A 112,415-nucleotide genomic window follows, 5' to 3' on the forward strand; every position below is an offset into this window, starting at 1 on the left:
ATCGCCGCCACGGAAGCGCGCCTGGGCGTCACGCTGCCCGAGGAGCTCAAGGTGCTCTACCGGGTGACACGGTTCCGGTGGGAGGACTGGGGCGACGACGAGGCAGCGGAACGTGAGTGCACGGCGGTCGGCTGGGAGGCCTTCCGGCTGGACGACCTGTACATCGCCGACGCGTCGTCCCGACACTGCCAGTGGCAGTTCGCGGCGATGGAGGCGGTCGTCACCCTGCCCGGCGCCGCGGTGCAGGGCCTGGTCGGCTCTCCCGGCTGGATCGTCTTCGGGGACAACGGCGGTGGCGACCGGCTGGCGGTCGATCTGACACCCGGCCCGCGTGGTCACCGGGGGCAGATCATCATGCTCAGCCACGAGGAGAGCGTCGGCGCCTCCCTGGTCGCCGACTCACTGACCGACCTGGTGATGAACCGGCACAGCGAGCGAGTCGGCGGCTCGGGTGCGGACCGGCCGCCGGCGGTGGCGTACGTCAATGTACGAGGCATACCGAGCGTCGAGGCGGCCGCGCACCCTGGCCTGGAGGTCCTGTCCATCGGCGTGTGGGACGCCGCGCCGGTCAGCCTCGCCCCGGTCACCGGGCTGCCCCGCCTGCGGACCCTCAGCGCCTACCCCGGCACGCTCGCCGATCCCCTCCAGATCGCCGGACTCACCCAGCTGGAATTCCTGGAGCTCGGTCCGGAGGAATGGCGTGTCCTCCTCGACGCGGGAGCCGTCCCACGAAGCCTGTCGGCCGCCGCCATCACGGTGCACGGCGACCAGGACCACCTGCCGGTCACGGCCATAGCCAACGAGCTCCTGGCCCTCTGGGACCGCCCCCAGATCATCAAAACAGTCCTCGAAGGCGACCTCGGCCCACTGCCTCAGCGGCTCAGTCCCTGACCGTCTCCCGGTAGCGGCGGGGCGCGAGGCCGACCGTGCGTTTGAAGGCGTTGCTGAAGGCGCTCTCGGAGGTGTAGCCGACCGAGCGGGCCAGCGCGGCAACCGGGGTGGAGTCCTCTCTGAGAGCGCGGGCGGCCAGGCTCATCCGCCAGTTCTGGAGGTAGGTGAGGGGCGGTACCCCGGCGGCCTCCCTGAAGCGCACCGCGAAGGTGGTCCGGGACATCGCGGCGGCCCGGGCCAGTTCCTCCAGCTGCCAGGGGTGGGCCGGGTCGGCGTGCAGCAGGCGCAGGGCCGGGGCCAGCCGCTCGTCCGCCAGCGCCCGCAGCCAGCCGGGCGGCAGCCCCTCGGCCTCGCCGAGGCAGGCCCGGAGCACCTCGACGAACATCAGCTGGGCCAGATGGTCGGAGCTGAAGGCGGACCCGGCCCGGCCGCCGGCCGCCTCGGCGATGAGCCGGTCGGTGAGCCAGCGCAGCACCGGCGCCTCGGCCGTGCCCGACCGCACGTGGATCAGCTCGGGCAGGGCCCGGCGCAGCAGGTCACCGCCGTCCCGGCTGACGTCGATGTGCCCGGAGACGCACACCACCTCCGCTCCCCCGCCGAGCGTTCCCATCCCGGTGCACGGGTCGACGGCGACCTCCTCCGGGCCCACGGGCACCAGTCCGGGTTCGCTGCACAGCACGTACGACCGCCGCCCGTCGGAGACCACGACGTCCCCCTCGGACAGGACGACCGGTGCGGCTCCGCCCTCGGTGATGAGCAGGCAGCTGCCCCGTGCGAGGACGTTGACCTTCAGCTTGTCGCGCCCGCGCAGCCGGATCGCCCACCGGCCGCCCGCGGTGAAGCCGCCCGAGAGCACCGAGCGCGCGTCCGCGACGGCGAGGGCGTCGGAGAGGGGATCGGTGGACATGGTTGAACTGTCGCGCAAGTAAGGCGCACGTTCAAGCATTCATCGTACGGAACACCCGACCTACGGTGGCTTCATGGCGCACAACGAGGAGACACCCACCATGACCACCCCACAGCGGCCTCTGCGCTCCGGCTTCGGTGCCGCGTCCACCGCCGAGGAGGTGATCGAGGGCATCGACCTGGCCGGCAAGGTCGCGATCGTCACCGGCGGCTACTCCGGCATCGGCCTGGAGACGAGCCGTGTCCTGCGGGCGGCGGGCGCCGAGGTCGTCGTACCGGCCAGGGATCCGGAGCGGGCCCGCACCGCGCTGAAGGAGCTGGACGGCGTCGAGGTCGCACCGATGGACCTGATCGACCCGGCGTCCGTCGATGCCTTCACGGAGACGTTCCTGGCATCCGGGCGCCCGCTGCACATCCTGGTCGACAACGCCGGGATCATGGCCACTCCGCTGACGCGGGACGCGCGGGGCCACGAGGCGCAGTTCGCGACGAACCACCTCGGGCACTTCCGGCTGACGACCCGGCTGTGGCCCGCCCTGGTGGCGGCCGGCGGGGCGCGGGTGGTGGTGCTCTCCTCGCGGGGCCATCGCTTCTCCCCCGTCGTCTTCGAGGATCTGCACTTCGAACACCGGCCCTACGAGCCGTTCCTGGCCTACGGGCAGTCGAAGACGGCCAATGTGCTCTTCGCCGCCGAGCTGGACCGGCGGGGCAGGTCGCAGGGGGTGCGCGCCTTCTCGGTGCATCCCGGTCGCATCGTCGGCACCGGCCTCGCGAAGTACCTCGCCGAGGACGCTCTGGCGGCCGCGGGCGCCGTCGACGCGGAGGGCCGTCCGGTGCGGGATCCCGCCCGCCAGATGAAGACGATCGAGCAGGGGGCGGCCACGAGTGTCTGGTGCGCCACCAGTGAGCTGCTCGCCGGGCGGGGCGGGGTCTACTGCGAGAACGCCGACATCAGCCCGCTGGTCGAGGACGAGGCCACCTGGCGGGCCGACGAGGCGGCGCCGGGCGTGCTCCCGTACGCGGTCGACCCCGAGGCGGCGGCGCGGTTGTGGGAGGTGAGCGAACGGCTCACCGCCTGACCGCGGCCGGCGCCCCGGGGCCCTTGGCAGGCCCGCCGACGCCCGGCGGGGTTACAGCGCGCGTTCCAGGCGGTCCGCCATGAGCTTCACGAAGCGGGCCGGTTCCTTGGGCTGGCCGCCCTCCGCGAGCACCGCCAGGCCGTGCAGGAGCTCTGCGGTCTCGACCAGCTCCGTGCGGTCCTCGCGCTCCTTGTACGCCTGGTTGAGGCCCTTCACCAGCCGGTGGTCCGGGTTGAGCTCCAGGATCCGCTTGGCGCGGGGCACCTCCTGGCCCATCGCGCGGTACATGTTCTCCAGGGCCGGGGTCAGGTCGTGCGCGTCGGAGACGACGCAGGCCGGGGAGACGGTGAGGCGGGAGGACAGGCGCACCTCCTTGATGTCCTCGTCCAGCTGCTCCTTCATCCAGCCGAGCAGCCCGGCGTACTCCTCGGTCCGCTTCTCCCGCTCGCCGTCGGTGGTGTCCTCGTCCTCGGCGTCGAGGTCGATCTGCCCCTTGGCGACGGACCGCAGCTTGTTGCCCTCGTACTCGCCGACGGCGTCGGCCCACACCTCGTCGACGGGGTCGGTGAGCAGCAGCACCTCGATGCCCCGGTCCCGGAAGGCCTCCATGTGCGGGGAGTTCTCGATGCTCTGCCGGGACTCGCCGGTCAGGTAGTAGATGTCGTCCTGGCCGTCCTTCATCCGCTCCACGTAACTCTTGAGCGTGGTGGGCTCGGTGTCGTGGTGCGTGCTCGCGAACGACGCGACGGCGAGGATCGCGTCGCGGTTCTCCGAGTCGGTGACCAGTCCTTCCTTCAGGACCGCGCCGAACTCCCGCCAGAACGTGGCGTAGCGGTCCTGGTCCTTGGCCGTCATCTCCTTGACCGTGGACAGGACCTTCTTCGTCAGCCGTCGCCGCATCATCTCGATGTGGCGGTCCTGCTGGAGGATCTCGCGGGACACGTTGAGCGAGAGGTCCGCCGCGTCGACGACGCCCTTGACGAAGCGGAGGTACGGCGGCAGCAGCGCCTCGCAGTCGTCCATGATGAACACGCGCTTGACGTACAGCTGCACACCGCGCTTGAAGTCCCGTGTGAACAGGTCGTGGGGGGCGTGCGCCGGCAGGAACAGCAGGGCCTGGTACTCGAAGGTGCCCTCCGCCTGGAGCCGGATCGTCTCCAGCGGGTCGCGCCAGTCGTGGCCGATGTGCTTGTACAGCTCGTGGTACTCGTCGTCGGACACCTCGCCGCGGGGCCGCGCCCACAGCGCCTTCATGGAGTTGAGCGTCTCGGGTTGCGGCGCCTCGCCGCTCTCGTCGGCCGCGGCGGAGTCCTCGGGCACCATCCGGATGGGCCAGGTGATGAAGTCCGAGTACCGCTTGACGATCTCCCTGATCTTCCATGGGGAGGTGTAGTCGTGGAGCTGGTTCTCCGGGTCGGCCGGCTTGAGGTGGAGCGTGACCGAGGTGCCCTGCGGCGCGTCCTCGACCGTCTCCAGCGTGTACGTGCCCTCGCCGCGCGACGACCAGCGGGTGCCCTGGCCCTCGCCGGCGCGGCGGGTCAGCAGGGTGACCTCGTCCGCCACCATGAAGCCGGAGTAGAACCCGACGCCGAACTGGCCGATGAGCCCCTCCTCCCCGGCCGCGTCCTTGGCCTCCCGCAGCTCCTGGAGGAACTCCGCCGTGCCCGAGTTGGCGATCGTGCCGATGAGCCGCCCCACCTCGTCGTACGACATCCCGACGCCGTTGTCCCGCACGGTCAGGGTGCGGGCCTCCTTGTCGACGTCGATCTCGATGTGCAGATCGGACACATCGGCGTCGAGCGAGTCCTCCCACAGCTTCTCGAGGCGCAGCTTGTCCAGCGCGTCGGAGGCGTTGGAGACGAGCTCCCGCAGGAAGACATCCTTGTTCGAGTAGACCGAGTGGATCATCAGCTGCAACAGCTGACGGGCCTCCACCTGAAACTCAAACGTTTCAGTCGACATGTTCGCGCATACCTCTCAGGTTCATCGCCGGAATTGGTGGAAGCCACTGTAAAACACCACGTCAGGGCAGTGGCCGAATGCCGAATCGGTGGCTGGATCCGTACGCTCGGCGGGATCCGCGGACCTCAGGAGGAGAAGCCGTACCGTCCCCGCAGACGGACGAAGTGGGCGGGTGTGAGTGTGCGTCGGTGCTCCAGCGAGGTCGCTGTGCGGGAGAAGCACACGACCTGTTCCCGGCCGCCCGGCCCGATGGGCTGCACGAGGCGGCCGCCGGGGCGCAGCTGCTCGGTCAGCGGGGCGGGCACGCTCGGGAACGCGGCGGACACGATGATCGCGTCGTACGGTGCGCGGTCCGGCACGCCGCCGCTGCCGTCCCCGACGCGCAGCTCGACGTTCCGGAGGCCCTGGCGGGCGAGGTTGTGCCGTGCCTGGTCCGCGATGTCGGGCCACAGCTCGATGGTCACGACGTCGGCGGCCGACCGGGCCAGGAGTGCGGTCTGGAAGCCGAGCCCGGTACCGATCTCGAGGACGTGCTCGTCCCCGCCCAGCTCAAGGCCGTCGATCATCATGACCGAGAGTGAGGGCTGCGTGGTCACCTGCCCGTGCCCGATCGGAAGGGGCACGTCATGGTAGGCGTGCGCCTGGTGACCGGTGGGGACGAACGCCTCTCGGGGCGTCGCTCGCACGGTCTGGAGCAGGCGCTCGTCACTGATGCCGGCCGCTCGCACGGCCCGCACGAGTTCCTCAGGTGAATGAGCGGCTTCGCTCATGACTCATGCCCGCTTTTTCCGTCCGGCGCCGCGTCGCCTCTCGCTGAGCAAATCCTAGAATGTGAGACGTGGTCCGACCCAACGAAGAGGTCGAGGCACTCCTTCAGGAGTACGCGGACCTCATCGCCATCACCGGAGGCGACGCGTTCAAGGCGCGCGCCTACGAAAAGGCCGCCCGTGCGATCGCCGGCCACCCCGCCGACGTCTCCCGCCTCGACGTCGCGGGTCTGAAAGAGATCCCGGGCGTGGGGAAGTCCATCGCCGAGAAAGTCGTCGAGTACTTCCGGACCGGCCATGTCACGGTGGTCGAGGAGACGCGGGCCCAGATTCCCGCAGGAGTGCGGCAGCTGATCACCATCCCCACCCTCGGCCCCAGGAAGGCGATGGCGCTCTACGAGGACCTGCACATCTCCTCGGTGGGCGAACTTGCCGACGCCATCAAGGCGGAGAAGCTGCGCGACCTGAAGGGCTTCGGGGAGAAGACCGAGGAGAACATCCTGCACGGCATCGCCCTGATGCAGCAGGCAGGAGGGCGGATCCTGCTCAGCACCGCCATGGAATCCGCCGAGGACATCGTCGCGGAACTCGCCGGGATCACCGGATGCGAGCAGTGCGCCTACGCCGGATCGCTGCGCCGCATGAGGGAAACCATCGGCGACATCGACATCCTCGTCGCCGCCGACCGGTCGGCCCCCTTCATGGCCGCCCTCACCGAACTGCCCTCCACCGCCGAGGTGATCGCACACGGCCAGAAGAAGACCTCGATCCGTACCGTCAAGGGCGTGCAGGTCGACCTGCGCGTGGTGCGGCCGGACGCGTGGGGCGCCGGAATGCAGTACTTCACCGGTTCGAAGGCGCACAACATCCGCACCCGCACCATCGCCGTCCATCTGGGGCTGAAGCTCTCCGAGTACGGGCTGTTCGAAACCGAGGGCGGCAAGCGGGTCGCCTCCGGGTCCGAGGACGAGGTGTACGCCAGGCTCGGCCTGCCGTGGATCCCGCCCACGCTGCGCGAGGACCGGGGAGAGATCGAAGCGGGCCTGCGCGGCGAACTGCCCGCGGTCGTGACCGAGGGCGACATCAAGGGCGACCTGCACACCCACACCGACCTCACCGACGGCCTCGCCCCGCTGGAGGAGATGGTGACGGCGGCCGCCGAGCGCGGCTACGCGTACTACGCGGTCACCGACCACGCACCGAACCTGTACATGCAGCGCATGACCGACGAGAAGATCCTGGCCCAGCGCGAGCACGTGCGGTCGCTGGACGGCCGTCACCGCCGGATGCGGCTGTTGCACGGCACCGAGCTCAACATCGGCCCCGAAGGGGAGGTGGACTGGCCCGACGACTTCCTCAAGGGCTTCGACATGTGCGTGGCCTCGGTGCACTCCCACTTCAACCTCGGCCGGAGGGCGATGACCCGGCGGATCGTACGCGCTTGCGAGAACCCCCACATCAACGTCATCGGACACCCCACCACCCGTCTGATCGGCAAACGGCCGGGCGTCGACGCCGACCTCGACGAGGTGTTCGCCGCCTGTGCCCGCACCGGCACGGCCCTGGAGATCAACGCCCAGCCCGACCGCCTCGATCTGGGCGACGAGGACATCACCCGCGCGAGGAGTCTCGGGGCGAAGTTCGCCATCGACACCGACGCCCACTCGATCCCCCAGCTCGCGTACCTCCGCTACGGAATCGGCATGGCACAACGCGGATGGCTCACCCCGGAGGATGTCATCAACACGTGGCCGCTGCGGCGGCTGCGCCGGTTCCTGCGCAAGGACCGGGCGGCCTGACGCCGCGCCGCCCAGTACGTCAGGACCCGCGCCCTGTCGCACGGGCGATGAGCAGCGCGACGTCGTCATGGCTGTCAGGGTGCCGGAGCTGCCGCAGGAGACGGTCGCAGGTCTCCTCCGCGGAGGGGTACGGCGGTGACAGCAGGCGCAGGAGGTCGTTCAGGCGTTCGTCGATGGGGTCGTGCCGGGTTTCGACCAGGCCGTCGGTGTACAGGACCAGTTGATCACCGGGATTCAGGTCCAGCGCGGTGGTCTCGAAGGGGACGCCGCCGACTCCCAGCGGGGTGCCGGTGGGCAGGTCGAGGAGTTCTGGTGGCCGGCCTGCCCTCATCAGGACCGGCGGCAGATGGCCGGCGGAGGCCACGTGCAAGCGGCAGTCGTGCGGGTCGTACACCGCGTAGACGCAGGTGGCGAAGTAGGGGTCCAGGCCGAGAGTGATCTTGTCGAGGTGGGTGAGGATCCGGGCGGGGTCGAGGTCGAGGTCGGCGAGGGTGGAGGTGGCGGTGCGCAGACGGCCCATGGTGGTGGCGGCCGGGATACCGCTGCCCATGACGTCGCCGACCGTGAGGGCGGTGCGGTCGCCGTCGAGGGGGAGGACGTCGTACCAGTCGCCGCCGACCTCGCTGAAGGCCTGCGCGGGCAGGTACCTGGCGGCGACCTCGAGACCGGGATGGCAGGGCGAGAGCCGCGGAAGCAGACTGCGCTGGAGCGTCTCCGCGGCGCTGCGGATGTGCTGGTGCAGGACGGCGTTGACGATGCTCAGCGCGGCGGACGAGGCCAGTTCGCAGGCGAGGGCCAGGTCGTACTCGTCGAACGGCTGCGGGTTGCGGGCGCGGGCCAGATCCATGACACCAATGACCTGCTCCCGGGCGATGAGGGGGACTGCCATGTCGGTGTGGACACCGGCCTCGGCGAGCAGCCGGGCGCCGTCGGGGTCGGCGGCGACACGGATGAGGTCGTCGCCGCCCAGGTGGGTGAGCAGGAGAGGGCGGCGGGTGCGGACGCAATGGGCCGCCGGGTGGTCGGCACGGTACGTGGTGAGGCGGCCGGGCGAGACGATCGCTTGAGCGGCGTCGGTGGGATAGGCGGTCTTCACCGCCAGGGCGCGGAACAGGGCAGGCTCTTCGCCCAGGTCCGGGCGGCCCGTTTGCAGGACGGAGTCCAGGAGGTCCACCGCGACCATGTCGGCCAGGTCGGGCACGACGACGTCGGCGAGTTCCTGTGCTGTGCGCTCCACCTCCAGAGTGGTGCCGATACGGGCCGAGCCGGTCGCCGCCAGGCGCAGGCGCTGCTGGGCCCGGTCGGCTCTCCTGGCTTCCTGGTACCGGTCGGTGACGTCGACCACCACGTTGGCGATGCCGAGCACGTTTCCGCGGTGGTCCTCCAGCCGGTAGAGCGACACCGCCCAGGCGTGGTCCTCGTCCGGCTCGGCGGCGGTGCGGCCCACCACCTGCTGGTCCACCACGGGAACGCCACTGGCCAGGACCTCCCGCATCGCGGCTTCCGCACTCTCGAAGGGCTCACCGGGCAGGACCTCCCTAAAGCTCCGGCCGATGTGGTCGGCCTCGGGGAATCCGTGCATGGCCGCCAGGGCCGGGTTGACGGCCAGGTACCGCAGGTCGGTGTCCAGGACGGCCAGGCCGATCGGTGCCTGGGTGACCAGCCGGGTGGACAGGGCCACCTTGTGTTCCAGCTGGCGCAGCGTGGACCGGTCGGTGGCCAGCCCCAGGGCGTAGTGCTCGCCGGCGTTGTCCGTCAGCCGCATGTTGCGGAACTCGATCATCCGGGTGCTGCCGTCCTTGTGCCGGACGGGGAACGCCCCCGCCCAGCCCCGGCCGGTCTCCATCACCTCGGCGAACAGCCTGATCGCCGCCTCCTGGTGTTCGGGATGCAGGAGCAGCGGCGCCGCGTACTGCCCGACCACTTCGCCGCCGCGATAGCCGAACAGCTCCTCGGCCTGCGGGCTCCACATGTCGATCCGGCCGTCGGCCTCCAGCAGCACCGCGGCGACACCCAGCAGATCCAGCAACCCGCTCGGGCCCGATGCCCCACCCTCCGGGCGATCAGCCCACTCCGGGCGCTGCTCCGCTCGGCTCATCGCACTCACCCCTTCCACCCGCCGCCCGACCCGAGGGCGTCTTCCTCCACCATCTCCGGCATCCGACCTTTAGGCAGGTTTTGCCATGAAACGGGCGCGGCACTCGGATCGTCCGACAGGTGTGCACCCCTTCCGGAGGTGCGGAACAGAGGGTGACCGATGACGACGATCGGTGTGGAAGAGGAGTACCTGCTGCTCGACGAGGTCACGGGCCTGCCCGTGGCGCGGGCGGACAAGGTGCGCGTCGACGCCGGCGTGGCGTCCGTCGCGGCCGACCGGGAGGTGCAGTGCGAGCTGCTTCAGGCGCAGGTCGAGGTGGCCACGCCGGTGTGCGTCACCTTGGAGGAGGTCGGCGGGCATCTGCTGCGCCTGCGGCACGCCGTCGGGGCGGCCGCCGAGGCACACGGGTGCCGCATCGCGGCCTGTGGGACACCACCGCTGCGCCACGGCCGGCCGGTGGCCGTCACCGACCGGGCCCGTTACCGGGCCATGGCCGTGCAGGCGCCGCAGCTGGTGGTGGAGCAGCTGGTCAACGGCATGCACGTGCACGTCGCCGTGCCCAGCCGTGAGGCCGGTGTGAAGGTCCTCAACCGGATCCGGGTCTGGCTGCCGACGCTGACGGCGATGTCGGCGAACTCGCCGCTGTGGGACGGTCACGACACCGGCTTCGCCAGCTGGCGCACGGTGATCTTCAACCGCTGGCCGGTGAGCGGCGTGCCTCCGCTGTTCCGGGACGCCGCGGACTACGACCGACGAGTGCTTCAGCTCCTGGAGAGCGGCCTGATCTCCGACACCGGTCAGCTGTACTGGCAGGCCCGCCTGTCGGATCGGTACCCCACTCTCGAAGTGCGGTGCCTGGACGTCCAGCTGCGCGCGGATCAGGCGGTCATGTTCGCCGGGATCGTGCGGGCCCTCGCGGAGATCGCCCTCGCGGACGCGACGGTGGAGGCTCCCGTTCCGGACTGCGCCCCGGAGCTGCTCCAGGCCGCCATGTGGCACGCGGCCCGCCACGGTCTGAGCAACACCCTGATCGATCCTGGTGGTGGCCGGCGCCGGGCCGGCGACGTGTTGTACGAGCTTCAGCGGCACATCACTCCCGCACTCGACACAGCTGGCGACACCCGGCAGGTCACGGCCTTGATGCACCGGCTCTTGCAGCACGGAACCGGGGCCGACCGGCAGCGCGCCGCCCTCCGTGAAGGCGGACTGCGGGCAGTCGCCGACCTCATCGGCGGCGAAAGCACCACGCCGTGACCCGGCTGCGCTTCGACGGCTGGATCGCGGGCATGGGCACGGCCTCGGGGACCCGCATCGTGCTCGGTGCCTGGCTGCATTCACCGTTCGGCCCGTTCGGCGACGTGATGCTCGAACGGGCCGACGGAACCCGGATGCTGCTCGCCCCGACGCCGAAGACGGCCGACTTCATCAGCGGCACCTACGTCTTCGACACCGTACGTGTCGTCCCGGTCGACGTGCGCGTCAAGGACGGCGTGTGGATCGTCACCGCGGGGTCGCTCGGTCTGCGCTTCACCACCGGCCGCAGAGGGCTCCTCGGGCTGCTGTTGTGTGCCGTTCCCGGCGCCCTCGCCCGCCGTCCGGCCTGGTGCGCGCTGACGGACCGGCCCGCCCGCGTACTGCTGCGCGGCGTGCGCACCCGCGGAAGCGCCGGTGCCGGGCGCCGCGAGTCGTACGGCGCACAGGACCTGCGCCCGATCCGCGCGATGTCCGCGGTGTTCGAGGGCCAGGACCTCGGTGCGGCCGCGCCCGTCGAACCGCCCGTGCGCTTCGGATTCGGCTCGGTGCCGCGGAAGCCCACGATGACCCGGGTCACGACGACGGTGACGCTCGGCCCGGCGTGAGGGAGCCGGGCGGGCTCCCGCACGCAGCTCCATTTGGGGGTATCCGTCATTCGATCGGCCGCACGGCGGCCGATCCGGGTACTGCGTCCGGCTCCCGTACGGCCAGGATGGCCGGTGACTGACGCCAAGCGCCGCCGGGCGGCGAGTAGTGGGAGACGGACGAGTTGTGAGCATCCTCAACGAACCCCAGGGTGCCCCGACGGCTGAGGACTCGTACGAGAACGAGCTGCCGGTGCGGCGCAGGCAACCCGGCAATGTCGTGGTGAAGTGGCTGACGACCACCGACCACAAGACGATCGGCACGCTGTATCTGACGACGTCGTTCGCGTTCTTCCTCATCGGCGGTGTCATGGCGCTGCTCATGCGCGCCGAGCTGGCCCGGCCGGGCCTTCAGATCATCTCGAACACGCAGTTCAACCAGGCGTTCACGATGCACGGCACGATCATGCTGCTGATGTTCGCGACACCGCTGTTCGCCGGATTCACGAACTGGATCATGCCGCTCCAGATCGGCTCTCCCGACGTGGCGTTCCCCCGGCTGAACATGCTCGCCTACTGGCTGTACCTCTTCGGCTCGTCCATCGCCGTCGGCGGCTTCCTCACCCCGGACGGGGCGGCCGACTTCGGCTGGTTCGCCTACGCCCCGCTGTCGGACGCGGTCCGCACCCCGGGCGTCGGCGCCGACATGTGGATCATGGGCCTGGCATTCTCCGGCTTCGGCACGATCCTCGGCGCCGTCAACTTCATCACCACGGTCATCTGCCTGCGCGCGCCCGGCATGACCATGTTCCGCATGCCGATCTTCACCTGGAACGTCCTGCTGACCAGTGTCCTGGCTCTGATGGTCTTCCCGATCCTGGCCGCCGCGCTCTTCGCTCTGGAGGCGGACCGCAAGTTCGGCGCCCACGTCTACGACGCCGCCAACGGCGGCCCGATCCTCTGGCAACACCTCTTCTGGTTCTTCGGCCATCCAGAGGTGTACATCATCGCCCTGCCGTTCTTCGGCATCATCACGGAGATCATCCCGGTCTTCGCCCGCAAGCCGATCTTCGGCTTCATGGGTCTCGTCGCCGCGACCATCTCGATCGCCGGTCTGTCCATCACCGTGTGGGCGCACCACATGTTCGTCACCGGTGCGGTGCTGCTGCCGTTCTTCTCCTTCATGACCTTCCTGATCGCCGTACCCACCGGTGTGAAGTTCTTCAACTGGATCGGCACGATGTGGAAGGGCAGTCTCTCCTTCGAGACGCCGATGCTGTGGGCGGCCGGCTTCCTCGTCACGTTCCTCTTCGGCGGTCTGACCGGCGTCATCCTGGCCTCACCTCCGATGGACTTCGAGGTGTCCGACTCCTACTTCGTGGTGGCCCACTTCCACTACGTCGTCTTCGGTACGGTCGTGTTCGCGATGTTCGCCGGATTCCACTTCTGGTGGCCGAAGTTCACCGGCAGGATGCTGGACGAGCGCCTCGGCAAGATCACCTTCTGGACGCTGTTCATCGGCTTCCACACCACGTTCCTGGTCCAGCACTGGCTGGGCGTCGAAGGGATGCCGCGCCGGTACGCCGACTACCTCGCGGCCGACGGCTTCACCACCCTGAACACGGTCTCGACGATCGGTTCGTTCCTGCTCGGCCTGTCGATCCTGCCGTTCCTGTACAACGTGTGGAAGACGGCCAGGTACGGCAAGCCGGTCGGCGTAGACGACCCGTGGGGCTACGGCCGTTCGCTCGAATGGGCGACCTCGTGCCCACCGCCGCGCCACAACTTCGTCACGCTGCCGCGCATCCGCAGCGAGTCCCCGGCGTTCGACCTGCACCACCCCGACATCGCGATGACGGAGCAGGAGGCCGACGTGGTCCGGGCCACGACCGACCGAGGGCACGGGTGAGCGGTCCGCCGCAGCCGCAGCCCGGAACGGGCGGGGACCTCGGCAACGAGGTGGAGGGATACCTGCTGTGGCAGGCCAGGATCGCCGAAGCGGAGCAGCGGGCGCGGGAGTTCACCCGCCCCCTGGAATGGCTGACGACGGCGCAACGTGAGGACGTCGAGCGGCGGTACGTCGCCGACAGTCTGCACCGCGCCCGTGCGGACCTCGAACGGGTCGCGGCCCGGTGCGTGTCGCTGCGCGGCGAGTACGAGCGCCGCTACCAGGCGCTGCGGCGGCGCTGCGTGGGCATGGTGCTCGCCGTGTGCGCCGGCTTCACCACCGTGGCCACACTGCTGCTCATCCTCTGACCCGACCGCCATTCGGAGCACCGACCGGCCAGCTCTTCCGGTGATTGCCGGACGACTCGCGGGCGGAGCACACCACACAGGGGTAGGGCGTCTGCGGAGCAGATACCCCGTACTCGTGAGGAGATCAGCCGTGTACGCAGCCATCAGAAGGTACTCAGGGGTGACCGACCCGGCCGAGGCGGCACGTCGGGTGAACGAGGGGTTCGTGCCGCTCATGCGTCAGATCCCCGGTCTCCTGGCCTACTACTGGGTCGACGCCGGCAACGGAGTCATGGTCTCGACCAGCGTCTTCGAGAACGAGGCGGGGGCCGACGAATCGATCAAGAAGGCGGCGGTCTTCGTACGGGACAACCTCGCGCCGCTGCTTCCCAACCCTCCCGAGGTCATGTCCGGCCCAGTCGTGGCTTCTGTATAGCGCCCGGGTCGTTCGGGTTCTGGGACGGCGCCTCGGGGACCGACCTGCACGCCGCGTGGCGCAAGGCGATTTCGGCCGACCTGTTCCGCCACCGCACCGACCTGTGTGTCGAGGAGCGGTGGCAGCAGTCGTACGACCGTCTGCGGGCCCTGAACGAGGATGTGCTGTGCGTACAGGGTCTGGCCCGTGGCCCGCGCGCGCTGGCCGCCCTGCACGAGTGGGCATCGGTGGTGGACGGGGCCACGGCCACCGTGGCCGGCATCCACTACAACCTCTTCCTCGGCAGCCTCCTCGACGACCACGTGCCGCCCGCACGCGACCCGGCCGGATTCGCCCCACTGGCAGCCACCGGGACCTTCCTGTGCACCGAGCACGAGAGTTCGTGCTGCACACCCCGCACGAGGGCGCGCGGACATACTTGCCCAACACCAGCCCCGCGGGCGGGCCGAAGAGCGCGGTGGTCGCGGCCCGGGTGCTGGTCGGCGACCGGGCACGTACGCCTGCCTCGAACCGCACTCCTCCAGGGCGAGCACCCAGCGGCGTGGGCAGCCCGCGCAAACGGTTCCTGCACGCCATCCGCCGGGTGACGGTCGGCAAGTTGTGCATGAGTGCGAGCACCCTGGTAGGCAGCCGCGCGGCGCCGGCGATCGCGGTGCGTTACGTGTATCTGCGACACATCTCGGGGCCGGTGGCCGGAGAGCGCGTCCCGCCGGCCGCGCACCGCAGCCATCTCGCCCGGCTGCTCGCCTGCACCGCCACCGCGTACGCCATGACGTTCCTGCACGGGACCGTCACCGAACGCTGGATCACCTGGCAGGCCCGCGACATCACGATCGAGAGCCGCGAACGTTGCGGCGCCCGCGCGCTGTTTCCGGTGAACGGCCTGGCCGAGTTCACCGCCAACGCCGACGGAGCCATCACTGCCGAGGGCGACAACCTGGCCGTCTGGTGCAAGGCCGGAGCCGAGATGATCTTCGGCCACGTAGCCGCCCCGGAACCGGCGACGCCGGCGGCCGGCCAGAAGTCCCTGACCGACCGCACCTTTCTGCGCCGCGCGCTGGCCGCGGCCGAGCGCCACTGGCACCTGACCGCGCGCCGGGACGTCCGCGGCGGCACGGGCGATGCACTGGGGCGCTGGAACCACGCCTCCGCCGCAGCCCTTGCCCTGGTCGAGACGTACACGGTGGGCCAGGCCACCGACCCTCGCCGCGGCCTGCGCCCGGGTCACCGACCCGGGTACCCGCGCCGTCCTGGACGACCTGCGCACCCTGTTCCTGCTCGACCGGCTGGCCCCGCTCAGCGGACTCCTGCTTGCTGACGTCGAACACCTGATCCCAGCGCGACTCATGACCGTGTGCAGGCGATCATCCGCTCCGCCGCCCCATGGAAGACCTGTGCGTCAACGCGGACGCCGGCCGGTTGCTGACCGCGGCCCTCGCCTCCGGCAAGCCCCTCGCCATTGTCTGCCACGCACCGGCCGCACTGCTGGCGACCAGGATCCATGGGGTGTCACCCTTCGCCGGGTACCGGGTCACCGCGTTCACCAACGAGGAAGAGGAAGCGGTCGGGCTGGGGCCGAAGGCCCGATGGCTGCTGGAGGACGAACTGATCGACTTGGGCGTCGACTTCACCAAGGGAGGCATTCACGGCCGCCGTGTCGGGACGGCATGCGGCGATCAGCGACAGGCAGTTCTCCCACAGGGCTTCGAGGTGCCGGGTGTCGTCGTAGAGCTTGGCGAACAGCACTTGGCCCTCGAGCTGGGCGCCGTGGCGCTGCTGACCGTCGGATATTCCCACACGACTTGCCGACGCCGGGTGACCGCGTCCGGCGTTCGGATGCGCACCGAGCAGGATCGTGTCCCCATGGAAAGCGATGCAGCCCGCACCCCAGTCACATCCCAGAGAGGAAGAGACCATGAAGGAGTTCCTGGTCGAGCTCACCACGACCGTGCCCGAGGGCACCGACTCCGCCGAGGTCGGCAGGCGCCGCGCCGACGAGGCCGCCCGGGCCAGGGAGCTCGCCGCGGCCGGTCAGCTGGTCCGGCTGTGGCGCCCGGTGGGCGAGCTCCGCAGCATCGGAGTGTGGCGCGCCGACGACGAGGCGGACCTACGCGAGAAGGTCCTCGGAACCCTGCCTCTGTGGCCCTGGATGACCGCGGTGGTCACCGCCCTTCAGTCGCACCCCAACGACCCGAACCCGCCCCTGCTGGGCAGCAGCGCCACGCAGGAAGCGATCCTGCGTGGCGTCATGGACGGCTGGAAGTCCGCGGTCGACGCACACGAACCGCAGCAGGTCGCCTCCCTCTTCACCGAGGACGCCGTCTTCCAGGGGCTTCACCCCTACACCGTCGGCCGCCAGGGAGTCGCCGACTACTACGACTCCCAGCCTCTCGGCCTGACGGCGGACTACGAGGTACTGCAGACGCGGCAGTTGGCCGAGGACGTCCTGCTCGGCTACCTGGGTGTCGACTTCTCCTTCACCGACCGGCCGACGATCGAAGTCACTCTCAGCGTGGTCCTCAGGCACGTCGTCGACCAGTGGCGCATCGCCCACTATCAGGTGTCGAAGCTGAACTGACGCGGATACATCTCGTCGAGGGTTTGACGCATGATCGGCATGATGGACCGGATCGTTGGCGTACTTCCTGCGATGCTGCCATCGAAATGGAAGTCAATCAGCGGAAAGTCCCTACAAAGGTCTTGTCAGCCGACGACGACTTCCAGGCGGTGGAGAAGGCCATGACTGATCACGCAGCCGATCTGGTGATCCGGGCCGACGCGGTGCACACACTGGTGCCCGGCCAGGCCCCGCAGCGGGCGCTGGCCGTGCGCGGTGACCGCATCGCGGCCCTCTCGCCCGACCCGAACGGTCTCGACGACTTGGTGAGCTCGCGCACCAGGGTCCAGGACCTGCCCGGCGCCACGGTGCTGCCGGCGTTCGACGACACCCACACCCATCTGATCTACGCGGCGCTCGGCGCGCACGACGTCCCCGTCCACCAGGCCCGCACCATCCCCGAATTCCTGGACCTGATCCGGCAACGGGCCAAGAGCACCCCCGAGGGCGAGTGGATCCGCACCACCACCAACTGGCAGGAGCTCAACCTGGCCGAGCGGCGCCTGCCCACCGCCGCCGAACTGGACCAGGCCACCGACCGGCACCCGGTCCTGGTCAAGCGCGGCGGCCACAACGACGTCGTCAACACCCACGCGCTGCGCCTGGCGGGCATCACCGAGGACACCCCCGTGCCGCCGGGCGGAGTCATCGGCCGCGACGCCGACGGCAGGCTCGACGGCAGGCTGATCGACAACGCGCTGGGCCTGGTGGAGCGTCTGTTCCCGGCCCCGGACCTGGCCCAGCGCATCGACGGACTGCGTCTGGCCGGCAGCCAGTACGCCGCCACCGGCATCGGCACCGTGCGCGACTGCGCGGTCTCCCTCGACGACTACACGGCGCTGCTGGCCGCCCGCGAGGCCGGCGCGCTGAGCACCCGGGTCCGTGTCCTGGTCTCGGCCCTCGGAATGACCAGCGCGGCCCAGGTGGAGGACCTGCTCGACGCGATGGAGGACCGGCGTTACGACGCCGACCCGTGGCTGCGGGTGTGGGGGGTGAAGTTCGGCCTCGACGGCGGTCTCGAGGCCGGGGCCACCGAGGAGCCGTACGCCTGTGACCCCGCCTTCTCCGGAACGCTGATCTGGGAGCCCGACGCGCTGGCCGAGGCCGTCGAGGCCGTGGTCCGGCGCGGCTGGCGGGTCGGTACGCACGCCTACGGCGACCGCGCGGTCCGCATGCTTCTGGACGTCTACGAACGTGTCCTCCAGCGCAACCCGGGCCTGCCCGCCGGGACGCTGGTGATGGAGCACGGCGGCCTGGCCGGCCCCGAACAGCGCGCCCGCGCCGTGGCCCTGGGCATCCCCGTCACCATCCAGCAGCCGCTGCTGCACGACACCGCCGAGGTGGAAGAGGGCTTCTGGGGCCCGGAGCGCGTCGCCCGGCTCTTCCCCGCCCGAGGCTGGGTCGACCTGGGCGCGCAGGTCAGCGCCGGATCCGACTTCCCCGTCGGCCAGTTCGGGGCCATGCGCTCCGTCTGGGGCATGACCACCCGGCAGACGGTCATCGGTGTCCGGGGCCCCGAGCACGCCATCACCTACGAAGAGGCCCTCGCCCTGCACACCGTCAACGCCGCCCGGCTGACGGGCGAGGGGAACCTGCGCGGCACCCTCGCCCCCGGCCGCTTCGCCGACCTCACCATCTGGGACCAGGACCCCGCCCACTGCCCCGCCGACGCCCTGCGCGACCTGAACCCCACCCGCACCATCGTCGGTGGCCTCCTCGTCACACCCGCCGGCGCGCGATAGGGCACCTCCCTGTTATGTTCGCGACCGAGGCAGGCGATCCGCGTCCCATGCCGACCGCAGGAGGAGCAGCCACGTGACCAGCCGTGTCACCTTCGTCTCGGCCGCGACGAGCCCGTCGCTGCGTCAGGCCCGCTTCTACGACGGCGACTCGGTGGACGACGGTGGGGCGGCCCGCGCCCGCTCGGCGGCCGGGTCGTTGCCCTCGCCGGCCCGGGTGGCCACGTCCCCGAGCACGCGCTGCCGGGAGACGGCGGTGGCACTCGGTCTCGACGTCGTCCAGACGCCGGAGTTGCGGGGTCTGGACGTGGGCCGCTGGCGAGGCCGCACCCTTGACGAGGTGGCGGCCGCCGAGCCGGAGGCTGTGGGCCACTGGCTCGCCGACCCCGGCTGGGCGGCACACGGCGGCGAGTCGGTGCGGGACGTGTGCGAGCGGGTCGGGCGCTGGCTGGACGCCGTGCGGGACACGGACGGCCGTACGCTCGCCGTGGTCGAGCCGGAAGTCGTTCGAGCCGCGGTCGTTCATGTACTGGGCCTGCCCGCATCCGCCTTCTGGCGGCTGGACGTACCGCCGCTGACGGCCACGGAGCTCACTGGCCGGGCCGGACGGTGGAATCTGCGGCTCGGGCAGCCGCCGGCCACGTCGGACACCGTCTCGGCGCGCTGAGACCCTACGGGCGCGTCCCCCTTGACGCGAGAGGGCCCCTCGGAGGTTTCCGAGGGGCCCTCTCGTATCCCGGAGCGTTCAGTTCGAGGCGGGAACCGTCCGCCCGGACGAGGCTGCCGCGGGCTTGGGATTCAGCTGCCGCTCGGCCAACTCGCCGAAGAGCAGGCCGAATCCGCCCCACAGGACGGTCTGGACGGCCAGTGCGGACAGGCGGAACCGCCACAGCAGGGTGGCCGGGAAGTCCTTCGGCACCTCGTTGACGGCCGGCAGGAACGCGTACGCCAGCCCGATCACGACGGCGAACGCGGCCACCGCGACCACCGTCGCCCACCAGGTGCCCAGGCCGGGCGCGAGGCGCTTGCCCAGGATGGTGGCGGCGATCGCCAGGAGGACGCTGAGCAGCATCATCAGGAAGTACAGGGTGGTCCGCTTGCCGATGGTGTCGGGCTCACCGACGGACGGCGGATTGGCCGGGTACTTCAGGAAGGGCACGACGTACACGGCGAGCAGCGCGCAGCCGGACAGCAGCAGCGCCGTCGCCCGCGGGCCGAAGCGGCCGACCCGGCCCAGCGCGAAGCAGTACGCGAGCGCGGCGATGCCGCCGAAGGCGACCCCGTAGACCAGGACGCCGGTGGCGAGCCCCGCCGTGGACTGGAGGGAGCGGGAGACGACCTCCATCTCGTGCTCGTGGGAGTGGGCGTCCTCGAAGCTGATCGCCTTGTCGACATTCGGCTCACCGAGGAGGTAGGCGGCGACCAGAGCGAGCACGCCGGCGGCCAGGCCGGCGAGCATGCCCCGCACGAGGAGATTCCTTACCGTTGCGGAATTCATGGGCGTGCGGCGTCCCTCGCGTCAGTGGCAGGGGAAGCCGAGCAGGTGGCGGGCGTCGTGCACCCATTCGTGGACGTCCGTGCCGTTGAGCACGGAGGTGGCGCCCTGCTCGGCGCCGACGAAGTACAGCAGGACGAGCATCAGGATGCCGAAGAAGACCGCCCAGGGGGCTATCGCCTTCAGCGGGAGCGTGGCGGGAACGGCGGGAGTGGTGGCTGTCGGCTGGGCGACGGTCTGCGCCATGGCAGTACCTCCTCTGGGAGTTCGCGTCCCATCTCGGTGGTGCAGTGGACGACGGCCACGGGTCTGACTTGCCGGACGCCCCGAAGGGCGCCTGGCATACAGTGGCGCGACCGTGCCGGATTCCCACCGGCTTCCGTCTCGCCGTCGTCGATATCGGACAGACCGTACCGCGTGACGCGGACACGGCCAAGACCGCACCACCGGGCGTGACCTTCCTCTCGAGCCGCGGGGCCGACCGCAGGCGGGACAGGCCGGTCAGCGCGAACGTCCCGCCGAGAGCATGGACTTCCAGGATCGGTTTCGCTTGAAGGGCATCTCGAAGAGCTCTGCGAACAGCCAGGCCGACAGGACCGAGGCGGGCAGCCCCAGGACCACGGTGACACAGAACGTGGGCAGTCCGGCCGACACGTACTCCGGGGCGACTTTCCGCACGACGACCATGACGATCGGAAGATGAATGAGGTAAAGGCTGTAGGAGAAATTGCCGAGGCTGCGCATGGGCCGGGTGGCCAGGAGCCGCATCACAGAGGCCGGACGCCCGGTGGCGACCGCCACCAGGAACATCGTCATGGCGGGTGCGATGGCGAGATCAACCCAGAAGTAATGATGTATCGTCCAGGTCGATCCCCGGACGGCGATGAGCGATATCACCGGCATGACGGCCAGAGCGGCGAACCAATGCCAGGGCAGGCGCCGGACCTTTTCTCGCGCAACGATGATTCCCGCGCCGACCAGACCGGCGACGAATACGGGCGCGAGATTCGGGGCCAGCCAGTTGTCACTTTCCATCGGCGATGCGTTTTCCGCCAGCAGCCCACGTAAGGCCACCAGTAGGGTCACACCGCTGATCAGGAGTACCGCACCCAGTCGTCGCCGGACAAGAAGCAGCAGCGGAAAGACGAGATACAGCTCCGCCTCCACGGCGATCGACCAGAATGCCCCATTCGGTGTGCGAGCCGTGAACATGTCCTGGGCCACCAGACCGTACACGAGAACGGTTCTGACGTTCGGCGGCCCATGATGGGAGGCGGGTACGACGAAGTAACCGATCACCACGCTCAATGCGAGTGCGGCCCAGTACGGGGGAAGGATGCGCCAGGCGCGGCGCCGCAGGAACCGCGCAATACCTCCCTGCCGCCAGCCGTGGCGCGCGGGGGAAATGGCCAGCGAGAAACCGGACAGCACGAGAAAGAAGACGACGGCGAGACGCCCGTACATCAGCCAGCCCAGCCAGGACGGGCCCGAGTTCTTGGGAAACCCTGGAAAGGCCAGCAGCCAGCAGTGAAAAAGGACCACGTACAGTGCGGCCACACCGCGGAGCCCGTCAAGACCCGGCACATGGATTCCGCCGCCGCCCTCGATCCTCCCGTCCGTCCGCCGTGCCAGGACGGCCATGTCGGGCTCGCTGCTGACGGGACGGCTCGATAATGATGAAATTGTTCAGCCCTTTCCTCTCGGCGCCGTGTTGGAACACGTGGCCACCGCTCGCGGTCCGGGTGACACAGCGCCACCCATGGTGACTCATACGTCGCGCACAGCAAGGAGGTTCAATCGCGGCGTTAGGCGGCCTCGGCGAGGAGGAGGTAGCCGGCGGCGGTCCAGGTGTAGGCCCGGTCGCGCAGGCCCGTTCCGGTGAGGGCGTCGAAATTCTCCGCGCACCAGGACCGTCGCGGGGGCCCAGACCGGGCCGCGCCAGTAGCCGTCGGGGCGGTAGTGCGGTGAGGCGGGCCGTTCGGTGGCCAGGCCGTTCGGTGGCCAGGCCGTACGGGGTCAGGTGGTCCTTGATCCCGGCGGCCAGAGCCTTGCCGACACTCTGCGGCAGGTGCGCGCCCAGGACGACCGGCAGCAGCTCCAGCAGACTGGAGCTGCTCCACGCCCGCGAACTCTCCACACCACGGGCCAGGAACCTCTCCCCCGTCCACAGGTCGTCGAGCATCGCGGTCCGCGTCGCCTCCGCGGTGCGGCTCCAGCGTTCGGGATCGAAGGTCGTCGCATTGTCCCAGCCGCTGTCGTTGCCGTGCTGGTAGTGGGGCAGGGCGGCGCCCGGTGCTCGGCCCGCGGTGAGCCAGTAGTCCGTCCAGCGGCTCAATCGGCCGTAGATCTCCGCGAGTTCCCGTGGGCTGAGAGGTTCGGGGAGGCGTCGGCGGAGGCGGGTGAGGGTCCAGCCGTGGATGGGCGGTTTGACGAAGTTGCGCAGGACCTCCGAGTGCGTGACGGAGTCGGGCAGGGCCCCGCTCTCGTCCTGGTGGTCGAAAGGCAGTGAGAACTGGTCCCAGGCCGGCGCCGGTGCTCCGGGGCCAGGGCGAGGGCGTTGAAGCAGTGGTCCCAGCTCCACACCTTGTCCATCCAGTGCTTGGGCATGAGCACGGCGGGCCAGGTGACGAGGCCGGCCGGGTCGACGGTCGCCGGCCAAAGGACGAAGACCGCGAGTTCGGCGGCCGAGGTTGCCGGAGGACCGCCAGGGCGCCACCGCCTCGGCGAACGCGGCGAACGCACCTGCCGCCGCGGCCACGACCTGGCCTCAAGCCGGTCGCCGGGCGCGCGAACACCTACACCGTGGTCGACGAGCTGAGCGGCAAGTGCCTCGACCCGGTCGGCGCGCTCGGCAACGGCAAGGACTACCAGCTGGTCGCCGTCCACAGCGGCAAGTGCGTCGACGTGTCCGGCGTCTCCACCCAGCCGCGGGCCCTGATCCACCAGTGGACATGTGATCCGGCGAGTGCACTGGGCACCAAGAAGAACCAGATCTGGCGGCTGCCGGGCAGAGCCTGAGCCGACGGCGCCCCTGGTCGGCGGTGACGCCGGCCAGGGGCTTTTCAGGGGCGGGCCATGTCAGCCGTCGGACTCCGGTGACGGGATGTAGGCGCCCGGCACGTCGTTGGGCGCGTAGACCTTGTTGTCGCCGGGGTACGGCTTGGTCCAGTTGTGGGTCTGGTACCACGTGTAGCGGTTCATCTGCGTGGGGTTCGCGTAGTCGGGCACGGCGCTCGGGCCGGTAAGCCGCTGGTGCGACGCCCAGGTCTTCCACTGCGCCGCGAGCTTCCGCTGGGCGGCCGGCACCGCAGCGGAGGTCGGCGCGGCCGCCGCCTTGGTGTCCTGGGCCGCCGGGGTGTCCGAGCCGCAGGAAGGCTGGGGGTTGACGCCGAGGGTCAGCGACGTCCGGTTGGGCACCGCCGTGAACGGCGTGTTGTCCGCCTTCGGGGTGAACGCCCGGTACATCGGGGTGGCCGCGCTGTCCTTCTGGTTCATCGGGTGGACCCCGAGGATCTGCTCGATGGTGCGCATCATCGTGATCTGCGAGTAGTAGTGGTCGTCGACAGTGCCGTGCTTGGCGTACGGGCTGATGATCTGGACCGGGGCACGGTGGCCGTCGATGTGGTCCAGGCCGTTCTGGGAGTCGTCCTCGACGACGAAGATCGCCGAGTCCTTCCAGTACTTGCTGTGGGAGATCTCGTCGACCATCCTGCCGACCGCGAGGTCGTTGTCCGCGACCTCGGCGGACGCGTTCGCCGGACCGCCGGTGTGGTCGTTGGAGAACCAGAACATGTTCAGGTTCGCGGGACCGTTCTTCTCGAAGTCCTGCTTCCAGATCTGGTACTTGTAGACGTCCGGGACGTCGAGGTCGAACAGCGGGAAGCCGGGCACCGACACCTTGTTGAGCGACGGGATCGCCGAGCCCGTCTTGATGGGGTAGGCGGTCTGCTGCCCCGTCGCGTCCATGTTCTTGGCGTCGCAGTACAGGTTCTGCCAGGTCGCGCCGGCCGGCTTGCTCTCGATCGACTGGAACTCGCCGTAGTCCTTCACGGACTGGCCGGCCGCCTGCGCACCGCTCCAGATGAAGCCGGACTTCTGGTGGCCGAGAACGTCGTCCTCGGTGTCGTAGCTGCGGGTGTACTCACCGGCGGAGGACTCGGTGTACTCCGGGTTGTCCGACTGCATCAGCCAGTTGTGGCCCTCGGCGGAGTTCGTGCCGACGTCGTAGAAGTTGTCGTACAGCCCGAACTGCTGGGCCAGCGCGTGCTGGTTGGGCGTCACGTTCTCGCCGAACTGCGTGAGCGAGGAGTCGCCGTTGCCCTGCGGCAGGTCACCGAAGACCTGGTCGTAGGTCCGGTTCTCCTTGACGAGCAGGAAGACGTGCTTGATCGTCGAGGGGTCGCCGAGCCGCGCCGGGACCGGCACCGGCTTGGCGTGGCCCTTGCCGTTGGCCGTCCTGACCGAGCCGGGCGTCCAGCCGTTCTGCTTGAAGACCTTGGCCGTCTGGGCCCTGATGACACTGTCGTCCGGGAGCGTGAACTGCGTCAGGCTCGACGTCGTGTCGTGGGTGCCGTGGCCGGCGCTGTCGGGGCGGCGGGCGTCTACGCCACGGGTGTTGGAGACGACCACGTTCTTGCCCACGGTGGCGATCTCGGCGGGGAAGTAGTCCGTCGGGAGCATGCCGACATAGCTGGCCGGCTGCTGCGCGGAGGTGTAGCGGTAGACGGCGACCGCGTTGGCACGGCCGAGCGTCACCAGCAGGTGACCGTCGTCGGTGAGCGCCACCGCGTCGGGCTCGTAGCCGACCTTCGCCTCCGGCCACGGCTGGGTGGCGATGGTCTGCACGACCTTGTCCTTGGCGGAGTTGATGACCGACACGTTGTTGTCGGCGGTGTTGGTGACGAACACCGCGCCCTTCTTGGCGTACACCGCGGTCGGGTGCAGACCGACGTCGATGCTCCCGACGGCGGCGGACGGGTCCGCCAGGTTGATGACGCTGACCGTGCCGGTGGTGGCGGCGCCGGTGTCCGGGTTGGCCGGCACCTGGGTGCCGTAGGAGTTCATCGTGGTGTCGCCGGCCTTGGCCGGACGCCCGCCCTCGTTGCTGACGTAGAGCTTGCCGCCGGCCATGGCGATACCGCGGGGGGCGTTGCCGACGGCCCAGCTCTGCTTGACGGTTCCGGTCGCCGCGTCGATGGCGACCACCCGGTTCTGGCCGTTGACCGCGGAGTACACCGTGGAGCCGTCGGCCGAGAACACCGCCGCGCCCACCAGTGCGCGCTTGGAGCCGTCCGCCGGGATCGAGACGGTCGTGGGGTTGGAGAGGGTGCCGTCCGCGTTCACGGTGAACTTGGTGTAGCCGTCGCTCTGGCCCAGCCACAGCTGCGAGCCGTCGGGCGAGTACGTCGGGCCTTCCTGGCCGACGGAGCCGCTGCTGATGCGCAGGTCGTCCGCCTTGTTGGTGCCGACCTTCTGCTTCACCTGCCCGGTCGCCAGGTCCATGATGACCAGTGACGCGTCGCCGTCGGCGACCGAGGCGGCGAGATGGGTGCCGTCCGGGCTGACCGAGGACGACATGATCTTGCCGTCGTTGATGACGGTGCGGTCGCCGTACGGGGCGATGTGCTGGTCGGCCGAGACGACCTGGCCGTCATCGGTGACCTGACCGACCTGCTGGGTGCCGAACTGGTGCGTCGAGGCGACCGCGGTGCCCGTGACGGCGAGGGCGACCGCGATGCCCGCCGACACCAGCAAGGTCCGGCGACCGACATGTCTGCCGAGAAAGCTGAACTGCTCCTTCTCACTGATCCGACGCTGCCGTGTTACCTGCATGGAGCTGTCCCTTCGAGGGAGGGGTGAAGGCCGGGGGGTGGGGATCAGGGGGTATCAGGGGGTGGAGATCAGTTCGACGTTGCCGTCGAACTGCCACAGCGGGTTCGGTGCGTCCCCGGCCGGGGTCCGCACCAGGAAGTAGCCGTTCACTTCCTTCGGTCCGTCGCCGTCGGCCACGAACCGCCCGTCGGCGGTGACGTCGAGCTGGTAGACGGCCTGCCCGGTGACCTGGACGCCGGGCAGGTGCCAGGAGACGACGCACCGCCAGTCGTTGCCCGGTCCCTCGGCGGCGCGCTGTCCGCCGCCCTTGTTGCACGCCGCCGTGGTCCGCAACTGCGCCTCGGTGACGGCGGGACGGTGGAGCTGCTCGGTCTGTAGGCGGTAGAGGTGGGCGAATGCCGTGGCGACGGACCGCTGCACCTTGTCCTGCTGGATTCCCGAACCCACGGACGGGGTCGCCGCGGCGACGACCGTGACCGTGAGGGCGACCAGTCCGGCCAGCGGCAGGAGTCCGGTGGTGATCGCGCGGCGCCCGGAGCCGTCGTAGGTCAGGTTGGTGAAGTCGCGCCGCAGGAAGAGCAGATAGGCCAGCGCGGTCGCGAGCACGGCCCACACCAGGCTGACAACGATGCCGATGAGGAGAGGACCGGGCTGCGTCGGGCTGGTGAACAGGCCGTTCCAGGCGATGAAGGCGTAGCTGGGCAGGGCGAGGCGTACGGCGACGGGCAGCGGCAGCATCTGGGCGACCTGCATCGCGAGCGCGACGAGCGCGGGCAGCAGCAGTCCCATCGGGGACCGCCCCAGCGCGACCGACCCGAGGAGTCCGATCCCGGCGAGGGCCAGCGTCGGGGCGAGGACGCAGACCCAGGCGAGGAGGACCTTCCCGGCGGCGTCCCCCGGCGCCAGCAGATGGCCGTCGAGGCCCACCAGCGGCTGGTCGCCGACCGCCACGACCCCGCCGGCCGTACTGGAACAGGCCAGCCCGGCCACGAGCAGCAGGATGACGGTGAGGCTGGCCAGCGCCTTCGCCACGAAGATCCGTCGGGGGGAGCGGACCGCCACGAGCAGGTGGCGCCAGGTACCGAGCCGGTCCTCGGAGGCGAACACGTCACCGGCGACCACCGAGGTCAGCAGCGGGAGCGCCCAGGTACCCGCGAAGCCGAGCATCACCAGCGGTCCGGCCCATCCCGTGGCGTGCATCCAGCGGCCGAAGAGGGTGTCGGAGGGGAGCGTGCTCTGCCGGCTCACCGCGGCGACGAAGAGTGCCGGTGCGATCCAGCAGGCGAGGACCAGCAGGCGGATCCGCCATTGCGAGACGAGTTTGACCAACTCGAAGCGGTAGCCGCGCGGCACCGAGACACGACTGGCGACAGCGGCACGCTCGTCGACTGTGGTCGCGGTCATCTACCGGCCTCCTGCTGCTCGGTGAGGGCGAGGAACGCGGCCTCGAGGGGTGACACCACGGGGGTGAGCTCGCGCACCGCGATGTCCGCGTGGACGAGCCGCACCACCAGTTCGTCCAGGGCGGGCACCAGCGCGCGCACCACGAGCCTGTCGGCGTCGTCCCGTGCCCCGGCGTCGTCGACGACGCGGATCCCGGCCGTGCCGCCGGCGACCTGGCGGGCGGCCCGCGCGTCGGAGGTGACCAACCGGTAGTCGAGTTCACGGTTCTCGGCGGCCAGCTTGCCGAGCGGGCCGGAGAAGACGACCCGTCCGGTGGCCAGGATCGTGACCTCGGAGCACAGTGCCTCGAGGTCGTCCATGCGGTGGCTCGAGAGCACGACGCTGGTTCCGTCCGCCGCGAGCCGGGTGAGGACGCCGTGTACGTGTTTCTTGCCGGCCGGGTCGAGGCCGTTGGCCGGTTCGTCGAGCACGAGCAGTCGGGGCTTGGTGAGCAGAGCGGCGGCGAGCCCGAGCCGCTGGCGCATGCCGAGGGAGAATCCGCGGGTCCGGTCGTCGGCGACGTCGGTGAGCCCGACCTGGTCGAGCACGTCGTCGATCCCCGCGGTCCGTGCGTCGTTGCCCCGGAGGGCGGCCAGCGCGGCGAGGTTCTGCCGGGCGGTGAGCGAGGGGTAGAGGCCGGGGCCGTCCACGAAGCCGGCGACACCGTCGGGAGCGGCGAGTGCCCGCCCCACCGGCGTACCCAGGATCTCGAGGCGGCCGCCGTCGGCCACGGCCAGGCCCAGAAGGAGGCCGAGCAGGGTCGTCTTGCCCGCGCCGTTCGGTCCGACGAGGCCGTGGATCTGCCCCTGCGTCACATCCAGATCGATGCCGTCGAGTGCGACGACATCGCCGAAACACTTGGTGATCCCGCGAGCCCGGACTGCGTGGAGTGCGTCCATGGATCCCTTCTCTCTCAACGGTCACGGAACTTAGGCACAGCACACGACCCAGGCAGGGACCGCTGGTTGAACGTCCATGGAACGGATCGTCAAAGCATCGGCAAGCTCGTCGGTACGGACCAGCCGGTATCGAGCCGTAGTTGAGCGACACCTTACGGACGAATTCCGCACGAACCACCCGTCATTGACAGGAGCGGCAGCCTGCCCCGGGGAGGCTGCCGCCGGCGGCAAGGCGGGGTCGAGGAGGGCACCGAGGCGTTCGCCTTGTCCGCGGAGTCCGGAAGCGGACGCGCGGCCTTCAGGCGGAACTGGTCGCCGTAGTAGATGTGCTCGCGTCCGCTGACGAGCAGTTCGTCGACGGACCGCTTGCGCCCGGGGATGGTGGCGTCCAGCAGGGCGAGGCTCTCGACCGTATCGCCGTGATCCGCGGCGAGGGCGTAGCCGATCCACATCCCGACGTCATCGCGAGACGGTACCGCCGCCGGGCACGGCGACCGGGCGAGCTGACGCCCGGGAGACGGTGGCACTGGTCGAGGTGCCCCGAGGCCAGCGGCAAGCGGTGGGCCGTGCAGAGCTGGGCCGACTGGGGCTGCTGCCCGGCTGGCAGCACCAGGGGCAGTGCTGGCGACATCAACCGTCTGGGCTACTTCCTGGGCGCCGGCGTCCAGAGCCCGACGGATGCTGGTCCCGAGGCCGTCCACAAGTCCGACGTCACCACCGCTGAACACCTCGGCGCTGCTTGAAGGAGCCCCTATGTCCGACTCCCTGTCCGACTCCCCGAACATCGCCGTCGTCCGTCATCTCTACGAATCCCGCATGGCCCCGGAGGTCACCGCGGAGATCGTGGCGCCGGACCTCGTCTGGGACATCACTCCCGGTTTCCCCCTCGGTGGCATCTACCACGGCTGGGACAGCGTCGGCCGTGACTTCTTCGGCCCGATGATGCCGGACTACGAGTCCTTCGGTTCCGTCCCCGAGCACTACTACGCGGACGAAGACGACCACGTGTTCGTGCTCGGGCACTACCGCGCCGAGACCAAGAGCGGGAACAAGGCCGAGGTGCGGTTCATCCACCTGTGGACCGTCCGTGACGGCAAGATCGTCCACCTGGTGCAGGCCGCCGACAGCCACGTCCTGCACCAAGCGCTGAACAGCTGAGTCCCGCTACCGGATATCCGGGGAAGGAATTCCCCCCCTCCCACGACGCCTTGCGGCTGCTCGCCACCTGGGCCGCCGTCAGCGGTCGACCAGCCGCATGCCGGCCTCGTGCAGACGGTCGCCGGCGGCCGGTGCCAGGGTGTCGAGCCGCTCGATCTGCCCGGCGGTCAGCATGAGGGCGTCGGCGGCGGTGTTCTCCTCGACGCGGGAGACGCGCTTGGTGCCCGGGATGGGCGCGATGTCGTCGCCCTGTGCGCGCAGCCAGGCGAGAGCCACCTGGGCCGGGGTGGCGCCGGCCTCGGCGGCGACCGCCTCGACCTCTTCGACGATGGGCAGGTTTCGTGCCCGACCCGACGATGACCGCTGCCTCCTTCTTCATGAGGGGTTTCTCCTGGGGCTTCTTCTCGGGTGGGCCGCCTTCGACGGGAGCGGGTTCCTCCGCCACGATCAGCAAGCCTGCCGCCGTCGCTCGCCATGTGGCAGGCCGGGCCGTGCCAGGGAGCGGCGTTCGGTGGAGCGACAGGGCACCCCACGCCAGGAATGGGGTTTCGGCCTCGCGACGGCCCTGTTGGGCGGCCAGGCGGAGCCGGCGCACCTGCGCACCGTGCGGCACGACCCGCTGTTCACCGTCGTCCTGCCCGCCCCATGAGACCGCGATCGCCGAACTACACGACCGCTGACACGGCGTTCGGCTTCTCGTGACGTGCCTGCGCCGACAGCCGGTCCAGGAGCACCATCGCCTCGTGATCCGGGGTACCGGGTTCGGCGAAGAAAGCGACCAGGAACTGCCCGTTCGCGCCGTTCAGGGTCATGCCCTGGAAGCCGAGGGTGACGCACCGACCCGGGGATGGTGAAAGCGGCGGCGGCCCCGGGTATCGCCGACGACGTCGTACTTCTCCCACGCGCGGGCGAACTCCGGGCTGCCGTCCGAGAGTTCGTCGATGAGCGCCACCGGGTCGGGGGCGCTCCGTGGACCACTCCTCCAGCCCGACGAACAGCCCCAGCCCGCCGGGATTCGCGGCGAGCAGGTCGAAGGAGCGTCCCACGACGTAGACGGGGTGCGGACGCATGCTCTCCATCAGCCACTCGACACCGTCGGGCAGGGAGCGGTCAGGCACCGCAGTGGGCGCCGGCGCCGGCCGCTCGGGGCCCAGCGCCAGCTCCCGCAGGTGCCGGCGCTCGGACTCGTTCAGGCGTAGTGCCCTGGACAGGGCCTCGACCACGGAGAGGCTGGGACGGGCCTCCGTGCCGCGTTCCAGCCGGGCATAGTAGTCGAATGCTGATGCCGGCGAGCGTGGCCGGCTCCTCGCGGCGCAGGTCCGGAGTGCGGCGCAGTCCGCCGCTGGTCGGCAGACCCGCCTTCTGCGGGGTGACCCGGGTACGCCGGGCGCGCAGGAAGCGCCCGAGCTCCGTACCGCCGCTGCCGCCGCCGCGCTGCTGCCGAGGTGCCATGCCCTCAGTGTCGCAGTACGTGATTCGTACGCCGTATCCGCGGGCCTCGCGGTCTACGACCCGCCGCCGAAGAAGCCGGTTCTCAGATCGCCGATGACGGCGTCGAGGGGATGTCCACTGACGATGAACGGTCCGCTCCAGGGCGCGCTGAGTGCGAAGAGCAACGCCAGGCTCAGCCCCACCACGCTCGCGACACCCGCGATGAGCAGTGACGTTCGCAGGCTGCTGCGGAAGACCAGCGCGCCGGCGTTCACGATCAAGGCCAGTCCGCTGGCCACGAGCGTGACGACGTAGAGCACGGGTACGGCACGCGAGGCGGCCGCGATGCGGGCGCGACGACCATTGGTGACACCGTCCAGGGAAGCCACCAGTTCCGTGCCGGCCGGGGTTCCCACCTCGGTCCGGGCCGCCTCGGCGCGCACGGTGCGTTCCAGCCGTGCGATCGCATGAGCGGTGGCCGCGTCGTCACCGGATGCCGCCGCCGCACCTTTCCATTCCCTGACACGCGTGGTCTGCAAGTAGTCCCGAAGTGCCATATGGATCGACTCCGAGTGGACTCGCGGACTTGTCGCCGCCCACGCCAGGCGCGAGGCCGCGGCCGCCTCGTCGCTCACCAGCCCCTCTGCCGCGCGCAGATAGCCGGACTCGCTGGCCAGTGTGAGCGCGGCGAAGATCGCGAAGGCGGCGCCGAGTGTCGGCATCAGGGGCGTGACGATCTGCGGTACCCGGTCCTGTTCCCCGGCCGGCACGAGCGCCCGGACGCCGATCCGCGCCAGGGCCGCGACCAGGAAGGCAAGCAGGAGCCCGCCCACAACCAGCACCACCGCCGGCAGCGAGGTCAACCAGTTCACCACATCACCTACAGCGCGTTGCCGCGAGCGCCGGGTGGCGGCACATCGGCGCCCGCGACCTGGAGCTTCTCGTCGATCACCTTCAACGAACGCTCCATGATCACAGGTCGAAGACCTTTGAGGCTCGCGACGCCCGGTACGACATGTCATTTTGTTGCACAAATGGCCGAGTAAGGTCGAACCCGGTCGAGTACGACATCATTCAGCGGGCGGGTTTCTGCCAGATCAGCGAGTACCGGCGGAGCACATGCCGGTGGTACCGCATCCCGGGCAGCAGACGTCGTGCCGCGGCCCGCACTTGCCCGTAGCTCATCTGCGGTTCCGCGACGGGCATGCCCTCCGGACCGCGTGCACGGCGCAGAACCTTCGTGACCCGCACGACCGGTGCGGCCGCGATCATCGTCGCCCACTCCCCCGGGCTCGCCTCGCGGGCCAGGCCGACCACCACCAGTGTGCCGCCGGGTCGCAGCAGCTCGCGCATGCGGGTGAGAGCCGCCTCGAAGTCCATGTGGTGGATCGTGGTCACCGAGGAGATGAAGTCATAGCCGGCGGCGGAAAGCTCGGCGGCGAGGAAGTCGCCCTCGATGAAGGTGACGTCCGGGTGGCCGGCGGCGAGCGCACGAGCGTGGGCGATCATCTCCGGCGACTTGTCGATGCCGGTGACGCGTTTCGCCCGCCCGGCGAGCTTCCGTACCAGCAGCCCGTCCCCGCAGCCGACGTCCAGCGCGTCGCCGCACCCCGCGGGGACACGGCGCAGGATGCCCGGGTGCCGGGCGACGTTGGTGTTCCAGTACGGCTTCACGTCGGGCTGGCTCATCGGCTCATCGTAGGGACCAGGCCCGGCCGGGCCGGCGGGTGTCAGGAGGCTTCGTCGTCGCGGAGTGTGAGGTCGAGCAGGCCGGGGAAGCGGGCGTCGAACTCTTCCCGCCGCAGCCGGTTGAGTCGCTTGGGTCCTTCGTCGCGCTGTTCGACCAGGCCGGCCGCGCGCAGGACCGAGAAGTGATGGCTCTTGGCCGCCCGGCCGACGGGAACGTCGAAGTTGCTGCAACTCAGGGACCAGTCGGGATGGTCGGCCAGGGTGCGCACCAGCTGGATGCGGACCGGGTCGGCGAGCGCGGTCAGCGCGGTCAGCAGCGGGACGTCGTCGGGGTGCGTGAAAACGGGTGCCGGCCGGTGGCTCTTGCCCGGGGTCTTGTCCGTCATCGCTTGCCTTTCTGGCGCTGCCCTTTGCGGAGTGTTCGATGAACATCGTACAGTGCGAGTGTTTGCTTCCCGTCGAACACTCTCGGAGAGGTGGTTCTGCGCATGCGTGCGATCGAGTTCCAGGAGTACGGCGGCCCCGACGTGCTGCGTCTCGTCGAGGCCGAGGTCCCCGAGCCCGGTTCGGGGCAGGTGTCCATCGACGTCGCGTGGGCGGGCGTCAACTTCGCCGACCTCAAGGCGCGGGCCGAGGGATACCGTGTCGCCTCGCTGCCCCACCGTCCTGGCCTGGAGGTGTCCGGGCGTGTCCGGGCCGTCGGCGAGGGCGTGACGGGGCTCCGGGTGGGGCAGGAGGTCGCCGGGCTCGTACAGGGCGGCGGATACGCCGACGTGGTCGTCGCCGAGGCCGCGGCCGTGTTCGCGCTGCCCGAAGGCGTGGACCTGCGTACCGCGGCAACCGTGCCGACGGTGCTGCCGACCGCTCACGCCCTGGTCCACGAGGTGGGCCGGCTGCGGGCCGGGGAGAGCGTCCTCGTGCAGGGCGCCGCCGGCGGTATCGGCACGGCGGTGGGGCAGCTGGCCCGCGCCGCGGGCGCCGGCGCCGTGTACGGGGTGACCTCCAGCAAGGCCAAGGCCGAGTACGCCCGCGCGCACGGATACGACGACGTGTTCCCGGCCGACACCTTCGACCAGGACGTGCGCCGCGCCACCGGCGGCAGGGGCGTCGATCTGGTTCTCGATCCGGTCGGCGGAGACACGCTGCGCCGCGGGCTGGAGGCACTGGCTGCCTTCGGACGCCTCGTCTCCTTCGGCAACGCGAGCGGCGCCGACCCGTGGCACGCCGGACAGGCCGACCTTGCCGTCCGCGCCCTGTCCGTCAGCGGATTCTCCGTTCTGAACCTGGCTGGCACGGCACCCGCCGCGCTGCGCGAGCTCACCGCCCGCGCGCTGCGCACCGTCGCCGAAGGGACCGTGTCCCTGCCCGTCACCGCGGAGTTCCCGCTGCGGAACGCGGCCGAGGCCCACCGCCTCATGGACGGTCGTACCTCCACCGGCAAGCTCCTGCTGCGCGTCGCCTGAGACGAACACACCGTCTCCGGACGTCCTCCGCTTCCAGGACCTTCGGTCCTCGGCACCGCCCAACGGCCGCTACGGGTCGGTGAGATCGCCACGCCTATGCCTGTGGAGGCCCGGACCTGTCAGTTCACGGACGGTGTGTCCTCGGTGAGTCCGAAGCCCGTGGCGCGTGGCTCGGGTTCCGGTCGGCGGGCGGCGACCGTCATCACGGCGAGCCCGGTCAGGACGATGGCGGCGCCGACGTACAGCGGAGCCGTGTAGCCGAGGCCGGCGCTGATGGCCAGGCCGCCGAGCCACGCGCCCAGGGCGTTGCCGATGTTGGACGCGGAGACGTTGGCGCTCGCGGCGAGCGGTACGCCGTGGGCGTGGTCGGTGACCCGGGTGATGAAGCCGGGAACCCCGGCGAAGCCGAACAGCCCGGTCAGAAAGACCAGGACCGCCGATGCCGCAGGGCTGGCGGCCAGGAGCCCGAACAGGGTGAGAGTGGCGGTGAGACCGGCGAGGGACGCCACCAGGGTGAGGTCGCGACTGCGGTCGGCGGCCCGTCCGCCGGCGATGTTGCCGATCACGAGACCGGTGCCGTACACGACGAGCAGCCAGGCGACATCGGTGCTGGAGAAGCCGGTGACCCGGGTGAAGGTGTACGCGAGGTAGCTGAAGGCTCCGAACATCCCGCCGTAACCGAGCGCGGTGGCGGCGAGGGTCAGCCAGACCTGAACCGACCGGAAGGCACGCAGTTGGGCACGCAGCCCGTCCGCCCGGCCGGCGGCGGTGCCGGAACTCTCCGGGGACGGCGGCCGGTTGACGGCGCCGGCCCAGCCCGGCACCAGCACGGCGATGGCGACCGCGGCGACGACACCCATGCCGGTGATCGCCCAGAACGTGGCGCGCCAGCCCCAGCGTTCGCCGACGAGGGCGCCGAACGGTACGCCCAGCACGTTCGCGACCGTCAGCCCGGCGAACATCACCGCCACCGCCCTCGACGCCCGCTCGGGAGCGACCATGCGCCGCGCAACGAGCGAGCCGATGCCGAAGAACGAGCCGTGGCACAGGGCCGCGACCACACGGCCGAGCAGCATGACGGGATAGTCCGGTGCGACGGCGGACAGCAGATTGCCGACGACGAACAGCGCCACCAACCCGACGAGGACGGCCTTGCGCGGCAGGCCGGCGGTGGCGGCGGTCACCACGATCGCGCCGACCGCGACCGTCAGGGCGTACCCGGAGATCAGCCATCCCGCCGCGGCCTCGGACACCGAGAGACTCCGCCCCACCTGCGGGAGCAGCCCGGCGATCACGAATTCGGTCAGACCGATCCCGAAACCGCCTAGAGCGAGCGCGACGAGCCCGGCGGGCATCTCCCGTGTGCTGCCCGTCGGTTGAATGGTCATCCGCCCATCATCATGCACGGATGACGGCCGGGGCGAAGGAATTCGGGCTCGCCGGCCTGGTCGCCCGCCGGCCGTCCGTCACGAGGAGGGCGCGGTCCGCCGGCCGGGCTGTTCCTTCGTCTCGTTCGTCTCCTTCGTCTCCTTCGTCGGGTGGTCCGGTCCTCCGTCCTTCGGGGCGTCGTCGTCGGCGCGTTCGTGGCCGCCCCGCAGGGCGGAGGCCAGCGCGGAGACCAGGGCCATGCCCGCGGCGACGCCGAAGACGATGCCCAGGCCGTGGTGGAAGGGACCGGAGACCAGTTCCGGGAAGAAGGTGTGGCCGGTCAGGGTGGCGCGCTGGGCCGCGGTGAGATGGTCCAGGGTGCCGCCTGCGCCGAGCAGGTGACCGATGGGGTTGTTGCCCAGGAACGTCGCGAAGAGGGTGCTGACCGGCGGCAGCGAGGCCGCGTCGTGGGCGGTGCCGGCGGGTACGCCGTGTGCCTGGAGGCCGCTGCTGAGGGTGGCGGGCAGGGAGGAGGCCAGCCCGGACACCATCAGCGAGAAGAAGACGCCGATGGACAGGGCCGTGCCCGAGTTCTGGAAGGTGGAGCGCATCCCGGAGGCCACGCCCCGGTAGCGGGCCGGGACGCTGCCCATGATGGACGAGGTGTTGGGCGAGGAGAACATGCCCTGGCCCAGACCGTTGAGGAACAGCAGCGCGGCGAACAGGCCGTACTCGAAGTTCACGGGCAGTGCCAGCAGGCCGAGGAAGGAGCCGGCGACCACGATCAGGCCGGTCGTGGAGAACAGACGGGCACCGAACCGGTCGGAGAGGTAGCCGCAGACCGGACCGGCGATCAGGAAGCCGAGGGTCAGCGGCAGCATGAAGATGCCGGCCCACAGCGGGGTGTCCTCGAAGTCGTAGCCGTGCAGCGGCAGCCAGATGCCCTGAAGCCAGATGATCAGCATGAACTGGAGGCCGCCGCGGGCGATCGAGGTGAGCAGGGCGGCCAGGTTGCCCGCCGCGAACGCCCGCACGCGGAACAGGGACAGCCGGAACATGGGCTCGGCGACCCGGGTCTCCGCGAGGCAGAACACCAGCAACAGGAACACGCCGCCGATCAGGCCGGCGAGGACCCAGGGATTGGTCCAGCCGGTGGGGTGGCCGCCGTAGGGCTGGATGCCGTACGTGATGCCGGCCAGCAGGATGCCCGCTCCCGTGGCGAAGGTGATGTTGCCCAGCCAGTCGATGCGGCCCCGTCCGCCGGCCGCTGTCTCCCGGAGGCTCAGGTACGACCAGACGGTGCCGGTGATGCTGACCGGGACGCTGATCCAGAACACCGCACGCCAGTCGACCGCGGCGAGCAGACCGCCGGCGAGCAGGCCGAGGAACTGCCCGGCGAGCGCGGTGATCTGGTTGACGCCGAGGGCCATGCCGCGTTGCCGGGCCGGGAAGGCGTCGGTGAGGATGGCGGCCGAGTTGGCGGTGAGCATGGAGCCGCCGAAGGCCTGCACGATGCGCCACAGGATCAGCCACAGAGCGCCCGCGCCGGCCCGGAACGGGTCGAGGGACAGGGCGACGGAGGCACAGGCGAAGACCAGGAAGCCCAGGTTGTAGATGCGGACCCGGCCGAACATGTCGCCGAGGCGGCCGAGGACGACGACCAGCACGGCCGAGACCAGCAGGTAGCCGAGGATCATCCACAGCAGGTAGCCGATGTTGCCGGCCGCTAGCGGGTCCAGGCCGATCCCGCGGAAGATGGCCGGCAGAGAGATGATCACGATGGAGGCGTCCATCGTGGCGATCAGCACGCCGAGGGTGGTGTTGGACAGAGCCACCCACTTGTAGCCGGGACCCGGGGGCGTGTCCCGGTGCCGGGCGGAGTGGGCGAGCAGACGGCCGCGGAGCCCTTGGACGGGGTGCCGGCCCTCCGGGGCGGGCGTCGGCCCGCTCACAGCCGTTCCGCCAGCCGGTCGAGGAGGGGCAGGGCGGCACGGAGTGAGGCGCGCTCCTCGGGCGCGAGCTCGTCCAGGGCCTCGGCGAGCCGGCCGACGGACTCGGAACGGCGTTCCTCGAGCATGGCCCGGCCCTCGTCGGTGATCGACACGATGGCCCTGCGTCCGTCGGCCGCGTCCGGGGTGCGCCGGACCAGCCCGCGCTGTTCGAGCCCCGCGAGCGTGGTGGCCATGGCCTGCGGCCTGACGCGCTCGAGCTCGGCGAGCGAACCGGGCGAGTCCGCTCCGGTGCCGGCCAGCCGGGCCAGCACCGAGACACCGGAGAGGGAGACGTCCCCCACGGCGTGAGCCTGGCGCAGTCGGCGGACTATCCGGCCCATGGCCAGCCGCAGTGCGCCGGCGAGTGCCGCCGTCTCCGGCGATCGGTCACAGCCGCCTGCGCGGCCGCCAGTCTTGTCCAGCACGTCCATGGTTACTAATCGTAGGTTTATCAGTCTGGACTGTTCAATCAAGTGTTAGTAATCGATTCCGATGCCACGTCGTCCCAGCTGCCGCCGGAGGCCACGACGGGCGACCGCGTCAGCCCGACGATGCCCGCCGCCATGAGGCCGACCCCCACGGCCTCGGGCAGCATGCGCCAGCCCAGCGCGATGCTCTCCCCGAACAGCAGGCCGCCCAGGGTGATGCTGATCAGGGCATCTCCCAGCGTCAGGGCAGGCTGGGAGGCCGCCAGGGTGCCGGCCCGCAGCGTCCACTGGAGCAGCAGCACGCTCAGCAGACCGGTGACGGCAGCGGCGTAGGTGTGCCAGGTGGTGAGGACCGCGGTGGGGCCCGCCGCGAACCGCCCGGTCACCTCCTTGATGAGCGCGGCGGTGACCGCGAACCCGGCGGCGGTGGCGATGCCCAGCGTGGCGGCCTGCACGGGGCCACGCATACGGAGAGCGGCTGCCAGCAGGACGGCGGCGCAGCACGCCAGCCCGCCTCCCACGACGAGCCAGCGCCAGTCGTCGGCCCGGTCGCTGCCGGGAGACGGGGACGCGCTGAGCAGGAAGAGCGCCAGTCCGCCCGCGAGCATCACGAAGGACCGCCAGGTCCCGGCGCCGGGACGGTGACGGAACACCACCGCGCCCACCAGCAGGGTGAACAGCAGTTCGCTGGCCAGCAGCGGCTGCACCACCGACAGCTGCCCGGAGTCCAGGGCGATGACCTGGAAGACAGCCGAAAGCATCAGGGCCGCAGCTCCGGCCCACCAGTGCGGATGGCGCAGGAGCCCCGCCAGGCGGGCCATCGCCGCCCTGGCTCCGCGGCCCGTGACTTCGTCCGGTTCGACGGCGGCCCTGCGTTGCAGGACGGACGCCGTCGCGTTGGACAGCGCGGAGAGCAGGGCCATGACGACCGTGAGCACGTTCATGCGCATGCCTGCCGTTGACGGGATGTACGCGGTGATACACCTACCCATACCGGCGGTGCCTGTTGGCCCGCCGGTACTGCGGATACCTGTTGCTCACTGCTCGATGCGAGGTGACCATGCCGCGGACGCACCCCTGCCGCCTGTTGGTGGTCGGCGCGAGCATGGGGTCGGGCCACGACGCGGTCGCCGTCGAGCTGGCCCGGCGCCTGCGCGTGGCCGGGCACGAGGCGGTGCACACGGACGTACTGGAGATGCTGCCCGCCCGTACCGGGGCCGGGCTGCGCGGTTTCTACCGTGCGACGGTCCGGCATGCCCCCCTGCTGTACGCGGGCATCTACGCCGCCTTCTTCCGCACCGGCGCCGGTCCGCGGCCGGGCAGTGCGCCGCTGGCGGTGCTCGCGGAGGGCCGGCTGCGGGCGGAGGTGGCGGGCAACCGCGCCGACGCGGTCGTCGCCGTCTTCCACCTGGCCGCCCAGCTGACCGGCAGGATGCGGGCACTCGGGCGGCTGACGGTGCCCAGCGCGGTGGTCATCACCGACTTCGACGCCCACCGGCAATGGCTGCACCGGGGCAACGACCTCAACCTGTGCCTCACCCCGCAGATCGCCCGCGAGGTGCGGCACGGCGTGGGCCGGCCCGCCGTCTCCTGCGGTCCGCTCCTGCCGGACCGCTTCCGCCCGCACCCGGCCGGCGAGGCGTCCTGGCGGCAGCGGCTCATGACGGGCGACGGGCGCCCGCCCGTACTGCTGTCCTCGGGCGCGTGGGGGGTGGGCAGCCGGCTCGACTCGACGGCCCGGCTGCTGGTCGGCGCCGGGTATCTGCCGGTCGTCCTGTGCGGGCGGAACGAGCGCCTGCGCCGTCTGCTGTCGCGGGTGCCGGGAACGCTCGCCCTGGGCTGGGTGGGCGACATGCCGGGCCTGATCGCGGCTTGCGGGGCACTGGTCGACAACGCCGCGGGGCAGACGGCACTCGAAGCACTCGCCGTCGGTGTCCCCGTCGTGGGGTACCGCCCGATCCCCGGCCACGGCGCGGAGGGCGTACGCCGGATGGCGGCGCTCGGCCTGACCGAGCACGCCGCCGACGCGTGGCAGCTGGTGCAGTCCTTGGACCGCCTCACAGCGGGCGGCGCGGCACCCGGTCGCCCGGCCCCCGCCGCCGGCCGGCTCTTCCAGGGTGACGTCGTACGTCCGCTGGAACGGCTCTGCACCTGAGGAGGGTGGGCGGTCGGACGGCGGTGCCCGACGGCAGGGCCCGGCCGTCCGCCCGATCAGTCCTGGCCCGCGACGCGGTGCTCGCCGAGCGGCCCGACCGTCAGGCCGGCCGCCCGGCACGCGCCCACCAGCCGGGGCAGCGCGTCCAGCGCCGCCCGCCAGCAGCCGGGTGCCGACTGGCGGTCGGTGTCGTGCAGCAGCACCGTGCCGCCGCCCCGCAGGTCCGCCAGGACGGTCGCCGCCACGGACTCGCCGGTGGCACGGTCCGTCCAGTCGCGGCCCCAGGCCGTCCACAGGACCGGTCGCAGCCCGGTGCGACGCGCGGCCAGCAGCCGGTCTCCGGTCAGGATGCCGTACGGGGGCCGGTACCAGGTCGGGCTCACCCCGGACACCTCCGCCACCGTGTGCGCGGCTCGCGCCAGTTGTCGGACCTCCCGGACCGGTGCCGGCCGCCAGGGGCGGTTGTGCGTCCAGCCGTGGACCGCGAGTTCGTGACCGCGCCGGACGATGTCGTGGCTCAGCCGCCGGTGGCACAGCACCTGCTCGCCCACCACGAAGAAGGTGGCACGGACCGACAGCCCGTCCAGCGCGGCGAGGAAAGCGGGGGTGGAGCGGGGGTCGGGCCCGTCGTCGAAGGTGAGCGCCACGTGGTCGCCGCCGCCGACGCCCGCCAGGGCCGGCAGCCAGGCGCGCCGCGGGCCGGAGAGCCAGGTCCCGGCGGGCACGATGTGGGCCGCGGCGACGAGCGCCGGCACGACGGCGGCGGCCGTGGTGAACAGCCGGCCCCGGTCGACGCTCCCTCGCATGTCCTCCTCGCCTCAGCCGAACCGGGCCGCCAGGCGCCGGTACGAGGAGGGCGCGAGGCGGCGGACCGCGACCGGTACCCGGAGCCAGCCGGGCACGAACACCTCGTCGCGTTCCCTGCGCACCGCCGCGACGACCGCCGCGGCCACCCGCTCGGGCGGGATCGGCCGCGGGCGGCGGCGGGCGTAGGGCGCCCCTCTCCGGGCGAAGAAGGGGGTGTCCACCGCGCCCGGCACGACGTGGGTCAGCCGCACGCCGGTGCCGTCGAGCTCGTACCGCAGCGCGTCGGCGAAGGCGCCGAGTCCCGCCTTCGCCGCGGAGTACACCGCTTCCTCCCGCACACCGACGCAGCCCGCGATGGAGCCGATCAGCACCAGCCTGCCCCGGCGCCGCGCCACCATGTGGGGCAGGACCTGCCGGACGAGATGCACCACCGATGTCAGGTCCACGGTGAGCAGCCGGTCCATCTCGCCGCCGGGCATCGAGGTGAACGGGCCGGCCCAGCCCACACCGGCCGCGGCGACGAGCAGATCGATGCCCGGTACCTGCCGAAGGGCCCGGTCGACCAGTTGCCGGGCGCCGTCGGTGCCGGACAGGTCGCAGGGAATCGCGACGCCGGACGTCTCGCGGGCCACCGTGTCCAGCCGGGCCAGGTCACGGCCGGAGACCAGCAGCGCCCACCGCTCGTTCGCCAGGGCCCGTGCGACGGCCGCCCCGATCCCGGAGGACGCACCCGTCACGAGCGCCACGCCTGTCCCGGGCACGGTGCCTGGCAGGAGGGCGGACGGGGCCGGGCCGGGTTCCGCCGTGACGCGTCCCAAGGTGACCTCCCCGCCCGCACCCGCGCATCCGGCGATGACAACGACGATCGAGGGGTAGCCGGAGCTGACGGCTTTCAAACGTGGGGCAGCGCATGGGCGGCGCGGCGATGAGCCACGTGGGTGTCTTTGCGCAACGGTCCCGGCCGTACCGGGCCTCGGCGCGGTCCGGGCAGGAGGATGACGAGCCGTGGTGTACCTCTTCAGCCTTCCCGCCGCATGTCTGCTGGGCTTCGGCTTCGTGCTCCAGCAGCACGCGGCCGAACGCGAACCGCTGTCCCTGATGTTGTCCTTCCGGCTGCTGCTGGACCTCGCGCGGGTGCCGCTGTGGCTGGCGGGCATCGGCTGCATGGTCCTGGGCCAGATCCTCGGGGCGCTCGCGCTGACCCGCGGCAGCCTGGCCCAGGTGGAACCGTTGCTCACCACGAACCTGCTCTTCGCGATGGCCCTCGCCCGGTGGATGGGCGACCAGCCGCTGGGCCGGTCGGGGTGGCTCGGGGCGCTCGCCCTCAGCGGCGGAGTGGCGGCCTTCGTCCTGGCGGGGCACCCGCAGAGCGGTCAGGGCCAGGTCGGTGCGTTGCGGCACTGGCTCGTGATCGGCTGCGTACTGGGGCTGGCCGGAGTCCTCGTCCTCTTCGCCCAGCACCTGCGGCTGCTGCACCGGCCGCCCTTCCTGGCCGCCGCGGCCGGCACGCTCTACGGCCTCCAGGACGCGCTCACCCGCGTCAGCGGCGGCATCGTGGGTGAGCGGGGCATCACCGGTCTGCTCGTCTCGTGGCAGCCCTGGGCCGTCGTGGCGCTGGCGGTGGTGGGTCTGCTGCTGGTGCAGAGTGCCTTCGAGGCCGGGCCGTTGCGCCTGTCCCTGCCGGCGCTGACCGCTGCCGAGCCCCTGATCGGTATCGCCTGCGGCATCGGCTTCCTCCAGGACCGGTTGCGCACCGAGCCCGGCGCACTGGCCTGGCAGTCCGCGGGGGTGGTCGCGGTGATCACCGGCGTCTTCGTCCTCGGGCGGCACCCTGTCATGCCCAGCGGCGAGCGACGCGCGTCCTGAGCCGGGCGTGGTCGCTCATGCCCTGATGTCGCCGGTGTTCCGAGGGTTCCTCGGAGCGCGCGCCGCGAGTGCGTCCAGGAGCAGGTCCACGGACTCCTCGAAGGAACTCTCCGCCATCCCGGGCAGCTCGCTGCGGGTCGCGGTCAGCGCAGGGTACGACTCGGGGTCCAGGCCCTGGTAGACGTCCCGCCAGGCCCGCTGGTCGGCTTCGCGCTGCTGGCGGGGAAGCGCGTGGAACGCCGCGTCCGTGGCGGCATGGCTGAGCACGGTGTCGATGAAGGCCAGGTAGAGCCGTACGGCGCGGTCGGGCTCGAAGCCCGCGGACAGCAGCAGCCCGATCCCCGTCTCCACGGCCCGGATCTCGTGCTCGCGCCGGGTCACCCGGTGCGAGGCCATGGCGGCCGCCCGGGGGTGGGCGAGATATCCGGCGCGCACCCGCTGTGCCATCTCGCGCAGTGCGGCCACCCAGTCGTCCCCGGGCACGAACCCCGCCATCGCGTCGCCGATGATCCGGTCGGCGATGGCGAGCACCAGGTCGTCGGTGTCGTGGAAGTAGCGGTACAGCGCGGTCGGATCGCAGCCCAGGGCCGCCCCCAGCCGGCGCACGCTCAGCGCCTCGGGGCCGTGCTCGCCGATCAGCCTGAGGGCGGTCTCCACGATCAGGTCTTCCGACAGCAGGACGCCCGAGCGGGTGGGCCGGCGGCGTCTGCGTTCCTGCGGGACACGGGTGGGCATCCGGGGTTCCTCTCGTCCGGGCCGGCACGGAGCGGCGTACCCGCAGTGAACGACCCCCGCCCTCCTTACGTCAACAGGATTGACGGAATGTGGGCGCCGGATGTTCCATCACATTCCCGCGCGGCTCTTCCCCTCCGCCCCCCGTCCTGCGAGGAGCCCTACATGTCCGCCACGCCCTCCCCGTCCGCTCCGAGACCTCAACCGTCCGCCGCACCACGCCCCGCCCTGCGCCGTTCCCTCGGCGTCGTCGACGGCGTGGCCCTCGCCGCATCCAGTACCGCCGCCACCACCAGCATCGCCATCGGCATGGGCACGATCGCCTCCGTCGTGGGCCTACAGGCTCCGGCGCTGTTGCTGCTGGCCTTCCTGCCGGTCCTCGGCATCGCCATCGCCTACGCCCGGCTCAACCGCTCGGAACCCAACTGTGGCAACGGCTACGTGTGGGTCGGCAAGTCCCTCGGCCCCTGGCCCGGCTTCCTGACGGGCTGGGTCACCCTGGTCGGCTCGATCATCTTCTGCGCCTACACGAGCGCGATCATGGGCTCGGTCGTCCTGGTCATCGCCAACAAGGCCGGGCTGCACAGCGTCGTCGGCATCACCCTCGATCCCGGGTCCACCGGTGTCACGACGGCGGTCGGTCTGGTCGTCCTCATCGCCCTCGCCGCCCTGACCATCACGGGGATGCGTGCCGCCACCCGGTTCCAGTTCGCCCTGCTGATCTTCGAGTACACGGTGCTGCTGGCCTTCTGCGGCTGGGCCCTGGTCTCCGGCCACCACACCATCTCCCTCTCCTGGTTCAACCCCTTCGCCATCTCCGACGGCACCGCGTTCGCCCAGGGCATGGTCCTCGCGGTGTTCTTCTTCTGGGGCTGGGACGCCGCCTTCAGCGTCAACGAGGAGACCAAGGGCGTGGACGACTCCGCCCGGGGAAGCTTCATCGCCCTGTTCGCCATGCTCGGCCTGTTCCTCTTCGCCTCGGTCGCCTTCCAGCGGGAGATGAGCCTGCCCGAGCTCGTCCGGAACGGTCCCCAGGCCCTTCCCTACCTCGGTGCGAAGCTGGCCGCCGAGCCCTGGGCCACCCTGCCCCTGATCGCCCTGATGTTCTCCGCCGTGACCTCCGTCCAGGCCACCCTGATCCCGACGGCGCGCGGACTGCTCGCCATGGGCCGGGACCGGACCATGGGGCAGATGTGGACCCGCGTCCATCCGCGATACGGCACCCCCGCCGTCGGCACGGTCGTCGTGATGGCCATCGCCTCCGTGATCGCCCTGCTCGCCGTCGCCATCCCCAAGCTGAGCGACATGCTGCTGACCGCGGTCAACGCCATCGGCCTGATCGTCGCCCTCTACTACGGCCTCACCGCGCTGGCCTGCGCCGTCCGCTTCCGCTCCGCCCTGCGCGAAGGACCACGCGAGGCGCTGCTCGCGGTCGGCATACCCGGCGTGTCCAGTCTGGTCCTGCTGGGCCTCGGCGGCTACCTCGGATACTCGTACCTGACCATGAGCGACCACTTCGAACTCAGCCCGGACAACGGCTGGTTCATGTTCTCCCTGCCCGCCGCCATCGTCCTGTTCGGTCTCGGCATGGCCGCCGTCGCCAAGTACGTGCGCCGCTCGCCGTACTTCACCACCGGGCGCGGCACCGACGCCGAAGCCCTGACCCTGCCGATGGACCGCACGGCGGTCTGAACCCCCTCTCCCCCATCCGGAGTTCCCTCACATGACGCATTCCCAGGCCACGGGCCCCGCCGATCTCGTGCTGACCGGCGGTCCCGTGCACACCGTGGATCCCGCCCGCAGCCGCGCCACCGCGGTGGCCGTGCGCGGCGGGCGGATCGCCGCCGTCGGCCACGACGAGGTGCACGAGCTGATCGGGCCGGGCACCGAGGTCGTCGACCTCGCCGGAAAGCTGCTGCTGCCCGGCTTCCAGGACGCCCATGTCCATCCGCAGGGCGCGGGCATCGAGCTCGGCCTGTGCCATCTCGGCGACACCGTCGATCCGGCCGAGTATCTGCGCAGGATCAAGGCGTACGCGGACGAGCACCCGGACGCCGAGTGGATCACCGGGGGCGGCTGGTCCCTGGAGGCGTTCCCCGGCGGCTCCCCCACGGCCGCCGCCCTCGACGCGATCGTCCCGGACCGGCCCGTCTTCCTGCCGAACCGCGACCATCACGGCGCCTGGGTCAACAGCCGGGCGCTGGAGCGGGCCGGCCTCGACTCCCGTACCCCGGACCCGGCCGACGGCCGGATCGAGCGTGACGCCGAGGGCAACCCGACCGGAATGCTCCAGGAGGGCGCGGTCCACCTCGTGGGCAGGCTGGTGCCCGACCCCACGCCCGAGGAACAGCTCGCCGCCCTGCTGCGCGCCCAGGCCGTGCTGCACTCCTACGGCGTCACCGCCTGGCAGGACGCCATCGTCGGCACGTACACCAACATGACGGACCCGGCACCCGCCTACCAGGCGGCCCTCGACCGGGGCCTGCTCACCGCCCGCGTCGTCGGCGCCCTGTGGTGGGACCGCGAGCGCGGCGCCGAGCAGCTTCCGGAACTCGTCGCCCGCCGCGCGGAGTTGAGCAGAGGACGGTTCCGCGCCGGGACCGTGAAGATCATGCAGGACGGCATCGCGGAGAACCACACCGCCGCCCTGCTCGACCCGTACCTCACCGGCTGCGGCTGTGCCTCCGACAACAGCGGCATCAGCTTCGTCGAGCCCGAGGCGCTGAAGAAGTGCGTCACCGAACTCGACGCGCTGGACTTCCAGGTCCACTTCCACGCCCTCGGCGACCGCGCGGTGCGCGAGGCCCTGGACGCCGTGGAGGCCGCCCGCCAGGCCAACGGCCACCGCGACACACGGCACCACCTGGCCCATCTCCAAGTCGTCCACCCGCACGACATCCCGCGGTTCCGGACTCTGGGAGCGACCGCCAACCTCCAGATGCTGTGGGCCGCGCACGAACCGCAGATGGACGAACTGACCCTGCCCTTCCTCGGCGCCGAACGCGGCACCCGGCAGTACCCGTTCGGTGACCTCCTGCGCGCGGGCACGACCCTGGCCGCGGGCAGCGACTGGCCGGTCAGCAGCCCCGATCCGTTCCAGGCCATCCACGTCGCCGTCAACCGCATCGCCCCGGACGCACCCACGGACACCCCCGCCTTCCTCCCCGAACAGGGCCTCGACCTGGGTACCGCCATCGCCGCCTACACGGCGGGCAGCGCCTACGCGAACCATCTCGACAGCACCACCGGCAGCATCACCGTGGGCAGGTCGGCCGACCTGGTCGTCCTCGACCGCGACCCGTTCGCGGCCCCCGCCGAGGAGATCGCGACCACCCGCGTCCTCCAGACCTTCGTCGAGGGCCGACGCGTCCACGCGGCTGCCGACGCCTGATCCGGGGGCCGCGTCCCACCGGACGGGCGACGGTCCCGCCGGCCGTCATGACAACCGGGGCACCGGGGCGGGAAGGTCCTGCACCTCCAGGCTGATCAGCTGCTCCGGGGCCGGGGCCGGGTCCGGCAGTTCGGCGACGCGCTGGGCCTGGCGTTCGGTGAGCTCCTGGAAGATCTGGCGCGCCGAGCGGCCGTTGCCGAATCCCTCGGCCCGCGGCATCCGCTCGAACAGCAGGAGAAGTTCCGCACGAGCCGCGGGGGTCAGCTCGTAGCGGTGCTCCCCGGCCTGGTGCTCCACGATCGAGACCAGCTCCGCCGCGTCGTAGTCCTCGAAGAGCAGGGTGCGGCCGAAGCGGGAGGACAGGCCGGGGTTGGAGCCGATGAAGCGGTCCATGTCGCCGGGGTATCCGGCGGCGATCACGACGACGTCGTCACGGTGGTCCTCCATCAGTTTGACCAGGGTGGCGACCGCCTCGTGCTGGCCGCTCCGGCCGCTACAACATCTGCCGGCAGCTGAAGGTGTTCGGCTGCCAGACCCCCGGCGGCATGGCCGACTGCTTCACCATTCCCGCCGACCGCGTCCACCGTGTCCCCGAGGGCATGACCAACCTCCAGGCCGCCCTCGTCGAACCGCTCGCCACACCGGTGCACGCCGTCGCCAAGGCCGGCGACCTCACCGGACGCACCGTGGCCGTGCTGGGCGCGGGCCCCATCGGCCTGCTCGTCCTGGCCGCCGCGCGGCACGCCGGCGCGGCCCGGATCGCGGTCACCGACCTGCTCGCCACCAAGCGGGAGCGCGCCATGCGACTCGGCGCGGACGCCGGCCTCCCCGCCGACGCGGCCGACCTGACCGCCCTGGCCCACAGCGCCCTCGGCGGACCGGCCGACGTGGTGTTCGACTGCGTCGCCCGCGAACGGTCCATGGCGCAGGCCATCGGCCTCGTCACCAAGGGCGGCCGGATCATCGTGGTCGGCGTCGGCGCCCCGGCACCACACCGATCCGTCTCGACCTCGTCCAGGACCGCGAGATCCGCATCGAGGGCAGCCTCATGTACACCGCCGACGACTACCGCAGCGCTGTCTCCCTGATCACCTCCGGCGCGGTCGAACCGACGAGATCATCACCGCCACCTACCCGCTGGAGGAGGCGGGCAAGGCCTTCGCCGCCACACTCGAACCGGACCAGGTCAAGGTGGTCATCACCATGGCGACGGCCTGACCGAGCCGGGTCCACGCGGGCGTCCGGCCGCTCAGGCGCGCCCGTTCGCGGTGTCGTAGACCTCCCGCGCCTTCGCCACCTGGCCCATCCGCTCATTGGTCCACAACGCCAGCGCACGAACCTGTTCGGCCGCCTCGCGGCCCAGGTCCGTCAGGGAGTAGTCGACGTGTGGCGGGACCACCGGCTTGGCGTCACGGTCGACCAGACCGTCCCGTTCCAGGCTCCGCAGCGTCTGCCCGAGCATCTTCTCGCTGACCGGGCCCACGGAACGGATGGAGCGGCGCAGTTCGGCGAAGCGGTGCGGGCGCTCGAGGAGCCGGATCAGCACGAGGACGCCCCAGCGGCTGGTGACGTGCTCCATGGTCAGGCGCTGAGGACACAGGACGGCCATGCCCGTACCGTACTTCAAAGTACGTACTCACGCAGAGTGACGACAGCTCCTAGGGTTTTCCGCAGATCCCTTCACGGGTGCCCGGTCGGCCACACAAGGAGCTTCATGCACACCATCCTCGTCAGCGGGGGCAACAGCGGAATAGGCCTCCGGGCGGCGCGGGAACACCTCGCTCGCGGCCATCGCGTGGTCCTCCTCGGCCGCGATCGGGCAAAGGGCGAGGCGGCGATCGCCTCCTTCGGCGACGCGGCCGGCCGGGCGTCGTTCTTCTCCGTCGACCTGTCGACCCACGACGGGGTCCGGGACGCCGCCCGGCACGTCCTCGCGGAACACGACCGCTTCGACGCGCTCCTGCACTCGACGGGTGTCCTCACCTTCAAGGAACTGCGCACGGCGGACGGACTCCATCCGTTCTTCTCGGTCAACTACCTGAGCCGCTACCACCTCACGCAACTGCTGCTGCCCGCGCTGCGCCGCGCCGAACGCGCCCGCGTGGTCATGATGACCGCGAGCATCCCCCCTTCCACACGGGCCGACTTCCAACGGTTCCCCGCGTTCGAAGCATTCAGCTTCCGGCACGACCGGGAGGCGATCCAGCTCGCCAACCACCATTACGCCGCCCACCTCGCGAAGACCGAACCGGCCATCCTCGCCGGGGTGGTCAACGCGGGCGCCGCGAAGACGGACATCCTCAGGATGTCCCCGTGGTACGTGCGAGCCATGGCCAAGGTCACGGGCCCGGTCTTCTTCGACTCCGTCGACAAGAGCGCTCACAACGTCGTCGAAGCCGTCCTCCAGGAGGACTGGCCCTCGTCGACCTACTGGCCGAAACCCGGGAACTTCGGGGAACGCACACCGATCACCCTCGACGAAGCGACCACGCGTCACCTCATGGGCGTCTCCCGGGACCTCACGGGAACGTGAGGCAGCCGGAGTTCGCTCAGGATCGCGGCCTGGCCATGCGGGCGTGCCGCGCGGCCTTGAACGTCTCGGGCAGGAAGCGGTGTTCGAGGGCGGTGCGCCGGGTGGTGAGGTCGCCTCCGACGACCTGGGCCTGACCGTCCATCATCGCCAGGAAGCCCTGGCGGGCGACGTCCTTGCGGCTGTTCTTCTTCATACCGGGACCGAAGGCGGTGTTGTTCATGCCGGCGCGGGCGTGGAAGTCGCTGTCGGTGGCGCCGGGCATGAGCGTGGTGACGCTGACGCCGTGTTCCTTGAGTTCTTCACGCAGGCCGAGGGCGAACATGCGGGTGAAGGCACGCGACGGTCCGTACACGGTCTCGTAGGGCGTGGGCAGGGTGGCGGAGAGCGACGAGGTGATCAGGATGCGGCCGCGCCGGTTGGCCGCCATGTGCCGGGCGACGTGCTTGGCCAGGTGCACGACGGAGGTGACGTTCAGGTCGATCAGGCTCAGTTCGTCGTCGAGGTCGGTGTCGAGGAAGGCTCCGCCGATGCTCCGCCCGGCGTTCAGGACCGCCGCTTCGAGTGGCCGGCCGGTCTTCTCCACCGCGCGCCACACGGTTTCCACGCCGTCGGCCTCGGCGAGGTCGGCGCGCACGGCGGTGACGTCGGCGCCGTGCCGGGCGAGGCCGGCGGCTGCCTCGTCGATCTTCTCGCTGCGGCCCGTCGCCACCAGGTCGAAGCCGTTGATGGCGAACAGCAGCGCCAGTTCGTGGCCGATGCCGGAGGAGGCTCCGGTCACCAGCGCCAGCGGACGGTGAGGGGCGGTGCCACTCATGGGGTGCTCCGTTCCGTCGAAGAGGGAGAGGCGGGGCGAGGCCGCACGGGTCCGGCGGCCTCGCGGGCCGTGTCTCCCGTTCCCGGCCGACGCCCCCGACCCCGTTCACGGTCGTATCTCGTAGACCGCGTTGAACGCGGTCACCGCGGCCTGCCGGAACCGGGTGAAACCGGCTTCGGCGGCCAGTTCGCGCACCGCCGACTCGCCGGCTTGCGCACCCAGTGCGTAACCTCCCTGCTGCGAGAGGGAGTTGGGCACACAGAGGAACGTGGAGCCGCTGTAGTACAGCCGCCCCACCGGGTTGAGGTTCTCCTCGACCCGGTCGGCGGCGAACGGTTCCACCAGCAGCCAGGTGCCGTCCTCGGCCAGGGCCTCCCGTACCCGCCGGGCGGCCCCGAGCGGATCGCCCATGTCGTGCAGACAGTCGAACATGGTCACCAGGTCGTAGCCCGCCCCCGCGAAGGTCTGGGCGGTGGCCACCTCGAAGGTGACCCGGTCGGCGACCCCGGCCTCGTCGGCCCGCTCGCGGGCCAGCTCGATCGACTCACGGTGGTAGTCGGAACCGACGACCGTCGTGCGCGGGTACGCCTCGGCCAGCAGCACCGCCGACGAGCCGAGCCCACAGCCGACGTCGGCCACCCGGGCCCCGGCGCTGAGCCTGGCGCCGATCCCGTCCAGCGCGGGAATCCAGTTCGGGACCAGCTCGGCCTCGTAGCCGGGCCGGAAGAAGGCGTCGACTCCGACGAACACCTCCTCGTCGTGCTCGTGCCAGCCGAAGCCCTCTCCGGAGCGGAACGCCTCGGCGATACGGGGCTCGGCGCGCAGCATGCCCAGGGCGAAGCGGAACGCGGCCGCGACGTTGGGACCGTTCGGGTCGGCCAGGCAGAACGCCTGCTCCTCGGTCAGCGCGAACCGGCCGGTCTCCGGGTCGTAGCCGACGTATCCGCCCGCGGCCTGCCCGCGCAGCCACTCGGTGAGGTAGCGCGGATGGCAGCCGGTGCGCTCCGCGAACTCCTCGGGTGTCGCGGAGCCCTCGGCGAGCGCACGGTACAGGCCCAGCCGGTGGCCGAGCGCGACGGATCCGGCGGCCTCGGTCGCCGCGAGGTCGGTCACGAAGCGGTCCAGGAACTCGTTGATCTTCTGGTGGTCCATGTCCCGTTCTCCCTTCCTGTCGGACCGGCTGTGCGGTCACACCAGGAAGGCTCGGCGCGCGCACTGTCACGGCCCTCGCACGGGATATCGTCGTACTAACACGTCCATTTTTATCCGTTTTATACGAGATGTACTGATTTGTACGGACAGGCGGAACACCGGGAGGCGCCATGACGGACGGGCCGCAGCCGCCGTCGGTGCGGGTGGAGGTGCTCGGGCCGCTGCGTCTCCTCGTCGACGGTGCCCCGGTGGAGGTCCCCGGTCCGCGGCGGCGCGCGGTGCTCGCCCTGCTCGCGCTCGCCGAGGGGCGGTCGGTGTCGGTCGACCGGCTCGTGGACGCCCTGTGGCCGTCGGGGGTGCCCGCGTCGGGACGGCAGGCCCTGCACAACCATGTGTCCCGGCTGCGCGCGCACCTCGGTCGCGCGGCGGACAGGCTGGAGACACGGCACGACGGCTACCGGCTCGCCCTGCGATCCCGCGAGCTCGACCTGGCACAGGCGCGGACGATGCTCGCCAGGGCACGGGAGCAGGCGGGGCGGGACCCGGCCGGCGCGTGCGCACTGCTGCGGGAGGCGCACGGGCTGTGGCGCGGGCCGGTGCTCGCCGACCTCACCGATGTCGACCCCGTGGCCGCCGCGGTCGAGGAGTGCGGGCAGTTGGACCGCGAGGTGACCGACGCGCTGATCGCCGCCGCCGTCGCCGCGGGACAGGCCGAGGAGGTGGTGGGTCTCGCCGCCGCGCGGGCGGCCGCCGACCCGTTGCGGGAGCCCACGGTGCTCCTGCACATGCGGGTGCTGGCGGCGACCGGGCAGGCCCCGGAGGCGTTGCGCCTGGGGCGGGAGTACCGGCGCCGCATGGTCGACGAGACGGGTCTCGATCCGTCGCCCGCCCTGGACGACGTCGAGAGGGACCTCTGTCTCGTGGGCACCGCGCCCGTGCCCGTGCCCGCCCGGCCGGTCACCCGGCTGTTCGGCCGCGAGTCCCAGCTCGCGTCCCTGCACCGGCTGCTGGCGGCCGAGCGCCTGGTCACGCTCGTCGGGACCGGCGGCGTCGGCAAGACCCGCCTCGCCTGTGAGGTCGTTCGGCAGAGCAGCACGGTGACGGTCCTCCGGCTCGCACCGCTCACCGATCCCGCCGCCGTCCCGCACGCGCTGGCGGCGGCCCTGCACCTGAGGGTCGACCACGGAGACGTCCTCGCCGCCTGCGTGTCCGTGCTGGCCGAGCGCACCGGTCTGCTGGTGATCGACAACTGCGAGCACCTGCTCGACGCCGTCCGGGACACGGTGGACGTGATCCTCGCCCGCTGTCCCGGCACCACGGTGCTGGCCACCAGCCGCGAGCCGCTCGGGCTGGCCGCCGAACACGTCCGGCGGCTGCCGCCGCTCCCGCTGCCCCGCCCCGGCCGGGATCCCGCGGCGACGGCGTCCGTGGCGCTCTTCCTGGACCGGGCCCGCCGGGTCCGCCCCGGCCGGCCCCCGACCCGCGCGGAACTGGCCGCGGTCGCCGATGTCGTGCGGCGTGTCGACGGGATACCGCTGGCCATCGAACTGGCCGCCGGCCGGCTGTCCACGTTCTCCGTCGGCGATCTCCGACGGCGCCTGAACCGTTCGCTCGACCTGCTCGGTGGGGGCGGCACCAGCGCGGAGTCCCGGCACCGGGCCCTGCGCGCGACCGTCGACTGGTCGTACCGGCTCCTCACGGAGGACGAACAGCGGCTGTTCCGGCACCTGTCGGTCTTCGCCGACGGCGTGGACCTCGACACCGCGGAGCGGATCGCCACCGACCTGGAGCCGAAGGGTGACCCCGGGAGCGCGATGGCCCGGCTCGTCGACGCCTCCATGATCGATGCCACGTACGACGGGACCACCCGGTACCGCATGCTCGAGACGCTGCGGGCGTTCGGGCTGGACCGGCTCGCGGCCCTCGGCGAGGACGAGGCGGCGGCGGAGCGGATGGTGCGGTGGGCCGTCGAGCTGACCGGACGGTTCCGCGCCGCCATGGCATCGGAACGGGAGCCCGCGGCCGATGCGGAACTGCGCCGCGAGTTGCCGAACCTGCGGGCCGCATGGCGGCTGGTCCGCAGCCGGGGGCTCCTGGACTACGCGGTCGCGATGGTCGTCGGACTGTTCGATGCGATCGCCTACCGCGACCTCGTCGAGATCCGGGACTGGGCCGAGGAGCTCGCCGCCGACCCGGCACTCGCCGGCCACCCGGGCGCGGGCCTCGTCCTCGGGGCCGCGGGTGAGGCCGTCTACCACCGCGGGGACTTCGTCGGCGCGGAACGGTTCGCCCGTGCCGGGCTCCGCGCCGGGCCGGAGAGGAAAGCCGGAGGCGAGGCGCCCTGGCAGTGCCTGATGGTGCTCGCGGTGGCCGAGTTGGCACGTGCCGGCCACGACGCCGCAATCGAGCACGCCCTGGCCGCGGCCGATCTCGTCGGTCCGCACCGGGAGGGCCTGGGGATCGCCGCCCTCGCAACCGCCCACGCGGGTGCCCTTGACGCGGCGCGCCGGCTCAACGACCAGGGGTGGGCCGACGCCGTGTCGCCCTCGATGCGCGCCTGGGGTGCCTACGTCGCCGGGGAGATCGAGAACCTCTCGGGCCGCTGTGATGTCGCCGAACGGCACTACGTGGAGGCCGTCGACCTGGCCTGCGCCTCCGGCGCGACCTTCCTCGTCGGCGTCTCGACCGTCGGGCTGCTGTCCGTGCGTGCCGCGCAGGGCCGCGTCCACGAGGCCTTGGAGGGCTACCGCGACGTCATCGGCTACTTCGCCCGCACCGGCAACTGGACCCATCTGTGGACCACCTTGCGCAACCTCGCCGGCCTGTTGCGCCACCTCGGGGACGACGAGCCGGCCGCCCTGATCGACGCCGCGGCGGACCGGGCCCCGGACGCGCCGGCGGTGCCCGCCCCCGGGCACACCACGAGGCATCGACCGGTCCTCGGCCGGACCGCCGTGCTCGAGACGGCCCAGCAGGCCATCGAGCGGAACCTCACCAAGGGCCGGCTGAGCACTCGTTAGGTGCCGAGTTCACCGCCGAGCGGGAGCGCCGGGCAGCTTCCGCTCGGCGGTCCGGCCGACGCCGGGACCGGTGGGGCGGCTTCCCCGGTCGCGGGCCCCGGAGGGGCGGCATAGCGTTGATGGCAGGACGCGTCCCAGCGGGGGACGCCACGGCGGGCGCATGGCCGGCCTGCTTCGGGAGGGGTCCCAGTGGGTACCGTCTCGTTCCTCCTCATCGTGGTCGTGGTGACCGCCCTGGCCTTCGACTTCACCAACGGGTTCCACGACACGGCCAACTCGATGGCGACGTCGATCGCCACGGGGGCCCTGAGACCACGCGTGGCCGTCCTCGTCGCGGGGGTGCTGAATCTGGCGGGCGCGTTCCTGTCCACGGCCGTCGCCAAGACCATCTCCGGCGGCATCGTGGACGATGCCAAGGTGTCGCTGGTGATGGTCTTCGCCGGGCTCGTCGGCGCCCTGATGTGGAATCTGCTGACCTGGCTCGCCGGGCTGCCGTCGAGTTCGTCGCACGCGCTGTTCGGCGGGCTGATCGGTGCCGTGTGGGTCGGCGCCGGCGGATCCGCGGTGCAGTTCGGGGTGATCGTGGAGAAGATCGTGATCCCTGCCGTCCTCTCGCCGCTCGTCGCCTGCGTCGTGGCCGTGCTGGCGACCTACCTGGCGTACGTCATCACCCGGCGGTCGGGCCCCGACCGGGCGCGGCGCGGCTTTCGCAGGGGTCAGGTCGGTTCGGCATCGCTGGTGGCGCTCGCCCATGGCACCAACGACGCGCAGAAGACCATGGGCGTCATCACCCTGGCCCTGATCTCCGCCGGGGTGCTCGCCCACAACTCCGCGCCGCCCTGGTGGGTGGTGCTCTCCGCCGGGCTGGCCATCGCGCTCGGCACGTACGCGGGCGGCTGGCGGATCATCCGCACCATGGGCAAGGGGCTCACCGACATCGAGGCGCCGCAGGGCTTCGCGGCCGAGACCAGCGCGACGGCCGTGATCCTCGCCTCGTCCCACATGGGCTTCCCCCTGTCGACCACGCAGGTGTGCACCGGCAGCATCCTGGGCTCCGGTCTGGGCCGCAGGATGGCCGAGGTGCGGTGGGGCATCGCCGGGCGTATCGCGCTGGCCTGGCTGTTCACACTGCCCGCGGCTGCGGCCATGGGCGGCGCGGCGGCCTGGATCGCCGGTCGTGGCATTTTGGGCGTGGCCCTGGTGGCCGCCGCCGCGGCCGCCGCGGCGGCCGGGTTCTGGGCCCTGTCGCGCCGCCGCCCCGTGACCCCGGAAAACGTCAACGAACCGCACGCCCGACTGCCCGAGCAGGTGCAGCAGACAGCGGCGTGAGAGCCGGGCGGCCGTCGCGTCCTGCGGCGGGAGGAGGGCGGGACGATGAACATCCACTGGGGCCTCCTCGGCACCGTGTTCGGTGTCAGCCTCGGAATCACGCTGCTCACGGTCGTGCTGTTCTCCCTCGGCGTCGCCGCCTGGCCCCGTGGCGACGCCGGAGAACGAGCCCTCGGCGGCCGGCCGGCCGCCGCCGTGGCAGCGGTGCTGTGCTTCGCCGCGTGCCTGGCGGTCGCCGCGTACGGGCTCGCCCTGATCGTCGGCCATTGACGAGCCGAGGCGCGGCGGTCGAACAGTCACGGGAACAAAAGACGTTGGGTCCGGAGCCCGAACGCCCCGTCTTCGACGAAGGCCGGGATGGCGATCGTCGCGGAACCGACGGCGGACGCACGCGTACCGCCGGGGCGGCGTCACACGCCGCCCCGGCCGGGCCCGGGCGCGCCTGGCGGCCACCGCGCGACCGGACGGACCCACGGCCGCGATGAGCGGCCGCCGAGCAACCACCGGCTTCACCCCGCGTCCGGCCCGAGTCGCGTCCAGTCCTCGTCGCTCAGGCCCAGGCGCCGCTCGACCGTGTCCGGGCCGGGCAGCGGCCCGTGGTCCGCGGTCGTCCTGAGCGCGGCCGACGCCGTGATGTGGCCGAGCCGCAGGGCATGCCGCAGGTCCCCGCCGTTCAGCAAGCCGGCGAGGAAACCGGCGGCGAAGGCGTCACCCGCGCCGACGGGTTCCACGACGTGCGTGCGCAAGGCCGGTACGGTGCACACGCCCTCGTCACCGAAGGCCGTGGCGGACCGGGCGCCGTCCTTGACGACGAGGATGCGCGGATGCCCCAGCAGCCGTCTCACGTCGGCCGCTTCGAGGTGCACGCCCCACAGGGCCTGTGCCTCGTCGAGGCCGACGAAGGCGATGTCGGCGCGGTCGGCGAGGTCGCGCAGCACAGTAGCGGCCGTGCCGTCGGGCCAGAGCGCGGAGCGGTGGTTGACGTCGAAGCTGACGGCGTACGGGCGGGCGCCCGCCGGGGTGCCGAGGATGCGGTCCGCCAGGTTCCGGCAGGAGGGGGACAGCGCCGGGGTCACCCCGGTGAGGTGCACGAGGGAGGCCGTCCGCAGCCGCTCGTCGTCGAGGGTGTCGGGGCCGAGGGCGGAGGCCGCCGAGCCGGTCCGGTAGTAGTGGACGCGGGTCCGGGTGGGGCCGGGGTCCTTCACGAGCAGGCCGGTCGGCCGGTCCGGGTCGGTGCGTACGCCGGTGACGTCGACGCCCGCGGCGGCGACCGCGGCGCGCACCCGCCGGCCGAACGCGTCGTCGCCGAGGGCCGACAGCCAGGAGACCGGACGGCCCAGGCCCGCCAGGTACATGGCCACGTTCGACTCCGCCCCGGCCACCGACACGCGCAGGTCCTCGGCGCTGTCGAGCGGACGGGGCGGCGTGGGGGCCAGGGCGGCCATCGTCTCGCCGACACACACCACAGGGCCGTCCGCCGGACGCCACATGCCCGTCATACGGCCTCCCCCGCCAGACGGTAGGCGGCCATGGGCGGGCCCGGAACGTCGACCCGCGCGGTGAACAGGGCGCCGTCCTCGGGACCGGGGTCGGTGAGGCCCACGCGGGCCGAGGTGATGTGCAGGACGTCCCCCTGGAGGCACACTCCGGCAGGCTGGCGCGCGGGCAACCGCAGGGTGTGCTCCAGCCTGCCGTCCGGCAGGTAGCGGCGTACGGTGCCGGTGCCCCACACCGCGATCCACACGCCGCCCTCCATGTCGACGGTCATGCCGTCCGGGCTGCCGTCGGGCACGGTGACGAACGTGTGTGCCGCGCCGAGTTCGCCCGTGGCCAGGTCGACCTCGTGGCGGCGGACGACTCCCCGGGCGCTGTCGGCGAGGTACAGGGTGCCGCCGTCGGGCGTGAAGGCGGGCCCGTTCGGCACGGTGATGCCGTCGAGCACCCGGGTCACCGTGCCGTCGTGATCGACCCGGTAGAGGGAGCCGGCGCCCTCCTCCGCGCTGTAGGCCATGCTGCCCGCCCAGAACCGGCCGGCGGGGTCGGCGCTCGCGTCGTTCATGCGCATGGGCAGGGGGGCGTCTGCCTCGGGCCGGTCCAGCCACGTGGTGGATCCCTCGGGGGCGAGCAGGCAGATCCCGGTTTCCGCGGCGGCTATCCAACTGCCGGGGCGACCGGCCACGGGGGCCACCGCGCCCAGCGGGAAGGGCAGCGTGGCCAGTTGCCGCAGGGGTGCGGTGGGCTCGTCCGGGGCGGCGAGCAGCCGGCCGGCGAGGATGTCGACGAGCACGATGCCGTCGCCGGTCCAGCGGATGCCCTCGCCGAGTTCCAGCCGGTCGGGGCGGAGGGTCTCGGTCACGGCGTGAACTCCTCGACGACGGCGCGGAAGGCGCGGGCGCGGGCGCGCAGACCGGTGATGCTTCCACCGTCGGCGGCGTCGCCGACGAGGGGGGAGCCGACGCCGACCGCGGTCGCCCCGGCGGCCAGGTAGGCGCCGGCCGCGGCCTCGTCGACCCCGCCCACGGGCACGAACGGCTCGTGCGGGAAGGGTCCGCGCAGGGCCTCGAGGTAGGCGGGGCCGCCGGCCTGGGCGGCCGGGAAGATCTTCAGCGCGGTGGCGCCGAGGCCGCGTGCGGTCACGATGTCGGTCGGGGTCATCACTCCCGCCAGGACCGGCAGACCCGCCGCGACCGCCGCGCCAGCGCCCTCGCCCAGCGCGGGGGTGACGACGAAGTCCGCGCCGGCCTCGCGGGCGGCCCGGGTGTCGTCGGCGGTCAGCACGGTGCCGGCGCCGAGGGGGCGGTCGGGGCCGAGGGTCTGCCGGGCCCGCTCGACGACGGTCAGGGCGCCCTCGCCGGTCAGTGACACCTCGATGAGTTCGATGCCCTCGTCGGCCAGGGTCAGTACGGTGCGCAGCGCGGCGTCGGGGTCGTTCCCGCGCACGATGGCGACGAGGCGGTGGGCGGTCAGGGCCGCACGAAGGTCCATGAAGCGGGAGTCCAATCCACTGTGTTTCGGCGGAGGTCAGGGGCAGGCGCAGCCGTCGGTCAGGGTCAGCCGCCAGCGGACCTCGCCGGAGGCGGGAACGACGGCCGCGTGCCCGGGGCCGGCCTCGGCCAGGTCGAAGACGCGGCCGAGCATCGGCTCCACACCGGTGCTGCGGTAGGGATGGTGGGCGGGGAAGCCGCCGAGGTTGCGCCACAGGGCGATCGACAGCGGCTGCCCGTCGGCCTCCACGGTCAGGGCCAGCCGGTCCTCGTCGTCGTGCACGCAAGCGCCGGCGGTGTCGACGACCGCTCCGACCGCGGTGCCGTCGTCCGGCCCCAGGCGGTCCAGCCGGACTCCGCGGGGTGCGGGCCAGCTGCCCTCCACGCACGGCTCCGGGTCGGGGTAGAGGCGGGTGTGCGCTCCTTCGCGCAGGTGCAGTGCCGCCCGCTCGGAGAGGGCGAGGAGGGCGTGGGCCGCCCAGAGAAAGCGGTGGCCGGGGTCGGCCGTGAAGACGTAGTCGGTCTCGGCGCCGTCGACGGTGGCGCGGATGGTCCGGGTCAGCGCGAACCGCTCGCAGCGCACGCTCTGCGTGCCGTTCCCGTGGTCCGTCCAGGACCGGGACCAGGCGTCGCCGTGGTCGGGTGTGCCGCGGACGGTCGGCACGCACTCCTCCAGTCCGCCGGCGTCGACGAAGGCGTCTCCCGGTGCCACGCCCGCGCGCAGGGGATCCTCGCGTCGCCACAGCCACTCCCGCGAGCCAGCCCGCAGCGAGGTCCAACGGCCGCCGTGCGCCGGGTCGGTGAGGATGTCGAGCGGCACGTCACCACTCCGCGAACGAGCCGTCGGCATGCCGCCACACCGGGTTGCGCCAGGCGTGACCGGTGCGGTCGGCGGCGCGTACGGCGGCCTCGTCGACCGTGATGCCCAGGCCGGGGGCGTCGCCGCGGGGCGCGTGTCCGGCCACGAAGTGGAACGGCTCGGGGTCGACCAGGTAGGAGAGGAGGTCGGCGTCCTTGTTGTAGTGGATGCCCCGGCTCTGTTCCTGGATCAGGAAGTTGGGGGTGGCGAAGGCGACCTGGAGGCTGGCCGCCAGGGCGATCGGGCCGAGCGGGCAGTGCGGGGCGAGCTGGGCGCCGTAGGTCTCGGCGAGCGAGGCGATGCGGTGGACCTCGGAGATGCCGCCCGCGTGCGAGAGGTCGGGCTGGGCGACGGCGACGCCGGCGGCGAGGACGGGGAGGAACTCGGCGCGGCCGTAGAGGCGTTCGCCGGTCGCGAGGGGGACGGGGGTGGAGGTGACGAGGCCGGGCAGCAGATGGCTCTGCTCCGGGACGACCGGTTCCTCCACGAACAGCGGGTGCAGCTCGGCCAGTTCGGTCAGCACCCGGCGTGAGGTGGCGGCGGTGAAGCGGCCGTGGAAGTCGACGGCGACGTCGCGGTCCGGTCCGAGGGCCTCGCGGGCGGCGGCGACGCGGGCGACGACGGCCGCGGTCTCGGCGGCCGTGGCGACCGGCGGGGTGGCTCCGGCCGCGTTCATCTTGACCGCGGTGAAGCCGGCCTCCACCTGGGCGGCGATCTGCTCGGTGAGTTCGGCGGGTTCGTCGCCGCCGACCCAGGCGTAGACCCGGACCCGGTCCCGTACGGGGCCGCCCAGCAGGGCGTGCACGGGGGCGCCGTAGGTCTTGCCCGCGATGTCCCACAGGGCCTGGTCGAGGCCGGCGACGGCGCTGGACAGGACCGGGCCGCCCCGGTAGAAGCCGCCCTTGCTGAGCACCTGCCAGTGGTCCTGGATACGCAGCGGGTCCTGCCCGAGGAGGTACTCGGCGAGGACGTCGACCGCGGCCCGGACGACTTCGGCGCGGCCCTCGACGACGGGTTCGCCCCAGCCGACGACGCCGTCATCGGTCTCGACGCGGCAGAACAGCCAGCGCGGCGGGACGAGGAAGGTTTCGATGCGGGTGATCTTCACTGGGTGCGGGAGCCTTCCGTGTCGTCGGGGCCGCCGATTCGGTCGAGGTCGCGTCCGGCCTGGTCGAGCAGGGCCCGCATGGCGGCCTCGGCGGCTCGGGGGTCGTGGGCGCGGACGGCGTCCAGGACGGCGCGGTGGGCCGGGACGGGGTCCTCGCTGTGCGGGGAGCTGTGCACGATGCGGTCGCGGTGGGCGAGGCCGGATTCGATGACCATCTCCATGCGTTCGAGGAGTTCGTTGTGGGTGGCGGCGAGCAGGGCGCGGTGGAAGGCGAGGTCGGCCTCGACGGCGTGCGCCGCGCCCGTGCCCTCCTCCCCCATCGCCTCCAGGGCGCCGTCCAGGGCGGCGAGGTCGGCGTCGGTGCGCCGCTCGGCGGCGAGGCGGACGGCGGCCGGTTCGATGATGGCGCGGACCTCGGCGAGGTTGTGCAGCAGCGCCCGGTCGGTCTCCGTGGTGCTGCCGCCTTCGAACTGCCAGCGCAGCACGTCGGCGTCGAGCAGGTTCCAGTCGGCGCGGGAGCGCACGAAGGTGCCGCGTTTCTGGCGGGCGTCGACCATGCCCTTCGCGGCGAGCACCTTCAGGGACTCGCGCAGGGCGGTGAGGCTCACGTCCAGCTCGCTCTGCAGCGCCACCAGGTCGAGCGTGGCCCCCTCGGGGATGTCGCCGCCGAGGATGCGGCGGGCGAGGGCCTCCACGGTCTGGCCGTGTACGCCGCGGCGGGCGTAGGGCGTCATGTCGTACAGCCTTTCTGCTTCGGCCGGTTCGCTGTCGGCACTGTCTGCGCGGTCGGCACTGTCGGCGTGGTCATGCGGAGGCCTTCACGACGCTCCAGCCGCCGTCCACGACGAGGCTGGTTCCGGTGATGTAGGAGGCCTCTTCGGCGGCGAGGAACGCGATGGCCGCGGCCACCTCCTCGGGGGTGCCGAAGCGGCGGGCCGCCGTCTCGGCGACGCTGCGCTCCCGGTCCTCCTCGGACACCCTGTCCCAGGCCGCGGTCAGGATCGGGCCCGGCACGACGGCGTTGACGCGCACCTCGGGCCCGTACTCGACGGCGAGCTGGCCGCACAGGGAGAGCAGGGCGCCCTTGGCCGCGGCGTAGGCGGGGTGGCCGGGGATGCCCCTGTGGGCGTGCACGGACGAGGTGAGCACCACTGCTCCGCGGCGCTCGCGCAGGTCGGGCAGGACCGCCCGGAAGCCGAGGAAGCTGCCGGTGAGGTTGACGTCGAGCTGCCGCTGCCAGGAGGGGAGGGTCATCCGGTGGGCGGGCGTGACGTCGACGGTGTAGGCGTTGCTGACCAGGACGTCCACCGGCCCGTAGGTGTGCGCGGCGGCGACGAGCCGGGCCCAGTCGTCCTCGGCGGCGACGTCGGCGGCCACGAAGCAGCCGCGGCCGCCGTCCTTGGTGATCCGCTCGGCCACGGCCGCGCCGCGTTCCTCGTCGATGTCGGCGAGCACGACGGCGGCTCCCTCCTCGGCGAGGCGTGCGGCCGTGGCGGCTCCGATACCGGAGGCCGCTCCGGTGACCAGGGCCGTGCGGCCGGTGAACCGGGCGCCGTGCCGTCGTGCTGGCTGCTCCATCGTGGGGTTCGACTCCTTCGCGTGCGGGGCGGGCCCTTCAGGAAACATATGCGCCTCACCTACGTGTCAGCACGACCAGGTCGGCGTCGTGCTCGGCGCTCCATGAGAACGGCAGTCCGTAGTGCAGCAGGTGGGCTCCTCCGTACGTCGTCCCGGTCCGCTCGTCGCGGTAGTGCGCCGCCGGGTCCAGGCCCCGCAGGCGGAGCCGGTCGGGGCGTCCGGGCACGAGCGGGGCGCCGTCGAGGCGGCCGGTGCTCAGCGCGGCCACGACCGTGCGGTCGCCGCGCTCGTACTGCACGCCGCAGGTGGTGTCCCCGGGGGTGCCGAGGAGCCGGGCCTCGCCGTGGTGCACGATGTCGCGCACCTCCTTGTAGCGGGCGATCCACCCGGCGGCCTCGGCCCGCTGCTCCGGGTTCCAGGCGCGCAGGTCGGCGCCGATGCCGAGGACCCCGCACATGGCGTTGACGAAGCGGAAGGCGAGGCTGCGCGGGCGCGGGTCGAAGACGCCGGGTGCGTCGGTGACCCAGGAGCTCATGGTGTGCGGGGCGTGGGCGTGCAGGAATCCGTACTGGACGGACAGCCGGTCCAGCGGGGCGGTGTTGTCGCTGGGCCAGACGACGTCGGTCCGAGCGAGGGTGGCGTGCTCGATGCGTCCGCCGCCGCCCGCGCAGCCCTCGACGGTGACGCCGGGGTGTGCGGTGCGCAGGTGGTCGAGGACGCGGAGGTAGCCGGCGACGTGCTCGGCGTCCAGGTCGGCGGGGCCGGCACCGGGGCGGCCGCGCTCGGTGGGCGGCCGGTTCATGTCCCACTTCAGGTAGCTGATGGCGTACGTTCCCAGGAGCCGGTCCAGGGTGGCGATCACGAAGTCCTGGACGTCCCCGCGGCCGAGGTCGAGCAGGAGCTGGTTGCGGATCAGCCGGGCGGGGCGGCCGTCGAGGCGGTAGACCCACTCGGGGTGCTCGGCGTACAGCCGGCTGGTGGGGCTGACGGCCTCGGGCTCCACCCAGAGGCCGAAGTCGAGGCCGAGGGCGCGGACCTCCTCGACGAACCGGTCGAAGCCCTGGGGGAAGGCCGCCGGGTCCGGGTGCCAGTCGCCCAGTCCGCCGGTGTCGTCGGCACGGCCGGTGAACCAGCCGTCGTCCACGACGAACAGCTCGGCCCCGAGGTCGGCGGCGGCCTTGGCCAGCTCCAGCTGCCCGGCCGCGTCGACGTCGAAGCCGGTCGCCTCCCAGGAGTTGTAGAGCACCTTGCGCGGGCGGTGCAGCCGCTCCCCGGCGAGCCGGCGTTCGTAGCGGTGCCAGACCCGGGAGAGCCCGTCGAGGCCGTCCGGGCTGAACGCGCAGGCGAGCCGCGGCGTGGTGAGGGTGTCGCCGGGTGCCAGGCGTACGAAGCCCTCGTGCGGGACCCGTCCGGCGCGGACGCGCAGGGCGCCGCCGGGCTCGGCCTCGGCGGTGATGTGCCAGTTGCCCGGCCAGGCGAGGGCGATGCCGTAGGCGGCCGGTGCGTCGCCGTCCTGCACGGCGAGCCAGGGCGCGTACGCGTGTCCGGGCACGGCCTGGACGCTGCCCATGGTGAACGTGCCCCGGGACAGGTCGAGTCGCGTCTTCTGGAACTCCTGCGACCACTGGCCGGTGAGGTAGGTCAGCCGGGCGACGTCCGTGACGGGGATGTTCACGGCGGCCGAGTCGAGCCGCTCCAGGCGGAGTTCGGTGTCGGCGGTGAACTCGGTCCAGCGCAGGATCACGTCGGTGTCCGACACGGTCTCGTAGCACAGCACGGTCCGCAGGCTCGACCGGGCGTCGTGGAAGGCGAGGCGCAGTGAGCCCTCGCCCTCCTCCGCCCCGGCGAACTCCCACCACACTCCGCGTTCGCCGTCCGGCCTGGTGGCCACCAGGTCGCTGCCGTTGAACGGCCGCAGTCCGAAGGGCAGATACTCGGCGGGGGCGGCGTCGGCGGGCGTGACGAAGTGGGTGCGCCGCGACCAGTCGAGGGCGGAGGGTCCGGTCTCGACGCCGAGCGGGCCCCAGGCGTCGAGTTCGGCCCAGGGCCCGTCCGGGGACAGGCGAACGGTGTAGCTGATGTGCCGGGTGCGCAGGGTCCAGCGCGGGCGGGTGGTCACTTCACCGCTCCCAGGTTGAGTCCGGCGACGAAGTGCCGCTGGAAGCGGAGGAAGACGGCGACCGTGGGGGCGGCGGCGATGACCGATCCGGCGGCGACCACGTTCCACATCGACACGTACTGCCCCTGAAGTCCGATGAGGGCGGCCGTGACCGGCATCTTGCTGTCGCTGCGCAGGACGGTGATCGCCCAGAGCAGGTCGTTGAAGATCCAGGTGAAGGACAGGGAGCTGAGCGCGGCCAGGGCGGGGCGGGTCAGCGGGAGGATGATCCGCCAGAAGATCTGCCACGGTCCGGCGCCGTCGACGACCGCCGCCTGCTGGATCTCCGCCGGGATCGCCCGCATGAAGCCGTGCAGGACGAAGACGTAGAAGCCGACGCCGAAGCCGATCTGCACGCCGATGAGGGCGGGCAGGGTGTCGTAGACGTCCATCATCTCGCTGAGCTTGGACACCGGGATGAGCAGGATCTGCGGCGGGAGCAGGTTGCCGCCGAGCATGAGGAGCAACAGGAAGCGGCGGAAGGGGAGTTCGTAGCGGCTGAGGGCGAACGCGGCCGTCGCCGCGAGAGCCAGTGTCACCAGGACGCAGGGCACCGAGACGATCAGGCTGTTGATCAGGGCGCGCTGCTGGCCGCCGTCGTTCCAGGCCACGCCGAAGTTGCCGAGGGTGAAGGAGTGCGGCCGACTGCCCAGGCCGTGCGCGGCGATGTCGTCGAAGGAGCGCAGGCTGGTCACCAGGACCAGCGCGATGGGCAGCAGCCACAGGGCGGCCAGCGCACCGGCGCCCAGGTGGAATCCGGCGGTCGTGGCCCGTTTGCGGCGCAGGGCCGTGGAGTTGACGGACATCAGTCGGCCTCCCGGAACGCGCGGACGAGGTAGGAGGCGATGACGCCGAAGGCCAGGAGGAAGATGACGACGGCCAGCGCGGAGCCGTAGCCGAGTTGCAGGGACTGGAAGGCGGTCGAGTACATGTAGGTGCTCAGCAGCTCGGACGAGTGGTAGGGGCCGCCGCGGGTCAGCGACCAGACGACGTCGAAGGAGCGCAGGGAGTCGATGATGATCACCGACAGGACGACCGCGTTGACGCTGCGGAGCTGGGGCAGCGTCACGTGGCGGAAGCGCTGCCAGGCGCTCGCGCCGTCGACCTTCGCCGCCTCGTACAGGACCGGGTCGATGCCTTTGAGGCCGGCCAGGTAGAGGACCATGACGTAGCCGATCTGCCGCCACAGCGCGGGCACGATCACCGCGTACAGGGCGGTGTCCTGGTCGGCGAGCCAGGCGTGCTGGAGGCTGTCGAGGCCGACGGACTCCAGGATGCGGTTGAGCACTCCGTCGGGCTGGTAGATCGCCTGCCAGACGAGGCCGGTGGCGACCATCGAGAAGACGACCGGCAGGAACAGGGCGGCACGGTAGAAGCCGACCCCCTTGCGCTCCTGCTGGAGCAGCAGCGCGGTGGCGAGGCCGAGGACGGCGGACAGCCCGCCGAACAGGACGAGCCAGAGGACCGTGTCGACGACGGCGGTGCGGAAGATGTCGTCGTGGATCATCTCCCGGAAGTTGCCGAGGCCGATGAACTTCGGCGGCGAGACGCCGTCCCAGCTGGTCAGCGCGAGGTAGAAGCCCTGTAGCGCGGGCCAGAACACCCACAGGGCCTCGGCGAGCAGCGGGACCAGGACGAAGGCGAGCACCAGCGGAGGCGTGCGCCGGGGGCCCCGGCCCCGGCCGCCACGGGACGGCGTCGGGACCGGGAGCTCGCGGTGGGGGGCGGTCAGGACGGCCATCTCAGGCCTTCCAGATCTTCTCGGCGTCGCGCTGCCAGTTGGTCAGGATGGACCCGATGTCCTTCGGCTCGGCCATGAACTTGGTCAACGCGTTGTCGGCGGTGGGCTGAAGGGCGTCGCTGGAGTCGCGGTTGAAGAACTGAGTGATTTCGGCGGCGGCCTCGATGTGCTCGCGGCCCTTCTTCACCAGGGGCGTGCCGGCGTCCTTGGCGTCGGGGTGGCAGGGCAGGGTGGTACCCGACGAGCCGCTGATGTACAGCTCCTGCGCCTCGGCGGTGGCCAGGTAGCTCATGAAGTCGAAGACCGGGTCGCGGCGGCCGGTGCGGGCGCTGACGAAGTAGCCGTCGACGGGGGCCTCCTCGGCTAGCGGGACCTTCGCGTCGATGACGGGGAAGCGGAAGAAGTCGATGTCGTCCAGGGCGCTCTTGGGTGCGGCGTCGGCGAAGAAGGTGCCGATCAGCATCATGCCGGTGCGGCCGTTGAGCACACTGGTGGTGGCGTCCTGGAAGGCGATGGCGGTGCCGTTGGGGTCGAAGTACGGCAGCACCTCCTTCCAGCGGTCGAAGACCTTGTGCACCTCCGGGTCGTCGAACCGGTGCTTGCCCGCGAGGAGTTCGCGGTGGTACTGGGCGCCGTTGATGCGGATGTCGAGGTAGTCGAACCAGGCCGAGGCGACCCAGGGGGTGTTGCCGCCGGCACCGATGCCGATGGGGGCGACGCCCTTGCTCTTGATCTTGTCGCACAGATCGAGGTATTCGTCCCAGGTCCTGGGCTCGCTCACGCCCCACTTCTTGAAGTTGGACTTCCGGTAGAACATGCCCCACCAGTAGTAGTCCTGGGGCACGAATACCTTCTTGCCGGCACTGGACGTGCACAGCGTGTGCAGTGCCTTGGAGTAGCGCTTGAGGTCCGGGGAGGAGTTCCACACCTCGTCGAGGCTGAGCAGCAGGTTCTTCTTCGCGTAGGCGTCCGCCACCGAACCGGGGTACCAGGTGTACACGTCCGGCGGGTTGGCCGAGGTGAGGTACGTCGGCAGCTGGGTGCGGAACGTCTCGGCGGCGATCGTGTTGAGCGTGACCTTCTTGCCGGACTTCTGCTTCTCGTAGGCGGCGACGAGGTGTTCCATCGCGGTCTTGGCCTGCGGGGCGGAGATGTTGGACTGGAGGGTGACCGCTCCCTTGGAGGAGCTCTTGCCGGAGGAGGCGGAGGTGACGCAGCCGCTGAGCAGCGCCGTCGTCCCGACGGCTCCGAGTCCGGCGAGAAGCCGGCGTCGGCTGGGCTGGAGGTTGACCATGATCGATTCCTAATTTATTTGAATTGGGTCCGGTGCACGTAGCCGTCCACTCCGCGGTACACCGCGTCGATGGCTCCGCCCGGTCCGGCGACCGCGCCGAGCGCACCGTCGAACGCGGCGCTCGGGAACTCCTGCCGTTTGCTCCACCCCTGCCAGGCACTGTCGGCGTACTGCTGCTGCCAGAGCGTGTAGTCGGCGGCCCGCGCGTACAGCAGCGCCGAGTCCCCGACGGCGACCAGGGTCGGACTGCCGCTGACGGTCCCGCCGAGGGACGTCCATGACGTCCACTGCCCCGTCGTGTCCCGTGACCGGGTCCACACGTCGTCGGCGGCTGTGCGTACGGCGACATGGACGCGGCCCTGGCTGTCGACGGCGGCGGACGGACGGCCGTATGCCGTGCGGTCACCGGGTGCGCCCAGCGACGACCAGCCGGACGCCGGCCCGCGCTGTGCGACCGTGCCGTCGGAGCCTCGCGCGAACAGCGTCCAGTGAGTGGGGTCGGTGAAGGCCACGGACGGTGCGTCGGTCAACTGTCCGGCCAGGCTCTGCCATGGGCCCCAGCGTCCGTCGGTGAAGGCCCGCCGGTAGGCACGGGAGTCGGCGCCGCGCACGAAGACGTCGATCCGGCCGCCCGCGGAGGCGTACGCGGCGGGCTGGCCGAGGATCCTGCCCTGTGCGGGACCGCCGAGGTCCTTGGCCTCGCCGTCGGCCTTCTCGACGAGCGAGCCGTGCGGCCCTCGGAAGAAGGTGGTCAGCGTGGAGCCGTCGCGTACGACGGCCGGGCTCGCCGTGGCCGTCGCGCCCAGGTTCGTCCCCGGCAGGGCATCGGTGCCGGTCAGCTTCAGGAACGCGGTGCCGTGCGCCGGGACCTCGACGGTGTACGACCCCGTGTGCGTGCCCCGGTCGGCGCGCGCCCGCAGGTCACGGACCTGCACCGGGCCGCCGAGGCCGGTGTCGGCGAACCGCACGGTCCGCTCGGCGGGCTGGTCGGAGCGGTTGAGCAGCACGACCGTGCGCCGCCCGTGCCCCTGGAGGACCTTGCTGTACACGTCGCCGGTCGAGTCCGTGGCCACCCGGACGCCCTGGACGGCGAGGGGGTCCTGGTCGACAGCGATGATCTCCGGGTTGCGGAGCGTGCCGATCATCGCGTCGGACAGGGTGCGCGGGTCGGAGCCGATGACGAGCGGTGAGGCCATCTCGGCCCACATCACGAGCTGGGTGGTGGACTCCTCCTGCGTCAGCTCGTACGAGCCGTCGGTCATGCGGCGCATCGGGATCAGATAGTCCGGGTCGTTGTAGTGGCCGGGACCCTGCGCCTCGGGGTGCCAGGCGTTGGCGTCCATGTTGCGCAGCACGTTGGGCCACTCGCCGGCGCTCGGGGTGCCCCAGGCGATGTCCGTGCCGGTGCGCCAGGAGTCCGCGATCGTGGGGGCGTAGGCGTAGGTGTTGTGGGCGTCCTGCTCGGGCGTGTGCGGCAGGCCCCAGTCGTCGGTGAGCGGGTTGCACAGGTTCAGCAGCATCCTGCGGCCGGACTTGGCGACCGCGTCGCTGAACTCCTTGAACGCCGGGCCCGGATCGAGCTTCGCACCGATCCCGCACAGGAAGTCGACCTTGACCGCGTCGATCTTCCAGCCGGCGAACTGCCGCGCGTCCTGCTCGTAGTGACCACGACTGCCCAGACCGCAGCTCCTGCCGCCGTCGTAGGCGCCGGCGTCGGTGTAGATACCGGCCCGCAGTCCGCGCTGGTGCAAGTAGGAGACGAGCGCCGGGATGCCGGAGGGGAAGCGGTCCGCGTTGGCCACCAACCGTCCTTGTGCGTCACGGGGGTTGTCGGCCTGCCAGCCGCCGTCGAGCCAGACGATGTCGTAGCCGCTGTCGCGCAGCCCGCCGGCGACCAGCTTGTCGGCCACGGAACGCACTTCCTTCTCGGTGGGCGCGCCGAGTCCGTAGTAGGTGTTCCAGCCCATGTAGGGCGTGGGGGCGAGGCCGCTGTCGTAGTACGTGGGTGCGCCCTGGTCCTGGGCGGGCCGGGCCGTGGCCGCGGGGGCGGTGGTGACGGCGAGGACGGTCGCGACGGCGGCCGTGGTGGCCCGTCGGCCGAGTCTGTGGCCTGCGGACTTGCGGGTGTGCGGGTGTGAGGTCACGTGCCTCTCCGGGTGACTGGGAAGCAAGGAGCGTGTGACGCGGGCCGCTGCGGGAGGGGCCGGCGGGGTCACGCCGAAGACTGTGGCGCTCGGCCGAAACCCTGTCAATATTAATTCCTAATTTATTCAAACTGAGGATCCGGCCCGGCAGGAAGCCTTGACAGCCCCGTACCGCCGGTGCAGTGTTCGGCAACGTTGTCAAAGCCTCTCGGCAGCGGTGTCCGCCAGCCGCCTCAGTCCGGTCCCATTCCGTGAACGCCCCTGATCGGAGCCGCAGTTCATGTCGGATCAGCCGTCCAGGCCCTCCCGTCGCGCCGTCCTGTCCACCGGCTCCACCCTGCTCGCGGGCTTCGGGCTCGGTACGGCCCTGCCCTCGGCCGCCTTCGCATCCGATTCCGGACAACCGGACCGGTCGGCGGCACCCGGCGACCTCGCGGTCCACCGCCCCGTCTCGGTGTCCTCCACCGACTACGCGCCCACCCCCGGCGAGTTCGCGGTCGACCGGCTCGACGCCGTCGGGGTGCGCGGTACGGGATGGCGTGCCGGGTCCGGCGATCCCCAGTGGATCTCCGTGGACCTCCAGGCCCTGTGCGAGGTCGACGCGGTCCGCCTCGTCTTCGAGGCCACGGCCGACGACCCGCCGTACGTCGACGCGCCCGGCGGCAACCCCCGGGACAACACGACCGGGCAGGAGATCCTCTCCAGTTGCGCGGTCGGCTTCGTGGTCGAGACCTCACGGGACCACGAGGCGTGGACGACGGTCCATCGCACCGACTCCGGCAGGGGCGGAGTCGTGGAGATCGCCCTGCCCGAGCCCGTCACCGCCCGCTGGGTCCGGCTCACCGTGCACAAGCGCTCCAACACCAGCCCGCTCGGGCTCAACGGCTTCCAGGTGCACGGCACCTGCCGCACCGCCCGCCCCGCGGCCACCGGCTGGACGGACTGGGGCTCCCACCACCGCACTCCCCCGGCCCTGAAGGTCGCCGCCGACGGCACGGTGCCGCTGGAGTCGGGCTGGGACCTCACCCTGGACGACTGGGCCGGGGCCGACGGTCCGGCACTGTCCCGGGCCGCGGTGGACACCGGTCGCTGGCTGCCCGCCACGGTCCCAGGCACCGTCCTGGCCTCGCTCGTCGACCAGGGCCGCCTGCCCGACCCGGTCGCCGGCTTCGACAACCTCCACGTCCCGGAGGCCCTGTCCCGCCACTCCTGGTGGTACCGCCGTGAGTTCCGCCTCCCCGAGGAACTGCCCACGGGCGCCGGACGCCATGTCTGGCTGGAGTTCGACGGGGTCAACCACAGGGCCGAGGTCTGGCTCAACGGCAGCGCTGTCGGCGACCTCTCCCATCCCTTCGCCCGGGCCGCCTTCGACGTCACCGAACTCCTCGCCGACGGGGGCGAGCAGGCGCTCGCGGTGCGGATCACGCCGATGCCGTTCCCTGGCAGCCCGGGCGACAAGGGGCCGGCGGGACTGTCGTTCGTCGACGCCGGGGCGAACATGATGAACCGCAACTCCCCCACCTACCTGGCCTCTTCGGGGTGGGACTGGATGCCGGCGGTCCGGGACCGGGCGGCCGGCATCTGGAACCACGTCCGGTTGCGCTCCACCGGCGCCGCGGTCCTCGGCGACCCCCGCGTCGACACCCGGCTGCCCGACCTGCCCGACACCTCCGCCGCCGAACTGACGATCGTCGTCCCGGTACGGAACGCGGACAGCGGGAGCCGGGACGTCACCGTCTCCGCGGCCTTCGACGGGGTACGGCTCAGCCGGACCGTCACGGTCCCCGGCGGCGGTACGGCCGATGTGACCTTCACGCCCGCCGATCACCCCGAACTGAGACTGCGGGACCCCGAGTTGTGGTGGCCGAACGGCTACGGCGACCCGCGTCTGCACCCCCTCACCCTCACGGCCTCGGTCGCCGGCCGGGAGAGCGACCGCCGCACCACCCGCTTCGGCATACGCCAGTTCGGCTACGAGTACGACATGCCGCTCGTCTTCCAGTCCGGCAGCGACGCCTACGCGCAGACCGTGCGGCTCCCCCGCGTCACGGCACGCCACGTCCGCGTCATGTGCCACACCCGGGCGACGAACTGGGGCTCCTCGATGTGGGCCCTGTCCGTGCTGGACAGCTCCGCGCCGGACACCGACCTGGCCCGCGGCAAGAAGGCCACGGCATCCTCCGTCGACGACCTGGCCAACCAGCCCGCCAACGCCACCGACGGCGACGCCGGCACCCGCTGGTCCAGCGCGTACGAGGACGACCAGTGGATCAAGGTCGACCTCGGCGCACCGGTGGCCTTCGACCGCGTCGTCATCACCTGGGAACAGGCCTACGCGAAGACGTACACCGTGCAGATCTCCGACGACGGCGAGAACTGGACGGACTCGGCCTCGGTCGACAACTCGGCGGTGCCGCTGCCGTTCCGTACCGCAGGCGCGGCGAGCCTGCAGAGCGTGGACTTCGGGGCGCGCACGGCCCGGTACCTACGGGTCATGTGCCGTACCCGGGCGACCAGTTGGGGTTCCTCGATGTGGAGCCTGTCGGTGCTGGACAGCTCCGCGCCGGAAACCGACCTGGCCCTTCGCAGAACGGCGACCGCGTCCTCGGTCGACGGCACCAACGAGCCCGCCAACGCCACCGACGGCAACCCGGGCACCCGCTGGTCCAGCGCGTACGAGGACGACCAGTGGATCAAAGTCGACCTCGGCGCACCGGTGGCCTTCGACCGCGTCGTCATCGTCTGGGAGCAGGCGTACCCGAAGACGTACACCATCCAGATCTCCGACGACGGTGACGACTGGACGGACGTCAAGTCCGTCGACAACTCCCCCGTCCCGCTCAAGATCAGTGTCAACGGTGTCCGCGTCTTCTGCCGGGGCGGCAACTGGGGCTGGGACGAGCTGCTGCGCCGTATGCCGGCCACCCGCATGGACACCGCCGTGCGGATGCACCGGGACATGAACTTCACGATGATCCGGAACTGGGTGGGCAGCAGCAACCGCGAGGAGTTCTACGCGAGCTGCGACGAGCACGGGCTGCTGGTGTGGAACGACTTCCCGGGCGCCTGGGGCATGGACCCGCCGGACCACCAGGTCTTCCTCGACCAGGCGCGTGACACCGTCCGCCGCTACCGCATCCACCCGAGCGTCGTCGTGTGGTGCGGTGCCAACGAGGGCAACCCGCCGGGTCCCGTGGACGACGGCATGCGCGCGGCGGTGCGCGCCGAGGCGCCGGGCGTGCTGTACCAGAGCAACTCGGCGGCCGGAATCGTCTCCGGCGGCGGCCCCTACAGCTGGGTCGAGCCCGAGCGCTACTCCTCTCCCACCACCTACGGCAGCGGCGGCTTCGGATTCCACACCGAGATCGGCATGCCGGTCGTGCCCACGGCCGAGACGATGCGCCGGCTCGTCGGCGACGAGCCCGAGTGGCCGATCGGCGGCGCCTGGTACCACCACGACTGGAGCACCAGGGGGAACCAGGCACCGCAGAACTACCGCGCCGCCGTGGAGACAAGGCTCGGCACCGCCGAGGACCTGGAGGACTTCTGCCGCAAGGCGCAGTTCGTCAACTACGAGAACCACCGCGCCATGTTCGAGGCCTGGAACGCCCGGCTGTGGGACGACGCGAGCGGGCTGATGCTGTGGATGTCCCATCCCGCCTGGTACAGCACGGTGTGGCAGACGTACGACTACGACTTCGACGTCAACGGCGCCTACTACGGGGCCCGCAAGGCCGCTGAGCCCCTCCACGTCCAGGCCGATCCGGTGGACGGCCGGGTGATCGCGGTCAATCACACACCCCACGCCGTCAGGGGTGCCACGGTCCGCGCGTGCCGCTACGACCTCGCCGGCCGCCAACTCGCGCCCGAACGCCGCACGTCGGTCGACCTCGCGCCCTCCAGCACGGCAGCCGCGTTCACCCTGGACCCGCTGCCGGGCTTCCACCTGCTGCGTCTGCGCCTGACGGACGCGCACGGTGAACTGCTGTCGGAGAACACGTACTGGCGGTACGGCAAGCCCGACGACATGCGGGCGCTCAACACCGCCGGGCGGTCCCGGGTGTCCGTCGAGGTGACCGCGTCGGACCGCTCGGGCTCCCGGCACAGCGTGACGGCAAGGCTGCGCAACCGGGGCACGTCGGTCGCCGCGATGGTCCGCGTCTCGGTACTCGACGCGGGGACCGGCCGCCGGGTCCTGCCCACGCGGTACAGCGACAACTACCTGTGGCTGCTCCCCGGCGAATCAAGACTCCTCACCGCCTCCTGGCCCGCCGACGCACCGGGCTCGAAGAGGCCGAAGCTCCACATCGAGGGCTACAACGTGCCGGTGGCCACCGCTCGACCATGACGGTAAATCCCTTTGCCGGGCGCCGGCCTGCGCCATGAGGATCCGGCGGTTCGCGCGGGCTGCTGCCGCCTCCTCAACCACCTCGTCGACGCCGAATCCATGGCCGAACTCGTCGCCATGACCGACGATCCCGACGCCCGGGTCAGGATCTCGGCCTTCCACGCCCTGGCCTGCGACCGGTGCAAGGGCGACACCCGCGCACCGGGAGCGGACCGGGTCCTCGAACCCGGGCTGCGTCACCTCGCCGCCCACCCCGACCCGCACGTCAGGAGCATGGCCGCCGAACTCGTCGGCAGGTTCGCCCACACCGATGCCCGCGCCCTCACCGCCCTGGAGACATCCCGCACCCGGGACCCGAGCCCGGCCGTCCGGAAGAAGGCGGGCCGGTACACACCCGGAGGACCCATCTACGAACGGACCGCCCGACTCGGTCCCAAGTAGCGGGAGTGCAGGGGGCGGTTCGGTGTGCAGTATCGATACTGCACTGCTGACGGCTTTCGGCCGGTCCGCTGGGCGCGGCGTGACCGCACTCCGTTCACATGTGCACTAAAATGCGACAACATCCGGGCGGTGCCGCCGCAACCGTGAACTGTCAGGCGCCCAGGAAGCGAGGGATCGCGGCACACCGGGTCTTCACGTCCGCGAATCAGATGATGTCGACTGCCTGGTTGGAGCCGCAACCCGGCGGCCTCGGTCGCCGGGTCTCTACCCCTCAGGGAGGCCCCCGTGTCGAAGTCTTCTTCCGCCGCCTGTGTCGAACCCCGTGTCCCCAGCCCGCGGCGGCTGGGCGGTTCCGAAGCAGTGGTGATCGTGATCGTCATCTGCCTGAGCTCCGTTCTGGCAACGGTCGCCGGGATGACCGTCCCCGACGTGCTGCGCCTGCTGGCGGGAGCCGGCACGGTCGCCGCCCTGGTGATCGGCCTGGTCACCCAGGCACCGCTGCGGAGCCTGCGCCGGCTGCTGGGCGTGCTGCTCGCTCCATCGCTATGAGCGGCCCACGTGGGCGCCGTTGCCGTCCTGGGTGACCTGGCGGCAACGGCCGTTCCCCGATGCCAACCTGCTCCTGCTGCACGGCCGGCAGCGGGTTCGTCGGCCACTCGGAGGAGACCGCCGCCCGGGTCCGCGCGCACGCCGGGGACGTCGGCAGGGATCCCGGCTGTTGCGCGGCCGAATACCTCGACCAGCCGGTCGCCCCGTACACGGTCGACATACCGCTCGACGACGGACGGGTCCTCCGGCTCGGGGAGGCCGACTGGTAGGTCGTCCGCACGCCCGGCCACACCCGGGGCATCTGGCGCTGTGGCAGCCGGACGAGCGGCTGCTGGTGTCCGGCGTCGCGCTGTCGGACTACGACGTCGGCTGGGTCAGCCTCGCCCTCGACGGGCCCGGTGCGGAGGCCACCGCGCTCGACTCGCTGGAGCGGATCGCCGGTCTCGGCCCCCGGGTGATCCTGCCCTCGCACGGGCCGGTGCCCCCCGATCCGGGCGCGGCCTTCGCCACCGCGCTGCGCCGTACCCAGCGCCTCGTCGACGACCCGGCCGGCGCCGTCCGGTACGGCGCGCGGCGCATCTTCGCCTTCGCCCTGATGATCCGCGGCGGGATACCGGCCGGTGAGGTCGAGCCGTACCTGCACGCGCGGGCCTGGTCGATGCGTGTGCCCTATCCCCGCACATGGCCGGAAGGTGCCCGGCCGCGGGAGCGGTAGACGACGTAGGGCCGGGCCGCGTAGGCGAGCGGCGGCGCGAACGCGTGGACGAGGCGGCTGAACGGCCACAGGGCGAAGAGGGCCAGGGCCAGCAGAGCATGACACTGGTAGACGAGCGGGGCGTGCGCCATGGCGGTGACGTCGGGGTCGAGGGTGAACAGGCTGCGGAACCAGACGGCGACACCGAGCCGGTAGTCGTAGGGGTCGGTCACCGAGGAGGCGGTGGCGGTGAGGCCGGCGAGCAGGACGAGGACGAGCAGCGGGTACGTGGCCCGGTCGCTGCGGCTGGTGGCGCGGCGTACGGCGGGTACGCGCAGCCGGCGGTACAGCAGCAGGGCGAGGCCCGTGACGGCCGCGATGCCCGCCGTGCCTCCCATGGCCAGGGCCACGGCGTGGTACTGCTCCTCGCTGATCCTCAGGCGCCGGGTGAGGGCTTCGGGGACGAGCAGGCCCATGACGTGGCCGCCGATGACGAGGAACAGCGCGTAGTGGAACAGCGGGCCGCCGATGCTCAGCAGCCGGGACTCGTGGAGTTGGCTGGAGCGGGTGGTGAAGCCGAAGCGGTCGTAGCGGTAGCGCCAGGCGGTGCCGGCGACCAGCACGGCCAGGGAGAGATAGGGCAGTGCGCCCCACAGCGCGATGCGCAGGTGCGTCATCAGCGGCGTACTCCTTCGTCGAGGGTGGCCCGGACGGCGCGGATCACGTCGAGATAGGGACTGCCCTGGGCGGCGAGGCCGGCGGCGAGCAGGGCGAGGGCGCCGCGGTGCTCGTGCAGCACGGCATGGCCGGCGGCCGGGCAGCGCGCCGCGAACTCCAGGACGGCGGGGAGGTGGTCGGGCAGTTCGCCGTCGGACGGCTCCCAGCCGTACTGCCGGTAGCGGGCCTTGAGCGCGGCGAGCGAGGCGCCTCGGCGCCGGGTGTCACCGTCCGTGTAGTGGGTCAGGTGCAGGGTGCGGCGGCGGCTGCGGTCGAAGGTGCTGACGTACTGGGCCGCCAGTTCGAGCAGCGGAACGTCGGCGGTGCGGCGGCAGAACCGCAGCAGGAAGTCCGTCGCCGGGCCGGACAGCCCGTCGATCGACTCCAGCACCAGGGTGCGGTGGGCCGGCCAGCGCTGGTCGGGGTAGTTCAGGAGCAGGGAGGCCGCCTGGTGGACGGCTCGGTGCTGGTTCATCGCGGCGGCTCGGCCTTCCGTTCGGGGAACAGTCCTCGCGGCCGGCCGTGACCGTTCCAGTTGAGCAGATTGACCCGGCCGCGCAGGCCGGCCCGCGCCCCCGGGTCGGCGTCCTCGGCCGCGGGCACCGGCGGGGTGTGGAAGGCGACCGCCGCGTCCGGGCCGTACATGCCGGGGCCGCCGTCGTGGTCCAGGCTGCAACCCGCGCCGGCCGGCCCGTCCCCGCCACCGGCGACATAGGTGGTGGGAATGACGTACCGCTCCTCGTACTTGGCCAGCGCCAGCAGCCGGTACATGGCCTCGATGGACCGCTCGTCCAGGCCGACGGCCGCGGCGACGGCCGGGTCGCGCTCCTCGCCGAGGTTGATGGCGCGCATGTGGGCGCGCATCGCGGCCAGACGGCACAGCGCGGCCTCCACGGGCGCGGTGTCGCCCGCGGTGAACAGGCCGGCGAGGTAACCGAGCGGGATGCGCAGGGAGTCGATCGCGCCGAAGAGGGCCGCCGGGTCCTCCCCGTCGTGGCCGCTGCGGGCGAGCGCCTCGACCACGGGGGACAGTGGAGGGACGTACCAGACCATGGGCATCGTCCGGTACTCGGGGTGCAGGGGCAGCGCGATGCGGTACGTGGTGATGAAGTCGCGGACCGGGGAGCGGCGGGCCGCCGAGATCCAGTCGTGCGGGATGCCCGACTCCTCGGCTGCGCGCACCACCTCGGGGTCGTGCGGGTCGAGGAAGCAGCCCAACTGCGCTTCGTACAGGTCGCGTTCGTCGGGGGTCGCGGCGGCCTCGCCCACCTTGTCGGCGTCGTAGAGCATGACGCCGAGGTAGCGCAGCCGGCCCACGCAGGTCTCCGAGCAGACGGTCGGCTCGCCCGCCTCGACGCGCGGGTAGCAGAAGGTGCACTTCTCGGCCTTGCCGGTGGTGTGGTTGAAGTAGACCTTCTTGTACGGGCATCCGCTCACGCACATCCGCCAGCCCCGGCAGCGGTCCTGGTCGACCAGGACGATGCCGTCCTCGATCCGCTTGTAGAGCGCCCCGGACGGGCAGACCGCCACGCAGGAGGGGTTGAGGCAGTGCTCGCAGATGCGCGGCAGGTAGAACATGAAGGCCTGCTCGTACTCCAGGCGCACCTGTTCGTTCAGCTGCCGCAGCACCGGGTCGCCCGCCAGGTGATCGGGGCCGCCGCCCAGGTCGTCGTCCCAGTTGGGGCCCCAGGACACGGCGGTGGGGCGGCCGTCGATCAGGGAGCGGGGGCGGGCGGTGGGCAGGTCGTCGCCGAGCGGGGCGGAGATCAGGTTGTCGTAGTCGTAGGTCCAGGGTTCGTAGTAGTCCTGGAGGGAGGGCAGTTCGGGGTTGGCGAAGAGGCGGGCCAGGCGTCGGGCGCGGCCTCCGGTGCGCGGGACGAGCCGGCCCCGGGCGTCCAGGCGCCAGCCGCCCTTCCACCGGTCCTGGTCCTCGTGGCCCCTGGGGTAGCCCTGTCCGGGGCGGGTCTCGACGTTGTTGAACCAGGCGTACTCGGTGCCGGTGCGGTTGGTCCAGGTCTGTTTGCAGGTGACCGAGCAGGTGTGGCAGCCGATGCATTTGTCGAGGTTCATGACCATGGCGATCTGGGCCATGCAGCGCATGTCAGTACTGCACCTCCTGCGCGCGGCGGCGGATCACGGTGCGGGCGTCGCGCTGGTTCCCGGTGGGGCCGTAGTAGTTGGGGGCGAACGACAACTGGGCGTATCCGCCGATGAGATGGGTGGGCTTGAGCAGGATCCGGGTGAGGGCGTTGTGGACGCCGCCGCGCCGGCCGGTGGTCTCGCTGCGGGGGACGTTCACCAGGCGTTCCTGTACGTGGTACATGAACACCGTGCCGGTCGGCATGCGGTGCGAGACGACGGCGCGGGCGACCACGACGCCGCCCGGGTTGACCGCCTCCACCCAGTCGTTGTCGGCCGCGCCGATGGCCTCGGCGTCGGCCACGCTCATCCAGATGACGGGGCCGCCGCGGGCCAGGGTCTGCATCAGCAGGTTCTCCTGGTACTCGGAGTGGATCGACCACTTCGAGTGCGGGGTGAGGTAGCGGACGTCGACCTCCCGCTCGCCGGAGGCGGCTTGCGGTGGAAGGTCCAGGGGCGGCCGGTAGACGGGCAGTTGCTCGCCCAGTTCGGCCATCCAGTCGTGGTCGAGGTAGAAGTGCTGGCGGCCGGTCAGGGTGTGCCAGGGTTTGTGGTGCTCGGTGTTGACCGTGAACGGCGCGTAGCGCCGGTCGGGTGCCTCCTTGCCGGACCACTCGTAGCTGGTGCCGACCTGCACGGGCCGGTCCTGGGTGTCGGCGAAGACGACCCGCCGTTCGTGCACGGCTTCGGCGAGGGCGGCGAACCCGCTGCCCGGTCCGCAGCGTTCGGCGAGTCTCTCGAACCCCTCCGCCGCCAGACGGCCGTTGGTCGTGCCGGACAGGGCGAGGATGGCCTCGCAGAGCTTGACGTCGGTGTCCAGCAGGGGGCGTCCGCGCGCGGGTCCCGAGGCGGCGGTGCCGCAGCGGGAGGCGAGCCAGCGTGCTTCGGGCGCGGGCCGTACGGTGACGCCCTTGACGGTGATCCCGTGCTCCTCGGCGAGCGGGCCGAAGGCGGCGAGCTTGTCGGCGACGGCCGTGTAGTCGCGCTCGACCAGGGTGAAGTGCGGGAGGTTGCGGCCCGGCTCCGGCGGCCGGCCCGCGCGCCAGTCCCGTACCGTGCCGCCGGGCTGAGCGGTCTCGCCCGGGGTGTCGTGCTGCTGCGGCGTGGCCACCAGGTCGTGGGCCGTGTCGAGCCGGCCCGCGGCCAGTTCGCTGAACCTGGCGGCCAGCGTGTGGAAGATCTCGAAGTCCGTCCGGGCCTGCCAGGGCGGGCTGATCGCGGGGGAGAACGCGTGCACGTAGGGGTGCATGTCGGTGCTGGACAGGTCGTGCTTCTCGTACCAGGTGGCGGCCGGCAGCACCACGTCGGCCATGAGCGTCGTCGACGTCATCCGGAAGTCGAGTGCGAGCAGCAGGTCGAGCTTGCCGCGCGGCGGCTCCTCGTGCCACACGAGGTCGTGCGGCCGGGCTTGTGGTGGGGCCTGTTCCGCGGTCGCGTTGTCGCTCGCGCCGAGCAGGTGGCGCAGGAAGAACTCGTTGCCCTTGGCCGAGGAGCCGATCAGGTTGGCCCGCCAGACCGTGAGCACGCGCGGCCAGTTGGCCGGGTCGTCGGGATCCTCGCAGGCGAACGACAGTCGTCCGGCGGAGAGTTGGGAGGCCACCCATGCGTCGGGCTCGTGCCCGCTGCTCCGCACGGCGCGGCCGAGGTCGAGCGGGTTGGCGGAGAAGGTGGGGGCCGAGGGCATCCAGCCGAGCCGCATCGACTGGGCGACCAGGTCGGCGGTGTGCCGTCCGGCGAACAGCCCCTTGCCGGTGGGCGAGGCGAGGGCGTCGGCGGCGTGCGCGTCGTAGCGCCACTGGTCGGTGTGCAGGTACCAGTACGGTGTCCCGGCCATCTGCCGTGAGGGCCGTACCCAGTCCGCGGCCGACTGCAACTGCTGCCACCCGGCGTAGGGGCGCACCTTTTCCTGGCCCACGTAGTGTGCCCAGCCGCCGCCGTTGACGCCCTGGCAGCCGGTGAGCAGCAGCAGGGTGAGGAAGGCGCGGTAGATGGTGTCGGAGTGGAACCAGTGGTTGGTGCCCGCACCCATGACGATCATGCAGCGGCCGTGGGTCTTCTCGGCGGTGTGCGCGAACTCGCGGGCCAGACGCACCACCGAGTCGGCCGGCACCGAGGTGATCGCCTCCTGCCAGGCGGGGGTGCAGGGCTGGGAGGCGTCCTGGTGGCCGGCGGGCCACTGGCCCGGCAGCCCCTCGCGGGCGACTCCGTACTGGGCGAGCAGCAGGTCGAACACCGTGGTGACCCGTCGTCCGCCCAGCTCGCGTACCGGGACACCGCGTGCCGTGGGCGGCCCGCCGTCGAACCGGGGCAGCAGCACGCAGACGGAGTCGGCGTCGGCGTCCGCACCCGTTCGGTGCAGGGTGAGCTGCGGCTCGACGTCGCCGAGGTCGAGGTTCCAGCGTCCCTCGCCGCGCTTCGACCAGCGGTCGCCCAGGGTGCCGTTCGGCACGACCGGGCGCCCGGAGCCGGCGTCGAGGAGCACCGGTTTCCATGCGGCGTGCTCGTCGTCCTCGTCGGGTCCGAGCATCGCGGCCGTGACGAACTTTCCCGGGACGAACACGCCGTCGCGCTCGTCGAGTTCGACCAGGAACGGCAGGTCGGTGAAGCGCCGGACGTAGTCGGTGAAGTACGGCACCTGCCGCCGCACGAAGAACTCGTCGAGGATCACATGCCCCATGGCCATCGCCAGGGCTCCGTCGGTGCCCGGGTGCGGGTGCAGCCACTCGTCCGCGAACTTGGTGGCGTCCGCGTAGTCCGGGGAGACCACGACGACCTTCTGGCCCCGGTAGCGGGCCTCGGCCATCCAGTGCGCGTCCGGCGTCCGTGTCACCGGCACGTTGGAACCCCACAGCATCAGGTACGCGGCGTCCCACCAGTCCCCGGACTCGGGTACGTCCGTCTGGTCGCCGAACACCTGCGGCGAGGCGATCGGCAGGTCGGCGTACCAGTCGTAGAAGGTGAGCATCGGCGCGCCGATCAGGGACATGAAGCGGGCGCCCACCGCGTGCGAGGCCATGGACATCGCCGGGATCGGCGAGAAACCCGCGACCCGGTCCGGGCCGTGGGCGGCGATGGTGTGCACATGTGCGGCGGCGGCGATCTCCAGGGCCTCCTCCCAGCCGACGCGCACGAGGCCGCCCTTGCCCCGCGCCGACTGGTAGCGCCGCCGTTTGCCGGGGTCGCCGGTGACCTCGGCCCACGCCGCCACGGGATCGCCGAGCCGCGCGCGGGCCTCGCGGTACATCTCCAGGAGGACGCCTCGCACGTGCGGGTGGCGCACGCGCGTCGGCGAGTACGTGTACCAGGAGAAGGACGCGCCGCGCGGGCAGCCGCGCGGCTCGTACTCGGGCCGGTCGGGGCCCGTCGAGGGGTAGTCGGTCTCCTGGGTCTCCCAGGTGATCAGGCCGTCCTTGACGTACACCTTCCACGAGCACGAGCCGGTGCAGTTCACGCCATGGGTGGAGCGGACGACCTTGTCGTGGGCCCAACGCTCCCGGTAGGGAGCGTCGTTGACGCCCTGATCGGTGCGGAAGACCGCCCGCAGATCAGGTGTGGTCTCGGTCCGGCGCAGCATGCTTCCCGCTCGCAGCAGTTGATCGGCGGCCAACGCCGCCACTCGTTCCGCTTCCCGTCGGGCACCGCGCCGTCCCACCGTGCTCACTCCCTCTGCAGTCGGTACATCACGCAGGCCCCGACGGCCCAGACCGTCGGGGCCTGCGTTCCGCTGCAAGCGTCGAGCACGGTGACGCTACGAGTACGCACAACTACGCAGAGTTGATGATGTCTATACGGTACTTTCCTTGCTCTTTGCGATAGTTGTACACAGCACGGAGATTCGGGGCGGCACCGGTGCGGGGCGGGCACCGCGACCCGATGCCGTGGTGCGGTCCGCCGACGCGGGCGGTCCTCTTCCGTGGCCGCATCGAGATCCTTCCGCAACACCCCGGGGCGCACGTTCCGGCCTCACACGGCGTCACAGTCACAGTCACGGAAGCAGAAGACGGCGTCGACCGGCACAGGGGGCGGACGAGATGGAGCAGTTCCGGATGAAGCGGCTGCGCGGCACGCTGCTCGCGCTCACGGCGGCGGGCGGCCTGCTGCTCACCGGGTGCAGCGCGGGCGGTGCCGACTCCAGCGTCGACGGCCCGAACCACGGGGCCCAGCCGGCCCCCGCCCCCGCGCAGAGCCAGGGCTCCGACGCGCGGCAGAACGGGACGGCCACCGACTCCGGCTCCCCGTCCGACCATCTCTCCACCTTCGCCCTGGACGTGGACACCGCGTCCTACGGCTACGCGCGCCGGCTGCTCGACGAGGGGCGCCGGCCCGCACCGTCCACGGTGCGGCCCGAGGAGTTCGTCAACAGCTTCCGCCAGGACTACCGCCGCCCCGACGGCAACGGCTTCTCGGTGACCGTGGACGGCGCCCGCACGGACAAGGCGAACTGGTCACTGATCCGTGTCGGCCTCGCCACCCGGGAAGCGGACCCGGAGGGCGAACGCCCGCCCGCCGCCCTCACCTTCGTCGTCGACGTCTCCGGCTCCATGGACGAGCCGGGCCGCCTCGACCTGGCCAGGAAGTCCCTGGACACGATGACGGACCGGCTGCGCGACGACGACTCGGTGGCGCTCGTCACCTTCAGCGAGAAGGCGGAGACCGTCCTGCCGATGACCCGGCTCGGCGGACACCGCGGTGAGATACACGACGCGATCGACGGTCTTGAGGCGCAGTCCTCCACCGACCTCGGCGCGGGCGTAGAGAGGGGATACGCCACGGCGGTCGAGGGCCTGCGCGAAGGCGCCACCAACCGCGTCGTCCTCATCTCCGACGCACTCGCCAACGACGGGAACACCGACCCCGATTCCATCCTCGAGCGCATCGCGACGGCCCGCCGCGAACACGGCATCACCCTCTTCGGCGTCGGTGTCGGCAGCGACTACGGCGACGCCCTCATGGAACGCCTCGCCGACAAGGGCGACGGGCACACGGTCTACGTGTCGGACGCGGAGGACGCGCGGAAGGTGTTCGTCGAGCAACTCCCGCAGAACATCGAGCTGACCGCCCGCGACGCCAAGGCCCAGGTGGCCTTCGACCCCTCGACGGTAGCCGAGTTCCGCCTCGTCGGCTACGACGACCGCCGGGTCGCCGACGACGACTTCCGCGACGACCACGTGGACGGCGGCGAGGTCGGCCCCGGCCACACCGTCACCGCGCTCTACGCCGTGCGCACCCGGGCCGGGCACGAAGGCCACCTCGCCACCGCCACCGTCCGCTGGCTCGACCCCGGCACACGAGCCCCGCACGAGGCCCCCGGCGACCTGGAGACCGGCGCCCTGCACACATCCGTCTGGGCAGCCGGCCCCCGCTTCCAAGTCACGGCGGTCGCCGCCTACTTCGCCGACGCCCTGCGCTCCACGGACTCCGACCGCACTTCCCTGCCGGGCGCCCCTGGCCTGGAGACCCTCCACCGCCACGCCACCGCCCTGGCCCGCGTCACCGAGGACCCCGCGGTACGGCAACTCGCCCAGGCCATCGAGGAGGCCGGCCACGCCCTGGACTGACAACAGTGACGTGCAGGCCCGGACCGACGGGTCCGGGCCTGCGCCGTGCCTTTTGTCTTCCAGTGCGGGAAAGCTACGGCTCAGTGCCCCGGGCTCGACTCTTCGGACCGGGCACCGTCCGACATCGCGTGGTCGGCCCCGGCCCTTTGGTCCCCGTCGAACCAGGGGCGCCCGTCTTCAGCCTGACCGTCAGCCTTGGAAGCGCACTGGTCCTCCTGCTTCATGGCTCTCATGTTCCCGGGCAGAAGGGCCAAGAGGAGTTCTTCGAGCCCCTGACTCTGCTTGACCGACACCTCGCACCTCTCCTGATGTCCGGCGACCTCAGGCGGTGCGGCGTTGTCGGCGAAGGCGGGTGCGGCCGAGGCCAGGGCCGCGGCAAGGCTGATCACGGCCGCGGTGGCCGAGTGCGCGACGGATCGCCGCAGACAGTGCATACGCGGAGTCTTCATGATCACACTCTGCGCGGAGCGAGCCCTGGAACGAGGCGCGACAGGCTCTCGAACAGGTAATTCAACCCGAACGTACGATCACAGCAGACGGACTGACGTCACCTCAGCTCCGCTGCCCCCAGGCCATCATCACGCCCGGCCCGAGTTCCGCGAGCCGGGGTGAGCCGAGATACGCCATCGCCTCATCGATGACGGTGGCGTCCACCCTGCCGGTGTTCACCAGCGCAGGCCGCATCCTGCCCCAGGTCTCGGACCAGAAACGAGCCAGGGGGTCGCCTGCGACCAGTGGTGGGCAGACCAGTTCCGCGGCCACGCTCCGCAGGCCCTCCTCTCTCAGGAAGTGCGGATACGCCGGGACGGACGAGATGTCCGTCCCGATCGTCGACTTCAGCGCCTGCCACATGGCGTCCATGGTCCGCCGGTAGACGGACGAGGTGTCCAGGGCGTCCGGCAGTTCCACGGCATCGCCCAGCAGCAGCCAGCCTCCCGGGTTCAGCCAGTGCGCCAACCGGGAGATGAGACGGCGCCGTTCGGGCAGGTGCATGAGGACGAACCGGGCATGGATCAGGTCGAAGCCGCCGGGCCGCAGGCTCTCGTCGGTGATGTCGGCGGCGACCACCTTCAGCCGTGGGTCCCCGAGGCCGGCCAGGGCGGTGGTGTCCCGGTCCAGGGCGACCACCTCGTCGACGCGTGCCTCGTCCAGCAGCCAGCGAGCCACCGTTCCGGTGCCGGCCCCCACTTCCAGGCAGCGCCTGCCGGGCCCCACGCCCAGCGCCCGCAGACGGGGCAGGGTGATGGGATCGTAGGCCTGCGCGGCGGCGTCGATCCGCTCGGCCTCCTGAGGGTGTTCAGGTTCGAACAGTTCCTTGCCGTAGCGGCCGTCGCCGAAGTCCTCGCTGCTCTCCGTGCCTCTCGACGCCATGAGCTCTCCTTGATCGTCGGAGATCCGCAGCAGCAACGATGACAGGCTTCGGGGCCAACCGATCAAGGGCACGGGCCACTTGGCGCGTTCATCGACACCATCGGGTGAACGACGTCTGGCAGACGGCCACGACACACGGCGGCGCGGGGCGCTGCGCCACGTGTGCGAGCGGGCACGCTTCGCACTGCCGAGCACAGGCAGGCACCGGCGCGTAGCGTGGAAATGCCGGGTCTTTTCGGGACTTCTTTCCGGAAGGTAAGCGCGATGACCAGCAGATCGACACATGTAACGCTCAACAATCACGCCACTCTGGCAAGAGGGCCGGACCGCCGGAACCTGAAGCTCAGGCGTACCGCGATGCGCCTCGATCGCGGTGAGTGGACCGCGGGTCCGCCGGAACTCATCAGCGACAGGGGGGAGTGGGAGTTCCGGACCGACGAGCTTGCGATCGATGCCGGGGGGCAGGTCATCTACCGGTTGGAGGATCCGGACGGTGCGCCCGCGGGCGAGGTACGCGTGCGCTGGGGCGGCTCCTCCGCCGCTCCGGACTCGCCGAACGTCGGTGCCGCTCCCGCGGCCGTGGTGGAAACCGAGCTCGGCTCCACGGTGCTGCACAGCGAGGACGGCGGTGACGCCTCGAACCTGATCTTCGAGGTACGCGACGACCTGCGTGCGATCAGCGAAGAGGAACGCGCCACCGGCGCCGCCACGGTCGCGGGTGTGCTCGAGGCGATCGACATGCAACGCTTCGCCGCGATCTGGGAGCAGTCCCCGGGACCCTCGTTCCACGCGATGCACGGTCTGACGTCGGAGCAGTACCAGCAGAGGTTCAACGACCTCGTCGGACAGGGCTTCCGGCCCGTGCAGGTCAGCGGTTACTCCAGCGGCGACGTCGACCTGTTCGCGGCGATCTTCGAACAACGCCCCGGACCGGCCCTGCAAGCCCGCCACGGCCTGACGGCAGGCCAGTACCAGCAGACCTTCAACGACCTCGTCGGACAAGGCTTCCGACCCCTCGACGTCAACGGCTACCTGAGCGCCGCCGGGGGTGAGCGGTTCACGGCGATCTTCGAACAGAGCCCAGGGCCGGCCTTCCAAGCCCGCCACGGCCTGACGGCGGACCAGTACCAGCAGACCTTCAACGACCTCGTCGGACAGGGCTTCCGGCCGATACGCGTCAGCGGTTACTCCAACGGCGGCATCGACCTGTTCGCGGCGATCTTCGAACAACGCCCCGGACCGGCCTTCCAAGCCCGCCACGGCCTGACGGCGGACCAGTACCAGCAGACCTTCAACGACCTCGTCGGACAGGGCTTCCGACCTCTCGACGTCAACGGCTACCTGAGTTCGGGGGGCGGCGACCGGTTCACCGCGATCTTCGAGCAACGCCCCGGACCGGCCCTGCAAGCCCGCCACGGCCTGACGGCGGACCAGTACCAGCAGACCTTCAACGACCTCGTCGGACAAGGCTTCCGGCTGCTGCACGTCAGCGGCTACCGGAACGGCTGAGCGTCCCGGGCGGACGCTCGCGTGCCGTCCGGATCCGAGCTGCTCGAGGGCCGCACGGGCACGGCCCTCGAGCGCCTGCTGTCAGTGCAGGATGTTCACGGCACGGGCGACCACCAGGACCACCGTGACCAGGGAGACCGTCGACTGAAGCATCATCAGCATCTTGGCCCAGCGCGACAGGGGCATCACGTCGGTCGGGCTGAAGGCGGTGGAGTTGGTGAACGACAGGTACAGGTAGTCCAGAAACGCCGGCTCCCAGTCCGGGGGCGCCAGCTCCGGGCTCTGCATCTGCACGAAGAGGAAGTCGGCGACCTGGCGGTTCCCCAGCGCCCGTGCCATCGGCCCGCCCCGGTCCCACTCCCAGTACCACAGGGCGAACACGATGACATTGGTCAGCCAGATCCCGCCGCCGGTCAGCAGCAGCGGCCCGGCATCGCTGCCCTCGGTGCCGTTCACCAGACCGGCCACCAGCCGGACCGCCGCCCAGCCGTTGGCCAGGCTGATCACGCAGATGAGGGCCAGGCCCAGCCACCGCAGCCAGGATGTCCGAGGCTCGACCCGGCGAGGGTTCGCCGCGACCAGACCGGCCAGCAGCACCAACTCGAGCACCGGCAGGGCCCAGTACGGTCGGAGGGTCAGCCGGTGCGGCAGCATCATCTGGAGGGTGACCGCCACCAGGATCACAGCGGTCACCGCCCACCGCGGCTCGCCCCGCGTCGCCCGGCGCCACGCCGGGACCAGATCGCGCTCGCCGGTCTCCAACAGCCGCTCGATCCTGGCCAGGCGGCTCTCGGCGTCGTCCGTACCGTCGCTCATGGTGGCGATTGTTCCCGTGTCTCTTCTGCTTCTTCTGTCTCTTCCACGTCGCCGAAGCGCAGCACGAAGCGTCGCTGCCAGGGTGTTTCCACAGCACGAGGGTGGTAGTGCCGGCGGACGAACGCCACGGCCCGGTCGGCCGGGACCCCGTCGAGAACGGCCATGCAGGCCAGGGCCGTACCAGTCCGTCCGCGCCCGCCTCCGCAGGCGATCTCGACGCGTTCGTTCGCCGCCCGGGTCAACGCCTCCCGCAGCACCTTCCGCGCTTGCCGGCGGTCGCGGGGAAGCCGGAAGTCGGGCCACGGCAGCCATCGGGCTTCCCAGTCGGTGAGCGGGGGCTGCTTGCCGAGCAGATGGACCGCGAAGGACGGCGTCGGTCCCGCCGGCAGGGGGTGGCGCAGTCCCCGGCCGCGCACCAGAACACCCGACGGGAACCGTATGGTCCCGAGGTCGGTCGAATGCCAGCTCTCAGCCATGCGAGCACCCTACCGAGGCACGGCCGTGGACCTGGCGTACCAACGGCCGTCATGTGATTCGACCCGGATCGGCCGCCCGAAGCAGGCGGTGAAGTTCTCCGAGGTGAGCACCGACTCCACGGGCCCGGAGACCAGTTCACGGCCTTCCCTCAGCAGGAAGGCGTGCGACGTGGAAGGCGGCAGCTCCTCCGGATGATGGGTGACGGTCACCGTGGACAGTCCCGGCCGGCCGGTCGCGAGGCGGTGCAGCGCGTCCACCAGGTCCTCCCGCGAGGGGAGGTCGAGAGCGTTGAACGGCTCGTCGAGCAGCAGCAACGACGGGTCGGACATCAGGGCACGTGCGATGAGGATCCTGGCGCGCTGTCCGCCCGAGCAGTCACCGTAGGCGCGCCCGGCGAGTTCCTTGCAGTCCAGCTCGGCCAGGAGCACCTGGGCGCGTTCCCGGGCAGCGGTGTCGTACATCCGCCACAGCGGCTGCACCGTGCCGGTCACGCCGGTGAGGACCACCGTGTGCGCGGTGGCGTCCAGGGGCACCTTCTGCGCCGCGTTGACAAAGCCGATGCGGGCACGCAACTCCCGCACGTCCACCCGGCCGAGGCGATGCCCGAGCACGTCCACGGATCCCGTCGTGGGATGGATCAAGGCTCCGGCGAGACGCAGCATGGTGGTCTTCCCCGCCCCGTTCGGCCCGAGCAGCGCCCAGTGCTGTCCCTCGTGCACGGTCCAGTCGACCGCGTCCAGGATCACCTCCTGGCCCGTCGTACGACGGTGGACGCTCACCCCGGACAGGGCGATGACGGGACGGACGTCGCGGTGACCTGTGAAGGGACCTGTCATCCCGGCAGCCTACCCGCCCCTCGGACGGCATCATGTGTGTGTTCCGGGTGCTTCGAAGCACCCGGAACACACACGATGCCTGAGCGGCGGAGGGCCTACCTGGTCAGTTCGGCCGGTTCGTCGAGCCGCGTCAGTTTCCGCGGGTTCGCCACCGCGTGGATCCGGGTGATCTTCCCGTTCTCCACCACGAGGCTGACCGCCGCCAGCCGGCCGTCGCTCTCGATCCGGGCCGCGGGTGCGCCGTTGAGCCACACGGCCGACACCGCGCGGTCCGGGCGGGCGAGCAGCTTCGCCACGAGTGCGGCCCCGTGGACCGGAGCCGCGGCGGCACCCGCGAGTCCACCGCCGTCGGCGATCAGGACCACGTCCGGCGCCATGACGTCCAGCAGTTCCTGCAACCGGCCGGTGCGCAGCGCGGCCAGGAACCGCTCCACCACGGCCTGCTGCTCCGACCTGCTCACGGGCACCCGGGGCCGCCGGGCCGCCACGTGCTCGCGGGCCCGCCGTGCGATCTGCCGCACCGTGGCCGCGGTCTTGCCCGTGGCCTCGGCGATCTCGCCGTACGGCAGCTCGAAGACCTCCCGGAGCACGAACACCGCGCGCTCGGTCGGCCCGAGGGTTTCGAGGACGGTGAGCATCGCGATCGAGACGTTCTCCGCCAGCTCGACGTCCTCGGCGACGTCGGGGCTGGTGAGCAGCGGCTCCGGCAGCCACGGGCCGACGTACTCCTCGCGGCGGCGTGACATGGTCCGCAGCCGGTTGAGGGCTTGCCGTGTGACGGTCCGGACGAGGTACGCCCGTGCGTCCCGCACCTGTGAGTGGTCGGCGTCGGCCCAGCGCAGCCAGGACTCCTGCAGCACGTCCTCCGCGTCGGCGGCCGAGCCGAGCATCTCGTAGGCGACCGTGAACAGCAGGCTGCGATGGGCGACGAACGGGTCCTCGGTCATGCCGTCGACGCCACGCGGGACGTCTCAGGACGCGCGGCCAGCGGAATCTCGCAGGCATCGGAGTAGCCCTGCGAGGTGATCCCGTGCGCCGTGTTGCACCTGGCCGCCATGTTGGCGAAGCCGATGAACACGGTGAGTTCGACCAGCGCCGCCGGGCCGAGCCGGTCGAGCAGGCTCGCGGACAGCTCGTCGGTGACGGTCGGCGGTGTGCTGGTCATGGCCTCGGCGTATTCGAGGACGTCACGCTCCAACGGCGTGAACACCTCCGACTGCCGCCAGCGCGGCACCTGGCTCGCCTTGGCCAGGTCCAGGTTCTGGTTCAGCGCGTGGAAGTAGTTGACGTCGAGGCACCAGCTACAGCCGACCTGTGCCGCAACGGCCATGTGCGCGAAGGTCTTGAGACTCGCGTCGGCCGCGTCCCACGTGCCCACCTTGGCCGAGAACTCCTGGTTGGCCTCGGCGAGCCCGGGGTTGTTCCACAGCACCTCGACGGGCTCGGGCACGGCCCCCAGCGTCTTGATCATGCTTGCGCGGAGCTCGGGGGCGAGCTCGGCCTTCGGAACGCGAAGCGTCACGGTGTTCTCCTTGTACGTGTGCCTGTGTGGCCGTTCGCCATGAAGACACCGCCCGACCCGCGCACGTGACAAGGAAGTCGGCGCACGGGCTGGAAAATACCGTGAACATAAATTGGCCCCCGCGTGGCCCGCCGTCCCGGGACCGGCGGGCCGACGCCTCAAGGGCGCCGTCGCGAGGTATGCGGAATCTACGCTTCCACCAATTGAAACGGAAGCCCCAATTCCCCTTGACCCTCCGACCTGCACCGACGCACCCTGAACCCCCACCAGCCACAAGGGAGCACAGGATGAGTCGGGCCACCACCACACACCGCATCGTCGAGTACTGGACGGACAAGGGCACCCACGTGATCTTCCCCGTCGAACGCAGCGACGACGTGGACCGCATGAGCGACGAGCAATTGATCGCGGAGTACGGGGATCCCGGGGACGGGACAGTCGCCCGAATTGCCCGATAAGTCACTTCACTGCCCGTCACACACGGTCTGCCGAGCTGTGGACGTCATCGAGCTCGTCCATCCCTTCGCCGAGTGGACCACGTTCGGCGCGCCGGCCTACGTCGCCGAATGCTACGGATTCCGCTACGCGGGCGTGCGGCTGGTCGGCAAGCACAGGACCGTGCATGTGTGCCTGCGCCGCGACCCGGCCCCCTGGGCTCAGCAGCGCGCCGCGGCCAACACGTCCGCCTTCCCCGACCCGGGCCCCTCGGCTCGCTGACGCCCGTACCCGAGGCTCAGCGGGACGTCGAGCTGATCACCACGCTCATCCGGTACGACGCCCTCGGTGCGGCCGCCGACCGCAGGCAGATGTCGGCGACGGCCTGGGGCTCGGGGCCGCTGCCCTGCGGCCGGCCGTGCTGTCCGGCGCGTGTGCCGTCCTGCTCCCGCTCGCCGTCCTGCTGCCGGCCTTCCTGCTGGGCGCTCTGCGGACCAACGCCTCCCGGCGCGCGAAGCCGGCCGAGCGGCTGACCGCGGCAGGGTGCACACCCGCGCTCGACGAAGCGGGACGGGAGCGGTTCGTGCGGCCGGTGCCCCACGCCGTGTGACGCGTCCTCTCTAACGCGACGGACGCTGGTGGTCGCCACCGGCGCCGACCAGGACGAACGCCATGGTGGCCGGTCGGTCGCTGTGGTTGCGCCAGGCGTGGCGCGTGCCGTTCTGGATGACGATGTCGCCCGCGGTCAGCGGGGTGAGCCGTCCGCCGTCGAGTTCCAGGACGATCTCGCCCTCGATCACGATGCCGTAGTCCACCGTCGGTGTGGTGTGCACCCGTTTCCCCATTCCTAGTTCCCGGCACCGTACGACCCATTAATTCAGGAGTATTTCAATGGCGAAAATGCTCGCTGCACGACTGCACGCGCTGGGTGAGCCGATGTCCGTGGACACGATCGACGTGCCCACCCCGCGGCCCACCGACGTGCTGGTGCGGGTCAAGGCGTGCGGGATCGTGCCGAACATGGCCAACGTGATCAACAACTGGCCCACGTGGTATCCGCACCAGCCACTGCCCAAGCTGCCCGCGATCTTCGGTCTGGACCCGGCGGGCGTGGTCGAGGCCGTCGGCGAGGCGGTGCTCAACACCAGGCCCGGCGACAGGGTGTACGTGAGCCCGCTGCGCTCCTGCGGCAGCTGCCAGGTGTGCCGCGGCGGCGGCAACACGCGATCGTCGACATCCCGGACAACATGACGTTCGAGGAGGCCGGCAGGCTCGGCTACATCGGTACGTCCTACGGCGCCCTCCGGCGCGCCGCGGCCGGCCCCGGCCAGGTCGCGCTGATCGACGGGATCACCGGCACCCTCGGTGTCGCCTCCACCCTGCTCGCGCTGTCCTCGGGTGTCTCCAGGGTCCTCGGAACCGGCCGCAACGAGGAACTCCTCAAGCGGGTCAGGGAACTGGCCCCGGACCGGATCGAGGTGATGCGGCTGGGCGAGGGCTCCTCGGGCGAGTGGGCGAAGTCCCGCACCGGCGGTGAGGGGGCGGACTTCGTGATCAGCGCGCTGGGCGCCAAGGCCCCGGTGGAGACGATGCTGGACTCGATGCTGGGCGTCCGTCGCGGCGGCAGGGTGATCAATGTCGGCGGTGTGGGCGACCGGCTGCCCGTGGACGTGAAGTGGCTCATGGACGAGCAGGTCCAGCTGATCGGCTCCAACTGGTTCAGCACCGCGCAGGGCCAGGAGGTCGCCGACATGGTGGCGACCGGTGCGCTGGATCTGTCCTGTCTGATCACCAAGTCCTTCCCGCTGTCCAAGGTCAACGAAGCGATCTCGGGGCGCGCCACGGACTGCGACGGTGGCTTCGGCAACTACGTCGTGATCCCCTGAGCCGATGGAACTGCGCTGGCTGGCCTCGTTCGTGGTCGTGGCCGAGGAACTTCACTTCGCGCGGGCCGCGGACCGTCTGCATCTGGCCCCCTCCGCGCTCAGTGCCCAGATCAGAGCGCTGGAGGGCCACCTCGGAGTGCGGCTGATCGACCGCGGACGGCGATCCCGCCCGGCCTTGACCCAGGCCGGGCGGCTGTTCCTGGCCGAGGCCGAGCGCACGCTCGCCCAGGTGTCGCGCGCGGAGGCCGTGGGCCGTCGGGCCGGGCGCGGGGAACTCGGTCATGCCGAGATCGCCTACGTGGCCTCGGCCGCCTCCTCGGGGGTCGTGACCGGCATCCTCGCGAGCTGCTCGGCCCCGGGCAGTCAGCTGACCGTGGGCGTCCGGGAACTGGAGACACCGGCTCAGCTCGAAGCCCTGGTCGCCGGGGACGTCGACATCGGCTTCCTGCGCTGGCGGCCGGCGTATCCGCCGGGGGTCACCGCGATCCCGCTGCTCACCGAGGAGGTCGTCCTGGCGGTGCCGGAGGGCGGTGCGGCGGCCGCCCGTGAGACGGTGCCGGCCGCCGGCCTGCGGGAGGCCCGCTTCGTCGCCCCGTACTTCGACGAGGAGTACGGCTGCCGCCATCAGATCCTCCAGGTGGGCGAGCACGGCGGCTTCACCCCGGAGATCGCCCCTCCGGTACGGGACTTCATCGCCGCCCTCACCCTGGTGGGCGGCGGCCACGGCGTGGCCCTGGTGCCCGCCTCGCTCGGCCGGGTCCGGATCCCGGGCGTGGCCTTCCGCTCCCTCGCGGACCTGGAACTCACCACCCGGCTGGTCGGCGCCTACCGCCGGGGCGAGACGTCCCCCGCGGTACGGGGTGTGATCCGCCGGCTGCGTGATCAGGCGGCGGATCACACCGCGTCCGTCAGCTGAAGGCGCGGTGCCCGGTCATGGCCTGGCCGATCACCAGCGTGTGCACCTCGTCGGTGCCCTCGTAGGTGCGTACGGACTCCAGGTTGGCCATGTGCCGCATCACCGGGAAGTCACCGGTGACCCCGTCACCGCCGAGGACGGTCCGCACGGTCCGGGCGATCTCCAGTGCCTCGCGCACGTTGTTGAGCTTGCCCACACTGATCTGTGCGGGGGCCAGCCGTCCGTCCTCCTTCAGGCGTCCGATGTGCAGGGCGAGCAGCATGCCCTTCTGGTACTCCACCGCCATGTCCGCCAGCTTCTGCTGGGTCAGCTGGAACGCGGCCAGCGGCCTGCCGAAGACCTGCCGGGTGCGGGAGCGTTCCACGGCGGCGCGCAGACACTCCCGGGCGGCCCCCATGACGCCCCAGACGATGCCGTAGCGGGCCTCGCCCAGACAGCTGAACGGACCGCGCAGGCCGACGACGCCCGGCAGCACGCCGTCGGCGGGCAGCCGGCACTCGTCGAGGAACAGGTCGCACTGGACCGAGGCGCGCAGGGAGAGCTTGTTGGTGATGTCGCGGGCGACGAAGCCGGGGGCGTCCCTGGGCACCAGGAAACCGCGCACCCCTTCGTCGGTCATCGCCCACACCACGGCGACGTCGGCCACGCTGCCCAGCCCGATCCAGCGCTTGGCGCCGCTCAGCACCCAGTCGTCGCCGTCCCGGCGCGCCACCGTCCTCATGCCGGCCGGGTCGCTGCCGCCGTCGGGTTCGGTGAGGCCGAAGCACCCGATGGTCCGCCCGGCGGCCATGCCGGGCAGCCACTGCCGCTTCTGCTCCTCCGAGCCCCACTTGGCGATCGCGGACATGGCGAGCGAGCCCTGGACGGACACGAACGTGCGCCAGGCGGTGTCGCCCGCCTCCAGTTCCATGCAGGCCAGGCCGTAGCTCACGGCCCCGGCGCCGGCACAGCCGTACCCCTGGATGTGCATCCCCAGGACGCCCAACTCGCCCAGGCCGCGCACGAGTTCCGTCCGGAAGTGCCGGTCCTCGAAGTCGGCGTCGACGACGGGGGTGATGTTCTTGGCGGTGAACTCGCGCACCCGGTCGCGCCAGCGCAGTTCCTCGACGGTGAAGAGGTGCTCGATGTCGAGGTCCAGGTCCGGTGCGGGCAGGGTCGCGTTGTCGGTGGTGGGCATGGGGTCTCTCCCTCGGGTGACGGTCATGCGGGGTCGGCCGTCGTGGCCCGGTCGCCGAAGACCTCGGTGGTGTGCTCGCCCAGACCGGGCGGCACCAGGCGGTACCTCGCGGGTGACGCGCTCAGCGTGATGGGGTGGGCGACCTGCCGGGACTCCGTGCCGCCGTGCGGGCCGGCGACGGTGACGATGCCGGGCACTCCGAGCCGGTCGGCGTAGGCGAACGCCTCGTCGAGACCGTTGACCGGGCCCGCGGGCACGCCGACGGTCAGCAGGGTGGCGGACCAGTGGTCGGCGCCGGCCGTGAGCAGCCGTTCGCCCAGCACCTTGCGCAGGTCGGCGCGGTGGGCCACCCGGTCGCTGTTGGTGCGGAACCGGTCGTCCCGCGCGAGGCCGGGACAGCCGAGGGCGGCGGCCAGCGCCGCGAACTGTCTGTCGTTGCCGACCGCCAGGGCGAGCGGACGGTCCGCGGTGGGGAAGGTCTCGTACGGGGCGATGCTCGGGTGGGCGTTGCCCAGCCTGCCGGGGACGACGCCCGCGACGGCGTACCCCGATGCCTGGTTGACCATCGCCGACAGCAGCGAGCCCAGCAGGCTGACCTCGACGCGCTGCCCCTCGCCGGTGCGCTCCCGGTGCCGGAGGGCGGCCATGATGCCCAGCGCCGCGTGCAGACCGGTGATCACGTCGACGAGGGCCACCCCGGTCTTCATCGGTTCGCCGTCGGGCTCCCCCGTCACGCTCATCAGTCCGCCGAGGGCCTGGACGAGCAGGTCGTAGCCGGAGATCGCGGCTCCGCCCGCGGTCCCGAAGCCGCTGATCGAGCAGTAGACGAGGCGGGGTTGGCGGTCCTTGAGGTCGGGATGGCCCAGACCGAGCCGCTCCATCGTGCCGGGCCGGAAGTTCTCCACCAGCACGTCGGACCCGGCGACGAGGGCACGGGCGCGCTCGCGTCCGGTCTCGCTCGCCAGGTCCAGGGCGACGGACCGTTTGTTGCGGTTGACGCCCAGGAAGTAGGTGGAGGTGCCGTCCTCGTCGGCGGGCGGGCGCCACTGCCGGGTCTCGTCGCCCGTGCCGGGCCGCTCGACCTTCACCACCTCCGCGCCGAGATCGGCGAGCAGCATGGTCGCGTACGGTCCGGCGAGCACGCGGGAGAAGTCCGCGATGCGCAGACCCTCCAGTGCGCCGCGCCCCGCTCCCCCGATGCCGGCCGTACGTCCGTCAAAGGTGCCGTCCTCGATGTCCACCTCTGCCTCCTGGTGATCGTCGCCGCGGGCACCGGGCATGCCCCGGCGTCATCAGCCTCGGCGTGCCCGAGGCATCCGGTCAACGACGCATCGGCGCACGTTTGTGCGCGGAAAACGTTCTGTCGGAGCAGGTCAGAAGGGGTGCGTGCGGCTTACGCTCGGCGCTGCGGCACGGGGTGGCGGCCGTCCTTCGGACCGTCACCGGAAGGAGGGACACATGACCGCCATCACACGTGTGGGCGTCGTCGGCGCCGGACAGATGGGCCGGGGCATCGCCGAGGTGTGCGCCCGCGCAGGGCTCCGGGTCACGTTGTGCGACGTGACGGAGGACAGGGCCCGCGCCGGGCTGGCCGGCATCGCGGACTCCCTGCTCCGGGCCGAGAAGAAGGGCGCGGTCTCCTCCGAGGGCCGCGCGCACGCCCTCGCGGGCATCGCGGTCACCGGTGACCTGTCCCGGCTGTCCGCGGCGGACCTGGTCATCGAGGCCGCCGTCGAGGACGAGGCCGCGAAGACGGCACTGTTCCGGCGGCTGGACAAGGTGGTGGCGTCCCCGGACGCCGTACTGGCCAGCAACACGTCCTCGATACCCATCGCCCGGCTCGCCGCCGTCACGGGCCGGTCCGCCTCAGTGGTCGGCCTGCACTTCCTCAACCCGGTGCCGGTGCTGCCGCTGGTCGAGGTGATCCCGTGCCTGCACACGTCGAAGGCCACGGAACTGCGCGTGCGGGCCTTCGCGAGCGAGGTGCTGGGCAAGCGGACGATCGTCACCCAGGACAGGGCGGGTTTCGTCGTCAACTCGCTCCTGGTGCCCTACCTGCTCTCGGCGGTGCGCATGGTCGGCTCCGGTACGGCGACGCCCGAGGACATCGACACCGGGATGACGGCCGGCTGCGCCCACCCGATGGGGCCGCTGCACCTGGCGGACCTCATCGGCCTGGACACGGTGGCGGCCATCGGGGAGGCGCTGTACGAGGAGCACCGGGAACCCCTGTACGCCCCACCGCCCCTGCTGCGCCGCATGGTCGAGTCGGGCCTGCTGGGCCGGAAGTCGGGACGGGGTTTCTTCAGCTACCCGGCGGCCTGAGCCGGATGTCCGCGAGGCCACCGCGAGACCTTCGTGAGTCCTCCGTGTGACGTCCTCCATTGCGAACATCACGTCGGAGTGGCGAACCTCTCGTGGAACAGGTTTCCGAAGAACTGTTATCCGCGTCTCGCCGCGCGATCTCCCAGTCGTCGGACACCATCGTTCGGCGTCGAGGACAGGGGAGCTTTTGATGAGTACGCAGCACGCGGGGGACCCGGCAGCGCTGGTGAGCGCCGCCCGAGCCGGCGATCCCGAGGCGCAGGACGCACTGGTCAGCGCATACCTCCCGCTCGTCTACAACATCGTGGGGCGGGCGCTCAACGGCTCGGTCGATGTCGATGACGTGGTGCAGGAGACCATGCTCCGTGCCCTCGACGCGCTGCCGGATCTGCGTACTCCGGAAAGCTTCCGCTCCTGGCTCGTGGCCATCGCCATGAACCAGGTCCGGGCGCACTGGCAGAGTCGGCAGAGCGCGCCGGACGCCGTGGAGGACGCCGTGGAACTCGCGGATCCGGGTGCCGACTTCGTGGACCTGACCATGGTGCGGCTCCAGTTGTCCGGCCAGCGCCAGGAGACCGCGCGCGCCACGCGCTGGCTGGAGCCGGACGACCGGGGACTGCTGTCGCTGTGGTGGCTGGAGTGCGCCGGCGAGCTGACCCGGACCGAGGTCGCCGCCGCCCTGGAGCTGTCGCCTCAGCACACGGCGGTCCAGGTGCAACGGATGAAGGCGCAGCTGGAGGCGGCCCGCGTGGTGGTGCGGGCGCTCGACGCGCAGCCGCCGTGCGCGGAACTCGGTGGTGTGCTGGCCTCCTGGGACGGCCGGCCCTCGGCCTTGTGGCGCAAGCGAATAGCCCGGCACGCCCGTGACTGCGTGCGCTGTTCCGGCCTGTGGAGCGGGTTGATGCCCGCGGAGGGACTGCTGGCCGGGCTGGCACTGGTCCCGGCGGCGGCAGGTCTGCTCGCGAAGATACGATCCGCCTCCGGCGACATGGCTCCCGTCGGCTCGGCGTCGCGGCTCGACGCGCCCCAGGGCCACGCCGGACCGGATCCTCAGGCCGGGCCCCGCACCCGATCCGGTCGGACGGCCTCCCGCGGTGAGGCCCGTCGACGCCGGCGCGTCCGACGCAGGGCCGTCGGCGGCGCCGTCGTGGCGGCCTGCGTGGCGGGCGGCGGCCTCTGGTACTTCGGCACGGACTCCGACACCGGGAGCGACCGGGCGACCACCGCGCGGCCCACCGGTGATCCCGTCGTCGACCTCTCGGCGACCCGCGCCGTCGAAACCCCGCCGTCGGCGTCGGCATCACCGTCGCCGAGCACGTCGAAACCGAAGAAGCCGAGCGCTTCCAAGACGCCCAGCCCCATCAGGAAGAGCACCCCGGCTCCCGAACGGTCGGCCCGGCCGACGCCGCGCCCGTCCAGTACACCGCAGGCGCAGGTGACCTCGTCGGACACCGTGACACAGGTGGTCGCGCTGGTGAACAAGGAGCGGGCGGCCGCCGGGTGCGGCCCGCTCACGGAGGACCCGCAGCTGGAGAACGCCGCGCAGCGCCACTCCGACGACATGGCCGCCCGCAACTTCTTCGACCACACCAACCCGGACGGCGCCGACCCCGGGCAGCGCATCACCGCCGCGGGCTACCGCTGGTCCACGTACGGGGAGAACATCGCCAAGGGGCAGCAGACCGCACAGGCGGTGATGGACTCCTGGATGAACAGTCCCGGCCATCGCGCCAACATCCTCAACTGCTCGTTCAAGGACATCGGGGTGGGCGTCCACAAGGGTTCGGGCGGCCCGTGGTGGACACAGGACTTCGGCGCGAAGCTGTGATGCCTCCACCCGGCTGTGCCGCCGTGGTGACCGGGCAACTACGTTGTGTGGGCGCGGGTGCGGCCGAGGGGCGTCCGCCGGCCCTCATGAGGTCTCTCACCTGTGAATCGCCTCAAGATTTACGCTGATCCGGCAATGGGTTTGTTAGATTGCGCAACTACGCAATCCAAGTGGAGCCGCCCGCTTCACCTGCCCGTATCGCCGCTCGCGTCGGCCGCACACCCACGGCCCGGCCTGAAGGGCCCGACCGTTCATGGGAGTGGGAAATGAGCGACCCGTGGGACGGCTCGGGCGGTCAGGCCGCGCGCAGCCGCACCGCCCAGGTGCCTGGACCACGTATGAGCCACAAGTCCGGCGATGTGCCCCTGCCGGGTGGCCGGGCCGCGAGCCGGGCGGGCTCACGCTCGCGCGGCGGTGGGCGGTCGGGGCACCGGAGTCGTCCGGTGCGGCGCGGCAGGCGGGTGCTGAAGATCATGGCGATCTGCCTGTCCGTCCTGGTCCTGGTCACCGCCGGCGCCGGCTGGTGGTTCTACGAGCACCTCAACGGCAACATCCACAGCCTCTCGCTCGACGGAAAGGGCGGCACGGAGAAGGCTGACGCCTTCGGCCGCACCCCGATCAACATCCTCGTCATGGGCTCGGACGGCCGGACCAGCAAGGCCGACTGCAAGCTCGGCGGCGGCTGCTCGAAGACCGGCGTGCAGACCGGCAGCAACGCGGATGTGCAGATGGTGGTACACATATCCGCCGACCGCTCCAACGCCACGGTGATGAGCATCCCCCGGGACACCATGACCAAGGTCCCGGCCTGCAAGGACAGTGAGAGCGGGCAGTCCACGACCGGCTACTACGGGCAGATCAACAGCGCGCTCCAGTACGGCCCGGCCTGTCAGGTGGCCACCGTGCACCAGCTCACCGGCATCCCCATCGACCACTTCGTCAAGCTGGACTTCTCCGGTGTGGTGAAGATGTCCGACGCGGTCGGCGGTGTCTCCGTGTGCGTCAATGCCGATGTCTACGACACCTACTCGCATCTGAAGCTGTCCAGGGGCACCCACACCCTCAAGGGTGTCGCGGCGCTGGAGTTCGTCCGCTCCCGGCACGGCTTCGGTGACGGCAGCGACCTCGGCCGCACCATCTCCCAGCACATCTTCCTGAGCGCGATGATCCGCAAGTTCAAGAGCGCGGGCACGCTCACCGACCCGACCGCCGTCTACGACCTCGCCAACGCCGCCACCAAGGCGCTGACCGTGGACGACGGCCTCGGCAGCGTCAAGAAGCTGATCTCGCTCGCCGACGACGTGAACAAGGTCCCCAGCAAGCGGATGACCTTCACCACCATGCAGACCGCCCCCGACCCGGCGAACGACGACCGCGTGGTGGTCGGCTCCGGCGCAAAGACCCTCTTCGCCACCATCGCCGACGACCAGTCCCTGACGACCGGCTCGGGCAAGAAGTCGGCGGCGGCCTCCGCGACCGCGAAAGCGACGGCCACCGCCCCGGCCGTGCCCGCGTCCCAGATCGCCGTGACCGTCGAGAACGGCACCCCCATCACCGGCCGCGCCTCCGCCGTCGCCGACGCGCTGACCAGCAAGGGCTTCAGCACCGGCACGAGCACGGCGAACGCCCCGAGCCCGTCGGCCACGACCACGCTCACCTACGGCTCCGGACAAGAGGCCGAGGGCAAGACCGTGGCCAAGGCGCTGGGCCTGTCGGGCTCGCACCTCAAGCAGGGCAGCGGCACCGGCCTGACCCTGGTGATCGGCAGCGACTGGCCCAGCGGCTCGAGCTTCCCGGGCGGCGCCTCCACGTCCGCGCCCGCCGACGCAAAGGCGGCCGTCTCCAACGCCCACGCCCAGACCGCCGACCAGGCCAAGACCTGCGCCAAGGTCAGCCCCTACAAGACGGTCGCGCTGAACGGCGTCCCCATGACCCCGTCACAGGCGTACGCGGCGGCGAAGGGCAAGCCCGACTCCGACGAGTGAGGGGCGACCGGCCTCAGGGCATCCGCGTCGTCAACGCCTGGCAGGCGGCACCCTGACCAGCCACTGCTCGGCACCGTCACGCGCGCGGTGCGAGCCCTGACGGCCGACCAGGCGCCGGGTGTGGTCGGCGTGGCGCTGCGAGGGGTGCAGGACGACCTCACTCGGAAAGGCGCCGTCGACCGGGCGGACGCTCCAGCCGTCGTCGCGCCGCATGAGCGAGACGATGTAGAGGGGCGGTGCCTCGATTCGCCAGAAGGCTCGTGCCGGTGCGGACAGGGCGTGGACGAGCAACGCCTTGACGACGGCTGGTTCGGCCACGGCCACGGTGCCGCCCGTCCGGTGGGGCAGGCTGTTGAGCCAGTGCGCGACCCGGTGGCAGAGTTGACGTACGGATTCGCCGCCGTGTGGCGCGGCATCCGGGTCCGTGAGCCAGGCGCTGAGACCGTACGGGTCCGCGGCGGCGACTTCGGCCATCGTGCGGCCGCGCCACGTCCCGTAGTCGATGTCGCGCAGCGCCGGATCCACCGTGGTCTCGAGTCCAAGGGCTGCCGCGGTCAGCGCGCAGCAGTTGGAGGGCGACCGCACGGTCGGCGTACGGAGAGGAGTCGCCGACAGGACAGCACCTGCCTCGGGCAGGTCGTCGTCACGGAGAGCCCCGTGACCGAAGACCGTATCCGCGGTCCCGTTCGTGGTGTGCCCGCATACAAGCGTCAGGCGGATCGTCATGCGACTGCCCTCCTCCATGGCCCACCGTGTGCTCCGTCGTGCTGCTGCCTTCAAGGGTTCGCCGCGCCCGGGGCCACGACCATCCGGCAGGGGGCCGGAAATGTCCCCGTCGACCGGCGGGCGGCACCCCCGCCGCCTGGGCGGTCCGGCCGGCGGGAGACTGCGGGGCGCCGGCCGGCGTGGTACGAATCGGAGAGTGATCCGATGATGAGTGGAGCACGCGTGATCCGGGTTCTGGTGGTCGACGACGAGGCCCTGATCCGTACGGGCTTCCAGCGCATCCTGGACGCCGCGGACGACATCGAGGTCGTGGCGGCGGTCTCCGGGGGCGAGGCGGTCCGAACGGCGCAGGCGACGGGTCCCGACGTGGTGCTGCTGGACATCCGTATGCCGGACGTCGACGGGCTCACCGTCCTGGCCGGTCTGCTCCGGCTCGAGCAGCCCCCGGTGGTGGCCATGCTCACGACGTTCGACATGGACGAGTACGTCGTCACGGCCCTGCGCTCGGGCGCGGCGGGCTTCCTGCTCAAGGACACCGATCCGGAGGAGCTGCCGTTTCTCGTGCGCGCCCTGGCCGACGGCGGCTGCGTACTGTCGTCCAAGGTCACCCGGACGGTCGTGGACCGCTACCTCCAGGCCGGGTGCCCGGAACAGGCCGCCCGCAGTCTGGACCGGCTGACCGGCCGCGAGCGTGCCGTGCTCGTCCTCATCGCCGAGGGGCTGTCCAATGCCGACATCGCCGCCCGGATGCACCTGAGCACGGGCACGGTCAAGGACCACGTGAGTGCCGTCCTCGGCAAGCTGGAGGTCAGCAGCCGCGTCCAGGCCGCCCTGCTCGCCGAACGCGCCGGACTCCTCCAGCCACCACGGGACCTGGAGCCGGGATGATGTCCCGCCGGCTCGCCGACGTACTTCAGGATGCCGCCCTGATCGGGGCAGCGCTGCTCGACGTGTGGGTCAACGTCGATCCCGGCGACTCCCTGCGTATGGCCGTCGCGCTGCTCGCCGCCTGCATGCTCGTGGTGCGCCGGCGCCTTCCTCGGCTCACCTTCGTCCTCAGCATGCCCGCCGTGCTGCTCTCGGACGCGATCTTCGCCGCCCTGGTGGCCCTGTACACACTCGCCACGATCACCCGGCGCCGGGGCGTGCTGGCCCTCTGCGCCCTGGCGTTGACGCTCAGCGACATGACGACCACCTCGCCGTCCTGGCACCTCGATCTGTGGAAGACCTCGGCCCTGATCACCCTGGGCTACACCGCGGCCACGGCTGCGGCTCCCGTCTTCCTCGGTCAGCTCGTCCAGGCGCGGCGTGACCTGTCGCTGCGGCTCGCCGAGATCTCCCGGGCGCGTGACCACGAGCGGCGGCTGACCGAGCAGGCCGTCCTGGCCAAGGAGCGCGCACAGCTCGCGCGGGAGATGCACGACGTGGTCTCGCACCAGGTCAGTCTGATCGCGGTGCGGGCCGGAGCGCTCCAGGTCGGCACGCGGGACGCCGACGCCAAGGAGGCCGCGGCCACCATCCGGCGGCTGAGCGTGCAGACGCTGGACGAACTGCGGCACATGGTCAACGTCCTGCGCGACTCGCACGGCCGCCCGGCGGAACTGACCCCGCAACCCTCACTCAGCGACCTGCGGCGGCTGATCGACGCCAGCGGCATCGACACCGACCTGAAGGCGGATCTGCCCGGCTGCCTCTCGCCGGCGCTCCAGCGCGCCGTGTACCGCACGGTTCAGGAGGCGCTGACCAACGTCCGCAAACACGCGCCCGGCGCCAGCGCGACCGTGCACGCCTCCCACGAGGGCGACACCGTCCGTGTCACCGTCAGCAACACCGCACCGATCCGGCCGCCCGTCCCCCTGCCCAGCTCGCACTACGGCCTGGTGGGCCTGCGGCAGCGCGCCGCCCTGCTCGGCGGCACCGTCACCAGCGGCCCCACCGCCGACGGCGGGTACGAGCTCCGGCTGGAACTGCCCACCGAGCAGGCGCCGTGACCCGGGGGAACGGCCCCTGACTGGCTGCGGTCAGGATGCGGTGGGAACATAGTCACCAATTGGGGAAAGTCGGTATTTGTCAATCTTTATCCGTACGTGCTCCGTATAGATGTTATGACGTCAGATTCGAAGCTCACGCCACGCGCGGCCCGAAGCGGTGTCCGCGGCGGCCGACCGGAAGGCGAACCCGTCATCGGGGAAGCACCGGCCGGTGCGGGACCTTCCGTATCCCAACAGGTCCCGCCGCCCGGCGATGGGCAGGGCGCGCACCCGCTGGAACAGGCTCTCGCGGAGGTGATGGCCGATCTGGTGTCCGTCTCGGAGGTGCCGCCGGACAGTCACTTCTTCGACGACCTGGGAGCCGACTCCCTGGTGATGGCGCATTTCTGCGCGCGGCTGCGCAAGAGGGCGGATCTGCCCTCGGTGTCGATGAAGGACGTCTACCAACATCCCACGATCAGCGGTCTGGCCGCCGCGATGCCGGACACCGCGCCGGCACACCCTGAGCCGCGGGAGGCTCCGGCGCCGGCTTCGGGGGCCACGGCGCTGCCGCCCGAGGCGGCGGGCATGACGTCGTACGTCCTGTGTGGATTCCTCCAGGTCCTCGCCTTCCTCGGCTATGCCTACCTGCTGGCGCTGGCCACCGCTTGGGGATACGAGTGGATCTCCCGCGGGACGAGTGTGCTCGATGTGTATGCGAGGTCCGTGCTGTTCGGGAGCGCCGGCTTCGTGGGTGTGTGTGCCCTTCCCGTCGTCGTGAAGTGGACGCTGGTCGGACGCTGGAAGCCCGAGGAGATCCGGATATGGTCCCTGGGATACGTCCGCTTCTGGATCGTCAGGACGCTGATCCGTTCGGGCCCGCTGGTGCTGTTCGTCGGCTCACCGCTGTACGTGTTCTATCTGCGGGCACTGGGGGCGAACATCGGGCGGGGAGTCGTGATTCTCTCCCGGAACGTTCCTGTTTGCACGGACCTGCTCACCATCGGTGAGGGCACCATCATCCGGAAGGACTCGTTCTTCTCCTGTTATCGCGCCCATGGGGGCGTGATCCAGCCAGGCCCGGTCAGCATCGGGAGTTCGGTGCTCGTCAGCGAGGCGACGGTGATCGACATCCGGACGGCGCTCGGTGACCGGGCCCAGCTCGGACACGCCTCCTCGCTGCACAGCGGGCAGGTGGTCCCCGACGGCGAGCACTGGCAGGGCTCCCCGGCGGACCGGGCCTCGGTGGACTTCCAGGTCGTGGGCGAGATGCCCCGCGCCGGGCTGCGCCGGGCGACGCACACCGTCACGCAGCTGGCGGGCACGCTGCTCGTGTATGTGCCGCTCACGGTCGGTGGCACGGTCATGCTGCTGGTCGGGGTTCCGCAGATGAGGATGGTCATCGAGCCGGGACCCGCGGTGCTGGCCAACGCGTCGTTCTACCGTGATGTGGCGGTGGCGGCGGCCGTGCTCGTCGTCGGCGGTGTGGTACTCGGCCTGTTGCTCGTCAGCGCCCTGCCCCGCGTGCTCGGTCATGTCCTCGTACCTGGGCGTGACTACCCGTTGTACGGATGGCGTTACTCGGTACAGCGAGCCATCGCGCGGCTCACCAACAGGAGAGTCCTCACCCGGCTGTTCGGTGACAGCTCCTGCATCGTCCACTATCTGCGGGCCATCGGCTACGAGTTCTCCCACATCGAGCAGACGGGGTCGAACTTCGGCACGGAAGTCAGGCACGAGAGCCCGTTCCTGAGCTCCGTGGGCAGCGGGACGATGGTCGCGGACGGTCTGTCGATCATGAATGCCGACTTCTCCAGCACCGCCTTCCGGGTGTCTCGGACATCGATCGGCGCGCACAGCTTCCTGGGGAACCGGATCGCCTACCCGGCGCGGTCACGGGCGGGCGACAACTGCCTTCTGGCGACGAAGGTCATGGTCCCTGTCGACGGCGAGATCCGGGAAGGCGTGGGGCTACTGGGCTCCCCCAGCTTCGAGATCCCGCGGACGGTTCTCCGCGACAGCCGATTCGACCGCTTCCGCAGCGGCGAGGCGCTTCGCCGCGGCCTGGCGGCGAAGAACAAGCACAACGCGGCCACCATGGGCTGGTACCTGCTGTCGCGTTGGGTCTACGTCCTGGGTGCCGCTCTGATCGTGGCCGGGGCGACGGACCTGTACGCCTCGCTCGGAGCGCCCGCCCTGGCGCTGGCCGACGTCCTCGGCCTGCTGTTCACCGCGGTCTATTTCGTGCTGGTCGAGCGTGCCGTCACCGCCGCGCGCCGTCCCGGCCCCCTGTACTGCTCGATCTACGATCCCCGGTTCTGGTGGCGCGAGCGATATTGGAAGGTGCCCTCGGAGACCTACCTCCGGATTTTCAATGGCACTCCGTTCAAGAACGTGATCTGGCGGCTGCTGGGCGTCCGCATCGGCAGCAGGGTCTTCGACGACGGCTGCTACCTGCCCGACCGGCCGATGGTGGCCATCGGGGACGCCTGCACGCTGAACGCCGGGAGCATCATCCAGTGCCACTCGCAGGAGGACGGCACGTTCAAGTCCGACACCACCACGATCGGCAGCGGCTGCACACTCGGGGTCGGCACGCTCGTCCACTACGGCGTGACGCTGGGCGACGGCGTGATGCTGGCCCCGGACTCCTTCCTCATGAAGGGCGAGGTGGTCCCGCCGCACTCGCAGTGGGGCGGGAATCCGGCACGGGAGCTGGACCGGGTCCGCCAGGACGCGGGGAGGTGCGGTCGATGACCGTCGAACCCAGCGCCCCTACGGTCCGGTCCTGCGATCCCGAGGACGCGGCCTTCTGGCGCTCCGTCCTCGACGCGGGTGGAGCCACCACCCTTCCGCGCTGGTCGCCCATGCCGGTGCCGGTCGTCGCGGAACACGAGGCCGTGATTCCCGAGGACACCATGACCGCCGTTCACCGGCTGGCCCACGAACTGGCCGTGCCGGCCTGCTCGGTCCTGCTCGCGGCACACGCCAAAGTGCTGGCCGCGTTGTCCGGCGAGCACGAGGTCACGACGGGCTACCTCGCCGAGCCGGGCGGTCGGCCGCTGCCGTGCAGGCTGACGACGGACCCCCCGTCGTGGGAGGCGCTGATCCGGGAAGCCCGGCGCGGCGAGACGGAACTGCTGGCGCACCGGCACTTCCCGGTCGGGGACCTCGAACGCGAGCTGGGCCTGACGGGACCGCTGAGCGAAGCCTCGTTCGATCCGCTCCCCGGAACCGGCGGGGCCGGCTCCGACCGGGGTCGCGAACTCCCGGCCGGCACGGTGTTGCAGGTCGGGACCGCCCGGCACGACCACGGCACCCTCCTGCGGCTGCGGTACCGCCGCGACGCACTGGACGACCGGTACGCCGCGCGCGTCGCGGGATACCACCTGGCCGCGCTGGCCCTGATGACCGCCGCTCCGAGCGCCCCGCACGAGCGGCAGAACCTGCTGTCCGCCCTGGAGATCCGCTTCCAGCTCGACGCGCTCGCCGGGCCGCGGCGAGAGCTCCCGCGGCGCTGTGTCCATGAACTGTTCGAGCAGCGCGTCCAGGACCACGGGAACGCCGTCGCGATCGTGCAAGGGGCCCGGCGGTGGACGTACGCGGAACTCGACGAGCGTGCCGACAAGGTGGCACGGGCCCTGCTCACGCGCGGGACGGGACGCGAGGACGTCGTCGCGGTGGTGACGGAGCGAAACCTGGACTGGGCGGCCGCCGTTCTGGGCGTCTTCAAGGCCGGGGGCGTCTACCTGCCCGTCGAGCCGCACTTCCCCGCCGATCGCATCGCGACCACGCTGTCGCGCGCCGGGTGCCGGCTCGTGCTGACCGAGCGGGGCAGCACCACCACGCTCTCCCAGGCCGTGGACACGCTGCCCGGGGTACGGACGCTGCTGATCGAGACGGCGTACGAGGAGACGCGCACCGCCGAGAACCCCGGCGTCGACGTGTCCCTGGACCAACTCGCCTACATCTACTTCACCTCCGGCTCCACCGGAGAGCCCAAGGGCGCGATGTGCGAACACGCGGGGATGCTCAACCACATCCATGCCAAGATCGACGACCTGCGCATCGGCGAGGGGCAGGTCGTCGCCCAGACGGCGCCCCAGTGCTTCGACATCTCCTTGTGGCAACTGCTGGCGGCGCTCGTGGCCGGGGGACGGACCCTGCTGGTCCCCCAGGAGGTGATCTGGGACGTCCCGCGCTACGTCGACACCATCGCCGACGGCCGGGTCAACGTCCTTCAGGCCGTGCCCTCGTACCTCGACGCCGTGCTGTCGTTCCTGGAGCGGTGCCCGCGCGATCTGCCCGACCTCCGCTGCGTATCGGTCACCGGCGAGGCGTTGAAGAAGGAGCTCGTGGAGCGCTGGTTCTCCGCACAGCCCGGCATCCGGCTCGTCAACGCCTACGGGCTCACCGAGACCTCGGACGACACCAACCACGAAGTCCTGGACGGCGTACCGGACACCGCGCGGATCCCGCTCGGCCGTCCCGTCAACAACGTGCGGGTCCGTGTCGTCGACGACAATCTGTCACTGGTCCCGCTCGGCGCGCCCGGCGAGATCGTCTTCGCCGGGGTCTGCGTGGGCCGCGGCTACGTCAACGATCCCGAGCGCACCCGCCGGTCGTTCACGACCGATCCCTATCGCGCCGGCGAGCGGCTGTACCGAAGCGGCGACTACGGCCGCTGGCTGCCCGGGGGCAAGCTCGACTTCCTCGGCCGCCGGGACGGCCAGGTCAAGATTCACGGCTTCCGCATCGAGATCGAGGATGTCGAGAACGCACTGCTGAAGGTGCCCGGCGTACACACCGGCGCGGTGGCCGTGGCCCGGGGTGAACGCGACAGGCGCCTGGTGGCCTTCTGCTGCGGTGAACCACCGCTCACGGACTCCGCGATGCGCGACCAGCTGGGCCGGTGGCTGCCCGCCTACATGATCCCCGCGGCCTTCCACTGGCGCGGTGACCTCCCGCTGACCGGGAACGGCAAGGTCGACCGCAAGGCCCTGGACTCGCTCGCCACGGCACTCGACGGCACCGGGCCCGCCGGCGCCTGCGATGCCGACGGCGCGGAGTCCGACGAGGCACCGCGGACACCGGCGGAGCAGCGCCTGGCCGCCGCATGGGCCGCGGTGCTCGGCATCCCGCGGTCCCGGATCGGCCGTCACGACCACTTCTTCGACAACGGCGGAACCTCACTCACCGCGGTACAGCTCGCCATCCGCCTCGACCGCGTGCTCACCCTGAAAGACCTCACCCGGCATCCGGTCCTCGCCGAGCTGGCCCGGCTGCTCGACGCCAAAGCGGCTTCGTCCCCGACCGTCGAACCGTCACCGGAGGCGATGTGAGATGTCCTCCTCATTCATGAGCCGACCGCTGGAGCCGGACGTGCTGCTCGACCGGGTGCCGATCCTGACGACCGGTCCGACCGACGATCCGTCCCGTTGGGCGGCCGAACACCGCGACAAGCTGCGCAGCCTCGTCACCGAGCACGGTGCCGTCCTCGTCCGCGGTCTCGGTCTGCACGACCTGTCCGCGACAGCCTCGGTCTTCAGCCGGCTGGCCGCCGGACTGATGGACGAGAAGGAAGCCTTCGCGGCACGGCGGTCCTACGGCAATGGCGTGTACTCCTCGTCGAAGTGGCCGCCCAACCAGCCGATGTGCATGCACCATGAGCTCAGCTATGCGCTCCGGTTCCCGAGCATGCTGCAATTCGCCTGCCTGAGTGCGCCCGACAGCGGCGGTGCGACGGCGCTCGCCGACTCGCCCACCGTGCTCGACGCCCTGCCGGGCGGACTCGTCGAGCGGTTCGACCGGCAAGGATGGCTGCTCACCCGGAACTACAACGACGACATCGGCGCCTCCTGGGCCGAGGCGTTCGGCACCGACGACCGTACGGCCGTCGAGAACTACTGCCGCGCCGCCGCGATCGAGTTCACCTGGCAACCCGACGGCGGTCTGCGCACCGGCCAACGCCGCAGCGCGGTGATCCGGCACCCGCTCACGGGACGGCGCTGCTGGTTCAACCAGATCGCGTTCCTCAGCGAATGGACACTGGATCCCGAGATCCGCGAGTACCTGGTGGATCTCTACGACGCCGACGGGCTGCCGTTCAACACCCGTTACGGGAACGGCGACGCGATCTCGCGGGAGACCGTCGACCTCATCAACCGGGTGTACGAGGCCAACACCGTACGTGAACCGTGGCGGGACGGTGACCTGTTGCTCGTCGACAACCTGCGCACCGCGCACAGCCGAGAGGCCTACGAAGGGCAGCGCGAGGTGCTGGTCGCCCTGGCCGACGCCGTGCACCTGGCCGACTGCTCGCCGACCGTGGAGGTGATCCCCTCATGACCACCACCTACTCCCCCGCCGCCCGGTCCACAGCGTCGGGATCGCTGCGTGTGCCTCCCTTCGCCGTCATCTCCGGCGCGCAGGTGCGGGGTGTGCTCCAGGGGCAGGAACAGCGGATCGTGCAATTGGTGGCGGACGCCTATCGGCTGCACGCCGAAGGCGATGCGGTGAACCCGCCCTCCTCCTTCCTGCGCTTCGACGACCGTCCGACGTCCCGGATCATCGCGCTGCCCGCCTCGCTCGGGGGCGAGACACGGGTGGACGGCCTCAAGTGGATCTCCAGCTTTCCGCAGAACGTCGCGGCCGGCATCCCCCGGGCATCGGCGGTACTCATCCTCAACGACCACGACACCGGCTATCCGTTCGCGTGCCTCGAGAGTTCGATCATCAGCGCTTCCCGAACGGCCGCGTCGGCGTCGCTGGCGGCCGACCGGCTCAGCCGGAACCGGCCGCGCCCGGCGAACGTCGGCTTCGTCGGCACGGGACTGATCGCCCGTTACATCCACACGTTCCTGGCCGGCACGGGCTGGTCCTTCGAGAACATCGGCGTGTTCGACCTGTCCCGCGAGAACGCCGCGGCCTTCCGCTGCTGCCTGGAGCAGTCCGGAGCCACGGGGCAGATCACCGTGCACGACAGCACCGAAGAGGTGATCCGCCTCAGCGACCTGGTCGTCTTCGCCACGGTGGCCGCCCGTCCCCACGTCCACGACCCGGCATGGTTCGCGCACCGTCCCGTCGTTCTCCATGTGTCGCTGCGCGACCTGGCGCCCGCGGTGCTGCTCGCGTCGGCCAACGTCGTCGACGACGTCGAACACTGCCTGCGAGCCGACACCTCACCGCACCTCACCGAACAGCTCACCGGGAACCGCCAGTTCCTCGACGGCACACTGGCGGACGTCATGGGTGGGCGCGTGACTCCACCGGCGGACCGCCCGGTGGTCTTCTCGCCCTTCGGCCTGGGGGTACTCGACCTGGCCCTGGGCAAGTACGTCTACGACCAACTCGCCGACTCCGGAGAACTGCATGTCGTCGATGACTTCTTCCACGAGCTGAACCGCTACGGATGAGCGGTCGGCGGAACCATCAGGCACTGAGCCGTTCTCACCAACGGAGGCCATCGTGCCCGTCATCTCCGAGCCCTCCGGCTTCAACGAGGAAGACCTCTACGTCGATCTGCGGTCGATCTTCGGGCTTCCGCTGTTCCTGAAATGCGAAGGCTTCAATTTCGCCGGCTCCATCAAACTGAAACCGGCGAAGGAGATGGTCGAGGCCGCGGAACAGGAGGGCACCATCACGCCCGACTCCGTCCTGGTGGAGTCCTCGTCGGGCAACATGGGCGTGGCTCTGAGCGTGATAGCGGCCAGCAAGGGCTACCGGTTCCTGTGTGTGACGGACTCCCGCTGCAATCTGTCGACCCGGCTGTTCATGGAGGCGCTCGGCGCCCATGTCCACGTCGTCACCGAGCCCAGCCCGGACAGTGGTTTCCTCGGTGCTCGTCTGGAGTACATCCGCGGACTGTGCCTGAGCGACAAGCGGTACGTGTGGCTGAGCCAGTACACCAACGCACACAACTGGAAGGCCCACTACCACCGGACGGCACCGGCCATCGCCCGCTGGTTCCCTCACCTCGACGTGCTGTTCGTCGGCGCGGGCACCACCGGAACGCTCATGGGATGTGCCCGCTGGTTCAGGCACTGGCACCGCCCCGTGCGGATCGTCGCGGTCGACACGGTCGGCTCGGTGACCTTCGGCGGCGCGCCCGGACGCCGGATGCTCCCCGGGCTGGGCATGAGCATCCGGCCGCCCTTGCTGGACACGTCGTTCGTGGACGAGGCGATCCAGGTCGAGGAAGCCGACACCATCCGGGCCTGCCACCGCCTGGCCAGCCACGGCTTCCTCTTCGGCGGCTCCACGGGCACCGTGGTCAGCGGGGCGGTCGACTGGCTGTCCCGCCGCGACGACCAACGCCCCACCGCGGTGGCCATCGCCCCGGATCTCGGCGAGCGCTATCTCGACACCATCTACCAGGCCAACTGGATACACGCCCTCTACGGCGACGACCTCCTGCCCAGCGACGCGCGGCCCGACGCCGAGCCCCGTCAGACCCGGCCGGCACCGTCGGTGTGGTCGCCCGGCACGTCATAGGCGCCGGGCGCGCGGGCTCCCGCCCCTCACGGCCGCGCCACCGTCACGGCCGTCAGCACGAAGCCGGCGCGCACCGCGAACCGCCCGTCGAACCCGGTCGGCGCCGTCGTATCGAGGGCGGGCCCGACCAGACGCCCGTGGAAGGTCCCGTCGGAGGAGTCCACGGTGAGGAACACATCCGTGAAGTCCAGCCACTTGCGGGTCAGCGGGAACCACGCCTTGTAGACGCTCTCCTTGGCGCTGAAGAGGACCCTGTCCCAGTGGACGCGCCCCCGGGGCAGGGCGTCGAGAGCCGCCACTTCCGCACGGCCGGCGACAACGTGCAGGACCCCGGCCGGCAATCGGTCGTGGGGTTCGCCGTCGATGCCCAGCGAAGCCAGGTCCTGCTCCAGCGCCACCGCCGCGGCGCAGTAACCGCGGCAGTGCGTGATGCTGCCGACGACCCCCCGCGGCCACACCGGTTCGCGA

General features: G+C 71.3%; 100 protein-coding genes, 7 pseudogenes and 1 riboswitch (2 of these 108 only partly in view). Of the genes and pseudogenes, 50 read left to right on the forward strand and 57 right to left on the reverse strand.

Annotation, left to right across the window (positions count from 1 at the left end; translation table 11 throughout):
- Positions 1–891 carry the 3' portion of an SMI1/KNR4 family protein gene (locus tag ABZ915_RS01210; protein ID WP_361793793.1) on the forward strand. 525 nt of this gene lie to the left of the window's left edge, so the window shows 891 of its 1,416 coding nt (coding positions 526–1,416); its start codon lies off the left edge, out of view; its stop codon occupies positions 889–891.
- On the opposite strand, the gene ABZ915_RS01215 is transcribed toward ABZ915_RS01210, so the two are convergent.
- Positions 881–1,798, reverse strand: a complete 918-nt coding sequence (locus ABZ915_RS01215) for an AraC family transcriptional regulator (protein ID WP_361793796.1) — start codon at positions 1,796–1,798, stop codon at positions 881–883. The genes ABZ915_RS01210 and ABZ915_RS01215 overlap by 11 nt on opposite strands.
- A 73-nt stretch (positions 1,799–1,871) precedes the next feature.
- On the opposite strand from ABZ915_RS01215, the gene ABZ915_RS01220 reads away from it, so the two are divergent.
- Positions 1,872–2,876, forward strand: a complete 1,005-nt coding sequence (locus tag ABZ915_RS01220) for an oxidoreductase (RefSeq protein ID WP_361793799.1) — start codon at positions 1,872–1,874, stop codon at positions 2,874–2,876.
- Positions 2,877–2,927: 51 nt separating this feature from the next.
- On the opposite strand, the gene htpG is transcribed toward ABZ915_RS01220, so the two are convergent.
- The gene (gene htpG, locus ABZ915_RS01225) at positions 2,928–4,838 is read right to left on the reverse strand and encodes a molecular chaperone HtpG (RefSeq protein WP_361793802.1); all 1,911 of its coding nucleotides are present in this window, start codon (positions 4,836–4,838) and stop codon (positions 2,928–2,930) included.
- Between the two features lie 125 nt (positions 4,839–4,963).
- Positions 4,964–5,608, reverse strand: a complete 645-nt coding sequence (locus tag ABZ915_RS01230; protein WP_361793805.1) for a protein-L-isoaspartate(D-aspartate) O-methyltransferase — start codon at positions 5,606–5,608, stop codon at positions 4,964–4,966.
- A 68-nt stretch (positions 5,609–5,676) separates the two neighbouring features.
- Between ABZ915_RS01230 and polX the strand changes: the two genes are divergently transcribed.
- Positions 5,677–7,404 carry a DNA polymerase/3'-5' exonuclease PolX gene (polX, locus tag ABZ915_RS01235; protein WP_361793808.1) on the forward strand — a complete coding sequence of 576 codons (1,728 nt, stop codon included), beginning with the start codon at positions 5,677–5,679 and terminating at the stop codon, positions 7,402–7,404.
- A 19-nt stretch (positions 7,405–7,423) separates the two neighbouring features.
- Here the strand turns inward: polX and ABZ915_RS01240 are convergent, their stop codons facing one another.
- Positions 7,424–9,502, reverse strand: coding sequence for a SpoIIE family protein phosphatase (locus ABZ915_RS01240; RefSeq protein WP_361793811.1), 2,079 nt, complete (start codon positions 9,500–9,502; stop codon positions 7,424–7,426).
- Between the two features lie 159 nt (positions 9,503–9,661).
- Between ABZ915_RS01240 and ABZ915_RS01245 the strand changes: the two genes are divergently transcribed.
- The 6 genes from ABZ915_RS01245 (at position 9,662) to ABZ915_RS01270 (ending at position 15,329) form a co-directional block, all read left to right on the forward strand.
- Complete coding sequence (locus ABZ915_RS01245; protein WP_361793814.1) at positions 9,662–10,756, forward strand: glutamate--cysteine ligase; 1,095 nt, start codon at positions 9,662–9,664, stop codon at positions 10,754–10,756.
- A gap of 32 nt (positions 10,757–10,788) precedes the next feature.
- Complete coding sequence (locus ABZ915_RS01250) at positions 10,789–11,361, forward strand: hypothetical protein (RefSeq protein WP_361795742.1); 573 nt, start codon at positions 10,789–10,791, stop codon at positions 11,359–11,361.
- Between the two features lie 166 nt (positions 11,362–11,527).
- Positions 11,528–13,249 (forward strand): cytochrome c oxidase subunit I, encoded by a 1,722-nt coding sequence (gene ctaD / locus ABZ915_RS01255; RefSeq protein WP_361793817.1) that lies wholly within the window; start codon positions 11,528–11,530, stop codon positions 13,247–13,249.
- Positions 13,246–13,596, forward strand: a complete 351-nt coding sequence (locus ABZ915_RS01260; protein WP_361793820.1) for a cytochrome C oxidase subunit I — start codon at positions 13,246–13,248, stop codon at positions 13,594–13,596. Before ctaD ends, ABZ915_RS01260 begins: the two co-directional genes overlap by 4 nt.
- Positions 13,597–13,756: 160 nt before the next feature.
- Positions 13,757–14,011 carry a hypothetical protein gene (locus ABZ915_RS01265; RefSeq protein WP_361793823.1) on the forward strand — a complete coding sequence of 85 codons (255 nt, stop codon included), beginning with the start codon at positions 13,757–13,759 and terminating at the stop codon, positions 14,009–14,011.
- Positions 14,012–14,372: 361 nt separating this feature from the next.
- A complete protein-coding gene (locus ABZ915_RS01270) occupies positions 14,373–15,329 on the forward strand; it encodes a hypothetical protein (RefSeq protein ID WP_361793826.1) in 957 nt (318 codons plus the stop codon).
- A 350-nt stretch (positions 15,330–15,679) separates the two neighbouring features.
- On the opposite strand, the pseudogene ABZ915_RS01275 reads toward ABZ915_RS01270, so the two are convergent.
- Positions 15,680–15,775 (reverse strand): annotated as a pseudogene (locus ABZ915_RS01275) (TetR/AcrR family transcriptional regulator); the annotation flags it as partial.
- 151 nt (positions 15,776–15,926) lie between these two features.
- On the opposite strand from ABZ915_RS01275, the pseudogene ABZ915_RS01280 reads away from it, so the two are divergent.
- From ABZ915_RS01280 to ABZ915_RS01295, 4 genes and pseudogenes are all read left to right on the forward strand, one after another.
- Positions 15,927–16,205: pseudogene (locus ABZ915_RS01280) on the forward strand (muconolactone Delta-isomerase family protein); the annotation flags it as partial.
- A 54-nt stretch (positions 16,206–16,259) separates the two neighbouring features.
- A complete protein-coding gene (locus ABZ915_RS01285) occupies positions 16,260–16,589 on the forward strand; it encodes an SgcJ/EcaC family oxidoreductase (protein WP_361795744.1) in 330 nt (109 codons plus the stop codon).
- A gap of 161 nt (positions 16,590–16,750) precedes the next feature.
- Entirely contained in the window at positions 16,751–18,370 is a 1,620-nt protein-coding gene (locus tag ABZ915_RS01290) for an amidohydrolase (protein WP_361793829.1), read from the forward strand.
- 73 nt (positions 18,371–18,443) lie between these two features.
- Entirely contained in the window at positions 18,444–19,034 is a 591-nt protein-coding gene (locus ABZ915_RS01295; RefSeq protein ID WP_361793832.1) for a histidine phosphatase family protein, read from the forward strand.
- Between the two features lie 78 nt (positions 19,035–19,112).
- On the opposite strand, the gene ABZ915_RS01300 is transcribed toward ABZ915_RS01295, so the two are convergent.
- The 4 genes and pseudogenes from ABZ915_RS01300 to ABZ915_RS01315 all read right to left on the reverse strand — a co-directional run.
- Complete coding sequence (locus ABZ915_RS01300) at positions 19,113–19,865, reverse strand: CbtA family protein (protein WP_361793835.1); 753 nt, start codon at positions 19,863–19,865, stop codon at positions 19,113–19,115.
- 21 nt (positions 19,866–19,886) lie between these two features.
- A complete protein-coding gene (locus tag ABZ915_RS01305; RefSeq protein WP_361793838.1) occupies positions 19,887–20,108 on the reverse strand; it encodes a CbtB-domain containing protein in 222 nt (73 codons plus the stop codon).
- A gap of 36 nt (positions 20,109–20,144) precedes the next feature.
- Positions 20,145–20,289: riboswitch (cobalamin riboswitch) on the reverse strand.
- Between the two features lie 74 nt (positions 20,290–20,363).
- Positions 20,364–21,503 carry an acyltransferase gene (locus ABZ915_RS01310; RefSeq protein WP_361793841.1) on the reverse strand — a complete coding sequence of 380 codons (1,140 nt, stop codon included), beginning with the start codon at positions 21,501–21,503 and terminating at the stop codon, positions 20,364–20,366.
- Positions 21,504–21,667: 164 nt separating this feature from the next.
- Positions 21,668–22,629 (reverse strand): annotated as a pseudogene (locus ABZ915_RS01315) (glycogen debranching protein); the annotation flags it as partial.
- 35 nt (positions 22,630–22,664) lie between these two features.
- Between ABZ915_RS01315 and ABZ915_RS01320 the strand changes: the two are divergent.
- Positions 22,665–22,880 carry an RICIN domain-containing protein gene (locus ABZ915_RS01320; RefSeq protein ID WP_361793844.1) on the forward strand — a complete coding sequence of 72 codons (216 nt, stop codon included), beginning with the start codon at positions 22,665–22,667 and terminating at the stop codon, positions 22,878–22,880.
- A gap of 60 nt (positions 22,881–22,940) precedes the next feature.
- Here ABZ915_RS01320 and ABZ915_RS01325 read toward each other — a convergent pair whose 3' ends face one another.
- The 4 genes from ABZ915_RS01325 to ABZ915_RS01340 form a co-directional block, all read right to left on the reverse strand.
- Positions 22,941–25,694, reverse strand: a complete 2,754-nt coding sequence (locus ABZ915_RS01325) for an alkaline phosphatase family protein (protein WP_361793847.1) — start codon at positions 25,692–25,694, stop codon at positions 22,941–22,943.
- A gap of 54 nt (positions 25,695–25,748) precedes the next feature.
- Complete coding sequence (locus ABZ915_RS01330) at positions 25,749–27,098, reverse strand: ABC transporter permease (protein WP_361793850.1); 1,350 nt, start codon at positions 27,096–27,098, stop codon at positions 25,749–25,751.
- Positions 27,095–28,036, reverse strand: a complete 942-nt coding sequence (locus tag ABZ915_RS01335; RefSeq protein ID WP_361793853.1) for an ABC transporter ATP-binding protein — start codon at positions 28,034–28,036, stop codon at positions 27,095–27,097. Before ABZ915_RS01335 ends, ABZ915_RS01330 begins: the two co-directional genes overlap by 4 nt.
- A gap of 152 nt (positions 28,037–28,188) precedes the next feature.
- Positions 28,189–28,488, reverse strand: coding sequence for a hypothetical protein (locus ABZ915_RS01340; RefSeq protein WP_361793856.1), 300 nt, complete (start codon positions 28,486–28,488; stop codon positions 28,189–28,191).
- 131 nt (positions 28,489–28,619) lie between these two features.
- Here ABZ915_RS01340 and ABZ915_RS01345 point away from each other — a divergent pair.
- Positions 28,620–28,779: pseudogene (locus tag ABZ915_RS01345) on the forward strand (NADPH-dependent FMN reductase); the annotation flags it as partial.
- A gap of 10 nt (positions 28,780–28,789) precedes the next feature.
- Positions 28,790–29,194: a nuclear transport factor 2 family protein gene (locus ABZ915_RS01350; protein ID WP_361793858.1), complete on the forward strand. Its 405-nt coding sequence runs from the start codon at positions 28,790–28,792 to the stop codon at positions 29,192–29,194.
- Positions 29,195–29,272: 78 nt separating this feature from the next.
- Here ABZ915_RS01350 and ABZ915_RS01355 read toward each other — a convergent pair.
- A pseudogene (locus ABZ915_RS01355) lies at positions 29,273–29,536 on the reverse strand (aldo/keto reductase); the annotation flags it as partial.
- A gap of 169 nt (positions 29,537–29,705) precedes the next feature.
- Here ABZ915_RS01355 and ABZ915_RS01360 point away from each other — a divergent pair.
- On the forward strand, positions 29,706–29,843 hold the full coding sequence (locus ABZ915_RS01360; protein WP_361793861.1) for a hypothetical protein: 138 nt from the start codon (positions 29,706–29,708) through the stop codon (positions 29,841–29,843).
- Positions 29,844–30,002: 159 nt separating this feature from the next.
- Here the strand turns inward: ABZ915_RS01360 and ABZ915_RS01365 are convergent, their stop codons facing one another.
- The 5 genes and pseudogenes from ABZ915_RS01365 to ABZ915_RS01385 all read right to left on the reverse strand — a co-directional run bounded on the left by ABZ915_RS01365 (position 30,003) and on the right by ABZ915_RS01385 (position 32,700).
- Entirely contained in the window at positions 30,003–30,146 is a 144-nt protein-coding gene (locus ABZ915_RS01365; protein ID WP_361795747.1) for a hypothetical protein, read from the reverse strand.
- Between the two features lie 70 nt (positions 30,147–30,216).
- A pseudogene (locus tag ABZ915_RS01370) lies at positions 30,217–30,273 on the reverse strand (hypothetical protein); the annotation flags it as partial.
- A 426-nt stretch (positions 30,274–30,699) separates the two neighbouring features.
- Entirely contained in the window at positions 30,700–31,497 is a 798-nt protein-coding gene (locus tag ABZ915_RS01375) for a hypothetical protein (protein WP_361793863.1), read from the reverse strand.
- 202 nt (positions 31,498–31,699) lie between these two features.
- A complete protein-coding gene (locus tag ABZ915_RS01380; protein WP_361793866.1) occupies positions 31,700–32,314 on the reverse strand; it encodes a class I SAM-dependent methyltransferase in 615 nt (204 codons plus the stop codon).
- A 41-nt stretch (positions 32,315–32,355) separates the two neighbouring features.
- Positions 32,356–32,700, reverse strand: coding sequence for a helix-turn-helix transcriptional regulator (locus tag ABZ915_RS01385; protein ID WP_361793869.1), 345 nt, complete (start codon positions 32,698–32,700; stop codon positions 32,356–32,358).
- Between the two features lie 102 nt (positions 32,701–32,802).
- On the opposite strand from ABZ915_RS01385, the gene ABZ915_RS01390 reads away from it, so the two are divergent.
- The gene (locus ABZ915_RS01390; RefSeq protein ID WP_361793872.1) at positions 32,803–33,777 is read left to right on the forward strand and encodes a zinc-binding dehydrogenase; all 975 of its coding nucleotides are present in this window, start codon (positions 32,803–32,805) and stop codon (positions 33,775–33,777) included.
- 119 nt (positions 33,778–33,896) lie between these two features.
- Here ABZ915_RS01390 and ABZ915_RS01395 read toward each other — a convergent pair whose 3' ends face one another.
- The 4 genes from ABZ915_RS01395 to ABZ915_RS01410 all read right to left on the reverse strand — a co-directional run bounded on the left by ABZ915_RS01395 (position 33,897) and on the right by ABZ915_RS01410 (position 38,508).
- Positions 33,897–35,132: an MFS transporter gene (locus ABZ915_RS01395; RefSeq protein ID WP_361795750.1), complete on the reverse strand. Its 1,236-nt coding sequence runs from the start codon at positions 35,130–35,132 to the stop codon at positions 33,897–33,899.
- Positions 35,133–35,243: 111 nt separating this feature from the next.
- A complete protein-coding gene (locus ABZ915_RS01400) occupies positions 35,244–36,980 on the reverse strand; it encodes an MFS transporter (protein ID WP_361795753.1) in 1,737 nt (578 codons plus the stop codon).
- A 113-nt stretch (positions 36,981–37,093) separates the two neighbouring features.
- Positions 37,094–37,567, reverse strand: a complete 474-nt coding sequence (locus ABZ915_RS01405) for a MarR family transcriptional regulator (RefSeq protein WP_361793875.1) — start codon at positions 37,565–37,567, stop codon at positions 37,094–37,096.
- Positions 37,568–37,605: 38 nt separating this feature from the next.
- Positions 37,606–38,508, reverse strand: coding sequence for a DMT family transporter (locus ABZ915_RS01410; protein WP_361793878.1), 903 nt, complete (start codon positions 38,506–38,508; stop codon positions 37,606–37,608).
- 116 nt (positions 38,509–38,624) lie between these two features.
- Between ABZ915_RS01410 and ABZ915_RS01415 the strand changes: the two genes are divergently transcribed.
- The gene (locus tag ABZ915_RS01415) at positions 38,625–39,719 is read left to right on the forward strand and encodes a galactosyldiacylglycerol synthase (protein WP_361793881.1); all 1,095 of its coding nucleotides are present in this window, start codon (positions 38,625–38,627) and stop codon (positions 39,717–39,719) included.
- A gap of 56 nt (positions 39,720–39,775) precedes the next feature.
- On the opposite strand, the gene ABZ915_RS01420 is transcribed toward ABZ915_RS01415, so the two are convergent.
- Together ABZ915_RS01420 and ABZ915_RS01425 are read right to left on the reverse strand one after the other, a co-directional pair.
- Positions 39,776–40,525, reverse strand: a complete 750-nt coding sequence (locus ABZ915_RS01420; protein ID WP_361793884.1) for a polysaccharide deacetylase family protein — start codon at positions 40,523–40,525, stop codon at positions 39,776–39,778.
- 12 nt (positions 40,526–40,537) lie between these two features.
- Positions 40,538–41,299: an SDR family NAD(P)-dependent oxidoreductase gene (locus tag ABZ915_RS01425; RefSeq protein ID WP_361795756.1), complete on the reverse strand. Its 762-nt coding sequence runs from the start codon at positions 41,297–41,299 to the stop codon at positions 40,538–40,540.
- Between the two features lie 232 nt (positions 41,300–41,531).
- On the opposite strand from ABZ915_RS01425, the gene ABZ915_RS01430 reads away from it, so the two are divergent.
- Positions 41,532–42,392 (forward strand): DMT family transporter, encoded by an 861-nt coding sequence (locus ABZ915_RS01430; protein WP_361793887.1) that lies wholly within the window; start codon positions 41,532–41,534, stop codon positions 42,390–42,392.
- A 15-nt stretch (positions 42,393–42,407) separates the two neighbouring features.
- On the opposite strand, the gene ABZ915_RS01435 is transcribed toward ABZ915_RS01430, so the two are convergent.
- Complete coding sequence (locus ABZ915_RS01435; protein ID WP_361793890.1) at positions 42,408–43,127, reverse strand: TetR/AcrR family transcriptional regulator; 720 nt, start codon at positions 43,125–43,127, stop codon at positions 42,408–42,410.
- A gap of 162 nt (positions 43,128–43,289) precedes the next feature.
- Here ABZ915_RS01435 and ABZ915_RS01440 point away from each other — a divergent pair, with 162 nt between their 5' ends.
- Positions 43,290–44,816, forward strand: a complete 1,527-nt coding sequence (locus tag ABZ915_RS01440; protein WP_361793893.1) for an APC family permease — start codon at positions 43,290–43,292, stop codon at positions 44,814–44,816.
- Positions 44,817–44,847: 31 nt separating this feature from the next.
- Complete coding sequence (locus ABZ915_RS01445) at positions 44,848–46,515, forward strand: amidohydrolase (protein WP_361793896.1); 1,668 nt, start codon at positions 44,848–44,850, stop codon at positions 46,513–46,515.
- Positions 46,516–46,560: 45 nt separating this feature from the next.
- Here the strand turns inward: ABZ915_RS01445 and ABZ915_RS01450 are convergent.
- Positions 46,561–46,989 (reverse strand): annotated as a pseudogene (locus ABZ915_RS01450) (hypothetical protein); the annotation flags it as partial.
- Between the two features lie 71 nt (positions 46,990–47,060).
- On the opposite strand from ABZ915_RS01450, the gene ABZ915_RS01455 reads away from it, so the two are divergent.
- The gene (locus ABZ915_RS01455) at positions 47,061–47,603 is read left to right on the forward strand and encodes a zinc-binding dehydrogenase (protein WP_361793899.1); all 543 of its coding nucleotides are present in this window, start codon (positions 47,061–47,063) and stop codon (positions 47,601–47,603) included.
- A gap of 161 nt (positions 47,604–47,764) precedes the next feature.
- Here ABZ915_RS01455 and ABZ915_RS01460 read toward each other — a convergent pair whose 3' ends face one another.
- Positions 47,765–48,124 (reverse strand): helix-turn-helix domain-containing protein, encoded by a 360-nt coding sequence (locus ABZ915_RS01460; protein ID WP_361793902.1) that lies wholly within the window; start codon positions 48,122–48,124, stop codon positions 47,765–47,767.
- 105 nt (positions 48,125–48,229) lie between these two features.
- Between ABZ915_RS01460 and ABZ915_RS01465 the strand changes: the two genes are divergently transcribed.
- Positions 48,230–49,048 carry an SDR family NAD(P)-dependent oxidoreductase gene (locus ABZ915_RS01465; RefSeq protein WP_361793905.1) on the forward strand — a complete coding sequence of 273 codons (819 nt, stop codon included), beginning with the start codon at positions 48,230–48,232 and terminating at the stop codon, positions 49,046–49,048.
- 16 nt (positions 49,049–49,064) lie between these two features.
- On the opposite strand, the gene ABZ915_RS01470 is transcribed toward ABZ915_RS01465, so the two are convergent.
- Positions 49,065–49,862, reverse strand: a complete 798-nt coding sequence (locus ABZ915_RS01470) for an SDR family NAD(P)-dependent oxidoreductase (protein ID WP_361793908.1) — start codon at positions 49,860–49,862, stop codon at positions 49,065–49,067.
- A 105-nt stretch (positions 49,863–49,967) separates the two neighbouring features.
- Positions 49,968–51,014 (reverse strand): class I SAM-dependent methyltransferase, encoded by a 1,047-nt coding sequence (locus ABZ915_RS01475; protein ID WP_361793911.1) that lies wholly within the window; start codon positions 51,012–51,014, stop codon positions 49,968–49,970.
- A 170-nt stretch (positions 51,015–51,184) separates the two neighbouring features.
- Between ABZ915_RS01475 and ABZ915_RS01480 the strand changes: the two genes are divergently transcribed.
- The 3 genes from ABZ915_RS01480 (at position 51,185) to ABZ915_RS01490 (ending at position 55,633) form a co-directional block, all read left to right on the forward strand.
- Positions 51,185–54,034, forward strand: a complete 2,850-nt coding sequence (locus ABZ915_RS01480; protein ID WP_361793914.1) for a BTAD domain-containing putative transcriptional regulator — start codon at positions 51,185–51,187, stop codon at positions 54,032–54,034.
- 189 nt (positions 54,035–54,223) lie between these two features.
- Positions 54,224–55,363 (forward strand): inorganic phosphate transporter, encoded by a 1,140-nt coding sequence (locus tag ABZ915_RS01485; RefSeq protein ID WP_361793917.1) that lies wholly within the window; start codon positions 54,224–54,226, stop codon positions 55,361–55,363.
- A 45-nt stretch (positions 55,364–55,408) separates the two neighbouring features.
- Entirely contained in the window at positions 55,409–55,633 is a 225-nt protein-coding gene (locus ABZ915_RS01490) for a hypothetical protein (RefSeq protein WP_361793920.1), read from the forward strand.
- Positions 55,634–55,872: 239 nt separating this feature from the next.
- Here ABZ915_RS01490 and ABZ915_RS01495 read toward each other — a convergent pair whose 3' ends face one another.
- The 12 genes from ABZ915_RS01495 to ABZ915_RS01550 form a co-directional block, all read right to left on the reverse strand.
- On the reverse strand, positions 55,873–56,862 hold the full coding sequence (locus ABZ915_RS01495; RefSeq protein ID WP_361793923.1) for a sugar kinase: 990 nt from the start codon (positions 56,860–56,862) through the stop codon (positions 55,873–55,875).
- Positions 56,859–57,719 (reverse strand): SMP-30/gluconolactonase/LRE family protein, encoded by an 861-nt coding sequence (locus ABZ915_RS01500; RefSeq protein ID WP_361793926.1) that lies wholly within the window; start codon positions 57,717–57,719, stop codon positions 56,859–56,861. Before ABZ915_RS01500 ends, ABZ915_RS01495 begins: the two co-directional genes overlap by 4 nt.
- Positions 57,716–58,348: a bifunctional 4-hydroxy-2-oxoglutarate aldolase/2-dehydro-3-deoxy-phosphogluconate aldolase gene (locus tag ABZ915_RS01505; RefSeq protein WP_361793928.1), complete on the reverse strand. Its 633-nt coding sequence runs from the start codon at positions 58,346–58,348 to the stop codon at positions 57,716–57,718. The genes ABZ915_RS01500 and ABZ915_RS01505 overlap by 4 nt, the downstream gene beginning before the upstream one ends.
- A gap of 36 nt (positions 58,349–58,384) precedes the next feature.
- The gene (locus ABZ915_RS01510; RefSeq protein WP_361793931.1) at positions 58,385–59,197 is read right to left on the reverse strand and encodes a hypothetical protein; all 813 of its coding nucleotides are present in this window, start codon (positions 59,195–59,197) and stop codon (positions 58,385–58,387) included.
- The gene (gene dgoD / locus ABZ915_RS01515; RefSeq protein ID WP_361793934.1) at positions 59,169–60,314 is read right to left on the reverse strand and encodes a galactonate dehydratase; all 1,146 of its coding nucleotides are present in this window, start codon (positions 60,312–60,314) and stop codon (positions 59,169–59,171) included. Before dgoD ends, ABZ915_RS01510 begins: the two co-directional genes overlap by 29 nt.
- Positions 60,311–61,048, reverse strand: a complete 738-nt coding sequence (locus tag ABZ915_RS01520) for a FadR/GntR family transcriptional regulator (protein WP_361793937.1) — start codon at positions 61,046–61,048, stop codon at positions 60,311–60,313. Before ABZ915_RS01520 ends, dgoD begins: the two co-directional genes overlap by 4 nt.
- Positions 61,049–61,118: 70 nt before the next feature.
- Positions 61,119–61,892: a glucose 1-dehydrogenase gene (locus ABZ915_RS01525; RefSeq protein ID WP_361793940.1), complete on the reverse strand. Its 774-nt coding sequence runs from the start codon at positions 61,890–61,892 to the stop codon at positions 61,119–61,121.
- Positions 61,893–61,947: 55 nt separating this feature from the next.
- On the reverse strand, positions 61,948–64,011 hold the full coding sequence (locus ABZ915_RS01530; RefSeq protein ID WP_361793943.1) for an alpha-galactosidase: 2,064 nt from the start codon (positions 64,009–64,011) through the stop codon (positions 61,948–61,950).
- Positions 64,008–64,856, reverse strand: coding sequence for a carbohydrate ABC transporter permease (locus ABZ915_RS01535; protein WP_361793946.1), 849 nt, complete (start codon positions 64,854–64,856; stop codon positions 64,008–64,010). Before ABZ915_RS01535 ends, ABZ915_RS01530 begins: the two co-directional genes overlap by 4 nt.
- Positions 64,856–65,791 (reverse strand): sugar ABC transporter permease, encoded by a 936-nt coding sequence (locus tag ABZ915_RS01540; protein ID WP_361793949.1) that lies wholly within the window; start codon positions 65,789–65,791, stop codon positions 64,856–64,858. Before ABZ915_RS01540 ends, ABZ915_RS01535 begins: the two co-directional genes overlap by 1 nt.
- A 1-nt stretch (position 65,792) precedes the next feature.
- Positions 65,793–67,085, reverse strand: coding sequence for an ABC transporter substrate-binding protein (locus tag ABZ915_RS01545; RefSeq protein ID WP_361793952.1), 1,293 nt, complete (start codon positions 67,083–67,085; stop codon positions 65,793–65,795).
- 14 nt (positions 67,086–67,099) lie between these two features.
- The gene (locus ABZ915_RS01550; RefSeq protein ID WP_361793955.1) at positions 67,100–69,229 is read right to left on the reverse strand and encodes a glycoside hydrolase family 27 protein; all 2,130 of its coding nucleotides are present in this window, start codon (positions 69,227–69,229) and stop codon (positions 67,100–67,102) included.
- Positions 69,230–69,509: 280 nt separating this feature from the next.
- Here ABZ915_RS01550 and ABZ915_RS01555 point away from each other — a divergent pair, with 280 nt between their 5' ends.
- The 5 genes from ABZ915_RS01555 (at position 69,510) to ABZ915_RS01575 (ending at position 75,282) form a co-directional block, all read left to right on the forward strand.
- Positions 69,510–73,577, forward strand: a complete 4,068-nt coding sequence (locus tag ABZ915_RS01555) for a discoidin domain-containing protein (protein WP_361793958.1) — start codon at positions 69,510–69,512, stop codon at positions 73,575–73,577.
- A 12-nt stretch (positions 73,578–73,589) separates the two neighbouring features.
- Positions 73,590–74,018 (forward strand): HEAT repeat domain-containing protein, encoded by a 429-nt coding sequence (locus ABZ915_RS01560; protein ID WP_361793961.1) that lies wholly within the window; start codon positions 73,590–73,592, stop codon positions 74,016–74,018.
- A 285-nt stretch (positions 74,019–74,303) separates the two neighbouring features.
- The gene (locus ABZ915_RS01565; RefSeq protein ID WP_361793964.1) at positions 74,304–74,567 is read left to right on the forward strand and encodes a hypothetical protein; all 264 of its coding nucleotides are present in this window, start codon (positions 74,304–74,306) and stop codon (positions 74,565–74,567) included.
- A 59-nt stretch (positions 74,568–74,626) separates the two neighbouring features.
- Positions 74,627–74,836: a hypothetical protein gene (locus tag ABZ915_RS01570; protein ID WP_361795861.1), complete on the forward strand. Its 210-nt coding sequence runs from the start codon at positions 74,627–74,629 to the stop codon at positions 74,834–74,836.
- On the forward strand, positions 74,737–75,282 hold the full coding sequence (locus ABZ915_RS01575; RefSeq protein WP_361793967.1) for an MBL fold metallo-hydrolase: 546 nt from the start codon (positions 74,737–74,739) through the stop codon (positions 75,280–75,282). Before ABZ915_RS01570 ends, ABZ915_RS01575 begins: the two co-directional genes overlap by 100 nt.
- Here the strand turns inward: ABZ915_RS01575 and narI are convergent.
- From narI to ABZ915_RS01595, 4 genes are read right to left on the reverse strand one after another with little or no spacing between them, the layout of a single operon-like run.
- Complete coding sequence (narI, locus tag ABZ915_RS01580) at positions 75,237–75,938, reverse strand: respiratory nitrate reductase subunit gamma (protein ID WP_361793970.1); 702 nt, start codon at positions 75,936–75,938, stop codon at positions 75,237–75,239. The genes ABZ915_RS01575 and narI overlap by 46 nt on opposite strands.
- Positions 75,938–76,453, reverse strand: a complete 516-nt coding sequence (narJ, locus tag ABZ915_RS01585; protein WP_361793973.1) for a nitrate reductase molybdenum cofactor assembly chaperone — start codon at positions 76,451–76,453, stop codon at positions 75,938–75,940. Before narJ ends, narI begins: the two co-directional genes overlap by 1 nt.
- Positions 76,450–78,078: a nitrate reductase subunit beta gene (gene narH / locus ABZ915_RS01590; protein WP_361793976.1), complete on the reverse strand. Its 1,629-nt coding sequence runs from the start codon at positions 78,076–78,078 to the stop codon at positions 76,450–76,452. The genes narJ and narH overlap by 4 nt, the downstream gene beginning before the upstream one ends.
- A 1-nt stretch (position 78,079) precedes the next feature.
- Entirely contained in the window at positions 78,080–81,691 is a 3,612-nt protein-coding gene (locus ABZ915_RS01595) for a nitrate reductase subunit alpha (RefSeq protein ID WP_361795759.1), read from the reverse strand.
- Positions 81,692–82,148: 457 nt separating this feature from the next.
- On the opposite strand from ABZ915_RS01595, the gene ABZ915_RS01600 reads away from it, so the two are divergent.
- Complete coding sequence (locus ABZ915_RS01600) at positions 82,149–83,675, forward strand: von Willebrand factor type A domain-containing protein (RefSeq protein WP_361793979.1); 1,527 nt, start codon at positions 82,149–82,151, stop codon at positions 83,673–83,675.
- Positions 83,676–84,227: 552 nt separating this feature from the next.
- Here the strand turns inward: ABZ915_RS01600 and ABZ915_RS01605 are convergent.
- A complete protein-coding gene (locus ABZ915_RS01605; protein ID WP_361793982.1) occupies positions 84,228–85,046 on the reverse strand; it encodes a class I SAM-dependent methyltransferase in 819 nt (272 codons plus the stop codon).
- 357 nt (positions 85,047–85,403) lie between these two features.
- On the opposite strand from ABZ915_RS01605, the gene ABZ915_RS01610 reads away from it, so the two are divergent.
- Positions 85,404–86,555: a hypothetical protein gene (locus tag ABZ915_RS01610; RefSeq protein WP_361793985.1), complete on the forward strand. Its 1,152-nt coding sequence runs from the start codon at positions 85,404–85,406 to the stop codon at positions 86,553–86,555.
- An 81-nt stretch (positions 86,556–86,636) separates the two neighbouring features.
- Here ABZ915_RS01610 and ABZ915_RS01615 read toward each other — a convergent pair whose 3' ends face one another.
- The 5 genes from ABZ915_RS01615 to ABZ915_RS01635 all read right to left on the reverse strand — a co-directional run bounded on the left by ABZ915_RS01615 (position 86,637) and on the right by ABZ915_RS01635 (position 90,206).
- Entirely contained in the window at positions 86,637–87,371 is a 735-nt protein-coding gene (locus ABZ915_RS01615; protein ID WP_361793988.1) for a hypothetical protein, read from the reverse strand.
- On the reverse strand, positions 87,368–87,847 hold the full coding sequence (locus ABZ915_RS01620; protein WP_361793991.1) for a protein-tyrosine phosphatase family protein: 480 nt from the start codon (positions 87,845–87,847) through the stop codon (positions 87,368–87,370). The genes ABZ915_RS01615 and ABZ915_RS01620 overlap by 4 nt, the downstream gene beginning before the upstream one ends.
- 9 nt (positions 87,848–87,856) lie before the next feature.
- A complete protein-coding gene (locus tag ABZ915_RS01625; protein ID WP_361793994.1) occupies positions 87,857–88,684 on the reverse strand; it encodes an ATP-binding cassette domain-containing protein in 828 nt (275 codons plus the stop codon).
- A 95-nt stretch (positions 88,685–88,779) separates the two neighbouring features.
- Complete coding sequence (gene sigJ / locus ABZ915_RS01630; protein WP_361793997.1) at positions 88,780–89,631, reverse strand: RNA polymerase sigma factor SigJ; 852 nt, start codon at positions 89,629–89,631, stop codon at positions 88,780–88,782.
- Positions 89,628–90,206, reverse strand: a complete 579-nt coding sequence (locus ABZ915_RS01635) for a carboxymuconolactone decarboxylase family protein (RefSeq protein ID WP_361794000.1) — start codon at positions 90,204–90,206, stop codon at positions 89,628–89,630. Before ABZ915_RS01635 ends, sigJ begins: the two co-directional genes overlap by 4 nt.
- Positions 90,207–90,493: 287 nt before the next feature.
- Between ABZ915_RS01635 and ABZ915_RS01640 the strand changes: the two genes are divergently transcribed.
- From ABZ915_RS01640 to ABZ915_RS01650, 3 genes are all read left to right on the forward strand, one after another.
- On the forward strand, positions 90,494–90,664 hold the full coding sequence (locus ABZ915_RS01640; RefSeq protein WP_361794003.1) for a hypothetical protein: 171 nt from the start codon (positions 90,494–90,496) through the stop codon (positions 90,662–90,664).
- Between the two features lie 37 nt (positions 90,665–90,701).
- The gene (locus ABZ915_RS01645) at positions 90,702–90,923 is read left to right on the forward strand and encodes a hypothetical protein (RefSeq protein WP_361794006.1); all 222 of its coding nucleotides are present in this window, start codon (positions 90,702–90,704) and stop codon (positions 90,921–90,923) included.
- A 136-nt stretch (positions 90,924–91,059) separates the two neighbouring features.
- The gene (locus tag ABZ915_RS01650; RefSeq protein WP_361794009.1) at positions 91,060–91,251 is read left to right on the forward strand and encodes a hypothetical protein; all 192 of its coding nucleotides are present in this window, start codon (positions 91,060–91,062) and stop codon (positions 91,249–91,251) included.
- Between the two features lie 10 nt (positions 91,252–91,261).
- On the opposite strand, the gene ABZ915_RS01655 is transcribed toward ABZ915_RS01650, so the two are convergent.
- The gene (locus ABZ915_RS01655; RefSeq protein ID WP_361794012.1) at positions 91,262–91,474 is read right to left on the reverse strand and encodes a cupin domain-containing protein; all 213 of its coding nucleotides are present in this window, start codon (positions 91,472–91,474) and stop codon (positions 91,262–91,264) included.
- A gap of 67 nt (positions 91,475–91,541) precedes the next feature.
- Between ABZ915_RS01655 and ABZ915_RS01660 the strand changes: the two genes are divergently transcribed.
- The 3 genes from ABZ915_RS01660 to ABZ915_RS01670 are packed head-to-tail and all read left to right on the forward strand — an operon-like array spanning position 91,542 to position 93,443.
- Positions 91,542–91,892 carry an alcohol dehydrogenase catalytic domain-containing protein gene (locus tag ABZ915_RS01660; protein WP_361794015.1) on the forward strand — a complete coding sequence of 117 codons (351 nt, stop codon included), beginning with the start codon at positions 91,542–91,544 and terminating at the stop codon, positions 91,890–91,892.
- Positions 91,889–92,527: a zinc-binding dehydrogenase gene (locus tag ABZ915_RS01665; RefSeq protein ID WP_361794018.1), complete on the forward strand. Its 639-nt coding sequence runs from the start codon at positions 91,889–91,891 to the stop codon at positions 92,525–92,527. The genes ABZ915_RS01660 and ABZ915_RS01665 overlap by 4 nt, the downstream gene beginning before the upstream one ends.
- A 4-nt stretch (positions 92,528–92,531) precedes the next feature.
- Positions 92,532–93,443 carry a LysR substrate-binding domain-containing protein gene (locus tag ABZ915_RS01670; RefSeq protein WP_361794021.1) on the forward strand — a complete coding sequence of 304 codons (912 nt, stop codon included), beginning with the start codon at positions 92,532–92,534 and terminating at the stop codon, positions 93,441–93,443.
- Here ABZ915_RS01670 and ABZ915_RS01675 read toward each other — a convergent pair.
- Both ABZ915_RS01675 and ABZ915_RS01680 read right to left on the reverse strand, forming a co-directional pair.
- Complete coding sequence (locus ABZ915_RS01675) at positions 93,436–94,620, reverse strand: acyl-CoA dehydrogenase family protein (protein WP_361794024.1); 1,185 nt, start codon at positions 94,618–94,620, stop codon at positions 93,436–93,438. The two genes, ABZ915_RS01670 and ABZ915_RS01675, sit on opposite strands and share 8 nt — an antisense overlap.
- 23 nt (positions 94,621–94,643) lie before the next feature.
- Positions 94,644–95,900, reverse strand: coding sequence for a CoA transferase (locus ABZ915_RS01680; protein ID WP_361794027.1), 1,257 nt, complete (start codon positions 95,898–95,900; stop codon positions 94,644–94,646).
- Between the two features lie 178 nt (positions 95,901–96,078).
- Between ABZ915_RS01680 and ABZ915_RS01685 the strand changes: the two genes are divergently transcribed.
- The 3 genes from ABZ915_RS01685 (at position 96,079) to ABZ915_RS01695 (ending at position 100,758) form a co-directional block, all read left to right on the forward strand.
- A complete protein-coding gene (locus tag ABZ915_RS01685; protein ID WP_361794030.1) occupies positions 96,079–96,945 on the forward strand; it encodes a 3-hydroxybutyryl-CoA dehydrogenase in 867 nt (288 codons plus the stop codon).
- A 190-nt stretch (positions 96,946–97,135) separates the two neighbouring features.
- Positions 97,136–98,773 carry a sigma-70 family RNA polymerase sigma factor gene (locus ABZ915_RS01690; protein WP_361794033.1) on the forward strand — a complete coding sequence of 546 codons (1,638 nt, stop codon included), beginning with the start codon at positions 97,136–97,138 and terminating at the stop codon, positions 98,771–98,773.
- Positions 98,774–99,039: 266 nt separating this feature from the next.
- On the forward strand, positions 99,040–100,758 hold the full coding sequence (locus ABZ915_RS01695; RefSeq protein ID WP_361794035.1) for an LCP family protein: 1,719 nt from the start codon (positions 99,040–99,042) through the stop codon (positions 100,756–100,758).
- Positions 100,759–100,788: 30 nt separating this feature from the next.
- On the opposite strand, the gene ABZ915_RS01700 is transcribed toward ABZ915_RS01695, so the two are convergent.
- Entirely contained in the window at positions 100,789–101,484 is a 696-nt protein-coding gene (locus tag ABZ915_RS01700) for a histidine phosphatase family protein (RefSeq protein ID WP_361794038.1), read from the reverse strand.
- 222 nt (positions 101,485–101,706) lie between these two features.
- Here ABZ915_RS01700 and ABZ915_RS01705 point away from each other — a divergent pair, with 222 nt between their 5' ends.
- From ABZ915_RS01705 to sbnA, 7 genes are all read left to right on the forward strand, one after another.
- Positions 101,707–102,372, forward strand: coding sequence for a response regulator transcription factor (locus ABZ915_RS01705; RefSeq protein WP_361794041.1), 666 nt, complete (start codon positions 101,707–101,709; stop codon positions 102,370–102,372).
- On the forward strand, positions 102,369–103,475 hold the full coding sequence (locus ABZ915_RS01710) for a histidine kinase (RefSeq protein WP_361794044.1): 1,107 nt from the start codon (positions 102,369–102,371) through the stop codon (positions 103,473–103,475). The genes ABZ915_RS01705 and ABZ915_RS01710 overlap by 4 nt, the downstream gene beginning before the upstream one ends.
- Positions 103,476–103,769: 294 nt before the next feature.
- On the forward strand, positions 103,770–106,211 hold the full coding sequence (locus ABZ915_RS01715) for a Pls/PosA family non-ribosomal peptide synthetase (RefSeq protein ID WP_361794047.1): 2,442 nt from the start codon (positions 103,770–103,772) through the stop codon (positions 106,209–106,211).
- Positions 106,208–108,796: an amino acid adenylation domain-containing protein gene (locus ABZ915_RS01720; RefSeq protein WP_361794049.1), complete on the forward strand. Its 2,589-nt coding sequence runs from the start codon at positions 106,208–106,210 to the stop codon at positions 108,794–108,796. Before ABZ915_RS01715 ends, ABZ915_RS01720 begins: the two co-directional genes overlap by 4 nt.
- Positions 108,797–108,812: 16 nt before the next feature.
- Positions 108,813–109,802, forward strand: a complete 990-nt coding sequence (locus ABZ915_RS01725; protein WP_361794052.1) for a TauD/TfdA family dioxygenase — start codon at positions 108,813–108,815, stop codon at positions 109,800–109,802.
- A complete protein-coding gene (gene sbnB / locus ABZ915_RS01730) occupies positions 109,799–110,869 on the forward strand; it encodes a 2,3-diaminopropionate biosynthesis protein SbnB (RefSeq protein ID WP_361794055.1) in 1,071 nt (356 codons plus the stop codon). Before ABZ915_RS01725 ends, sbnB begins: the two co-directional genes overlap by 4 nt.
- Before the next feature lie 52 nt (positions 110,870–110,921).
- Complete coding sequence (gene sbnA / locus ABZ915_RS01735; protein WP_361794058.1) at positions 110,922–111,947, forward strand: 2,3-diaminopropionate biosynthesis protein SbnA; 1,026 nt, start codon at positions 110,922–110,924, stop codon at positions 111,945–111,947.
- 26 nt (positions 111,948–111,973) lie between these two features.
- Here the strand turns inward: sbnA and ABZ915_RS01740 are convergent, their stop codons facing one another.
- Positions 111,974–112,415 carry the 3' portion of a 4'-phosphopantetheinyl transferase superfamily protein gene (locus ABZ915_RS01740; protein WP_361794061.1) on the reverse strand. The gene runs 224 nt beyond the window's last position, so 442 of the gene's 666 nt are visible here — the last part of the coding sequence; the start codon falls outside the window, past its right edge; the stop codon is at positions 111,974–111,976.

Origin of the sequence: Streptomyces sp. NPDC046915 (assembly GCF_040644935.1) — a bacterium.
Taxonomy (GTDB): Bacteria; Actinomycetota; Actinomycetes; order Streptomycetales; family Streptomycetaceae; genus Streptomyces.

Excerpts from the sequence above, each read along its gene's own strand:
- sigJ (WP_361793997.1), bottom strand. The coding sequence starts at position 89,631 with ATGACCGAGGACCCGTTCGTCGCCCATCGCAGCCTGCTGTTCACGGTC.
- ABZ915_RS01245 (WP_361793814.1), top strand. The coding sequence starts at position 9,662 with ATGACGACGATCGGTGTGGAAGAGGAGTACCTGCTGCTCGACGAGGTC.
- ABZ915_RS01380 (WP_361793866.1), bottom strand. The coding sequence starts at position 32,314 with ATGAGCCAGCCCGACGTGAAGCCGTACTGGAACACCAACGTCGCCCGG.
- ABZ915_RS01290 (WP_361793829.1), top strand. The coding sequence starts at position 16,751 with ATGACTGATCACGCAGCCGATCTGGTGATCCGGGCCGACGCGGTGCAC.
- ABZ915_RS01695 (WP_361794035.1), top strand. The coding sequence starts at position 99,040 with ATGAGCGACCCGTGGGACGGCTCGGGCGGTCAGGCCGCGCGCAGCCGC.
- ABZ915_RS01220 (WP_361793799.1), top strand. The coding sequence starts at position 1,872 with ATGGCGCACAACGAGGAGACACCCACCATGACCACCCCACAGCGGCCT.
- ABZ915_RS01475 (WP_361793911.1), bottom strand. The coding sequence starts at position 51,014 with ATGGACCACCAGAAGATCAACGAGTTCCTGGACCGCTTCGTGACCGAC.
- ABZ915_RS01720 (WP_361794049.1), top strand. The coding sequence starts at position 106,208 with ATGACCGTCGAACCCAGCGCCCCTACGGTCCGGTCCTGCGATCCCGAG.
- ABZ915_RS01385 (WP_361793869.1), bottom strand. The coding sequence starts at position 32,700 with ATGACGGACAAGACCCCGGGCAAGAGCCACCGGCCGGCACCCGTTTTC.
- ABZ915_RS01330 (WP_361793850.1), bottom strand. The coding sequence starts at position 27,098 with ATGACCGCGACCACAGTCGACGAGCGTGCCGCTGTCGCCAGTCGTGTC.
- narH (WP_361793976.1), bottom strand. The coding sequence starts at position 78,078 with ATGCGCTGCATGGCCCAGATCGCCATGGTCATGAACCTCGACAAATGC.
- ABZ915_RS01675 (WP_361794024.1), bottom strand. The coding sequence starts at position 94,620 with ATGCCCACCACCGACAACGCGACCCTGCCCGCACCGGACCTGGACCTC.
- ABZ915_RS01310 (WP_361793841.1), bottom strand. The coding sequence starts at position 21,503 with ATGGCCGTCCTGGCACGGCGGACGGACGGGAGGATCGAGGGCGGCGGC.
- ABZ915_RS01545 (WP_361793952.1), bottom strand. The coding sequence starts at position 67,085 with ATGGTCAACCTCCAGCCCAGCCGACGCCGGCTTCTCGCCGGACTCGGA.
- ABZ915_RS01510 (WP_361793931.1), bottom strand. The coding sequence starts at position 59,197 with ATGCCGACGGCTCGTTCGCGGAGTGGTGACGTGCCGCTCGACATCCTC.
- ABZ915_RS01620 (WP_361793991.1), bottom strand. The coding sequence starts at position 87,847 with ATGGCTGAGAGCTGGCATTCGACCGACCTCGGGACCATACGGTTCCCG.
- ABZ915_RS01690 (WP_361794033.1), top strand. The coding sequence starts at position 97,136 with ATGAGTACGCAGCACGCGGGGGACCCGGCAGCGCTGGTGAGCGCCGCC.
- ABZ915_RS01710 (WP_361794044.1), top strand. The coding sequence starts at position 102,369 with ATGATGTCCCGCCGGCTCGCCGACGTACTTCAGGATGCCGCCCTGATC.
- ABZ915_RS01300 (WP_361793835.1), bottom strand. The coding sequence starts at position 19,865 with ATGAATTCCGCAACGGTAAGGAATCTCCTCGTGCGGGGCATGCTCGCC.
- ABZ915_RS01305 (WP_361793838.1), bottom strand. The coding sequence starts at position 20,108 with ATGGCGCAGACCGTCGCCCAGCCGACAGCCACCACTCCCGCCGTTCCC.
- ABZ915_RS01495 (WP_361793923.1), bottom strand. The coding sequence starts at position 56,862 with ATGACGGGCATGTGGCGTCCGGCGGACGGCCCTGTGGTGTGTGTCGGC.
- ABZ915_RS01625 (WP_361793994.1), bottom strand. The coding sequence starts at position 88,684 with ATGACAGGTCCCTTCACAGGTCACCGCGACGTCCGTCCCGTCATCGCC.
- ABZ915_RS01595 (WP_361795759.1), bottom strand. The coding sequence starts at position 81,691 with ATGCTGCGCCGGACCGAGACCACACCTGATCTGCGGGCGGTCTTCCGC.
- ABZ915_RS01465 (WP_361793905.1), top strand. The coding sequence starts at position 48,230 with ATGCACACCATCCTCGTCAGCGGGGGCAACAGCGGAATAGGCCTCCGG.
- ABZ915_RS01670 (WP_361794021.1), top strand. The coding sequence starts at position 92,532 with ATGGAACTGCGCTGGCTGGCCTCGTTCGTGGTCGTGGCCGAGGAACTT.
- ABZ915_RS01480 (WP_361793914.1), top strand. The coding sequence starts at position 51,185 with ATGACGGACGGGCCGCAGCCGCCGTCGGTGCGGGTGGAGGTGCTCGGG.
- ABZ915_RS01640 (WP_361794003.1), top strand. The coding sequence starts at position 90,494 with ATGAGTCGGGCCACCACCACACACCGCATCGTCGAGTACTGGACGGAC.
- ABZ915_RS01615 (WP_361793988.1), bottom strand. The coding sequence starts at position 87,371 with ATGAGCGACGGTACGGACGACGCCGAGAGCCGCCTGGCCAGGATCGAG.
- ABZ915_RS01460 (WP_361793902.1), bottom strand. The coding sequence starts at position 48,124 with ATGGCCGTCCTGTGTCCTCAGCGCCTGACCATGGAGCACGTCACCAGC.
- ABZ915_RS01240 (WP_361793811.1), bottom strand. The coding sequence starts at position 9,502 with ATGAGCCGAGCGGAGCAGCGCCCGGAGTGGGCTGATCGCCCGGAGGGT.
- ABZ915_RS01505 (WP_361793928.1), bottom strand. The coding sequence starts at position 58,348 with ATGGACCTTCGTGCGGCCCTGACCGCCCACCGCCTCGTCGCCATCGTG.
- ABZ915_RS01415 (WP_361793881.1), top strand. The coding sequence starts at position 38,625 with ATGCCGCGGACGCACCCCTGCCGCCTGTTGGTGGTCGGCGCGAGCATG.
- ABZ915_RS01285 (WP_361795744.1), top strand. The coding sequence starts at position 16,260 with ATGGACGGCTGGAAGTCCGCGGTCGACGCACACGAACCGCAGCAGGTC.
- narI (WP_361793970.1), bottom strand. The coding sequence starts at position 75,938 with ATGACGCACCTGCGCATCGCGCTGTGGGGCGCACTGCCCTATCTCTCC.
- ABZ915_RS01490 (WP_361793920.1), top strand. The coding sequence starts at position 55,409 with ATGAACATCCACTGGGGCCTCCTCGGCACCGTGTTCGGTGTCAGCCTC.
- ABZ915_RS01470 (WP_361793908.1), bottom strand. The coding sequence starts at position 49,862 with ATGAGTGGCACCGCCCCTCACCGTCCGCTGGCGCTGGTGACCGGAGCC.
- ABZ915_RS01335 (WP_361793853.1), bottom strand. The coding sequence starts at position 28,036 with ATGGACGCACTCCACGCAGTCCGGGCTCGCGGGATCACCAAGTGTTTC.
- ABZ915_RS01420 (WP_361793884.1), bottom strand. The coding sequence starts at position 40,525 with ATGCGAGGGAGCGTCGACCGGGGCCGGCTGTTCACCACGGCCGCCGCC.
- ABZ915_RS01540 (WP_361793949.1), bottom strand. The coding sequence starts at position 65,791 with ATGGCCGTCCTGACCGCCCCCCACCGCGAGCTCCCGGTCCCGACGCCG.
- ABZ915_RS01610 (WP_361793985.1), top strand. The coding sequence starts at position 85,404 with ATGCGCCTCGATCGCGGTGAGTGGACCGCGGGTCCGCCGGAACTCATC.
- ABZ915_RS01250 (WP_361795742.1), top strand. The coding sequence starts at position 10,789 with ATGGGCACGGCCTCGGGGACCCGCATCGTGCTCGGTGCCTGGCTGCAT.
- sbnB (WP_361794055.1), top strand. The coding sequence starts at position 109,799 with ATGACCACCACCTACTCCCCCGCCGCCCGGTCCACAGCGTCGGGATCG.
- ABZ915_RS01520 (WP_361793937.1), bottom strand. The coding sequence starts at position 61,048 with ATGACGCCCTACGCCCGCCGCGGCGTACACGGCCAGACCGTGGAGGCC.
- ABZ915_RS01665 (WP_361794018.1), top strand. The coding sequence starts at position 91,889 with ATGACGTTCGAGGAGGCCGGCAGGCTCGGCTACATCGGTACGTCCTAC.
- ABZ915_RS01410 (WP_361793878.1), bottom strand. The coding sequence starts at position 38,508 with ATGAACGTGCTCACGGTCGTCATGGCCCTGCTCTCCGCGCTGTCCAAC.
- ABZ915_RS01445 (WP_361793896.1), top strand. The coding sequence starts at position 44,848 with ATGACGCATTCCCAGGCCACGGGCCCCGCCGATCTCGTGCTGACCGGC.
- ABZ915_RS01700 (WP_361794038.1), bottom strand. The coding sequence starts at position 101,484 with ATGACGATCCGCCTGACGCTTGTATGCGGGCACACCACGAACGGGACC.
- ABZ915_RS01570 (WP_361795861.1), top strand. The coding sequence starts at position 74,627 with ATGCCAACCTGCTCCTGCTGCACGGCCGGCAGCGGGTTCGTCGGCCAC.
- ABZ915_RS01340 (WP_361793856.1), bottom strand. The coding sequence starts at position 28,488 with ATGTGGATCGGCTACGCCCTCGCCGCGGATCACGGCGATACGGTCGAG.
- ABZ915_RS01535 (WP_361793946.1), bottom strand. The coding sequence starts at position 64,856 with ATGTCCGTCAACTCCACGGCCCTGCGCCGCAAACGGGCCACGACCGCC.
- ABZ915_RS01605 (WP_361793982.1), bottom strand. The coding sequence starts at position 85,046 with ATGGCGTCGAGAGGCACGGAGAGCAGCGAGGACTTCGGCGACGGCCGC.
- ABZ915_RS01215 (WP_361793796.1), bottom strand. The coding sequence starts at position 1,798 with ATGTCCACCGATCCCCTCTCCGACGCCCTCGCCGTCGCGGACGCGCGC.
- ABZ915_RS01325 (WP_361793847.1), bottom strand. The coding sequence starts at position 25,694 with ATGCAGGTAACACGGCAGCGTCGGATCAGTGAGAAGGAGCAGTTCAGC.
- ABZ915_RS01230 (WP_361793805.1), bottom strand. The coding sequence starts at position 5,608 with ATGAGCGAAGCCGCTCATTCACCTGAGGAACTCGTGCGGGCCGTGCGA.
- ABZ915_RS01660 (WP_361794015.1), top strand. The coding sequence starts at position 91,542 with ATGCTCGCTGCACGACTGCACGCGCTGGGTGAGCCGATGTCCGTGGAC.
- ABZ915_RS01390 (WP_361793872.1), top strand. The coding sequence starts at position 32,803 with ATGCGTGCGATCGAGTTCCAGGAGTACGGCGGCCCCGACGTGCTGCGT.
- ABZ915_RS01435 (WP_361793890.1), bottom strand. The coding sequence starts at position 43,127 with ATGCCCACCCGTGTCCCGCAGGAACGCAGACGCCGCCGGCCCACCCGC.
- ABZ915_RS01350 (WP_361793858.1), top strand. The coding sequence starts at position 28,790 with ATGTCCGACTCCCTGTCCGACTCCCCGAACATCGCCGTCGTCCGTCAT.
- ABZ915_RS01525 (WP_361793940.1), bottom strand. The coding sequence starts at position 61,892 with ATGGAGCAGCCAGCACGACGGCACGGCGCCCGGTTCACCGGCCGCACG.
- ABZ915_RS01555 (WP_361793958.1), top strand. The coding sequence starts at position 69,510 with ATGTCGGATCAGCCGTCCAGGCCCTCCCGTCGCGCCGTCCTGTCCACC.
- htpG (WP_361793802.1), bottom strand. The coding sequence starts at position 4,838 with ATGTCGACTGAAACGTTTGAGTTTCAGGTGGAGGCCCGTCAGCTGTTG.
- ABZ915_RS01440 (WP_361793893.1), top strand. The coding sequence starts at position 43,290 with ATGTCCGCCACGCCCTCCCCGTCCGCTCCGAGACCTCAACCGTCCGCC.
- narJ (WP_361793973.1), bottom strand. The coding sequence starts at position 76,453 with ATGAACCAGCACCGAGCCGTCCACCAGGCGGCCTCCCTGCTCCTGAAC.
- ABZ915_RS01685 (WP_361794030.1), top strand. The coding sequence starts at position 96,079 with ATGACCGCCATCACACGTGTGGGCGTCGTCGGCGCCGGACAGATGGGC.
- ABZ915_RS01680 (WP_361794027.1), bottom strand. The coding sequence starts at position 95,900 with ATGCCCGGTGCCCGCGGCGACGATCACCAGGAGGCAGAGGTGGACATC.
- ABZ915_RS01395 (WP_361795750.1), bottom strand. The coding sequence starts at position 35,132 with ATGCCCGCCGGGCTCGTCGCGCTCGCTCTAGGCGGTTTCGGGATCGGT.
- ABZ915_RS01455 (WP_361793899.1), top strand. The coding sequence starts at position 47,061 with ATGGCCGACTGCTTCACCATTCCCGCCGACCGCGTCCACCGTGTCCCC.
- ABZ915_RS01600 (WP_361793979.1), top strand. The coding sequence starts at position 82,149 with ATGGAGCAGTTCCGGATGAAGCGGCTGCGCGGCACGCTGCTCGCGCTC.
- ABZ915_RS01405 (WP_361793875.1), bottom strand. The coding sequence starts at position 37,567 with ATGGACGTGCTGGACAAGACTGGCGGCCGCGCAGGCGGCTGTGACCGA.
- ABZ915_RS01725 (WP_361794052.1), top strand. The coding sequence starts at position 108,813 with ATGAGCCGACCGCTGGAGCCGGACGTGCTGCTCGACCGGGTGCCGATC.